A 113,189-nucleotide genomic window follows, 5' to 3' on the forward strand; every position below is an offset into this window, starting at 1 on the left:
TCGACGTGCTCGACGCACTGCTCGCCAGTGACGGGCCGACCTGGGGGCTGCTCGTCATCAAGGCCACCGGTCGCCCCGCGGGCACCGTCTACCCCATCCTCGAACGGCTCGAGCGGCAGGGGTGGATCACCTCGTCGTGGGACGACGACGTGGAGCGATCGGGGCCACGCCGTAGGCTCTACGAGTTCACGGCGGACGGAGTCCAGGCGGCCCGAGACCTGCTCGCTGCGCGCCCGGCCGAAGCACCGGTCCGTCCGGTCCGCCCGAGCCGCCCGACGAACCGGCCGGTGACCTCGTGAGTGCGCTCGACCAGGCGCTCGTCGGCATCGCGGTCGCGGTCTCACCGGCCGCCCACCGTGATGCCCGACGCGAGCAGTGGCTCGCCGACGTGCGCGACGCCGAGCAGCTCGACCTGTCGTCGACCGCGCTGGCGTTCGGCGCCCTGACCACCGCGCTGTTCCACCGACGAGCACCGCACCGCACCTCGTGGGGGAACACCGTGACCGCACTGTCCACCCAGCTCGATCGCATGCCGCACACCGTCCGGACCATCCCGGTCCTGGTCGCCGTCGCGGTCGTCTCCCTGATCGCGTCCGGGGCGTGGCTGATCGTGCAACCGAACGGCGGGTACGGCAGCCGGACCGACGTCGTGCTCGCCACGGCCGGTACCTGGACCCTGGTGTTCTTCGTGCCCGGTGCGGCGATCGCGCTCGCAGCCCTCGTCCTGCGCGCTCCGTCGGGTCGCCGACGTCTCGGCGCGAGCATCGTCCTCGCCGCGGCCGTCGGTGGAGTCCTGCAGCCGCTGCTCACGCCACCGACAGACCTTCCCGTGGGCGGGCTCCCGCTGATCCTCGCGCTTGCAGGCTGGTTCGTCGCCGTCCGCGTCCGACGCAGCGCCTGGCTCCTCCTGTTGCTCCCTGCCGTGGTCTTCGTGCTCGAGTGGAACGGGGTGCTCTTCTCGATGGTCCCGTTGCGCTGGAACCCCTTCGTGGTCACGCTGCCTCCGCTGAGTGCCGTCATCGCCGGGTATGTCGCGAGCCGGTTCTCCACAGAGCCACGCCTCGTGGTCGAACCGCAGGCCGAAGCCCTGGTAGACAAGAGCGTGTGAGCCACACGCACCTCGAGATCGAGCGCACCTACGACCTGCCCGAGGGCGGTGCCCTCCCCGACCTCGTCGGCGCGGGCGGCATCCTCCGCACCGAGCACCAGGAGCCGTTCGAACTGGACGCGACCTACTGGGACACCGAGCGGTACGACCTGGTGGCCGCGCGGGTGACCGTGCGCCGCCGCACGGGTGGCCCCGACGCCGGCTGGCACATCAAGCGCTCGGAGTCGGACACGGTCCGCCACGAGCAGCAGTTCCCCCTGACCGACGACGCCGACACGGTGCCCGACGAGGTCCTCGCCGCGCTCTTCACGGAGCGTCGCGGCCGCGGGCTGCGCCCGGTCGTCCGGATCACGACCACCCGCACCGTCACCCGACTGCTCGACGAGGACGGCGACCAGATCGCCGAGCTCGCCGACGACCAGGTCACCGCCCAGCGCCTCGACGACGACGCTCCGGAGACCCCGCGCACCTGGCGCGAGGTCGAGGTCGAGACCGTCGACGGCGTCGACCCGCAGATCGCCCACGAGCTGTTCGCGGCCCTCGACGGGCGCTTCGCGGCCGTCGGCGCCGGCCCCGCCGCGGTCGCGTCCAAGCTGGCACGCGGGCTGGCAGGAGCACCGGCACCGCGCCTCCAGACCGAGGAGAAGCCGGCCAAGGGCACGACCGCACGCATCCTGGCGAAGCGCGTGCGCAAGCTGCGCGTCGCGCTGCTCGGCCAGGAGGCCCGGCTCCGCTCCGGCGACACTGCCGACCTCCGGCAGGCGGCCGACACCACCCTCGAGATCGCCGCGATCCTGGGCGCCTACCGCCCGGCGTTCCCCGACGGCGAGGCCGTCGACCGCGCCGCCGAGGCGGCGGACGGCCTGGCGGGCGTCACCGCGCGTGCGGCGCTGGCCGAGTACCTGATCGACCGGCTGCCGCGGGCGTCGTCGCCGGCGCAGGACGACCTGGTCGACGCGATGACCCGCGAGCGCATCCTCGCCTCGACCCGGGAACGTCGCGACCAGGCGGTGCGGGACGTCGTCGCGTTCCTGCACGGCGAGCCATTCCTCGAACTGCTCGACGCCCTCGACGACGCCGCCGAGCGCCCGGCGCCGACAGCGTGGTCGCTCCGCGCACCGAAGCAGGTCGCGCAGGACGTCGGCGCCGACGTGAAGCCGCGCGTGCGCGAACTCGTCCGGGCCGCCGTCGCCGACGACACCTCGGACACCGCTGCCGAGCGCGAGGCCGCCGACCGGACCACCACCGAGGCCGCGTGGCAGGAGACGATGCGCGCCCGGATGGCGATGGACGTGCTCGGCGACGACGCGTTCCCGCACGCGCTGTGGAAGCGGATCGGCACCGCTGCCGACGTGCTGACCGAACGGGTGCGGTCTCTGCACGCCCTCGACATCCTCCGGGCGAACGCGGCGGTCGCGGAGCGCGGGGGTGAGGGCACGTTCGGGTACGGGGTGCTCGCGGGGGACCGGGTGCGCCTGGCCGAGGAGTCCTACGACGAGGCGGTGCACGCGCTCAACCGCGTGTGAGCGGGGTGCGCGCTGCGTGCGCTTGGTGCGCTTCGTTCGCTTGGCGAGCAGAAGAGGTCGGGTCCCGCGTTCGGACCCGACCTCTTCTGCTCACGAAGTGCGAGGCGTCGCTCAGCCCGCGGCGATCGGGTTGGCGGTGGCCGCGGCGGGCGTCTCGTCGGCGAGCCCGAGCACGTCGAGCAGCCAGGCGAGTTCGAACGCCCGCTCCTTCCACGACGCGTAGCGACCGCTGACACCACCGTGGCCGGCGGACATCTCGGTCTTCAGCAGCACCGGCGCGCCGACCTCGCGGAGCTTCGCGGTCCACTTCGCGGGCTCGACGTACAGCACGCGGGTGTCGTTGATCGAGGTCACGGCGAGGATCTGCGGGTACTGCACGTCGTCGCGGACGTTCTCGTACGGGGTGTACTCGCTCATGTAGCGGTAGACCTCAGCGTCGTGCAGCGGGTCGCCCCACTCGTCCCACTCGATGACGGTGAGGGGCAGGTCCGGGTCGAGGATGCTCGTCAGCGCGTCGACGAACGGCACGGCGGCCAGGATGCCGGCGAACCGCTCGGGTGCGAGGTTGGCGACCGCACCCATCAGGAGCCCGCCCGCGCTGCCACCCTCGGCCACGAGCCGGTCGGCGCTCGTGCGGCCGGACTCGATCAGGTGCTCGGCGACCGCGACGAAGTCGGTGAAGGTGTTCTTCTTCGTCAGGGTCTTGCCGTTCTCGTACCAGTGCCGGCCGAGCTCACCGCCACCACGGACGTGCGCGACGGCGAAGACGACACCGCGGTCGAGCATCGACAGGCGCATGACGCTGAAGCCGGGGTCGATCGAGTGTTCGTACGAGCCGTAGCCGTAGAGGTGCAGCGGTGCCGGGGTGCCGTCCTCGACGGCGTCACGACGCCAGACGAGCGAGATCGGGACGCGGGTGCCGTCCGACGCGGTCGCCCAGTCGCGTTCCTGCACGTAGTCGGCCGGGTCGTAGCCGCCGAGCACGGGCTGGCGCTTCAGGACGGTGACCTCGCCGGTGGCCAGGTCGAGGTCGCTGACCTCGGAGGGGGTGACGAACGACGTGTACCCGATGCGGAGCGTCGGCTGCTCCCACTCCGGGTTGCCGCCGAGCCCCGCCGAGAACAGTGCTTCGTCGAAGGGGACCTCGTGCGCGTCGCCGTAGCCGTCGCCCTCGATCGGGATGATCGCGACGCGGGGCAGTGCCTCGGAGCGGTACTCCAGGGCGAGGTGTCCGGCGAAGGCGTCGACCGACTCGATTCGGCGTTCGGTGTGGTGCGCCACGACGACGCGGCGGTCACGCTCGGACGTCGGGTCGTCGGCGGGGACGTCGACGAGCTCGAAGTTCTCGGCGCCGTCGTTGTGCAGCACCAGGAACCGGTCGCTGCCGCCCACGATGGCGTGCTCGATCTCGTACTCGACGCCCTCGCGCCGGGGCCAGACGACCTGGAACTCACCGGTGGGGTCCGCAGCGTCGAGGACGTGCGCCTCGGACGTGATCTTCGAGCCGAGCTCGATGACGATGTACTGCGACGAACGGGTGACACCGACACCGACCCAGTAGCGGTCGTCGGGCTCTTCGAACACCAGGACGTCCTCGGACGCCGCGGTGCCGACCGTGTGGCGCCAGATCTTGTCCGGACGCCACGACTCGTCGACCGTGGGGTAGAACACGTAGCGGCCGGCCGGGTCGAACGTGGCGCCGGCGCCCGTGTTCGGGATGGCGTCGCCGAGGTCGGTCCCCGAGGCCAGGTCGCGCACGTGCAGGGTGTACCGCTCGTCGCCCTCGACGTCGATGCCGTAGACCAGGCGGGTGCCGTCGTCGCTGATGTCGTAGGTGCCGAGGGAGAAGAACTCGTGGCCGTCGGCCAGCGCGTTGCCGTCGAGGACCACCTGCTCGCCGGGGAGCGTCGACTCGCCCTCGACGACGGCGGGCGGCGTCCAGTCGTCGGCACCGGCGACGGGCACGCGGCAGTGCACGCCGTACTGGCTGCCCTCCGCGGTGCGGGTGAAGTACCACCAGTCGCCCATGCGGACCGGCACGGAGAGGTCGGTCTCCTGGACCCGGCTCTTCACCTCGGCGAAGATGCGGTCACGCAGCGGCGCGAGGTGCGCGGTGGCGGCGTCGGTGTGGGCGTTCTCGGCTTCGAGGTACGTCAGGGTGTCGGGGGATTCCTTGTCCCGCAGCCACTCGTAGTCGTCGACGAAGTCGATGCCGTGGTGGGTCCGTGTCACGGGCCGCTTGGCGGCGCTGGGCGGGGTGGATGCGGTGTGCTCGTTGCTCACCATCCCACCCTATTCGCCCGCACCCCCGGTCAGGCCGCCGTGCGCTCGCGCCCGCGCACCGCCGCCTGCACCCGCTGCTCGAACGCCTCGAGCTCGTCGACCACGGCGGGGGCGACCCACGCGCGGTCACGGCGCCGACCGGTGACCGGACGGAGCACTCCCGCCAGCACCAGGTCGTGGGTGACGCGCTCGACCTCGTCGGCGGTGAGCAGGGTGTCCAGGTGCGCTTCGGTCAGGACGGGGTCGTCGGCGAGCGCACGGCCGACGACCGCGTGCGGGCCCGAGGCGCAGGGGCCGACGGACCGATCGGCGTCGTGCTCGGCGAGCAGCAGGGCGCTCAGCGTCGCCTCGTCGCACACCGTACCGATCGCCAAGGCCAGGTCGACCACGAACCCGGTGACCTCGCCGTCGCGGTACTGCTCGAGGTGCCGGAAGTACCGCCGCCGATCCGCCGCGAGCGCGGTGGCCACCGGTGCCGTCACGGTCGTGGTCACCCCGCGTCGCCGCAGCACGGCACCGATCAGCGCGCGCCCGATCCGACCGTTGCCGTCGGTGAACGGGTGGATCGACTCGAACTGGGCGTGGGCGATCGCGGCCTGGGCGATCGGGTGCAGGTCCACACGGTGCACGAACGCGAACAGGTCGGCCATCAGCGGTGCCACGAGCTCGGGCGGTGGTGGCACGGACACGGCGTCGCGGGGCGTGGCGCCGCCGCCGATCCAGTTCTGCACGTCGCGGTACCGGCCGGCGTACCGTCCGTCCACCGGGTCGTCGCGCATCAGCAGGCGGTGGGCCTCGAGCAGGGAGGCCTCGGTGACGGTGCCCGAGCCCGCTCCGGACACCAGGTGCTCGACGGCGCCGCCGGCCCGGACGACCGCCGTGGCCCCCGCGGTCGCGCGGATGCCGACGAGGGCCCGCGCCAGGTCGTCGATCGTCGCGGACTCGTCCTCGATCCGCGACGACGCCACGGCTTCGGTCCGGCCGAGCACGGACCCGAGCGGCGCGAGCCGGGAGCCGTGGTGGACGTCGAGGGCGCGCAGGGCCGTGGCACTCCGGTCGAGCAGCGCGACGGTGTCGTCGTCGGGCGTCCACCGAGCCCTCGCGATGGACGGGGGCAGCGACACCCGCACGGTGGTCACCAGCCGGTCGTCACGGCACCCGCGGACGGCGCTGCGCCACGGTCGCTCGCTGCGTTCGTGCGTGGGCCAGGTGTCGCTCCGGTGTGCCATCCCGCGACGGTAGAGCCACCCGGACGCTCGACGCCAGGAATCGGTATTTCGCCCGCTCGCCGCCGCCGCCCGCCCCCGCGTACCGTTGGTGCCATGAGCAACTCCTTCGCGATCACCGGTGCCCACGTCGTCCCCGTCTCCGCTCCAGCCTTCGACGGCGGCGCGGTCGTCGTCGAGGACGGCCGGATCACCGCGATCGGTCCGGACGTCACCCCGCCCGAGGGGATGCCCGTGGTCGACGCCACCGGTTCGTGGCTGGTGCCCGGGTTCGTCGAGGCGCACGGCCACGTCGGCATCCACGAAGAAGCCAACGGCGAGGCCGGCAACGACACGAACGAGATGACCGCGCCGAACATGGCCGGGGTCCGCGCGATCGACGCGATCGACATCGACGACGAGGGCTTCCGGGACGCCCTGGCCGGCGGGATCACGAGCATCGTCGTCAAGCCCGGCTCCGGCAACCCGATCGGCGGCCAGAGCGTCGCCATCAAGACCTGGGGCGGCCGGACGATCGACGAGCAGCTCATCTCCGACTCGGTGAGCGTGAAGAGCGCCCTCGGCGAGAACCCGAAGCGCGTCTACGGCGGCAAGGGCCAGACGCCCTCGACCCGGCTCGGCGTCGCGAAGATCATCCGCGACGCCTTCGTCGAGGCGCAGAACTACAAGGCCGCCCGCGATGCCGCAGCCGCGAAGGACGAGCCGTTCGCCCGCGACCTGACGAAGGAGACGCTCGTCCGGGTGCTCGACGGCGAGCTCGTCTGGGACCAGCACACCCACCGCCACGACGACATCGCCACCGCGATCCGCCTGTCCGAGGAGTTCGGATACCGCCTGGTCGTGAACCACGGCACCGAGGCGCACAAGATCGCCGACGTGCTGGCCGCCAAGGACATCCCGGTCATCTACGGCCCGCTCTTCACCAGCCGCTCGAAGGTCGAGCTCCGCGACCGCGGCATCCCGAACCTCGCCACCATCGCGGCGGCCGGGGTCCGGGTCGCCATCACGACGGACGCTCCGGTGGTGCCGATCAACATGCTCGTCGACCAGGCGACCGCCGCCGTCAAGGAGGGCTTGCCCGCCCAGACCGCACTCGAGGCGCTCACCGTCAACCCGGCCGAGTTCCTCGGGTTCGGGGACCGCGTCGGTCGCCTGGCCGAGGGCTACGACGCCGACCTGGTGCTCTGGGACGGCGATCCGCTCGACGCGACCAGCCGCGCGACGCGCGTCTGGATCGACGGCAAGCCCGTCTTCGCGTGGGCCGACGGGGCCGGCGTCACCACCCCGCGCTGGTAGCGGGTGCAGAGCCGGGAGGCCCGGATCGCGACGTGCCTGCGAGTCGCGGTCCGGGCCTCCAGGCCGTTGCGCCGGGGGCGCCGCGTGCTCAGACCTCGCGCGCCAGCAGGAAGTCGTTGATGCGCGTCGTGAGCTCGGCGTCGATCGGCCGCGCGTCGCCGTTCACCGAACGGATCGGCGCAGCCTGCCGCACGCTCGACACGAGCCAGAGCGCGTCCGCCGCCGCCAGGTCGGCGAGGGTGACGAGCTCGTAGGCGGTCTCGATGCCCTCCTGCTCGGCGAAGCGGAACACGTCGGCCTGCGTCGTGCCGGCCAGGATCCCGATGTCGGTGCGGGGCGTGACGAGCCGGTCGCCGACCTTCATGATCAGGTTCGCGCGCGTGCCCTCGAGCACGTAGCCGTCGCTCGAGACGAACAGGGCGTCGTCGGCGCCGCGGCGGACGGCCTCGCGCAGGGCGGCCATGTTGACGCCGTACGACAGCGTCTTCGCGCCCTGCAGCAGCCACGGCGAGGTGCGCTCGACGTCGTGCCGGTACCCGCGGTCCAGGACGACGACGGAGATGCCCTCGGTGCGTGCGGCCGTGGAGTCGCCCGACGGCGCGGCGTAGACCCACCCGGTCGGGCGGTCGGTGCCCTCGACGCCGCGGGTCAGGACGGTCTTGGCGAAGGCCTCGCGCACCGGGTCGAGGCGGGCGCAGACGGCCTCGATGGCCTGGCGCCAGGCCTCCGGGTCGGGCGCGGGCAGGTCGAGCATCGCGGCGGAGCGGCCGAAGCGGGCGAGGTGCGCCTCGAGGGCCTGCGGCCGACCGTCGATCACCGTGATCGTCTCGAACACGCCGTCGCCGCGCGTGACGCCGAGGTCCTGCACCTGCACGTGCTCCTCGAGCGGCTTCGCCCAGGTGAAGGCGTCCGCCGCGGGGTCGTGCGGCGCAGCGTCGCGGGAGGGCTGGTTGAGGACGGCGAGCACGATTTCGGTCATGCGTCCATCCAACCGCAGCTCAGCCGGCTTCGGGCAGCGCGCCCAGCAGCTTCCACACGGCGGGCGTCAGTTCGGGGTGCTGCAGCGCGATCCGGCGCAGCCGGTGGTACTCCTCGCCCAGCCGGGTGCCCTGCCCGGACGCCGGGTGGCTCGACCACTGCGCGTGCCGCTTGCCGATCGCCTCGTCCAGGTCGACGGCGTCCGCGCGCAGGATCAGCACGACCTGCTCGTCGACCGTGGGGAGCGTCGGCATGAACTCCCACGGGTCCTCGCCCTGACGGCTCCGGTGCTCGACGAGCATCGAGATCTCCTCGGCGGCCTCGGCGCGCAGCACTTCGAGGCTGCGCCCGGTCCTGCGGGGCTCAGCCATGGTGCCCCCGCAGCACGCCTGCCATGGGAAAAGCGTACGACACTCCATCGGTCACACTGGACGCGTGACCCTTCGCGACGAGAGCAAGTCCCAGCATCCCCGGGTGGTGGTCGTGTACCTGCTGCGCGACGGCGAGGCGGGCCCCGAGGTCCTGCTGGGGGAGAAGCGCCGCGGCCTCGGCACGGGCCGGCTGGTCGGCCCCGGCGGCAAGCGCGAGCCCGGCGAGTCGGCGGTCGAGACCGCCGTGCGCGAGGTGCGTGAAGAGGTCGGCCTGCGGCTCGACGCGGTCGACCTGGAGGCCCGTGGCACGTTGGACTACCGGTTCCCGTACCGACCGTCCTGGTCCCAGGTCTCGGACGTCTTCGTCTGCCGCCGCTGGCAGGGCGACCCGTCGGGCTCCGACGAACTGGAGCCGCGGTGGATCCCGATCGACACCGTGCCCTACGACGCGATGTGGGACGACGCCCGCTACTGGTTGCCGGGGGTGCTCGCGGGCGGCAGCGTCCGGGCGCGGTTCACGTTCGCCGAGGACGACGCGACGGTCGCCGGGTTCACCGGGACGGGCGTCGGCGTCGGCGTGGAGGACTAGCTGCTGGCTGCTAGCGCTGCTGCTGCTGGCTGCTAGCGCGGCTGCTGGGTGCGGGTGCTGCCGGTGCGCGCTTCCTCGGCGGCGGCCATGACGTCGGCGTCGCCGCTCCGGCCACCCAGGGGCCGCACGAAGAAGTCGATGACGCCGACGACGATCGCGCCGATCATCGAGAACATCGCCCATCCGACGAACAGCCCGGCGGTGCCGCGGCCGTCGGCGGGCGCGAGCAGGACGCTCGCGGCGTAGAAGCCCACCGTCAGCACGAGGAACACGACGACGACGGTGATGAGGACGCGGTGCCAGGTGATGCGCGGGTTCATCCGATCAGGATACGCGTCAGCGGTCGGCGTGCTTGCCGTGCGGAGCCGCCGCCGGTCGCGGTTCCTTCCGGTTCGCGGGGCGCTGCACGGCGATGCGCCCGGTCGGCGTCGCATCCGGCTCCAGGCCGTCGCGACCGCCGGTGAAGACGTCACCGCCGGTGCGGTCGTCCTCCCAGTCGTCGTCCCGCAGCACGCTCAGGGTGCCGGTCTCGGTGGAGGTCAGGCCGTGGCGCTCGAGCTCGGCGTCGCGCTGCCCGCCGAGGAACTCGCGGTTGGCGGTGTTGGCGTCCTGGAACATCGTGGTCCGGCCGGTGACGATCGCCCGGATCCGTCGGCGCTCCCACCACTTCTTGCCGAAGTACATCAGCACCAGGCCGGCCGTGGCGTAGCAGGCCATCGTGATCAGGCCGCGGGCCGGGCCGGGGCCGACGCCGTAGACCTGGTGCTTGATCATGTCGACCATGCTCGAGCCGACGACGACGTTGTTCAGCCAGGCGAAGGGCTCGGGCATGAACCACTTCGGGTAGGCGCCGCCGGACGACGGCATGGACAGGAAGACGAAGCAGATCATGGCGGGTGCGGCGATGAACCGGCCGACGAAGTAGCTCAGGCCGTTCACCGCCAGGCCGATCGCCACGATCCAGCCCCAGGCGATGAGCACGAGCTGGATCCAGTGCCCGTGGATGGCGCCGAGCACGGGCCCGGCGAGGGTGTTCGTGATGAGCGAGATGACCAGGCCGCCGACCACGATGACCGTCATCCGGGTGCGGTGCCGGAGCGGGCCGCCCATGATGCCGATGAACATCGCGACCATGTAGCCGCCGATGCACCACGCGAGCATGACGTACATCGCCACGGTGCCGTACTCGTCCCACGCCGGCAGGGGTGCGAGCTCGGTGACCTTCGGGGTCGCGACGCCCAGGCCGGTCAGCACCGCGGTGAGGGTGGCCGGCACGAGGCTCGCGACCTGGAACTGGTGCGCGCTCGCCTTGAAGAACTCGTTCGCGGCGGGGTCGTACGCGACCGCCATCGAGCCGCCGACCACGTCGCGCTTCGCCTGCGCGAGCGAGTCGTACGTGTGGAACACGAACTCGCCGGGCAACGCCTGCTGCACCGCCTGCACGAACGCCGGGTCGCTGCCGATCAGGGCGATCGGGACGTCGTGCGGGTGCGGGGCGTGGAACGCGAAGACGTAGCACAGGCAGAACCCGACGATGAAGAACAGCGGCATCCAGAGCTGCAGGCCGATCAGCTGCAGCGACGGGTGCAGGGTCGAGTACCACCGGCGGTAGGCGCCGTGCTGCTGGGGCGCGGGCACCGGAGCCTGTCGCCGGGGTCCCGAACGCGTGTGCCCGGCGACCTTGCCGCTACGACGCGGCTTGGTCCCACGTGCGGAGGGCCTGGTCCCACGCGGCTTCGGCGGCGTGGGACGGGAACCGCCGGGGCGCTCCGGTCCGTCGTCGTTCCTGGGGACGTCGTTCCGCGGCGTGCTCACTCGGCGCTCTGCTCCTGCTCTCGATCGGAGCGCCAGGATACGCCCGGGGTGCTCAGGAGCGACTGCGCGACGCCTGCGCCGAGTCCATCGCGAGCTCTTCCGCGTCGAGGGTCACGAGCACGCGGCGCATGACCTCCTCGTCGAGGTTCCCCTTCTCCCGCTCCTCGAGCACGATCTCGCGGCGGCGGTCGAGGAGCTCGCGCCGGATGTCCTGGATCTGCGAGCCACGCAGGCGCAGTGCGACGTTCCGCCCCTCGTCCTCTTCTTCCTCGGCGTCCTGACGGAACGTCTCGGCCTGACGCTCGAGTCGCGCCTTCAGTCGGTTCACCACCGAGTCGACGGCTTCCGAGCCGTACTGCTTCGCCCACGCCGGACGCCGCTTCTCGAGCAGCTCGATCGCGGCCTCGGTGGTGCGCTGGTTGAGCCGCATCTCGCTGCGCACGTCCTCCTCGCCCTCGGCCGGGTCCTGCACCTTGAGCGCGCGGATGACGAACGGCAGGGTGAGTCCCTGCAGCAGCAGGGTGCCGACGGTGACGAAGAAGGCGATGATGAAGATGGTGTCCTGCGCCGGGATCTGTGTCGGGCTCGCCACGACCGACACAGCTGCGGCCAGGGTCACCACGCCGCGCATGCCCGTCCACGAGATGACGGTGAGCTCCCGCCAGTTGAGCTTCGGCTCGGCGGAACCACGCATCCAGCGCAGCGACGGGTGGCCGCGGGACAGCTTGATCCGGAGCGGCCGGAGCCACTTCCCGTTGAACCGGTTGCGCGCGTAGGACTCGAAGACGAACAGCGGCCGGACCAGGATCACCACCGCGAGCACGACGGCCGCGGCGGTGAGCGTCTGCCCGAGGCTCCGCTCGCTCTCGACCAGGTCCTGCACGACGGTGTTGAGCTGCAGACCGATGAGCGCGAACACGAAGCCCTCGAGGATGACGTCGATGCTCGTCCAGAGCGGGCGCTCCTGCAGGCGGGTGGCGTAGCCCTCCTTCGGCGAGTTGTAGCCGATGTACAGGCCGGCCGTCACGACCGCGATGACCCCGGAGCCGGACAGGTCCTCGGCGAGGATGTAGGCGACGAAGGGCAGCAGGATGCTCATGATCGTCTCGACCACGGGGTCGTTGATGCGCATCCGGATCCAGTGCACGACGACACCGAGCACGATGCCGACGACCAGACCGACGCCGATCGCCAGGCCGAAGATGCCGAGGTCCTGCCAGACGGTCAGTGACGTGCCCGCGATGATGAGCGTGAACACCCGCACCAGGGTCAGCGAGGCCGCGTCGTTGATCAGGCTCTCGCCCGACAGCACGGTCATGACGCGGCGGGGGAGTCCGAGCTTCCGGCCGATCGCGGCGGCGGACACCGCGTCCGGCGGGGCGACGATCGCGCCGAGCAGGATCGCCGCCGGCAGGGTCATGTCCGGGATGAGCAGGTACGCCACCCCGCCGACGACCAGGGCGGTGACGATCACCAGGAAGATGCCGAGCCGTCGGATCTGCTTGATCGAGCCGCGGAAGCTCTGCTACGACACGTCGAGGGCCGCCGAGTAGAGCAGCGGCGGCAGGATCACCGTGAGGATGACCTCGGAGTCGATCTCCATCGGCGGCAACCCGGGCAGGAACGAGGCGGCCAGGGCGACCGCCGTGACGAGCAGTGGAGCGGGGAGTCCCTTGGCCCGGGCGAACCCCGTCACCGCGAGCGATCCGATCAGCAGGATGAGGAGCTCAGCGGTGTCCATGGACGCATTCTCCCATCGGCATGGTTCCGAAGCTGAACGAGTGTGAAGCTGCGGTGAACAACAGGTTGCCGATCAGGTTTGCTCGAAGGGCCGACGCCTGGGACACTTGCCCGCGGTGGACATCACACTCATAGTCGTCCTGGTCATCGCGTTGGCCCTCTTCTTCGACTTCACAAACGGTTTTCACGACACCGCCAACGCGATGGCGACCCCGATCGCGACCGGCGCCATGAAGCCCAAGGTGGCGGTCACCGTCGCTGCGGTGCTCAACCTGGTCGGTGCGTTCCTCAGCACCGCCGTGGCGACGTCAATCTCGCACGGGTTGATCAACGAGGGGCCCGGTGGCGTCGCCATCAGCCCGGAGATGATCTTCGCGGGCCTGATCGGGGCAGTCGTCTGGAACATGATCACGTGGCTCCGCGGGCTGCCGTCATCGTCGTCGCACGCGTTGTTCGGTGGGCTGATCGGTGCCGCGATCGTCGGCGCCGGGTTCCAGTCGGTCAACTACGTCGCGCTGCTGACGGTGGTGATCATCCCCGCGTTCGCCTCGCCCGTGATCGCCGCGCTCGTGTCGTTCCTGTCGACGCGCATCGCGTACCGGATCACGAAGCGCCCGGTGTTCCCGAACGAGCGCGGCGGGTTCCGCATCGGGCAGGTCTTCACCAGCTCGATGGTGTCCCTGGCGCACGGCACGAACGACGCGCAGAAGACGATGGGTGTCATCACGCTGACCCTCATCGCCTCGGGCGCGCAGTCGTCGAACCAGGGCGTGCAGTTCTGGGTCGTCGTCGCCTGTGCCCTCGCGATCGCCCTCGGCACCTACACGGGCGGCTGGCGCATCATCCGCACCCTCGGCTCCGGCATCACCGAGATCCGTGCGACGCAGGGCTTCGCCGCCGAGGCCTCGACCGCTGCGACGATCCTCGCCTCCAGCCACCTCGGCTTCGCGCTGTCGACCACGCAGGTGTCCTCGGGCTCCATCATCGGCGCCGGTCTCGGCCGCCGTGGCTCGAAGATCCAGTGGTCGACCGCCGGCAAGATCGTCATCGCCTGGTTCATCACCCTGCCCGCGGCCGCCGCGGTGGGTGCGGTCGCCTCGGGCATCGCCCGCCTCGGCGTCGTCGGGCTCGTGCTCGACGCCGTGATCGGTGCCGTCGTCATCCTCGGCTTGTACCTGTGGTCGCTCCGCAAGCCGCACGAGCAGGCCTCCGCGATCGAGGTCGACGTCGCCGCGAACGCGGTCCTGACCCGCAAGGAGCTGCGTGACATGCAGCGCAAGAAGCGTGCCGACGCGGTCGCCCAGCGTCGCGCCGAACTGAGCCGCGAGCGCACGCTCCGTCGCATGGCGGCCCGCAAGGGAGGCCGTCGCTGATGGGCATCGACTGGTTCGCATTCCTCACCGTGGCGCTCGTCGCCGTCGTCTCGTCGTGCTTCGTCGTCGCCGTGTACTCGGTCGGCCTCCGTCTCTGGAGCGCCGCCGACACCCGCGAAGGCAAGTTCACCGTGAAGGACGACGGAACGATCGGCCCGGCCACCGCCGGCTTCCCGAACCCGGCCGGAGCCTCGGCGGCCGCACGTGCACTCCGCGCCGCTGCCGTCGCGTGCTTCGTGGTGTGCGGTGCCGTCGTGCTCTACGGCATCTACCTCATCGTCCCGCAGTTCCACTGACGGGCACGCTCACCGGGTGAGCAGAAGACGCCGGTTCGCCCCTCGCGACCCGGCGTCTTCTGCTCACTCGTCGCGCGGTCGCCGCGCCCGCAGCGCGAGCGGGCGAAATGCCCGCGTCCGCCGCTGCTTCCACCCCGCCGTTTCGCCCGCTCGCGCGGGCAGCGCGCTTGGTGAGCAGAAGATGTCGAGTCGCGGTGTGGAACCCGACCCCTTCTGCTCACGAAGTGCGCGGGCGGGCGCACGTTCGCCGCGCCCGCAGCGCGAGCGGGCGAAATGCCCGCGTCCGCGCTCGCGCCCACCCCGCCATTTCGCCCGCTCGCGTCCGGGGCGTGACCGCGGGGCGGACGGGAGGCCCGTGGCGGCCTGGCACCGGGCCTCCAGTCCGTCGCGGGCGAGCGGGCGAAATGCCGCCGTGCGTGGCGGAGGCGACCACGCCATTCCGCCCGCTCGCGCAGGCGGCGCGCTTGGTGAGCAGAAGATGTCGCGTCGCCGTGTGAGACCCGACCCCTTCTGCTCACGAAGTGCGCGGGCGGGCGCACGTTCGCCGCGCCTGCGGCACGAGCGGGCGAAATGCCCGCGTCCGCGCTCGCGCCTACCCCGCCATTTCGCCCGCTCGCGTCCGGGGCGTGACCGCGGGTCGGACGGGAGGCCCGTGGCGGCCTGGCACCGGGCCTCCAGGCCGTCGCGGGCGCGCAGGCGGCGCGCTTGGTGAGCAGAAGATGTCGCGTCCCGCAGTACGACCCGACATCTTCTGCTCACGAAGCGACGGGAGGCGCTCGCGCGGGCACGCCGCCCGCTCCGCCCAGCACCGGCGCGTTCCCGGACCGGCCGGACGGACGGGACTAGCCTCGACGTGTGACCGGCAACGAGGAGGCACCTGTGACGACGACGACGCGGACCGAGAGCGACTCGCTGGGATCACGAGAGGTCCCGAACGACGCGTACTGGGGCATCAACACGTTGCGGGCACTGGAGAACTTCCCGATCACCTCCGTGCCGATCGCCGTGTACCCGGACCTCATCGAGGCGCTCGTCACCGTGAAGCAGGCGGCGGCGCGGGCGAACCGGGCGATCGGTGTCCTCGACGAGGAGCGCGCCGACGCGATCGACCGTGCAGCGCAGGAGGTCCGCGACGGAGCGCTCCGCGAGCAGTTCGTCGTCGACGTCGTGCAGGGCGGCGCGGGGACGAGCACGAACATGAACACGAACGAGGTGCTCGCGAACCGGGCCCTCGAACTCCTGGGCCGTGAGCGGGGCGACTACGCGTACCTGCACCCGATCGACCACGTGAACCGCAGCCAGTCCACGAACGACACCTACCCGACGAGCATCAAGATCGCGATGATCTTCGGGGTCCGTCGTCTGATCGTGCAGCTCGAGGAACTCTCCGCGGCGTTCGCCGAGCGGGGCCGCGCCTTCGCCGACGTGCTGAAGGTCGGCCGGACGCAGCTGCAGGACGCCGTGCCGATGACCCTCGGGCAGGAGTTCACCGGGTTCTCGCACACGATCCAGGAGGACGCTGACCTGCTCCGCAAGGTGATGCCGCTGCTCGCCGAGATGAACCTCGGCGCGACGGCGATCGGCACCGGGATCACCGCGGACCCGCTCTACCGCGACGAGGTCCGCCGGCAGCTGCAGGAGGCGAGCGGCATCGACGTCGTCACCGCCCCCGACCTCATCGAGGCGACGAGCGACGCCGGTGCGTTCATGACCCTGTCCGGCACGGTGAAGCGCAGCGCCGCCAAGCTCTCGAAGATCTGCAACGACCTGCGGCTGCTGTCCTCCGGTCCGCAGGCGGGCCTCGGCGAGATCACCCTGCCGGCTCGCCAGGCCGGCTCGTCGATCATGCCCGGCAAGGTCAACCCGGTGATCCCCGAGGTCGTGAACCAGATCGCCTACGCGGTCGCCGGCGCGGACACCACCGTGACGATGGCGGCGGAGAGTGGGCAGCTCCAGCTCAACGCCTTCGAGCCGATCATCGCCCACTCGATCCTGCAGTCGCTGCAGTGGATGTCCCGCGGCTGCGCGACCCTGCGCGAGCACTGCGTCGTCGGCATCGAGGCGAACGAGGCGAAGCTCGCGGCCCAGGTCGACACGAACGTCGGCGTCGTCACCGCGCTGACGCCGTACATCGGGTACGCGGCCGCGGCGTCGATCGCGCACACGGCGCTGACCACCTCGACGCCGATCTCGACGCTCGTCGTGGCCGCTGGGCTGATGGACGAGGACCAGGTCATGCGCGTGCTCAGCCCGGCACGGCTGTCGGGCATCGAGCTGGCGACGGGTGCGATCCCGATCGTCACCGAGGAGATGCTGGACGCCGAGGCGCGCAAGCGCTGACGCGGGGCGTCCGCGCGAAAAAGCGGACGCGCACGCGCGCGCCCACGCACGCGCGCACCCCCGTCAGGGCAACGGCCGCTCGCCCACCCGCACCTGCTGCGCCATCGCCCGCAGGTGCTCCTCGTTCGGGGCCAGCTCGGCGTCCTCGTCCTCGGCGACCCGCGCGGCCTCGGCCCGGACGTGCTGCGCGGCCGCGATGTCCTGGTCCCGCCAGCGCGCGAGCGTGAAGTTCCGCGTGACGTCGCGCAGCGGCAGCCGGATCGACTCGTCCGCCTCGATGCCGGCGAGCAGCTGCCTCATCCGGATCACCTCGGAGTCGAGCTCTCCGCCGACCACGAGCACGAAGTTCGAGATGTACAGGTACACGAGCAGCAGGATCGCGCCACCGAGCCACCCGTAGGCACGGTTCCCGCCACCGAGGGTCTCCACGTAGAGCGCGAACCCCACCGTGGCGATGGCCCAGGTCACGATCGCGAACGCGGCACCGGCTGACACCCACCGCAGCTGCGGGGTCTTCACGTTCGGCGTCGCGTAGTAGAGCACCGCCACCATCACGACGAGGTCGGCCGCGAGCACGGGCCACTTCACCACGTTCCACACGTCGTCGATCCAGGGCGCCCACCCGAGCTGCCGGATCACGGCCTCGGAGATCGTCGGTGTCCCGAGCAGGATGACGATGGCGACGGCACCGCCGACCATGACGAGCAGCGTGACGAGGAGCATCATGCTGCGGAACTTCCAGATCCGCCGACCCTCCTCGACCTCGTAGGCGGTGTTCATCGCCCGTCCGAACGCCGTCGCGTACCCGGACAGCGACCAGAGCGTCAGCACGACGCCGATCGTGAACCCCAGCCACGGGTTGTCCAGGGTCAGCAGCTGCCGGAGCGGCCCCTCGAGGTGCTCGGCGGTCTCGGGCCGGACGATGAACCCGAGGACCTCGACGATGTCGGTCAGGCTGTCGCCCTTGCGGTCGACGATCGACAGCGCCGACACGACCGCCAGCGCGGTCGGGAACACCGTCAGCAGCGCGAAGAACGTCAGCGACGCGGCCGCGTCGACGACGCGGTGCCGGATCACCGAGTGGTAGGTGCGCCGGACGACGGCGCGGACTCCCGTCCGCTGGAGGTCGCGCGATGCGCTGTCCGGCATGTGTCGTACGGTACCCGACACGTGACGGCCTGGAGGCCCGTGGCGGGCCCGCCCCGCGCCTCCCGTCCGATGGTGGTCGCGTCCACCCCGCCGAAGCGACACGATCCCGCGACGGTCCGCCGTCCGCGTCGCTGAAGCGACGGATGTCCGCGGATGGTTCGTGCAGATCTGTCGCTTTCGCGAGAGAGGACAGTCCGGCAGATGGCCGCGCGCACCGCTCGCGGTCAGTTGGCGTGGGGGTGCAGGGCGTCGTAGCGGCGGAACGACGGGACCATCCGGAGGAGCAGCGCGACGAGGCCGATGATGAGCACGCCGCCGATGACCGGCGGGTACGCGATGCCGGCCGCGACGACCAGGCCGGCGTACAGGTCGCCGAGCCGCGGGCCGCCTGTGACCACCACGATGAAGATGCCCTGCAGCCGGCCGCGCATGCCGTCCGGCGACGCCGCCTGCAGGATCGTGTTCCGGAACACCGAGCTGACGTTGTCCGCACCGCCGGCCATCGCCAGGAACAGCGCCGCGAGCCCGAGCGCCGGCAGGATCTCGACGCCGAACGCCTCGCCCGAGCGGCCGCCGAGCACGTGTGCCAGCGCGATGACCACACCGAACGCCGCGATCGCCCCGCCGTACGCCGTGATGGCCCAGCCGACGGCCTCACCCTGGCGTCGGACGTGCCCGAGCGGCCCGGAGAACACGCTCGACAGCAGCGCCCCGATCGCGTACGCGGCTGTCAGGGTGCCGACCGTGATCGACCCACCGCCGATGACGAGCGCGCCGATCGCGGGGAACAGCACACGCGGCTGCCCGAAGGTCATCGCGATGATGTCGAGCACGAACGTCATCGTGATGTTGCGCGACCGCCGCAGGAACTTCGCGCCCTCGATGAGCGAGCCGAGCCCCGGCCGCAGTGCGTCGTGGTCGGCGGCCATCCGCGGCAGCGTGAACACCCCGAGGAACGCGAACGTGAACAGCACGACGTCGATCGTGTAGGTCGGCGCGAACCCGACGGTCGCGATGAGCACGCCGGCGATCGCCGGACCCACGGTGACCTGGAGCCCGGACGCGATCCCGCCCAGGGCGCTCGCCGCGGGCAGCAGGTCGGTGCCGACGAGCCGCGGGACGATGGCCGAGCGGGAGGCGTTGCTGACGGTCGCGGCCACGGCGTTCACCGTCGCGAGCACGTAGAGCAGTGCGACGCTGTGCAGGTCGAGCCAGGCGTGCGTGGCGATCAGGGCGACGGCGACCCACGCGATGATCGACGACACGAGCGCGACGAGGCGTCGGTCGAAGGCGTCCGCGAGCATGCCGCCGTACAGGCCGGCGACGATCATCGGCACGAGCGCGATGACGCCCACCAGGGCCACGGCGAAGGTCGAGCGGGTGATCTCGTAGACCTCGAGCCCGACGGCGACGGTGGTCATCTGGGTGCCGATGCCGGCGATCGCCGTGCCGGCCCAGAGCCGTGCGAAGGCGGGGGAGCGGCGGAGCGGGGTGAGGTCGGCGAGCAGGCGGCGGCGCGGTGGTGCGGGAGTCGATGGTGTCACGGTGGAACCATTCTGCGGGCTGGACGCTCGTTGCGCGTGCCCGGTGCGCGCTCTGGTTGACTGATCCGCATGACTGACCTGAACAGCAAGCCCGAGTTCGACGCCCCCGAGGGCCCCGCCCCCACCGAGCTCGTCATCACCGACATCGTCGAGGGTTCCGGCGAGGAAGCGTCCGCCGGCTCGACCGTCAAGGTCCACTACGCCGGGGTCGAGTACGAGACCGGCGAGGAGTTCGACAGCTCCTGGAACCGCGGCGAGCCCATCGACTTCCCGCTCGCGGCCCTGGTGCGCGGCTGGCAGGAGGGCATCCCCGGCATGAAGGTCGGCGGACGCCGCAAGCTCGTCGTCCCGCCGGAGCTCGCCTACGGCCCCGCCGGTGGTGGCCACTTCCTCTCCGGCAAGACCCTCATCTTCGTGATCGACCTGCTCGGGGTCCGCTGATGCAGGTCGGTGCCCCGACGATCGAGCTGAACGACGGCCACCGGTTCCCGGAGCTCGGCCTCGGCACCTACGGCCTGAACGGCGACGAGGGTGCTGCCGCGGTCGGCACCGCGATCGCGAGCGGCTACCGGCTGCTCGACACGGCGCTGAACTACGGCAACGAGGACGCCGTCGGCAAGGCCGTCCGTGAGTCCGAGGTGGCGCGCGAGGACCTCGTCGTCACGTCGAAGCTGCCCGGCCGGCACCACGGCTACGACGAGGCGCACCGCTCGATCGACGAGACCCTCGGCAACCTGGGGCTCGACCACGTCGACCTGTACCTGATCCACTGGCCGAACCCGTCGGTGGACAAGTTCGTCGACACCTGGAAGGCGTTCGTCGACCTCCGCGACAGCGGCAAGGTCCGCTCGATCGGCGTCTCGAACTTCACGCCGGAGCACCTCCGCCGCATCGTCGACGCCACCGGGGTCGCCCCGGCCGTCAACCAGGTGGAGCTGCACCCGTACTTCCCCCAGGCGGAACTGCGGAAGGTGCACCAGGAGCTCGGCATCGTGACCGAGAGCTGGAGCCCGCTCGCGAAGCGGTCGGAACTGCTCACCGAGCAGCCGATCGTCGACGCCGCCGCGGCGCACGGTGTGGCACCCGGCCAGGTCGTGCTGCGCTGGCACGTCCAGCTCGGTGCCGTGCCGGTGCCGAAGTCGGGCGACGCCGCCCGCCAGAAGGAGAACCTCGACGTCTTCGGCTTCGAGCTGACCGACGACGAGGTGCAGGCGATCTCCGCGCTCCAGCGCGGTCGTCTGTGGGACGGCGACCCGGACACGCACGAAGAGATGTGACTCCGACGCGACCCTTCGGGGACAGCGGGGCTCCCGGTGGGCAGTACACTGGTTCCCCCTCTTCCCGAAGGGTTGCGTGTGTCCGAACCGACCGAGATCGACCGTGAACGCGGCTACGTCGACGGCCTCTTCCGTCGTCTCGACGAGCTGACCGCCGAGGCCGAACAGCGCCTCGCCGAGACCCGCCGACAGGCGGTCGGCGGGAACCACCAGAGCCGCAGCGAGCGCGACGCGTACGCGCGGCTCTACGAGGACACCGTGGCGACGCTCGAGCGGGTGGGGGACCGGCTGGTCTTCGGACGGCTCGAGGTCGCCGAGCCCGACAACCCCGACGACACCTTCCGGTACATCGGCCGTGTGGGGCTGCGCGACGCCGAGCACCGGCCGCTGCTGCTCGACTGGCGCGTCCCCGGTGCGAGCGCCTTCTACCAGGCCACCGCGGCGCACCCGATGGGCATGCGCTCCCGCCGGCACCTGTCCCTGCAGGGCCGTCGCGTGGTCGGCGTCGAGGACGAGGTGTTCGACGCCTCGCTCTACGACGACGAGCGCACCCACCTGCAGGGCGAGGGGGCGCTGCTCGCCGCGGTGACCGCCGAGCGCACCGGCCGGATGACGGACATCGTCGCGACGATCCAGGGCGAGCAGGACCGCATCATCCGCTCCCCGCTCGAGGGCGTGCTCATCGTGCAGGGCGGCCCCGGCACCGGCAAGACCGCCGTGGCGCTGCACCGCGCGGCCTACCTGCTCTACTCCTACCGCGAGCGGCTGCGGGGCTCCGGCGTGCTCATGGTCGGCCCGTCGCCGGCGTTCCTGACGTACATCGAGCAGGTGCTGCCGTCGCTCGGCGAGACCGGTGTCGTGATGGCGTCGCTCGGCTCGCTCTACCCGGGCGTGCACGCGACGACGCACGACACCCGCGACGTCGCCGCCGTGAAGGGCGCCGCGCAGATGGCGTCACTGCTGCGCCGGGCCGTGCGCTCGCGCCAGGTCGTGCCGACCGAGTCGGTCACGCTCGACATCGAGGGCGAGCGGCTCGTCGTCCCGCCGCAGCTCGTCGCCGACGCCATGAAGCGCGCGCAGGACCGCGGCAAGCCGCACAACGCCGCCCGGGTCACGTTCAACAAGACCGCCCTGGACGCGATGACCCGCCTGCTCGCCGAGCAGCTGCGGGAGCGCGGCACCACGGTGGACGAGGCCGACGAGAAGGTCCTGCGCGAGGACATCCGGAGCTCGTACGACGCCCGCGTGCTGCTCAACACCGCGTGGTTGCCGCTGCCGCCGGAGAAGTTCCTCGAGGACCTCTACGCCCGGCCGAACTGGCTCGCCTCGCTCACCCCCGACTGGACCCCGGAGCGCCGAGCCCTGCTGCAGCGTGCCCGCGGCACGGCCTGGACCGTCGAGGACGTCCCCCTGCTCGACGAGGCCGCCGAACTGCTCGGCCCGTTCGACCCGACCGGCGGCGCCGCCAAGCGCGCGGCGAAGGCCAGCCGGAACCGCGACATCGAGAACGCCCGCCAGGCGATCGAGAACATGGGTGTCGAGGGCATCGTCAGCGCCGAGCAGGTCGCCGGCTCGTTCGCCGAGGGCGGCGACCCCCGCTCCACGGCCGAGCGCGCCGCCGACGACCGCGAGTGGACCTACGGGCACATCGTCGTCGACGAGGCGCAGGAGCTCTCGCCGATGCAGTGGCGCGTGCTCGCCCGCCGCAACCCGCTGCGCTCCTTCACGATCGTCGGCGACATGGCGCAGGGTTCCTCGCCGGGTGCTGCACGTACCTGGGACGACGTCATCGGGGCGCTCGCCCGTCGCCGACGCGGCCGTGCGCCGCAGGTGCCGCTCGACCACCGCATCGAGCAGCTCACGGTCAACTACCGCACCCCGCGCTCCATCGTCGAGGCCGCCGGGGCCTTCGCCGACAGCGCCGGTCTCACGGTCACCCGCAACGAGGCCGTGCGCGACGGTGACCCCGTCGAGCGCGTCCGCGTCGCCCGGGCCGACCTGCTCGACACCGTCGTGGCGGTCGCCGACGCCGAGCGAGCCAGGATCGGCTCCGGCACCATCGGCGTCATCGTCCCCGAGTCCCAGGTCGACACGGTCCGGCAGCGGCTCGCCCGCACCGAGGCGGACGTCCGCGGGCTCGCCTCGCCGACCGCCGGCTCGCTCACGGTGCTGACGGGAGCGGACGCCAAGGGCCTGGAGTTCGACGGCGTGCTGCTCGTCGACCCGGACGGCGTGGGCGCCGACGCCGCCCGTGCCGCCGCCGCGGTGTACGTCGCGATGACGCGTCCGACCCGTCGGCTGACGGTCATCGACGTCGACTGACGGTCGCGTCCCCGCGCACTTCGTGCGCAGGAACGGTCGGGTCCGTCGGTCCCACGCGACCGTTCCTGCGCACGATCGGTGGGTGGTGGCGTCCCCGCGGGGCGGACGGGAGGCCCGGTGCGGGCCTGCCACGGGCCTCCCGGCTCAGGTCGGGTCGCCTTCGGACCGCACCCGCGCGACCAGGTCGGCCCACGGACCGTCGAGGCGGCGACCCGGGATCGTCACGGTGGTGCGCTCGACGGTGATCGTCCAGCTGAAGTCGTCGGGGACGGGCGCGGCCGTCGGTGCCGGGGTGCGCCGCAGCGCGTCGACGACGTCGGACCACGCCGTGGGGTCACTGCTCGTGTCGGTGTCGACCCGCCAGCGCCGTGTGGTGCCGGCGAAGCCCCCGGAGCGGCGGACCTCGATGCGCATGGCCCCGACGGTACGCCCGGGTGGCCTGCTCAGTCGAGCACGCCCACCTGCTGCCAGGCCTGGCGGACCGCGGTCTGCTCGGCGGAACCGTCCCCGAACCGCCGCCCGGCCGCGTCGGCGGTGACGGCGGCGAAGCCCGCGAAGTCGATCGAAGCGGTCACCTCGGGCGACGTCAGGGCGTCCCACCAGACGGCGCCGGCGCCCAGCCACGCGGGGCCGCCGATGGCGGTGGCCGCCAGGAAGAACGCGTGGTTCGGGATGCCGGAGTTCGTGTGGACCCCACCGGCGTCGTCCGTGGTGACGACGAAACCGGCCATGGTCGCCGGTTGCGGGTCCTTCCCGAGCACCGGATCGTCGTACGCGGTGCCGGGGGCCCGCATCGACCGGAGCGCGTCGCCCTGCACGGCGTCGGTGAACAGCCCCTCGCCGATGAGCCAGCTCGCCTGCTCCGCCGTCTGCCCCGCCGCGTACTGGGCGACCAGGGAACCGAAGACGTCGCTGATCGACTCGTTGAGGGCGCCCGACTGGCCCTGGTAGGTCAGGTCGGCGGTGTACTGCGTGACGCCGTGCGCGAGCTCGTGGCCGATGACGTCGAGCGCGACGGTGAAGCGGCGGAACACCTCGTCGTCGCCGTCGCCGAACACCATCCGGCGGCCGTCCCAGTAGGCGTTGTCGTAGTCCTGGCCGAAGTGCACGGTCGCGTCGAGGGGGAGCCCGGCGCCGTCGATCGACACCCGGTCGAACACCTCGAGCCAGAAGGCGTGCGTGGCGCCGAGGCCCGCGTAGGCCTCGTCGACCGCGGCGTCACCGGAGTCGGCGTCGCCCTCGCGCCGGACGACGGTGCCGGGCAGCGTCGTGGTGCCGTGCGCGTCGGTGATCGTCCGCTGCGGGGAGCGGTCGACGGCGCCGCTGACGCCGCGCGGTGCGACCAGGTGCTCGTGCTTCGGCGCCTGCACGGCGTCGAGCGAGGCCAGCGCGGTGCGTGCCGCCGACGCCGCCCGGGGGAACGCGTCGGCACCGGCGACGGCGCGGAGCAGGTAGGGCGGGACGACGGAGCGGATGCGGTCGGTCGCGGTCATGCGCACATGCAACCACCGGGCACCGACACGGCCCTGCGCGGGCCGTCTCGCGGCGTCGTCAGTCGCGCTTGCGGTGCTCGACGAGGGCCAGCGCGTACGACTCCCACCACTGGCCGGCCGCGGGGCCGCCGTTGCAGGTGCCATCGCTGAGCCCCGGCGTCTTCACCCAGAGCAGGGCGTCGAGCCGGGTGCTGCCGCCGGTGACGTGCGGCTCCTGGCCGAGGCCGGCGCCCTCGGGGTTGCACCAGGTGCCCCGCCACCCCTGCCCGTTGCGGGAGACGTCGATGACGAAGTGCGGGTCCCCGCCGATCGCGTCGGCGAGCTCGTCGGCGTACGCGCGCTCCTGGTCGACCCGGTAGAAGTTCGACACGTTCGTGAAGAACCCCTGCACCTCGTCGATGCCGGCCTGCCGCAGCCAGTCCGCCATGGTGGCGGTCGGCACACGGTTCTCGTTGCCGCCGTCCAGGTACACGGTGAGCCCGTGGCCGGTCAGCGCGTCGACGGCCTTCCGCAGCAGGGGCAGGCGTTCGTCGCGCAGCCGCTCGCAGTTCTGGATCTGGGCGATCGAGTCGGGTTCGACGAGCACGACGGCGTGCGAACCGGCCATCGCCCGGACGGCGGACCGGACCCACGGCAGGTAGGCGTCGTCCTCGGTGCCGCCCTTCGAGTAGCTGCCGCAGTCGCGGTCCGGGATGTTGTACAGCACGAACACGGGGGTGCCCCCACGTTCCTCCGCCGTGCTGACCACCGACCGGATCGTCGAGCGGGTCTCGGCCCGCGAGGTGTTCGTCAGCCACGTCGCGATCGGCTGGTCGGCGATCACCGCGATCTGCTCGGCGGTCTCGGCGTCGCCCTCGGCCCGGGCCTGGCGCTCGCGGAGGCCGGCCTGGTTCACGGCGGTCGGCTGGCGCGCGAGCCCGCCCGGGAACGCCTCGGCCGCGGACTTCCGCTCGGCGACGCTGCGCCCGCTCGGGGTACGGTCGCCGTCCGGCTGGCCGCCGTTCCACGGGCCGACGACCACGAGGGTCGTGACGACCGCGGCGACGACGACGGCGGCAGCGGCGATCCACCCCCACTGCCGCAGGCCGCCGGTGCGGTTGCGGCGTGGGGTGCTGGGTGCCTCGTGCTCCGGCATGCTGCGGTGCTCCTGATCTGACCGTGCGGTGTCGGTGGTGCGGGCACCGATCGCGCCCGGACCCATGCTGACAGGTGCGGGGGAGTCCTGACCAGCGCCGATCCGCGATCGCCCAGGTGTCGTACCGACGGCTGACAGGAGCGCTCCAGCGACCGCGCAGGACCGTGCAGCACACTGTGCGGATGTTCCGTCGACTCCTCCTCCTCGCCCTGACCGCGGGCTACGCCTGGGTGATCTGGCGGATGACGCTGACCCCGCAGGTCTTCACGTCGGCCCAGAACTCCCTCGTGCTGCACGCGATCGCCTGGGTGCAGCAGCTGCCGCACGGTGCCTGGTTCACGTACGAGCGCACCGAGTTCCTCGCCAACATCGCGATGTTCGTGCCCGTGGGGATGCTCGCGGCGCTGTGGCTGCCCCGGCGCTGGTGGATCCTCGGCGCGCTCGTCGCGGTCGCCCTGTCCACGGGCATCGAGTTCGCGCAGGCCACCTACCTGCCGTACCGCGTCGCGGACCCGCGCGACGTGCTGTCGAACGGCCTCGGCGGACTGCTCGGCGCGACGCTGGTCGGACTCGTCCGCAGCCTGTTGCCGGAGCGTCGTCGCCGGCGCCGTCTGCACCCCAGGACCGCCTAGGACTCTGGTAGTCTTGTGCGGTTGCCGTCGAACGGCCGCGGACAAAGAGCGCTCGCGCATCAGGCACGGGCACCGCGCAACGGACAGGAAGGGGATCACCATGGCACTTGACGCACAGGTCAAGCAGGAGATCATCGAAGAGTACGCGACCCACCCGGGCGACACCGGATCCCCCGAGGTCCAGGTCGCCGTTCTGACGCGTCGTATCAACGACCTGAACGAGCACCTCAAGGAGCACAAGCACGACCACCACTCGCGTCGTGGCCTGCTCCTCATGGTCGGTCAGCGTCGCCGTCTCCTCGGCTACCTCTCCGACGTCGACATCGCCCGCTACCGCACGCTCATCGAGCGCCTCGGCCTGCGTCGCTAGTCGACCGACACACGCTTGACCGAACGCCCCGGACCTCTTCGAGAGGACCGGGGCGTTCTTCGTTCCCGGGGCGTTCGACGCTCGGTGTGCCCCGCTCCGACCGCGCTCCGTCCTCGGTCGGTCGCGAGGTCGGTCACGACACCTCGCCCGCGCTCGTCCCGCGGTCACGACTCGTCGGCCACAACGGTCCCAGTCGACACTTCGTGACCGCTCCGCAGTCAGCGCGCGGGGAGTCGTGACCGATCGGCACGCTGTTCGATGGCGGGAATGATTGCGAGGGGGACCCGGTTGGATGCTATGTTCATGCAAACGCATCGAAAGTCGGGAAGCATCATGACCACCATCGCCGTCGTCTCCGCCGGACTCTCCGAGCCCAGCTCCACCCGCCTGCTCGCCGACCGTCTGGGCGAGGCCGCCGTGGCGTCACTCGTCGCCGAGGGCACCCCGGCACACGTCGTGCACGTCGAACTCCGGCCGCTCGCGCACGAGATCACCGACGCCATGCTCACCGGCTTCGCGGCCCCGGCGCTCTCCGCAGCGATGGCCGCCGTGGTCGAGGCCGACGCCGTCGTGTTCGTCACGCCGATCTTCACCGCGGGCGTCAGCGGACTGGCGAAGTCGTTCCTGGACGTGCTCGACAAGGACTCGATGGCCGACATGCCCGTCCTGCTCGGTGCCACCGGCGGGACCTCGCGGCACTCCCTCGCGATCGACCACGCCCTCCGGCCCGTCTTCGCGTACCTGCGCGCGGCGATCGTGCCCACGGGGGTCTTCGCCGCGACCGACGACTGGGGGACCGACGGTGACGCGGCCGCCCTGGACGGTCGCATCCGCCGGGCCGGAGCCGACCTGGCCTGGGCGATCCGGGCCTCCAGGCGGGCCCCGCAGGAAGCCGATGCGCTCCCCGCGACCCCGGACTTCGCGAGCCTGCTCGGCGGCCTCGGCCACTGACCCGCGTCCCGCCGCCGTCGACGGGAGCACGTGCTCTTAGACGGACCACAGGGTTCGTACGGTCGGTGCGCGGCGGGTGCGCGGCTGGCTCATCGGTGCCCTCGGGAACCTCGTCGTGACGACGAGGAGCACCGATGGACACCAGAGGCAGCGGCAGGCGATCCGCACGGATCACGAGTGCGCTCGTCAGCGTGGGCGGGCTCGTGGTGGCGATGGTCACCGGTGCGGGGCTCTGGCTCGGGCACGAGCAGGCGAGCACGAGCACGAGCAGTGACACGAGAACGAGCAGCTCCAGCAGCAGCGACTCCAGCAGCAGCGAGTCCAGTAGCAGTGCCGACACGAGCACCGACTCGTCGACCCAGCCGACCGACTCCGCCACGACCGACTCCGGCACCAGCGACTCGGACACCGGCGTCTCGCAGGGCACCACCGGCGGGACCTCCGACACCACGACGACGGGGTCGTGACCGTGCGCGCCGCCACCGAGTGGGACCTCTGGACCACGACCGCCCGGGTCGTCCTCGACCACCGGGACCGTCGGCGCCTCGCGGACGCGGAGTCCTGCGTCCGGCAGGTCACCTCCGCCGTCGACACCGCGTGCAGCCGCTTCCGCGACGACTCCGAACTCACCGCACGCGCCGACGACCTGGTGCGTGGCACCGAGGTGTCGCCGCTCCTCGCCGCACTGGTGCACCAGGCCCTCGACGCAGCCCGGCTCTCCGACGGTGACGTCGACCCCACCCTCGGGCGCCGGATGGTGTCCCTCGGGTACGACGCCGCCTTCGCCGACGCCCGGCCGGTCCTGTCGCCCGAGGCCCTGTCGCGTGCACTCGACGACCGGCCGGCGTGGCAGCGCATCCTGCTGTCGGGCACGTTCCTGCGCATCCCCGAGGGCGTCACCCTCGACCTCGGTGCCACGGCGAAGGCCGCTGCCGCCGACATGGCCGCGGCGAGCATCACCGCACGGCTCGGCATCGGGGCGCTGGTGTCCCTCGGCGGTGACGTCGCGACCGCCGGCCCGGATCCGTCCGGCGGCTGGCAGGTGCGGGTGGCGGACCTCGAGGGTGACCCGGTCGACCACGTCCGGATCGCCTCGGGGTGGTCCGTGGCGACCTCGAGCACGCAGAAGCGCCGCTGGGAGCAGGACGGCACCGCCCGGCACCACATCCTCGACCCCCGGTGGGGTCTGCCCGCCGAGCCGGTCTGGCGCACGGTGACCGTCGTCGCCCCGTCGTGCACTACCGCCAACACGATGACGACCGCCGCCGTGGTGCGCGGTCGCACCGCCGCCGAGTGGCTCCGGCAGAGCGGTCGCGCCGCCCGCCTCGTCGCCGCCGACGGAACGGTCGTGCGGCTCGGCGGCTGGCCCGACGACCGAGGCACCGACGGCCAGCGCGCCGACGACGACCGATCGGCGGTCGTCTGATGGACACCGCTCTCTGGGTGATCGGCCGGGGCTTCGGGGTCACCGCCGTCCTGCTCCTCACCCTCACGGTGCTCCTCGGCATCGTCAGCAGGGGAGGACGACCGCTGCCCGGGCTGCCCCGGTTCGCCGTGCAGCTCGTGCACCGGGACGTCGCCCTCGCCGCCACCGTGTTCGTCGCGGTGCACGTGGGGTCGCTGCTGCTCGACACCGAGGCCGAGCTGCGCCTCCTCGACACGGTCGTGCCGTTCGTCGGCGCCTACCGGTGGTTCTGGCTGGGGCTCGGCACCCTGGCCGTCGACCTGCTCGTCGTGCTCGTCGTCACCGCACTGCTCCGCCGGGTGATCGGCCCGCGGGCCTTCCGCGCCGTGCACTGGGCGGCCTACGCCATGTGGCCGGTCGCCCTGGCCCACGCGGTCGGCACGGGGACCGACGGCGCCTCCGCGTGGTTCCTCGTGCTCGCCGGCGTCTGCACCGCGGCCGTCGTCGGCGCCGTCGTCTGGCGCTGCACCGCCCGTGTCACCGAGTTCCGTTCCGCGAAGCTGGAGGTCGTCCGATGACCCTGACCCACCCCCGCACCGTCGTCCCACCCACCGGCACCCGACGGCTCCTGGCCGCACCCGGTCCGGCCCGCACCGACCACGAGGACACCTTCGGCCCGCTGCCGCAGCTCGGCCCGTGGCTGGTCGACGAACTCGGCCGCGCCGGCGTCGACGGCCGCGGCGGAGCCGGGTTCCCGCTCGCCCGGAAGCTCGCCGCCGTGACCGCCCGCGGCCACCGTCGGGAACGGGGTGCGCCCCTCGTGGTCGCGAACGCCGCCGAGGGCGAACCCGCCAGCCGCAAGGACGCCGTCCTGCTCGAGCGCGCACCGCACCTGGTACTCGACGGCATCGTCGTCGCGGCCGCCGCGATCGGTGCCTCCGAGGCGGTGCTCGCCACGAGCGACCGACTCGCCGGTCCGGTCCGCCGGGCCCTCGCGGAACGCGCCGACCGTGGTGCCGACTGCGGCACCGACCGCGGCGGCGACCCCGTGCCGATCAGCCTGCGGGTCCTGCCCCACGCCTCCTTCGTCTCCGGGGAGGCCAGCGCCCTCGCCTCGGCCGTCGCCGGTGGCCGGGGTGTGCCCGAGGACCGCGTGGTGCGGCTCGCCGAACGGGGCCCGAGCGGGCGACCGACCCTGGTGTCGAACGTCGAGACCCTCGCCCAGGCAGCACTCGTCGTGCGCTTCGGGGCGGCGTGGGCCCGGGGCGTCGGCAGCCCGAGTGCCCCCGGCACCCGGCTCGTCACGGTGAGCGATGTGACGGACCCGACCACCGCGGTGGTGCTGGAGACCGCCGGCGGTGTGCCGCTCGGGGAACTGCTGCGGGCCTCCCGGCTACCGGTGACCGATCCGGCGCACACGCGCGCCGTGCTGGTCGGCGGATGGGGCGGGACGTGGCTGCCGGCCGCGGCCCTCGACGCGTCGTTCGACCCCGAGGGACTGGCTCGGTGGGGTGCCGCGCCCGGGGCCGGGGTGCTCGCCGTGCTCGACGACCGGACCTGCCCGATCGCGGTGACGGCACGGCTGGCGGCGGCGCTCGCCGGAGCGTCGGCCGGACGGTGCGGACCCTGCGTGAACGGACTGCCGCGGATCGCCGACGTCGTCGGGGACCTGGCCTCGGGGCGAGCAGCGGGGGACCTGGCGGGAGAGGTGCGTCGGGTCGCCGCGCTGGTGGACGGTCGTGGGGCGTGTCACCACCCGGACGGGGTGGCGCGGATGGTGCGGAGCGCGCTCGACGTGTTCCACGACGACGTGCAGGCGCACCTCGGTGGCCGGTGCCTGCTGCGGCGCGGGGGTGCGTGGTGAGCGGGGGCGCAGGCGCGGGTGTCGTCTCGCTGCACGTCGACTGGACGCGCTGCCGGGGCCGGGGGTTGTGCACGGAACTGTTCGCCGAGCGGCTCGAGCGCGACGAGTGGGGCTACCCGATCGCCCGGGCCGGAGGCGACCCCGGCGATCCCGGTGTCCGGGCCGGCAACCCGGGCGACCCCGGCACCCCCGGTGCCGGCACCCGCGACGTCCCGGTCCGTCCGCACGAGCGGGCCGCTGCGGCCGACGCCGTCGCGATGTGCCCCCTGCAGGCGCTCCGACTGGTGGAGCGGTGAGCAGCCGGCGACCGGCGCCCGGCCGGCCCAGCGCTCAGTACCAGTGCGGGTTGACGCTCATCTCGTGGCCCCACGCCCCGCAGGGTGATCCGTAGGCGCTCTTGATGTACGCGAGCCCCCAGTCGATCTGCGTGTTCGCGTTGGTGCGCCAGTCTGCTCCGGCGACCGCCATCTTCTCGGCCGGCAGCGACTGCGGGATGCCGTAGGCACCGCTCGAGGCGTTCAGGGCGTTCGCCCGCCACCCGGACTCCTGCGTCCAGAGCGACACCAGACACGAGAACTGGTCGGGGCCCCACCCGTACGACCCGAGCGCGCTCCGTGCGTAGGCCTGCGCAGCCGCGGGGTCCACGGCGACGCCCCCGGTGCTCGGGTAGGACGAGCCGGTGCCGCCGCTCGTCGCGCCGCCGCTGGAAGCGCTGCTGCCGGCGTTCGCCGCGGCTGCGTTCGCCGCCGCCTCGGCCGCAGCCGCTGCGGCCCGCTTGCGCTGCTGCTCCGCCTTCTGCGCGGCGACCCGCTGGCCGAGTTCGTACCCGGCCTCCTGCTTCGCGGTGCTGTCCTTGAGCGACGCGAGCTGCGCGTACAGCTCGTCGCTGTGCTGCTCCGTCGACTCGACGGCGGCGTCCGCCGCCTGTTCCGCCGACTTCGCCGCGGCCGAGCGTTCCTCGGCCGCCTGGGCGCGCGTCGCGCGCTCCGTCTCGGCCCGCTCGGCCTGCTCGTGCAGCGACGACGCCGTGCCGGCCGCGACGGACGCGTCGTCCATGACACCGGACCAGGTCTCCGACAGCTGGTCGAGCGCGCCGAGCTGGTAGAGCAGCTGGTCCGGGTTCTTCGCGGTCGCGATGCGGGTGGTCATCTGGTTCGTGCTGCCGTCGCGGTACAGGTTCGCGGCCAGCTGACCGGCCCGCTGCTGGGCCCGGTCCGCCGTCTCGCTCGCGTGCTGCGCCTGGGCCTGGAGGCTCGTGGCGGCCTGGGTGGCCGACGCCAACTCCGACTCGGCCGCGTCCGCCTTCGACGAGGCCACCAGGGCGGCCTGCGACTTCGCGGCGGCTTCGTCCTGCGCCGACTGCAGTGCCGCCTGCACCTTCTGCACCTCGGCGCGCTTGGCGGTCTCGTTGCCCTTGGCGCGCTGGACGTCCTGCCAGGTGGGGTACTCGGTGGCGTTCGCGGGGGCAGCGGTCAGGGCCGGGGCGACGAGCGCGCCGACGACCACGGCGGCCGCGACGAGCACGCCCCGCGAGGGGGTGAGGCGCATGTCGGCAGGCTACCGATGTTCACCAGGAGTCCAGCGAGCCGCGCCGCCGACAGCCTGAGGACTGGTAAAGTCCACCGTGTCCGAGGACTCATTCCCCGGACGTCACACACAACACTGCGCAGGCCGGGCACGGAGCTGGTCATCGGTGGTGGCTCGCGGGCCGGAACGGTTTCCCGAGTGCTTCTACTGCTGGCCAGACATGCGTCCGGAACGATCGGCGCGCACGCACCATCGAGTGCCGTCGCCACGGCCTGCCGGAAACACATCAAGGAGGCGCCCTTTTGGAGGGTCCCGAGATCAAGTTCGCCGAAGCCGTCATCGACAACGGCAAGTACGGCAAGCGCACCGTCCGGTTCGAGACCGGTCGGCTCGCACAGCAGGCCCAGGGCGCGGTCGCCGCGTACCTGGACGAGGAAACGATGCTCCTCTCGGCCACCAGCGCCGGCAAGCACCCGCGTGAGGGCTTCGACTTCTTCCCGCTGACCGTCGACGTCGAGGAGCGTTCCTACGCCGCCGGCAAGATCCCCGGTTCGTTCTTCCGTCGTGAAGGCCGTCCGTCGACCGAGGCCATCCTCGTCTGCCGTCTGATCGACCGGCCGCTGCGTCCGTCGTTCGTCGACGGCCTCCGCAACGAGGTGCAGATCGTCATCACCGTCCTGAGCATCGCTCCGGACGAGTTCTACGACGCGCTGGCGATCAACGCCGCGTCCGCGTCGACGCAGATCTCCGGTCTGCCGTTCTCCGGCCCGATCGCCGGTGTGCGCCTCGCGCTCATCGGCGACCAGTGGGTCGCGTTCCCGAAGGCCTCGCAGCTCGCCGACGCCGTGTTCGACCTGACCGTCGCCGGTCGTGTCGTCACGGACGAGGCCGGCAACGAGGACGTCGCGATCATGATGGTCGAGGCGGAAGCCACCGAGCACGCCTGGGACCTCATCCAGGGCGGCGCCACGAAGCCCGACGAGGCCATCGTCGCCCAGGGTCTCGAGGCGGCGAAGCCGTTCCTCAAGTCCCTCGTCGACGCGCAGGCCAAGCTCGCCGCGCAGTCGGCCAAGGAGATCCAGGACTTCCCGGTCTTCCCGCCGTACGCGCCCGAGGTCTACTCGGCCGTCGAGGCCCTCGCGCTCTCCGAGCTCGGTGACGTCTACAAGATCGCCGCCAAGACCGAGCGTCAGGACGCCGACGACGCGCTCAAGTCGCGCGTCAAGGCCGCCATCGCCGAGCAGGTCACCGCGGGCTCGCTGCCCGAGGTCGCCAACTCGCAGGTCGGTGCCGCGTACAAGTCGGTCACGAAGAAGGTCGTCCGCGGCCGCATCCTGACCGAGCAGATCCGCATGGACGGCCGCGGCCTCGCCGACATCCGTCCGCTCGACGCCGAGGTCGCCGTGATCCCGCGCGTCCACGGTTCGGCGATCTTCCAGCGCGGCGAGACGCAGATCCTCGGCGTCACCACGCTGAACATGCTCAAGATGGAGCAGCAGATCGACTCGCTGTCGCCCGTCACGAAGAAGCGCTACCTGCACCACTACAACTTCCCGCCCTACTCGACCGGTGAGACCGGCCGCGTGGGTTCGCCGAAGCGTCGCGAGATCGGGCACGGCTTCCTCGCCGAGCGCGCCCTCGTGCCGGTGCTGCCGTCGCGTGACGAGTTCCCGTACGCCATCCGTCAGGTCTCCGAGGCGCTCAGCTCCAACGGCTCGACCTCGATGGGTTCCGTCTGCGCCTCGACCCTGTCGCTGCTCAACGCCGGTGTGCCCCTCAAGGCCCCGGTCGCCGGCATCGCGATGGGCCTGGTCTCCGACACCGTCGACGGCCAGACCCGCTACGCGGCCCTGACCGACATCCTCGGTGCGGAAGACGCCCTCGGCGACATGGACTTCAAGGTCGCCGGTACCTCGGAGTTCGTCACCGCGATCCAGCTCGACACCAAGCTCGACGGCATCCCGTCGACGGTGCTCGACGCGGCGCTCAAGCAGGCCAAGGAGGCCCGCTCGGCCATCCTCGGTGTGCTGAACGAGGCCATCGACGCCCCCGACGAGATGGCGGACACCGCTCCTCGCGTCATCTCGGTGCAGATCCCCGTCGACAAGATCGGCGAGCTGATCGGCCCGAAGGGCAAGACGATCAACGGCATCCAAGACACCACCGGTGCCGACATCTCGATCGAGGACAACGGCACCGTCTACATCGGCGCCGTCGACGGTCCGTCGGCCGAGGCCGCTCGTGCCCAGGTCAACGCGATCGCGAACCCGACCAACCCGGAGATCGGGGACCAGTTCCTCGGCACCGTCGTGAAGATCGCCACCTTCGGCGCCTTCGTGTCGCTGCTCCCGGGCCGTGACGGTCTGCTCCACGTCTCCGAGGTCCGCAAGCTCGCCGGTGGCAAGCGTGTGGAGAACGTCGAAGACGTGCTCGGCGTCGGCCAGAAGGTCCTCGTCGAGGTCACCAAGGTGGACGACCGCGGCAAGCTGTCGCTCGCGCCGGTCGTGGCCGACGAGACCGAGGGTGACTCCACCTCGGCCGAGACGGTCCGCGCCCACGCCGAGGACCCGGCCGAGGGCTGATCCTCCCCGCGTCCTGACGCACGAACGGCCGCCGTCCCTTCCGGGGCGGCGGCCGTTCGCCGTTGCGGGGCAGGTGCCACGCGTGTCCGTCAGGCTGCGGGGGTCTCCTGCGTGCCCATGAGCTGTGCGCGCCCGAGCAGGTGTCCACGGAGCATGAAGCCCACGACCGCGGGGGTCGCGTCGGCGGGGACCTCGAGCACGGGGACGTCGAGGGCGCTCAGCGTGAAGAAGTAGCGGTGCACACCGTGGCCCGCGGGCGGAGCAGCCCCGAGGAACGTGTCCGTGCCGAACTCGTTGCGGCGGCGGAGTGCCTCCGCGGGCAGCAGGGCGTCATCGGTGCCGGCGCCCGCGGGGAGCGAGGTCGCCGAGCCCGGGATGTCCGTCAGGCTCCAGTGCCAGAAGCCGGAGCCGGTCGGGGCATCGGGGTCGTAGACGGTCAGGACGAAGCTCTTCGTGCCCTCGGGTGCGTCCGACCACTCGAGTACGGGGGAGCGGTCCTCACCGCCGACGTCGGAGCCGCGTGCCGAGGTGGGCAGCTCGCCTCCGTCGGTGAAGTCGGGGCTCGTCAGGGTGAAGGACGGGACGTCGGGCAGGTTCCAGTTGGGGTCGTTGGCCATGCCTCAAGCCAACACCCGCCGGCTCGGGCTGCGCTCGGTGCGCGCGCGGGGCTGTGGGAGTTCGCACAGGACGGCCTGGAGGCGCAGCGCGGGCCCGCCACGGGCCTCCCGTCCGGCCGCGGTCGCCTCGACCGCCCCGCGAAAGCGACGGATGTGCGTCGCGCGGGTGCGTCGGTGCCGCGAAGGCGACAGGATGCCGCGAACATTTGGCGGTGATCTGTCGCTTTCGCGAAAGCGACAGCGCTGGCGGCGAGCCGGGCGTCAGCCCGCGAGCACCCGGTCCACCACGCGGTTGAGCGCAGCGGTGGCGGCGATCGCGTCACCGGCGTACGCGCCGGCCATCGCACCGTCGCGCGCGAGCATGAGCTCGTCGGCGCCGTCGCCGGGCAGGGGGTGTCCGGCCTCCTGCAGCAGGGTCGCGAGTCGCTCGGTGTACCAGTCGCGGTGCACGGCGACGACCTGGCGGACCGGGTCGCGCGGGTCGTGGTACTCGGCGGCGGCGTGCAGGAACGCGCAGCCGCGGAACGCCGGGTCGTTGACGTCGTCGGCCAGCGCGGCGACCCACGCACGGACGGCCCGCTCGGGGGAGCCGGCGTCGGCGATGAGCTGCTCCATCCGCTCCTGCACGCGCTCGTGCTGGGTGCGGATGTAGGCCAGGATCAGGTTGTCCTTCGACCCGTAGTGCTTGTAGAACGTCGCCTTCGTGACGCTCGCCTCGGAGATGAGACGGTCGACGCCGACGCTGTGGATGCCCTCTTCGTAGAAGAGCCGCGTGGCGGTCTCGAGGACACGGACCTTCGCGCCGCCGGAGCGGGGAGTCGGGGGGACGCTCGACCCGTCCGGCGACGCGAGGTTCGTGCTCGGGCCGGGGAGACGCTGGACGGCCGGTTGGGGGGAATCGACCGTCACAGCGTGTACTCCTCGGACTCATCGGCTCCGCGACCGGAGTGGGGGGACTCGGTGGTCGCGCAGGACTGATGCCCCGAGCCGCCGGATCGGAACTTAGGGGGGCTTTCGATCCGGCGTGGCCAACAGTAGCACAAGGAGGACAGACAGACGAGTCGGTCTGTCCACATTTTCTGTACCCCACTTCGAGTGGCACGCGACCGAGACCGGGAAACTGGGCGGGAGGCATCGCCGGATCAGTAGGCTCGTCTGCGATGAACCAGCCAGTGCCACTGCCGCTCGGGGCCCCGGACACGTCGTTCCTGACGTCCGGCGGAGCCTTCGTCCGTCGCACCGTGCTGCCCTCGGGCGTCCGTGTGCTGACCGAGGCGGTGCCGGGTGCCGCGTCGACGAGCATCGGGTTCTGGGTCGGCGTCGGTTCGCGGGACGAGCGCGACGGGCAGTTCGGGTCGACGCACTTCCTCGAACACCTGCTCTTCAAGGGCACCGAGACCCGATCGGCGCTCGACATCGCCATCGCGTTCGACTCGGTCGGCGGTGAGCACAACGCTGCGACCGCCAAGGAGTACACCTGCTACTACGCACGGGTCCGGGACACCGACGTCCCGATGGCCGTGAACGTCATCGGTGACATGGTCACCGGTTCCGTGCTCGAACCGGACGCCTTCGCCGTCGAGCGCGGGGTCATCCTCGAAGAGCTCGCGATGGCCGCCGACGACCCGGCCGACGTCGCGGGCGAAGCGTTCTTCGCCGCGGCCTTCGGCGGACATCCCCTCGGCCGTCCGATCGGCGGCACCCCGGACAGCATCCGTGCGGTCCAGCGGGACGAGGTACTGGCCCACTACCGCGAGCACTACGCGCCGAACGGCATCGTCGTCACTGCCGCCGGCGCCGTCGACCACGACCGGTTCTGCGAGCTCGTCGCCGGCGTCTTCCACGACGCCCCCGACGCCGACCCGCTGCCGCGCCGCACGCCCGAGACCGTGGCCGACCCGGTCGAGGCGAAGCTGACCGTGGTGCACCGCCCGACCGAGCAGGTCAGCATGCTCCGCGGGTCGCAGGGCCTCGACCTGCGTGACGACCGCCGTCCCTCGCTCAGCGTCCTGAACGCCGTGCTCGGTGGGGGCATGAGCTCACGCCTGTTCCAGGAGGTCCGTGAGCGCCGCGGTCTGGCCTACGCGGTCTCGTCGTTCGCCCCGGCCTACCTGGACAACGGTGCCTTCGGTGTCTACGCCGGCTGCGCGCCGGACAACGTCGCCGGTGTCGTCGACATCGTCGACGCCGAGTTCCGCCGGATGGTCGACCACGGCATCACCGACGACGAGCTCCGACGTGCCAAGGGCCAGATCGAGGGCGCGCTGACGCTCTCGCTCGAGGACTCCGACGCCCGCATGACCCGGCTCGGCCGCTCCGAGCTCGGCACCGGCGAGTACACCGACCTGTCCACGGCGCTCGAGCGTGTCGACGGCGTCACGACCGACGGCGTGCTCGAACTCGCGCGCGACCTGCTGACCCGGCCGACGATCACCTCGGTCGTCGGTGCCGTGCAGCAGGACGAACTCGCCGCGGCCATCGGGATCGGCAGCTGAGCACGGACATGTCGCACTACCTGTACCTCGTCCGGCACGGCGAACACCAGGACGCCGAACACGGCCTGCGGGACGGCAAGCTCTCCGAACGCGGCAAGCGCCAGGCGACCCTGATCGCGGACCGTCTCGGCGGTGTGCCCTTCGACGGCGTCTACCACTCGCCGCTCGAGGCCCCGAGCGAGACCGCCGCGTTCCTGTCGCAGCGCCTGCCGTCGATCCAGCCCGAGCCCTCGACCCTGCTGTTCGACTGCATCCCCTCGGGCCCGACCCCGGACATGCCGCACGCCTACCAGGGCTGGTACGGCGGCATCACCGAAGAGGAGATCGTCGCCGGGCAGGCCCAGATGGGCGACGCGGTGTCGGAGTGGTTCACCCCGGCGCGCGAGGACCGGCACGACCTGCTGATCACCCACAACGCCGTGATCGGCTGGTTCGTGCGCGAGGCGTTCCAGGCCCCCGAGTGGCGCTGGATGGGCACGAACGTCGCCCACACCGCGCTCACGATCATCCGGATCCGTTCGGCGAAGCCCGCCGAGGTCGTCACGCTGAACGACCTGGCCCACCTGCCGGTGGAGCTGCGCACGGGTTTGCCCGTCGACCAGCCCGTCTAGCGGCTGCCCGTCCGGTCGGCGGTGGCGCGGCCGGGAGGCCCGCGGCGGCTCAGACGATCGGCTTGCGGTACCAGGCGGTCGCGTTCGGGTTGTCGTTGAACGGCTCGACCCGCTGGTACCCGCGGCCGCGGTACATCGCGCCGGCCGCCACGAGCGAGTCGTTCGTGTCGAGGACGATGCTCGTCGCGCCGAGGTCCGCCCCGGCCCGCTCGAGCAGGTCCATCACGGCCGTCGCGACGCCCGTGCCGCGCCCGGCCGGCGCCACGAAGACGTGCTTGACCTCGAACCGGACGTCGACGGCGCCGGTCGCGTCGACCCCGTCCGCGATCCGACGGATGCCGCCGCAGCCGACCGCGACGCCGTCGTCGTACGCCACCGCGAACACCCCGCTCGGCGGCGTGAACTCGGCCGCAGGGGTGCGCTTCCGCGAGTACGTGCCCTGCGCGCTCGGGAACGTCGCCTCGCGCTCGTCCAGGTACGCGTCGAGCAGCACGTCGACCTCGGGCAGATCGGCCGGCACGGTCCTGACCTCGACTGACATGCGTCGATCCTAGGATGGACCGCATGGTCACTCCCGTCGCCGTCGTCGGCGCCACCGGTCGTCTCGGGGGCCTCGTGGCGTCCGTCGTCGAGGAACTCCTGGACTTCGAACTCGTCGCCCGCCTGTCGTCGAAGGACGGCGCGCACGAGGCGCCGCCGTCGGTCTTCGGCGGCGCGGCCCTGGTGGTCGACGTGACGGTGCCGTCGCTCAGTCCGGCGATCGTGGAGAACGCGCTGTCGAGCGGCGCGAACGTGCTCGTCGGCACCTCCGGCTGGTCGCTCGACCGGCTCGCGAAGCTCCGCACCGGGCTGCGGGAACGCCCGGACCAGGGGGTGCTCGTGGTCCCGAACTTCTCGATCGGCTCTGTGCTCGGCACGCACCTGGCGACGATCGCGGCACCGTGGTTCCCGGCCGCCGAGATCGTCGAGACCCACCACGCCGGCAAGATCGACTCGCCCTCGGGCACCGCGGTGCGCACCGCCGAGCTGATGGCCGACGCCCGGCGCGAGGTCGGTCCCGTGGACGCCCCGCACGTGGACCAGCGCGCCCGCGGCCAGCAGGTCGCCAGCGTGCCCGTCCACTCGCTCCGGCTTCCCGGGGTGAAGGCCGTGCAGGACGTCGTGCTGAGCGGACCCGGCGAGACGCTGACGATCCGGCACGACACCAACGACGACGTCGCCTACGTGGCGGGCATCCGTGCGGCGCTGGCGAACGTGGTGTCGGCGCGCGGCCTCACCGTGGGCCTCGGCAGCGTCCTCGGCATCGGCTGACCGCCGTGGGTCGGATGGAGCGGGCCGGACGCACGATCCGCTCGCCGTTCTGGGGTGCAGCGCTGATGGCGGTGCTGCTCGCCCTGTACATCGTGCTCGTCGGGCAGCGCGCCGTCGCCTTCATCGCGACCGGGATCCCGATCGGCATCGGCATCGGCGTCGCGCTGTTCGTCGTCGCCGCGATCGGGGCGCTCCTGCTCGTGCTGGAGTTCCGCTTCGGCATCCGCATCACCCGGCTCGGCGCGCGGCTCGAGGCCGAGGGCGGCACCCCGGACGACGTCGTCCCGGTGCGGCCGTCGGGCCGGCCGATCCGCGACGCCGCCGACGAGCTGTTCCCGCGGTACCGCGACGCGGTCGAGCAGGACCCGGCCGACTGGCGTGCCTGGTACCGGCTCGGTGTGGTCTACGACGCCGCCGGTGACCGCAAGCGCGCACGGTCGGCGATGCGCACCGCCCTGGCGCGCGCCACCGACCGCTGACCGCGGGCTGATCCGCGGATCAGAAGACGGCGTCGATCGCGTCCGCCGCCTGCGTGTACCGGAACGTGTAGCCGGACTCGAGCAGCTTCGTGGGGACCATCCGCTGGCTCGACAGGAGCATGTCGTCGGCGGCGTCCCGCAGCGCCAGGCGCAGGGCGAACTCGGGGATCCGGAAGAGGTACGGGCGGTGCAGGACCTCGGCGACGTGCTTCGTGATGCGGTCGGCGACGACGGGCTCGGGGCCCGCCAGGTTCACCGGACCGGACACGTCCGGTGCCGCGGTCGCCAGGTGCACGATGGCGCCGACCTCGTCCTCGAGCGCGATCCACGGCCAGTGCTGGCCGCCGGTGCCGAGCCGGCTGCCGACGCCGAGCTTCGTGAGCGGGACGAGCGGCGCGAGTGCACCGCCGCCCTTGCCGATGACGATGCCGGTCCGGAGCGTGACGACCCGGACCCCGGCGGGAGCGGCGTTCGCGGCGGCTTCCCACGCGGTGCAGACGTCGGCGAGGAAGCCCGTGCCCGGGGCGGCGTCGTCCTGCAGCACGTCGGCCGGGCGGTCGCCGTACACGCCCGAGGCCGAGCCCGACAGGAACAGCGCCGGGGGAGTGGCGGCGTGCCGCATCGCCTCGACCAGGGTGTCGGTGGCGTCGATGCGCGAGCTGCGGATCTCCTTGCGGTAGGCGTCCGTCCACGGCAGCTTGCCGATGTTCGCGCCGGCCAGGTTGATCACCACGTCGGCTCCGTCGAGGATCGCCGGGTCGAGCGGACGCCGCCCCGGTGCCCAGCGGAACTCGGTCGCGGTGCGCGCTTCGCGGCGGACGAGCGTGGTGACGTGGTGCCCCGCCTCGCGCAGGGCACGGACGAGGGGCGTCCCGATGAACCCGGACGAGCCGGCCACCAGGATCGAGAGCGGTTGTTCCGTCGTGTCGGGCATGCCCGCAACGCTACTCACACCGACGTAGGCTTCTGTGTGTGACCGACAGCGAGACCGTACAGCCCGACGCCTCCGTCCCGACGCCCTACGAAGACCTGCTCCGCCGGGTCCTGACCGAGGGCTCGCCGAAGGGTGACCGCACCGGCACCGGCACCCGGAGCCTGTTCGGCGCACAGCTCCGCTACGACCTGTCGAAGGGCTTCCCCCTCGTCAGCACCAAGCGCGTGCACTTCAAGTCGGTCGCGTACGAGCTCCTCTGGTTCCTCCGTGGCGAGGGCAACGCCACCTGGCTGCAGGAGCACGGTGTCCGGATCTGGAACGAGTGGGCGGACGCCGACGGCGACCTCGGCCCGGTGTACGGCGTGCAGTGGCGCTCGTGGCCCACCCCCTCGGGTGAGCACGTCGACCAGATCGCCCAGGTCATCGACCAGATCAAGACGAACCCGGACAGCCGCCGTCTCATCGTCTCGGCATGGAACGTGGCCGACGTGCCGGACATGGCGCTCGCCCCGTGCCACGCCTTCTTCCAGTTCTTCGTCAACGACGGCAAGCTCTCGTGCCAGCTCTACCAGCGGAGCGCCGACATGTTCCTCGGCGTCCCGTTCAACATCGCCTCGTACGCGCTGCTGACCCACATGATCGCGGCGCAGACCGGGCTCGAGGTCGGCGACTTCGTCTGGACCGGCGGCGACTGCCACATCTACGACAACCACGTCGAACAGGTCGAGGAGCAGCTGTCCCGCACGGCGTACCCGATGCCGACGCTCGAACTCGCTCCGCGCGACTCGATCGACGACTACGAGTACGAGGACTTCACCGTCGTCGGTTACGAGCACCACCCGGCGATCAAGGCCGCGGTCGCCGTCTGATGATCGGCATGGTCTGGGCCCGCTCGACCACCGGCGTCATCGGTGCCGACGGCGGCATGCCCTGGCACGTGCCCGAGGACCTGGCGCACTTCAAGCAGGTCACCGGCGACGCGACCGTGCTGATGGGCCGGCGCACCTGGGAGTCCCTGCCCGAGCGCTTCCGGCCGCTGCCCGGTCGGCGCAACGCCGTGCTCACCCGGGACACGACGTGGACGGCCGACGGCGCCGAGGTCGTGCACGACCTGCAGGCCGAACTCGAGCGTGCCGACAGCGCCGACGAGACCGTGTGGGTGATCGGCGGCGGTCAGGTGTACGCCGCCGCAGTCGACGCGGCCGACCACGTCTCCGAGACCGTGATCGACGTCGACGTCCCCGGCGACACCGTCGCACCGACGCTCGACGAGACTGCCGGTTGGACGCTCACCGACGAGGGCCCGTGGCAGGAGTCCCGCAACGGCGGCACCCGCTACCGGTTCCTGGAGTGGCAGCGCCGCGCCTGAGCGCCCGCCCCGCCGGGCGTGACCGGCGGGACGGACGTGATCCGGGCCTCCCGGCCGCGCCACAGGCAGGCGACCGTCCACACGGACGGCGGCCTCCGCGCGCATCCCCGGTACGCTGGTGCCCGTGTCCCCGCGTGAGAATCCCTTCGGTCAGGTCCTCGTCGCTCTCGTGACCCCGTTCACGGCCGACGGAGAGGTCGACTGGCCCGGCGTCGAGCAGCACATCGACGACTGCATCACCGCCGGCGCCGACGGCATCGTCGTCACCGGCACGACCGGCGAGACGTCGACGCTGACCGACCCGGAGAAGCTCCGGCTGGTCGAGGTCGGCAAGTCCGTGGCCGCCGGCCGCGCGAAGATCATCACGGGCGGTGGCTCGAACGAGACCGCGCACGCGATCCACCTGTACAAGCAGAGCGAGAAGGCCGGCGCGGACGGCGTGATGATCGTCACGCCGTACTACAACAAGCCGACGCAGTCGGGTGTCCTCACCCACTTCCGGATGATCGCGGACGCCACCGACCTGCCGGTGATCCTGTACGACATCCCGGGCCGCACCGGCATCCCGATCACGTACGACACGATCCTGCGTGCGTCGAAGCACCCGAACATCCTCGCCGTGAAGGACGCCAAGGGCGACTTCGCCGAGGTCTCGCGCGTGCTGAACAACACCGACCTCATGTACTTCTCCGGCGACGACACGAACGTGCTCCCGCACCTGTCGATCGGCGCCACCGGCCTGATCGGCGTGACCGCGAACATCACGAGCGCGCCGTACCGCACCATCGTCGACGCCGTGAACCGGGGCGACCTGGCCACCGCGACGGCCGAGCACAAGCGACTCGAGCCGCTCGTCCGCGCCGTGATGACGCACGTTCCCGGTACCGTGGCCGCGAAGTACATCCTGCACGGGCTCGGCCGCATCGGCAGCCCGCGCGTCCGACTGCCGCTCGTCGGCCCCGAGGACTCCGAGGCGTACGCCATCGAGACCTCACTCGAAGCCGTGCGCGACGTGCCCGGCGCCGACTTCTCGAACTTCCGCCCCGACCGCAACGCGGCGGCCGGCGGTGCACTACCGAAGGTGCCAGGCACCACCCGCTAGCGAACACCGCGGCGCGCAGCACGCGCGTCGCCCGAATCCGTAGGACCGAATGCCCACACAGATCTCCGAACCGCAGCCGCTCGAAGCCGGCACCCTCCGCGTCGTCCCCATCGGGGGCCTCGGCGAGATCGGTCGCAACATGACCGTCTACGAGTACGAGGGCAAGCTGCTCATCGTCGACGCCGGCGTGCTGTTCCCCGAGGAGCACCAGCCCGGTGTCGACCTGATCCTGCCGGACTTCTCGCCGATCCGTGACCGCCTCGACGACGTCCTCGGTGTCGTGCTCACGCACGGCCACGAAGACCACATCGGCGCCGTCCCGTACCTGCTCAAGCTCCGCGACGACATCCCGCTGATCGGCTCCACGCTGACCCTGGCGCTCGTCGAGGCGAAGCTCAAGGAACACCGGATCAAGCCGTACACGCTCGTCGTGGCCGAGGACCAGACCGAGCAGATCGGCCCGTTCCACCTCGAGTTCGTCGCCGTGAACCACTCCATTCCGGACGCCCTCGCCGTCGCGATCACGACCCCCGCCGGTCGTGTGCTGCACACGGGTGACTTCAAGATGGACCAGCTCCCGCTGGACGACCGCATCACCGACCTCCGTGCGTTCGCCCGTCTGGGCGAGGCCGGCGTGGACCTGTTCCTGCCGGACTCCACGAACGCCGACGTGCCGGGCTTCACCGCTCCGGAGCGCGACATCGGCCCGGTGCTCGAGAACATCATCATGCGCGCCCGCAAGAAGGTCGTCGTGGCGAGCTTCTCGTCGCACGTGCACCGCGTGCAGCAGGTCCTCGACGCCGCCGCGGCCGCGAACCGCAAGGTCGCGTTCATGGGGCGCTCGATGATCCGCAACATGACGATCGCCGCCGACCTCGGGTACCTGCGGGTGCCGGAGAACGTGCTCATCGACACGAAGAAGGCGAAGAACGTCCCCGACGACCAGATCGTCTACATGTCGACCGGGTCGCAGGGTGAGCCGATGGCCGTCCTGGCCCGCATGGCGAACCTCGAGCACCAGATCGAGATCGGCGAGGGCGACACCGTCATCCTCGCGTCGTCGCTCATCCCGGGCAACGAGAACGCCGTGTACCGCGTCATCGACGGGCTGACCAAGCTCGGTGCGAAGGTCGTGCACAAGGGCAACGCGAAGGTGCACGTCTCCGGACACGCCTCCGCCGGCGAGCTGCTCTACTGCTACAACATCCTGCGGCCGCGCAACGTGCTCCCCGTCCACGGCGAGCACCGCCACCTGTACGCGAACGCCGACCTGGCGATCCAGACGGGTGTCCCGCCGCGCAACGTGATCCTCGGGCAGGACGGCATCGTCGTCGACCTGAAGGACGGCGTCGCGACGGTCGCCGGCCAGCTCGACATCGGCTACGTGTACGTCGACGGCTCCACCGTCGGCGAGATCACCGACGCCGACCTGAAGGACCGCCGCGTCCTGGCCGAAGAGGGCTTCATCTCGGTCTTCTGCGCGGTGGACTTCACCACCGGGCAGTGCGTGATCGGCCCGGAGATCCAGTCGCGCGGCTTCGCCGAGGACGACTCCGTGTTCGACGACGTCCGCCCGCAGATCGCCAAGGCGATCTCCGAGGCCGCGGCCAACGGCACGCGCGACTCGCACGCCTTCGCGCAGGTCGTCCGGCGCACGGTTGGTCGCTGGGTGAACACGAAGCACCGTCGTCGTCCGATGATCGTCCCGGTGGTCATCGAGGCGTAGGGCCCGTTCGCGGGTGGGCGCGCGTTCGCGTTCGCGTCCGTCCCCGCCCTGGAGGCCCGTCCAGCGTCCGTCACGGACGCTGCGGCGGGCCTTCCTGCGTTTGTCCTGAGCGGGCGTTAGGGTTCTGCCCATGGCCGGAGGCACCAAGTCGACCACGCGCTCGCGCGCGTCCACGTCGTCCCGTGGCAACGGGACGCGCGGTTCGTCGCGCACCCAGGCCACGACGAAGAAGCTGCCGCAGGCTGCACCCACACCGGTGTTCCGCGAGCAGAACCCGCTCGTGACCTTCTGGCTCGCGATGGCGCACGGCGTCGGCGCGATGTTCCGGCTGCTCGGCAAGGAGACCCTCGAGAAGGACCAGCGGCGCGACGGGTTCCCGTTCCTGCTGTTCCTGCTGGCCATCGCCGGCGGGGTCGTCGAGTGGCTCAACCCGACCAACAGCGTCTCCGTCGCACTCGACGCGTACACGTTCGGCGGGCTGTTCGGCCGCCTGGCGTTCGCCCTGCCCGTCATCATGATCGTGTTCGCCGGGTGGTTGTTCCGGCACCCGGCCTCGGTGCACGACAACACCCGGATCGGCATCGGCCTGGGCATCCTGATCGTGTCGATCGCCTCGCTCTGCCACGTCTTCGGCGGCCGTCCGAGCGCGGCCGACGGCATGCCCGCACTGGCCGCTGCCGGTGGGGTGCTCGGCTGGGTGGTCATCGGCTGGCTCGTCACGATCGCGACCGCCTGGGTGGCCGTGCCCGTGGCGATCGTGCTGCTGGTGCTCTCGCTCTTCATCATCACCAAGACGCCGCCGAACAAACTCGGACGCCGGCTGCACGAGCTCTACGCCTACCTGTTCGGCGCACCTGCCCCCGCAGCCGAGCCCGAGGCCGACGCCGCCGCCGTGACGGAGCCCGCCGCCCGCGCCCGCACGTCGAAGCGCGGCAAGAAGGGCGACACCGACTTCCAGCTGTTCGACGACCTCGGGTTCGGTGACGAGCAGGCCGCTGCCGACGCCGAAGCCGGTGGCGACAACGTGCCGTGGTGGCGCCGGAACAAGTCCGGGCGCGAAGAGGACCCGGCGTACGACAGCCCCGTGCTGCCCCCGGCCACCGGCGTTGCCCCGGCTGCCGCTGCCGTCGCACCAGCTGCCCCCGTCGCGCCCGCTGCGCCCGCCGCGAGTCCGAACGCCGGCGCCGCCGCCGGGCTCGTCGACCTCACGCCGGCCGAGCCCGCGTCGGTCAACCTCAACGACTCCGTCGAGCAGGACCTGCAGGACGCCGAGCAGGCGCTCCGCGCGTTCGGCACCGACGTCCCCGCGCGGCCGGAGCCGACCGCCGACGTCCGTCCCGCGGTGCCCGAGGTACTGGCCGAGCCCGAGATCGTCGACGAGGCAGAGGACATCGACGCCGCCGCCGAGCTCAGCGCAGCCGCCGCCGGTTCCGACGACGATCCGTCGAAGCCCTACCGACTGCCCGCCGCCACGACGCTGAGTTCCGGAACGCCCTCGGTCGCGCGGAGCCAGGCGAACGACGACATCGTCGCCGCGATCACCGGGGTGCTCACCGAGTTCAAGGTCGACGCGAAGGTCACCGGGTTCTCCCGCGGGCCGACGGTGACCCGGTACGAGATCGAGCTCGGCCCCGGCGTCAAGGTCGAGCGCGTCACGGCCCTGTCGAAGAACCTGTCGTACGCGGTGGCCTCCAACGAGGTCCGCATCCTGTCGCCGATCCCGGGCAAGAGCGCCATCGGCGTCGAGATCCCGAACACCGACCGCGAGATCGTCTCGCTCGGCGACGTGCTGCGTTCGAACGCCGCCCGCAAGTCGAAGCACCCGATGACGATCGGCGTCGGCAAGGACGTCGAGGGCGGCTTCGTCGTCGCCAACCTGGCGAAGATGCCGCACCTGCTCGTCGCCGGCTCGACCGGTTCCGGCAAGTCGGTGTTCATCAACTCGATGATCACGTCGCTGCTCATGCGCGCGAAGCCGTCTGAGGTCCGCATGGTCCTGGTCGACCCGAAGCGCGTCGAGCTCTCGATCTACGCCGGTGTCCCGCACCTCATCACCCCCATCATCACGAACCCGAAGAAGGCGGCCGAAGCGCTGCAGTGGGTCGTGAAGGAGATGGACATGCGGTACGACGACCTGGCGTCGTTCGGGTTCCGCCACGTCGACGACTTCAACAAGGCGATCGAGAACAACGAGATCGTCCTGCCGGCGGGCAGCGAGAGGAAGCTCAAGCCGTACCCGTACCTGCTCGTCGTCGTCGACGAGCTCGCGGACCTCATGCTCGTGGCGCCCCGCGACGTCGAGGAGTCGATCGTCCGCATCACCCAGCTCGCCCGCGCCGCCGGCATCCACCTGGTGCTCGCGACGCAGCGCCCCTCGGTCGACGTCATCACCGGCCTGATCAAGGCGAACGTGCCGTCGCGCATCGCCTTTGCAGTGACGAGCGTCACGGACTCCCGCGTCATCCTCGACCAGCCGGGCGCCGACAAGCTCATCGGTCAGGGCGACGCGCTCTTCCTGCCGATGGGCTCGTCCAAGTCGCTCCGCGTGCAGGGCGCCTGGGTGCAGGAGGGCGAGGTCGCCGAGGTTGTCCAGCACGTCACGCGGCAGGCGCAGCCCGAGTACCGCCAGGACGTCCAGGCCGTGGTCGAGCGCAAGGAGATCGACGCCGACATCGGCGACGACCTCGAACTGCTGCTCGCGGCCGTCGAGCAGGTCGTGTCGACCCAGTTCGGTTCGACGTCGATGCTGCAGCGCAAGCTCCGCGTCGGCTTCGCCAAGGCCGGTCGCCTGATGGACCTGATGGAGTCGCGCGACATCGTCGGGCCGTCCGAGGGCTCGAAGGCCCGCGACGTCCTGGTGACCGCCGACCAGCTGCCCGCGGTGCTCGCGAAGCTCCGTGGCGAGGAGCCGCCCGCCGCGGCCGCTCCGGCAGCGCCGGCCCCGACGCCGCCCGGCGACGGTGACCGCTACGGAGCAGACCCCGTTGGCGACATGACCCGCGGGTACGATGAAGTCCACGACGAGCCCGATGAGGACGCGTGGGGACTGACGGGCAGGGAGTGACGGCGATGACCGCCTCGGACAGCACGAACACCACGCACGGCGCACGGTTCCCGTGGCGCGGGCGGCTGCTGCGCAAGGGCCCCGGCCCGGCGTCGACCGCGAACGTCGCGAACATCATCACGGTGGTGCGCATCCTGATGGCGCCGCTGTTCTTCGTCCTGCTGCTCGCGGACGCCGGCAACGACGGCCCCCTGCGCATCTGGGCAGCGGTCGTCTTCGTCGTGGCCATCGTCACGGACAGCGCCGACGGCATCATCGCCCGTCGGCAGAACCTGGTCACGGACTTCGGCAAGCTCGTCGACCCGATCGCCGACAAGGTGCTCATCGGTGGTGCGCTCGTCGCGCTGTCGATCCTGCAGGAGCTGCCCTGGTACGTCACCGTGCTGATCATGGTGCGCGAGATCGGCATCACGGTCTTCCGGTTCGCGGTGCTCTCCGACCGGGTGATCCCGGCCAGCCGCGGCGGCAAGATCAAGACCGTGCTGCAGGCCGTCGCCTTGACGGCCGCGCTGTTCCCGTGGTGGAACCTGGTCGGCGACTGGGCGCACTGGGTCAACGGCATCCTGATGACGGCCGCGTTCCTGGCAACGATCCTGAGCGGGATCGACTACCTCTGGCAGGCATGGAAGCACAACCGCACCACCGCATGACCGGACCCGACCGCTCGACGCAGGCCGCGCCTCCCGTCCCGGTCGCACCGGGGCTCATCGCCGAGCTGACGGCGCGGGGCGAGACCCTCGCCGTGGCGGAGTCGCTGACCGGCGGACTCGTCGTCGCGACCCTCGTCGACGTGCCCGGCGCGAGCGCCGTCGTCCGCGGCGGCGTCGTGGCCTACGCGACGCCCGTGAAGCACTCGGTGCTCGGGGTCTCGGCGGAGCTGCTCGAGGCCGAGGGCGCCGTGCACCCCGAGGTCGCCCGGCAGATGGCCGCCGGTGTCCGGATCGCGCTGTCGGTCGACGGGGAACCCGCGACGTGGGGGATCAGCACGACGGGCGTCGCCGGCCCGGACCCGCAGGACGGCAAGCCCGTCGGCACCGTGTACGTGGGGATCGCGTCCGCCGCGGGGGCTGAGGCCTTCGAGCTGCACCTCGACGGTGACCGGGGAGCAATCCGCCACGCCACCGTCTCCGAACTCCTTGCACGGATGTCGTCCGAGGTCCGGGGCCGGGAATAGGTCCCGTTTCCACTGGGTTACATCTCACGAAATCTCCAGCAGTACGGCAGCCAGCCTGGCTAACATGCTGCAACCGGCAACGCTATTGTTGCTGAACCCGAACTCGATCCACCGGACCGAGCGGGCGCGGAGACGACAGAGAGGAGGAGTTCTCATGGTTCTCGTTCGTCAGGAAATCGGCGATGTGCTCCGGGACTTCCGCTTGCAGAAGGGCCGGACCCTCCGTCAGGTCGCGTCCAAGGCCAGTGTCGCGCTCGGGTACCTCAGTGAGGTCGAGCGCGGGCAGAAGGAAGCCAGCTCGGAGATCCTCGCGTCCGTCGCGGATGCTCTGGACACGCCCATCTCGACCATCATGCGCGAAGTGGGCGACCGCCTCGCGATCGTCGAGGGGCTGACCCCCGTCCCCGACACGCTCCCGGACGACCTCGTCGCCGAGTTCGACAACGACCTCGCGGTTCGCTGAGCGCACCGCACCGAACGCCCTCGCCGGTCCTTCCCGGCGGGGGCGTTCTGCGTTCCGGCCCACGACCACGCGCCTAGGCTGGTCGGATGCGCGTGAGTGAGTTCTGGCGAGCCGTCGACCAGGTGTTCGGTGAGGCCTACGGTTCCGTGGTCACCCGTGACGTCGTGCTCGAGGGGCTGGGCGGTCGCTCCGCCGTGGACGCCCTCGCCGCCGGCATCGAGGCCCGCCGGGTGTGGGACGCACTGTGTGACTCGCAGGACGTCCCGATGGACCGGCGGCACGGCAAGGGCCTCGCCGAACCCCAGGACTGAGCGGGTCCCGCGGGTCCGCGCACCCGAAACTGTGTTCGGCGTGTTGCTCGAACGCGTGTTCGATCGGTGGTAGCTTCCTCCACAGCGGCGTCGCCCGGATGTTCCATCCACAGATCGCGTGACCGTCGGCAGTGATGTCGGTGGCTCGCCATAGGTTGATGGACATCGGGAACAGCCCGAAGCCTTGTCGCAGAACCATCGGCCTTGCACCATCGGCCGGCGTGGACGCGACAGCCTACAGGCGGCCGAACACGAGCACGAAGGAGCACCCCATGCCATCACCGGCAGACCGCGAGAAGGCCCTCGAGACCGCACTCGCACAGATCGACAGGCAGTTCGGCAAGGGTGCGATCATGCGCCTCGGTTCGGACGAACGCGCCCCCGTCAACGTCATCCAGACCGGGTCGGTGGCGCTGGACGTCGCGCTCGGCATCGGTGGCCTGCCCCGCGGCCGCATCGTCGAGATCTACGGCCCGGAGTCGTCGGGTAAGACGACCCTCACCATCCACGCCATCGCCAACGCCCAGCGCGCCGGTGGCATCGCGGCCTTCATCGACGCCGAGCACGCGCTCGACCCCGAGTACGCCAAGAAGCTCGGTGTCGACATCGACGCACTGCTCGTGTCGCAGCCCGACACCGCCGAGCAGGCGCTCGAGATCGCGGACATGCTGGTCCGCTCCGGCTCCATCGACCTCATCGTCATCGACTCCGTCGCGGCCCTCGTGCCCCGTGCCGAGATCGAGGGCGAGATGGGTGACTCGCACGTCGGTCTCCAGGCCCGCCTCATGTCCCAGGCCCTGCGAAAGCTCGCCGGTGGGTTGAACCAGACGCAGACCACGATGATCTTCATCAACCAGCTGCGTGAGAAGATCGGCGTGTTCTTCGGTTCGCCGGAGACCACCTCGGGCGGTAAGGCGCTGAAGTTCTACGCGTCCGTCCGCCTCGACATCCGCCGCATCGAGACGCTCAAGAGCGGCACCGACGCGGTGGGCAACCGCACGCGCGTCAAGGTCGTCAAGAACAAGATGGCACCGCCCTTCAAGCAGGCCGAGTTCGACATCCTGTACGGCGTCGGCATCTCGCGCGAAGGCTCGCTGCTCGACTTCGGTGTCGACCACGGCATCGTCAAGAAGTCGGGCGCCTGGTACACCTACGACGGCGACCAGCTCGGGCAGGGCAAGGAGAACTCGCGTTCCTTCCTGATCCAGAACCCCGAGATCGCTGCCGACATCGAAGGCAAGATCCTCGCCAAGCTCGGCGTCGGCGGCGCCAAGGCCGAGGACGCCCCGGTCGAGTCGATCGCGCCGAAGCTCGCGGAGCGCAAGGGCGCGTGAGCACCGACCACGACGACGACGGCCTCGCACCGGTCACCGACCTGTTCGGTGCGAGGTCGCGTCGCCGTGCCCCGGTGACGCCGGCGATCCCCGCTCCGCCGGTGTCACCGGACGAACCGCGCGACACCGACGGTTGGGCGCTGCCCGAGCCGGACGAAGGTCGTGCGGACGAGTTCCCCGCGTCGTTCGACGCCGATTCGCCGGTGCCCCTGCACGGTGCCCGCGGGCCGGCAGCATGGGTGTCGCCCGTCATCGGAGACGGCAGCGGGCGCTCGAACCGTGCGGAGCAGGACGGCTACGACTCCGAGACGGCTGACGCCACCACGGCGTCGGTGTTCTCCATCGCCGGCGGCGAGGAGATCGACCCGGCCGACGCACCCCGTCCGCTCGACGAACAGCGCGCGGACGCCGAACGGCTCAGCCTGCGTGCCCTCGGGCGCAAGGGCGTGAGCGAGTCCGAGATGCGGACCCTGCTGCTGCAGCAGGACCTCGACCCCGACGTGGTCGAGCACGAGATCGAGCGGTTGACCCGTGTCGGGCTCCTCGACGACGTCGCCCTCGCCACCGACCTGGTGGATCGACTGCACGCCCGCAAGGGCCTCGGTCGACAGGGTGTCGTGACCGAGCTCCGTCGCCGGGGCATCGGCCAGGTGGCGATCGACACCGCACTCGACGAGGCCGCCGACGACGAGGACGACGAGTTCCTCCGCGCGCAGGAACTCGCCGACAAGCGGGCACCGCAGATGCGCGGGCTCGACCGGGCGACCGCGGAGCGCCGGCTGTCCGGCTTCCTGATGCGCAAGGGCTACAGCTCCGGTGTCGTCCGGATCGCTGTGGCACGTGCCCTCGACGGCGGCGGGAAGCGGCCGCCTTCCGGCCGCGGGACCGTCCGGTTCGAGTAGCCGCTCCGACCTACACTGGGACGACCATGGCCACCGTCGAAGCGCGCCCCCGCACCTACGAAGTCCGCACCTACGGGTGCCAGATGAACGTTCACGACTCCGAGCGGTTGAGCGGGTCACTGCAGGCCGCGGGCTACACCGCGGCGGACGGTGCGCAGGCCGACGTCGTCGTCATCAACACCTGTGCGGTGCGCGAGAACGCGGACAACCGGCTCTACGGCAACCTCGGGCAGCTCGCGGGCATCAAGCGCGAGCACCCCGGCATGCAGATCGCCGTCGGCGGGTGCCTGGCGCAGAAGGACAAGAACGTCATCCTCGAGAAGGCGCCGTGGGTCGACGTCGTCTTCGGCACGCACAACATGGGGTCACTGCCGACGCTGCTCGAGCGGGCGCGGCACAACGACGAGGCGCAGATCGAGATCCTCGAGGCGCTCGACGTCTTCCCGTCGACGCTGCCCACCAAGCGCGACTCGACGCACAGCGGGTGGGTCTCCATCTCCGTCGGCTGCAACAACACCTGCACGTTCTGCATCGTCCCCTCGCTCCGTGGCAAGGAGAAGGACCGCCGTCCCGGTGACGTCCTGGCCGAGATCCAGGCGCTCGTCGACGACGGCGCGATCGAGGTCACGCTGCTCGGGCAGAACGTGAACTCCTACGGGGTCGAGTTCGGCGACCGACAGGCGTTCGGCAAGCTGCTGCGGGCCACCGGGGCCATCGAGGGGCTCGAGCGCGTCCGCTTCACCAGCCCGCACCCGGCGGCGTTCACCGACGACGTCATCGACGCGATGGCCGAGACCCCGAACGTGATGCCCCAGCTGCACATGCCGCTGCAGTCGGGTTCCGACCGGGTGCTCAAGGCCATGCGTCGGAGCTACCGCAGCGAGCGGTTCCTCGGCATCCTCGACCGCGTCCGCGCGAAGATCCCGCACGCGGCGATCTCCACCGACATCATCGTCGGGTTCCCCGGTGAGACCGACGCCGACTTCGAGGACACCCTGCGCGTCGTCGAGCAGGCACGGTTCGGCTCCGCGTTCACGTTCCAGTACTCGATCCGCCCGGGTACGCCGGCGGCGACGATGGACGACCAGCTGCCGAAGCACATCGTGCAGGAGCGCTACGAGCGACTCGTCGCCCTGCAGGAACGCATCACCGCGGAAGAGAACGCGCTGCAGGTGGGCCGGAGCGTGGAGGTGCTCGTCGCCTCGGGCGAAGGGCGTAAGGACGACGCCACCCGCCGGCTCTCCGGTCGCGCGGAGGACTCCCGGCTCGTGCACTTCACCGTGCCCGCCGGGTCCGAGGTCCCGCGCCCGGGCGACGTGGTCACCGTCGACATCACCCGTGCCGCACCGCACTTCCTGCTCGCCGACGACGACGCGCCGCTGCGCATCCGACGCACCCGGGCCGGCGACGCCTGGGACCGCGCGCAGGCCGAGAGCTGCGGCGTGCCCACGCCCGCTGCCGCCACGGGCGACGGGCCCCGTCCGGTCTCGCTCGGGCTGCCGACGCTCCGTGTCGGGCGCTGAGCTCCCCGGGGCTGTGCCGACGAGCGCCGCGTCGCCCGCACCCGGTGACGCCGCGGACCTGATCGCAGTCGTCGGGGCGACGGGCACCGGGAAGTCCGACCTCGGCATCGCGATCGCGGAACGGCTGCGCGCTGCCGGCCGTCGCGCGGAGATCATCAACGCGGATGCCATGCAGCTGTACCGGGGCATGGACATCGGCACTGCGAAGCTCCCGCCGGCGGAACGGCACGGCATCCCGCACCACCAGCTCGACGTGCTCGAGGTCACCGACGAGGCGAGCGTCGCCGCCTACCAGGTCGCCGCCCGAGCCGACGTCGAGCGGATCCAGGCCGACGGTGGCGTCGCCGTCCTCGTCGGCGGCAGCGGCCTGTACGTCTCGGCGGTGCTGTTCGACCTGGCGTTCCCGGGCACCGACCCCGCGCTCCGTGCGCAGCTCGAGCGCGAGCACGAGGAGCTCGGCCCGGGCATCCTGCTGGAGCGACTCCGCGCGCTCGACCCGACGGCCGCCGCGACGATCGACGCACGCAACCCACGGCGGTTGATCCGTGCACTCGAGATCGCGAGCCGATCCGAGGTCGTGACCCCGAGCCTCCCGGCAGCGCCCCGCGCCTGGCGACCGTCCCGGATCCTGCACCTGCGGCGTGACCGCGAGCAGCTCGTGTCGGCGCTGCACGAGCGGGCCGCGCGGATGTTCGAGGCCGGACTCGTCGACGAGGTCGCGGCGCTCCGCGAGCAGGGACTCGAGCAGGGCAAGACCGCGCGGGGCGCCATCGGGTACTCGCAGGCGCTCGAGGTGCTCGCCGGCACGGCGACCCGCGATCAGGCGGTCGAGGCGACCGGCATCGCGACCCGGAAGTACGCCCGGCGGCAGGTGTCGTGGTTCCGCCGGTACGCCGATGCCGAGACGCTCGACGTCACGGGCGCGGACCGCGGCGACCTGTCGGAACTGGCCCGTAGGATCGTGCCGTGACCGAGCTGCACTTCACCAAGGGCCAGGGGACCGGCAACGACTTCGTCCTGTTCGCCGACCCCGACGCCACCGTCGATCTGACCCCCGAGCGGATCCGCGCCATCGCGGACCGACGCTTCGGCGTGGGCGGCGACGGCGTGATCCGCGCGGTGCGGTCCGAGGCGATCCCCGAGGGTCGTGCGCTCGTGGCCGTCGAGCCCGAGGCGACGTGGTTCATGGACTACCACAACGCCGACGGCACGGTCGCGGAGATGTGCGGCAACGGCATCCGCGTGTTCGCCCGGTACCTGACCGAGTCCGGCCTGGTCGAGCTCGCTCCCGGCGAGACCCTCACCGTCGGCAGTCGCAAGGGGCTGGTCGACATCCAGCGCACCACGAACGGGTTCGCAGCCGATCTCGGTCGCTGGGGCCTGGGCATCGAGGGCGGTGGCTCCGACGACGTGCTCGTCCGGGCCAAGAACCTCGACGGGGCGCGGCCCGGCATCGGCATCGACGTGGGCAACCCGCACGTGGTCGTCGCCGTCGAGACCGAGGACGAACTGGCCGACCTCGACCTGACCTTCCTGCCGGTGCTCGATCCGGCGCCGGAGCACGGTGCGAACGTCGAGTTCGTGCTGCCCGGCGACCCCCTCATCAAGGACGGCGTCGGCGAGATCACGATGCGGGTGCACGAGCGGGGGAGCGGCGAGACGCTCTCGTGCGGCACCGGGGCCGTCGCCGCTGCCCTCGCGACGCGCTACTGGGTCGGTGCGGGGGCGCCGGACACCTGGCGCGTGCGGGTGCCGGGCGGGCTGCTGACGGTGCGGATGACGGCGACCGAGGACGGCGAGCACGTCTCGCTGTCCGGTCCCGCCGAGCTCGTGTTCTCCGGCGACCTGACGGTCTGACGCGGCGCGGACGCGCGCGCGCGGGCCGCGGGTGCGGGGCGGCGCTTCGCCCCGTGGCGCTTCGTGAGCAGAAATGGTCGGGTTGCCGCTGGGCACCCGACCATTTCTGCTCACGAAGTGCACGCACACGAAGTGCGCACGCGCCCTACGCGCTGCGCTGCACCCGGATGACGCGGAACCCCTTCGCCGTCGACTCCCGCGTGACCGCGAACTCCGAGCCGAGCGCCCCGACGAGCCACTTCTGCAACGAGTCGCCCCCGAGGTCCTTCGACACGACGAGCCAGGCGTCGCCCCCGACCTCGAGCCGGGGCAGCCACGTCAGCAGGATCTGGTGCAGTTCGTCCTTGCCGACACGGATCGGCGGGTTCGACCAGATGGTGCGGAAGCGCAGGTCGGCCGGCACGTCGTCGGGCAGCGCGATCGTGACGTTCGATGCCCCCGCGGCAGCAGCGTTGGCGCGCGCGAGCCCGAGCACCCGCTCGTTGACGTCGACGCCCCACACCTGGGCGTCGGGGGACTGCAGGGCCATCGTGATCGCGATCGGGCCCCAGCCACAGCCGATGTCGAGCAGCGCTCCGTCGGCAGCGGGTGCGGGCACCGAACCGAGCAGGACCTTCGTGCCGCGGTCGACGCCGTCGGGGCTGAAGACCCCCGCCGCGGTCGACAGGGTGAGGGGCTGACCGGCGAGCGTGACGTGCACCTGGCGCGGCCGGAGTTCGCTCTCGGGGCTGGCCGAGAAGTAGTGGTCGTTCGCCATGGATGAACCGTACCGGCAACCGAGTGTGTCGGAGGGCCTCCAGAGGTAGCCTGTGCACAGGATGACGGATACCCATCAGCAGAACCACCAGACCAACGACGACAGCGCAGACGGTGTCGTCGAGAGGGTGTTGCGCAACGCAGACCACCGCGCAGCATCGTCCATCTTCGCACCCGCCCAGGCCATCCAGACGCAGTCGGTCGACGACCGCAGCTGGACCGGCGACGGCGACCAGTACGACCGTGAGGACCGTGCGGCGCTGCGCCGTGTCGCCGGCCTCTCCACCGAACTCGAGGACGTCACCGAGGTCGAGTACCGCCAGCTGCGGCTCGAGCAGGTCGTCCTGATCGGCGTGTACCCCCAGGGCGACGCGCAGGACGCCGAGAACTCCCTCCGCGAGCTCGCGGCACTCGCCGAGACCGCGGGCGCCGTGGTGCTCGACGGGCTCCTCCAGCGCCGGCCGAACCCGGACCCGGCCACCTACCTGGGCAAGGGCAAAGCCCAGGAGCTCGCGATGGTCGTCAAGGCCACCGGCGCCGACACGGTCATCGCCGACACCGAACTGGCACCCTCGCAGCGTCGTGCGCTCGAGGACGTCGTGAAGGTGAAGGTCATCGACCGCACGGCCGTGATCCTCGACATCTTCAGCCAGCACGCGAAGACCCGCGAGGGGAAGGCGCAGGTCGAACTCGCCCAGCTGCAGTACCTGCTGCCTCGACTGCGCGGTTGGGGTGACTCGATGTCCCGGCAGGCCGGTGGCCAGGTCTCCGGAGGCGCTGGCATGGGCTCTCGTGGCCCCGGTGAGACGAAGATGGAGCTCGACCGCCGCAAGATCCACACGCGGATGGCGAAGCTCCGCCGGCAGATCGCCGGGTTCACCCCGGCCCGTGAAGCCAAGCGTGCCGAGCGCAACCGCAACGAGGTGCCGAGCGTCGCGATCGCGGGCTACACCAACGCCGGCAAGTCGTCGCTCCTCAACCGGCTGACGAGCGCGGGCGTGCTGGTGCAGAACCAGCTGTTCGCGACGCTGGACGCCACCGTCCGTCGGACCGAGAGCGCCAAGGGCCGGGAGTTCACGTTCGTCGACACGGTCGGCTTCGTCCGCAACCTGCCGCACCAGCTCGTCGAGGCCTTCCGCTCCACCCTCGAAGAGGTCGGCGACGCCGACGTCATCGTGCACGTGGTCGACGGCTCGCACCCCGACCCCGGTGCGCAGCTGTCCACCGTGCGCGAGGTCATCGGCGACGTCGGTGCGGGTGACATCCCGGAGATCGTCGTCTTCAACAAGGCCGATCTGATCGACGACGCGCAGCGCCTCGTGCTCATCGGACTCGTGCCGGACGCGGTGTTCGTGTCTGCGCGCACGGGCGAGGGCATCCCGGAGCTCCTCGGCGTCATCGAGGACCGCCTGCCGGAGCCCGACGTCGACCTGACGATCGTGGTGCCGTACGACCGCGGCGACCTGGTGTCGTCGCTGCACGACACCGGCTCGGTCGAGTCCGTCGACTACGTCGAGGACGGCACGTGCCTGCGGGTGCGCGTCTTCCAGCGGCAGGTCGCCGAGCTCGAGCCCTACGTGGTCACGCCGGTCCCCACCGTCTGACGGTCACCTCCGACAGTCGCTGGCGCTGGGGAGCGCTGCCGCGCGGCCTGGAGGCCCGTGACGGGTCCGCCGGACGCCGTCACGTCGCCGAGACGCCCCGGAACACACGAAACGCCGCCGGATCCGGCGGCGTTTCGTCGTGCTGGGGGGTCGTCCGGTGACGACGGCGTCTCGCCTGTGCAGCCCGAGTCGCGGGAGGCTGTCAGAGGGAGCGGAGGACCGCGACGACCTTGCCGAGCACCGAGGCCGCGTCGCCGAGGATCGGCTCGAAGGCGGAGTTGCGCGGCAGCAGCCACGTGTGACCGTCGCGCTGGCGGAAGACCTTGACCGTCGCCTCTTCGTCGAGCATGGCCGCGACGATGTCACCGTTCTCGGCGGTCTGCTGCGACCGGACGACGACCCAGTCACCGTCGCAGATCGCGGCGTCGATCATCGACTCACCGACGACCTTGAGCATGAAGAGCTCGCCGGTGCCGACGAGCTGTCGGGGGAGCGGGATGATCTCGTCGACGTGCTGTTCGGCGGTGATCGGCACACCGGCGGCGATCCGGCCGACGAGCGGCACGAGCGTGGTGGCGTCGATGTCCGGGCCGCCGACGTCGGACGACGGTTCGTCGACCAGGACCTCGAGCGCGCGCGGGCGGTTCGGGTCGCGGCGGATCCAGCCACCGAGCTCGAGCTGGCCGAGCTGGTGGGAGACGCTGGAGAGCGAGGAGAGCCCGGCGGCGTCGCCGATCTCGCGCATGCTCGGCGGGTAGCCCCGTGAGGCGATCGACGCACGGATCGCGTCGAAGATCGCCTGTTGCTTCGGCGTCAGCGGCTTCTGGCCCCGCAGTTCGTCCACCACGTCGTCTCGCTTTCGTCGGTGCCGGTCCGGCCGCGGCGGGAATGTCGGTGGTCCCCGTCAGGCTTGTCCCAGTCGATCGAAACAGTATCCGACCAGCCAGGGCTGGACAAACACCTGTTCGAGCGTGTCGCAAGAAAACCCCGCAGAAATCCACTCCCAGGACTTGTGCGTCGTCTGATTCGAAACTATGTTCGGTACACGACTTCGGTTCCACCGAACGGGAAGGCAAGAACGACATGAGCACCATCGCCATCGCTGACATCCAGCGCACCGCGGCGCCCGCCGTGCGTACCCGCCTGCGTCTGACGCGTCGCGGCCGCATCGTCTTCACGACGCTCGCCGCGCTCCCGCTCCTCATCGTCGTCGCCCTCGGTGTGCTGAACGGCGGGCAGGCCTCCGCCGGAGACGCCACCGCCGGCGGCGCACGCACCCAGTTCGAGACCGTGACGATCCAGCCGGGCGAGACGCTCTGGCAGCTCGCCGAGCAGACGGCGCCGAACTCGGACCCGCGTGACTTCGTGCAGGACGTCGTGAGCCTCAACGCGCTCGACGGCTCGGCGCTGCAGGCCGGCGAAGAGATCGCCATCCCCACCAAGTACACCGACGGCGAGTAGCCACTCGGGCAGTGCCGTCCAGACGGCTGGTCGTCGCACGGTGACAGCGGCCTACGATGGATCGGTGGCATTCACGCTCGAAGACCTCCCGATCCGAGACGACCTGCGCGGGCAGAGCCCCTACGGCGCCCCGCAGAAGCACGTCCGCGTGCAGCTCAACGTCAACGAGAACACGCATCCCGTTCCGGACGACGTCGCTGCTGACATCGTCGAGTCGATCCGGCAGGCCCTGCTGACGGTCAACCGCTACCCGGACCGCGAGTTCACCGAGCTCCGGCAGTCGCTCGCCGACTACCTCGGACACGACTTGACCGCCGAGCAGCTCTGGGCGGCGAACGGGTCGAACGAGGTGTTGCAGCAGCTCCTCCAGGCGTTCGGCGGGCCCGGTCGCTCGGTGCTCGGGTTCCCGCCCACGTACTCGATGCACTCGATCCTCGCGTCGGGCACCGGCACCACGTGGATCCCGGCCCAGCGGGACGACGAGTTCCGCATCTCGCCCGAGACCGTCGTGGCGGCGATCCGAGAGCACCAGCCGGACATCGTGTTCCTGTGCGGGCCGAACAACCCGACCGGCACCCCGCTCGAGATCGAGACGATCGCGGCCGCCTACGACGCGACCGACGGCATCGTGATGGTGGACGAGGCGTACGCCGAGTTCATGCCGTCCGACGCTCCGAGTGCCCTCACGCTGCTGCCCGGTCGTGAGCGCCTGGTGGTCTCCCGCACGATGAGCAAGGCGTTCGCGTTCGCCGGTGCCCGGGTCGGGTACATGGCCGCGCACCCCGCCGTCGTCGACGCCGTCCGACTGGTCCGGCTGCCGTACCACCTGTCCGCGCTGACCCAGGCGGCGGCGATCGCGGCACTCCGGCATGCCCCCGAGATGCTGGCGATGGTCGACGACATCAAGGCGCAGCGCGACCGCATGGTCACCGAGCTGCGGGACATGGGGTACCGCACCTACGAGACCTGGTCGAACTTCGTCCTGTTCGGCGGTGTCGCCGACCCGAACGCCGCGTTCGAGGCGCTGCTCGAGCGCGACGTCATCGTGCGCGACCTCGGGATCCCGAACCACCTGCGGGTGAGTGCGGGGACCGAAGTCGAGACGACCGCGTTCCTCGACGCCATGCGGCAGGTCGCCGCCGAGCAGCCGCCGGTTAGGGTTGAGGCATGACCGCCCGCACCGCCTCGATCAGCCGTTCGACGAGCGAATCGAGTGTCGAACTCGAGCTCGACCTGGACGGTACCGGGACCTCGTCGATCTCGACCTCGGTCCCGTTCTTCGACCACATGCTGACCGCGTTCAGCAAGCACTCCCTGATCGACCTGCGGGTGCGCTCGACGGGTGACACCGACATCGACGTGCACCACACGGTCGAGGACACCGGCATCGTGCTCGGACAGGCGATCAAGCAGGCCCTCGGCGACCGCTCCGGCATCGGCCGGTACGGCGACGCCCTGGTCCCGTTGGACGAAGCGCTGGCCCAGGCCGTCGTCGACGTCTCCGGGCGTCCGTTCCTGGTGCACTCCGGCGAGCCCGCGGGCTTCGAGTTCCACCGCATCGGCGGCCACTTCACCGGCTCGATGGTCCGCCACGTGTTCGAGGCGATCACGTTCAACGCCGGCATCACCGTCCACGTCCGCGTGCTCGAGGGCCGCGACCCCCACCACATCGCCGAAGCCGAGTTCAAGGCGTTCGCCCGAGCCATGCGCAAGGCGGTCGAACTGGACCCCCGCGTCGACGGCATCCCCTCCACGAAGGGCGCCCTGTGACCGCCGCCAAGCCGAACGTCGTCGTCCTCGACTACGGGTCGGGCAACGTCCACTCCGCCGCCAAGGCGCTCGAGCGCGCCGGGGCCGAGGTCACCCTGACCTCGGACAAGCAGGCGGCACTCAAGGCCGACGGCCTGCTCGTCCCCGGCGTCGGGGCGTTCGCCGCCGTGATCGACCAGCTCGAGGGCGTGCAGGGCGGCGAGATCGTCGACCACCGTCTGGCCGGCGGGCGACCCGTGCTCGGCATCTGCGTCGGCATGCAGGTCCTGTTCTCGCGGGGCATCGAGCGTGGTGCCGACGTCGAAGGGCTCGGCCAGTGGCCCGGCACCGTGCAGGAGATCCAGGCCGAGGTGCTGCCGCACATGGGCTGGAACACCGTGCGGGCGCCCGAGGACTCCGTGCTGTTCGACGGGCTGCACGACGAGCGCTTCTACTTCGTGCACTCCTACGGGGTGACCGACTTCCCGCTCGAGGCGTACGGGCCGTTCCGTGCGCCCCGTCTGACCTGGGCCGAGCACGGGCAGCCGTTCATCGCCGCGGTCGAGAACGGGCCGCTCACCGCCACGCAGTTCCACCCCGAGAAGTCCGGCGAGCCGGGCATCCGCCTGCTCTCCAACTGGGTCCGCTCGCTCTGAACCCGGCTGGCACCGGGCGCCACGGCCGTGCCGGACGCGTACCGGGCCTCCCGGCTGTCCGCAGCCCCTTCTCCACCGCAACGAAACCGACAGGACCATGACCGACCTCACCGACACCCCGCCCCTCGTCCTGCTGCCGGCTGTCGACGTCGTCGACGGACAGGCCGTGCGCCTCACCCAGGGCGAGGCGGGGAGCGAGACCGGCTACGGCGACCCCGTCGCCGCTGCCCGGACCTGGCGTGACCAGGGTGCCGAGTGGATCCACCTCGTCGACCTCGACGCAGCCTTCGGTCGTGGCGACAACCGCCGGGTGATCGCGCACGCCGTCCGCGAGGTCGAGGGTGTCTCGGTCGAGCTGTCCGGCGGCATCCGCGACGACGCCTCGCTCGAAGCGGCACTGGCGACCGGTGCGGCACGCGTCAACCTCGGCACCGCGGCGCTCGAGAACCCGGACTGGGCCGCGCGGGTGATCGGTGAGTACGGCGAGCAGATCGCCGTCGGGCTGGACGTCCGCGGCACCACGCTGTCGAGCCGCGGCTGGACCGAGGACGCCGGTGACCTGTGGGAGGTGCTCGACCGGCTGGAGGCCGCCGGCTGCGCCCGCTACGTGGTGACCGACGTCACGAAGGACGGCACGCTGCAGGGCCCCAACGTCGAACTGCTCCGCCAGGTGTGCGACCGGACCGACCAGCCCGTGGTGGCCTCCGGCGGGATCTCGACGCTCGACGACCTCCGTGCGCTCCGCGAACTCGTGCCGTACGGGCTCGAGGGCGCGATCATCGGCAAGGCGCTGTACTCCGGGGCGTTCACGCTGCCGGCCGCACTCGACATCGCCTCCGAGTAGCGCCGTGGCGGGCATCTCGAACGGCCGCGGCACCGGGCCGGACGCCGACGACGCGCACACCCCCGGCGGGGCGGCGGACTCGGCGGGCTTCTCGTGGGAAGGCCGCACGTTCGACCACCACGACACCGCGTTCGCCGACGACGACGGACTCGCCGACCCCGCGGTGCTCGCGGCCATCGGTTCGATCGCCGACGGTGCGTCCCAGGCGGCGATCGTCGAGGCGCTCCGGACCGCCCGGCTGCTCATCCCGCTCATCGCCGATGCCGGTGACGTGGGGGAGACCGATCAGGGCAAGCTCGTCGACAAGACCCAGGAACTCTCGATCGTGACGGTCGCCGGTCCGGACGGTCGCAGCGTGATGCCGGCGTTCACCTCGGTCGTCGCCATGCACGCGTGGGACCCGGACGCGCGTCCGGTGCCGGTGGAGTCCCGCCGTGTGGCGATGGCCGCGGCGAGCGAGGACACCCAGCTCGTCGTGCTCGACCCGAAGTCGTCGACCGAGTTCGTGCTGCGTCGTCCCGCGGTGTGGGCGCTCGGGCAGGACCTGCCGTGGACCCCGTGCTTCGAGGACCCCGAGGTGGCTCGCGCCTTCGCGGCCTCGGTCGAGGGGGAGTCCAGCGTCGCCCGTGTCGAACTCGCGCCGGGCGACCCGGTCGGCCGGTTCGCCGGGCCGGAGCTGACGGTGGGACTGGCCCTGCACCCGGGGCTCGACCGCGAGCAGGTCGGCGAGCTCGTCGGTCGGCTGCAGCAGCGGTGGTCGACCGACCCCGTGATCGCCGAGCGGGTCGACAGCATGCGCGTCGCCCTGCGCGCTGCCTGACGAGCAGCAGTGCGGCGGTGCGACCCGGCCCAGCCCGAGGTCGCCGGTACGATGACGGGGTGAGCCCGAACCCGACGACCAACCCCACCGGCGCGACCACCCACGGTCCGACGGGGCGTCCCGTCCGGGACTTCCCCGTGCCCGAGGAGCTCGACAGCACCGGACCCGCCCGCATCATCGCGCTCTGCAACCAGAAGGGCGGCGTCGGCAAGACCACGACCGCCATCAACCTGGGCGCCGCGCTCGCGGAGTACGGCCGCAAGGTCCTCGCCGTCGACTTCGACCCGCAGGGTGCGCTGTCCGCGGGACTCGGGGTCCGGACGCACGACATCCACACCGTGTACGACCTGCTGATGGGTGCCGTGAAGGACCCGAACCAGGTCATCCAGCCGACGAACACCCCCGGCCTCGACGTCATCCCGGCGAACATCGACCTGTCCGCGGCCGAGGTGCACCTGGTGAACGAGGTCGCCCGCGAGCAGATCCTGGCGAGCGTGCTGCGCAAGGTCGCGAACGACTACGACGTGATCCTGGTCGACTGCCAGCCGTCGCTCGGCCTGCTCACCGTGAACGCCCTGACCGCGGCGCACGGCGTGCTCATCCCGCTCGAGTGCGAGTTCTTCGCGCTCCGCGGTGTCGCGCTGCTCATCGAGACGATCGACAAGGTGCGCGACCGCCTCAACCCTGCGCTCAAGCTCGACGGCATCCTGGCGACCATGTACGACTCGCGGACGCTGCACTCCCGCGAGGTCATGGAGCGGGTCGTGGACACCTTCGACGACCGTGTGCTCGACACCGTCATCGGCCGCACCGTGAAGTTCCCGGACGCCACGGTGTCCGCACGCCCGATCACGCAGACCGCGCCGGACCACCCTGCCGCCCACGCCTACCGGCAGCTCGCACGAGAGCTCGTCCAGCGTGGCGCCGTCGCCTGACGCGGGGTTCCGGGTCCGGCTCGCCAACTTCGACGGACCGTTCGACCTCCTGCTGTCGCTCATCACGAAGCACGAGCTCGACATCACCGAGGTGTCCCTCGGTGCCGTGACGGGGGAGTTCATCCAGTACGTCCGGCAGGCCGAGTCCGCCGACGAGCTCGACGAGGCCAGCGAGTTCCTGGTCGTCGCGGCGACGCTGCTCGACCTGAAGATCGTCGGGCTGCTGCCCCAGGGTGAGCTCGTGGACGCCGAGGACGTGGCCCTGCTCGAGGCCCGCGACCTGCTGTTCGCCCGGCTGCTGCAGTACCGGGCGTTCAAGCAGGCCGCCGACTGGTTCGGGGAGCGCTGGGGCGTCGAGTCGCGACGGCACGTCCGCAGCGTCCGGCTCGAGGAGCGGTTCCGCGCGCGGACGCCGGAGCTCGTCTGGACCCTGTCGGTGCAGGACTTCGCCGCACTGGCCGCGCTGGCCTTCGCCCCGCGGGAGATCCCGACCGTCGGCCTCGACCACCTGCACGCCCCGCTCATCAGCATCCGCGAACAGGCCGCGATCGTCGTCTCGATCCTCCGCACCCGCGATGGTGAGGGCGTCTCGTTCCGTGAACTGGTCGCGGGCGTCGACCAGACGGGTATCGTGGTGGCTCGCTTCCTCGCGATCCTCGAGCTGTACCGGAACGCGTCGATCTCGTTCGAGCAGCTTGAGCCGCTCGGGGAGCTGACACTGCGGTGGACCGCCGAGGACTGGTCCGACGAGAGCCTCGCGAACCTGGGAGCCGACTATGACGGATGACGTGCACGACACGTCCAGCGCCGAACCCGGCGGCGCCGACGAGATGGCCGACGCCCGCGCGATCGAGCACGAGATCCACGAGCGCACCGCGTCGCAGGCTCACCCCACCATCCCCATCGACCGGCAGCTCGAGGCCATCCTGATGATCGCCGACCAGCCGCAGTCACTCGTCGCCCTCGGTGCGGCCGTCGGTTCGCCCGTCCCCGCCGTCCGCCAGGCGATCGAACGCCTGGTCGCCGACTTCGACGGCGTCGACGGCACGATCCGCCGTGGCTTCGAACTGCGCGAGGTCGGTGGCGGCTGGCGCTTCTACGTCCGCGCCGACCTGGACCCCGTGGTCGAGCAGTTCGTCGAGGCCGAGCGCCCCTCGCGCCTGTCGCAGGCCGCACTCGAGACCCTCGCGGTCGTCGCCTACAAGCAGCCGATCACCCGCTCGCAGATCGCTGCGATCCGCGCCGTCAACGTCGACGGCGTCGTCCGAACCCTGGTGGCACGCGGCCTCATCGAGGAGTCGTTCACCGACGCCGAGACCGGCGCCATCAACTACGTCACGTCCGACCTGCTCCTGCAGCAGCTCGGCATCAACTCGCTCGACGAGCTGCCGCTCATCTCGCCCCTCCTGGACGACGGTGCGGACGGCTTCGAGCAGAACGAAGGGATCCCCGATGGCAGGGTTTGACGACCGGGGGCGCGGCGCGCCCCGAGACCGAGACGACCGCAACGGACGCTCGGGAGGCCCGGATCGCTCCGGCCGCCCGGCCGGCGGACGCGGCGGGGCCGGCTCCAGTGCCGGTGGCCGCTCCGGCGGGTACGGTCGCGACGACCGCGGGGGCGCACGCCCGCCGCGTGACGACGACCGTCGTGGCGGGTACCCGTCGCGTGACGACCGCGGCGGCGACCGTGGTGGGTACCGTGGGGCTTCGGCGCCGCGTGACGACCGTGGTGGGTACCGGGGTCGCGACGACCGCGCCGGTGGCGGCGACCGTGGTGGGTACCGCGGCAACTCCGCTCCGCGTGACGACCGCGGTGGCTACCGCGCCCGTGACGACCGTGGTGCGTCCGCTCCGCGTGACGACCGCGGTGGTGACCGTGGTGGCTACCGCGGCAACGCGGCTCCGCGTGACGACCGTGGCGGCTACCGCGGTCGCGATGACCGTTCCGGTGGCGGCGACCGTGGAGGCTACCGCGGCAACTCGGCTCCGCGCGACGATCGTGGTGGCTACCGCGGCCGTGACGACCGTGGTGCTCCGGCTCCGCGCGACGACCGCGGTGGCTACCGGGGCTCCGCTCCGCGTGACGACCGTGGTGGCTACCGGGGTCGCGACGACCGTGGGAGCTCGGCGCCCCGCGACGACCGTGGCGGCTACCGCGGCAACTCGGCTCCGCGTGACGACCGTGGTGGCTACCGCGGCCGTGACGACCGTGGGGCTCCGGCCCCGCGCGACGACCGAGGCGGCTACCGGGGTCGCGACGACCGATCCGGTGGTGGCGACCGCGGTGGGTACCGCGGCAACTCCGCTCCGCGTGACGACCGCGGTGGCTACGGCGGGCGGGACGACCGTGGTGCTTCGGCACCGCGTGACGACCGTGGTGGGTACCGGGGTCGCGACGACCGTGGCTCGGCACCGCGTGACGACCGCGGTGGGTACCGCGGACGCGACGACCGTGGCAGCTCCGCTCCCCGCGACGACCGGCGCGACGACCGCGGCCGCGACGACCGCGGCCGCGACGACCGCCGCACCCCGGACGGCCAGCAGAGCCGCGTCTGGCACAACGGCCGCCGTTACGTCGGCGGCACCACGAGCGTCCGCAACAGCGACCGCACCACGCCGAAGCCGAGCGGGCAGCGCGACGACCGGGGCAACCCGGCCGAGGGCACGCCCGAACGGCCGATCATCGAGGACTGGGACGCGGCGGACGGAACCGCGCCTGCCGGGGCCGAGCCGAGCCTCCAGGCAGAGGGTGAGCGCCTGCAGAAGGTGATCGCCGCTGCCGGCGTCGCATCCCGCCGGGTCGCGGAGAACCTGATCGTCGAGGGCCGCGTGACGGTCAACGGCGAGGTCGTGGACGCCCTCGGGCGTCGCGTCGACCCCGAGAAGGACGCGATCAGCGTCGACGGCGTGCCCGTGCAGATCGACTCGTCGCGGCGCTACATCGTGCTGAACAAGCCGACCGGCGTCGTCTCGAGCCTGCAGGACGAGCGCGGTCGCCGCGACCTGACCGAGTTCGTGGACCGCTACGAGGAGCGCCTGTTCAACGTCGGCCGTCTCGACGCGGAGACCTCCGGGCTGCTCGTCCTGACGAACGACGGCGACCTGGCACACGTGCTCGCGCACCCGTCGTTCGGCGTGCAGAAGACGTACATCGCGAAGGTCCACGGCAACGTGAACCCCGCCGTCGTGCAGCGCCTCACCGAGGGCGTCGAGCTCGAGGACGGTCCGATCAAGGCCGACAAGGTGCGGTTGCTCGAGTCCTCGCGGGGTGAGTCGCTCGTCGAGATCACGCTGCACTCCGGCCGCAACCGCATCGTCCGTCGCATGCTCGAGGCCGTCGACCACCCGGTCCTCGAACTCGTCCGCCGGTCGTTCGGACCGCTGCACCTGGGCAGCCTGCCGCCGGGCAAGATGCGCGAGCTCGGCACGGTCGAGGTCGGCAAGCTGCTCAGCACCGTCCGTGACGCGAAGCCGTCCGCTCGTGACGACCGCGACGTCGCGCTCGACCAGGACGACGACGAGTACGAGGACGAGTCGGCGGACTGACCGATCCCGAGGCCCGGGCATCGACCGATGCCCGGGCCTCGATCGGTAGGCTTGCCCGGTGACCGACGTGACCCCGACCGACATCGACCGCCGTCTGCGCGGCCCGGTCCGGATCGTCGGTGCCGGGTTGCTCGGTGCCTCGATCGGTCTCGCCCTGCGTGAGAAGGGCGTGGACGTCGTCCTCGACGACGTCTCGCCCGCCGCGCTGGCGCTCGCCGTGGACTACGGCGCCGGGCGTCGACCGGCCGCCGGCGACCAGCCGGAGCTCATCGTCGTCGCGGTGCCGCCGGACGTCGTCGCGACGGTGGTGGAGCGTGAGCTCGCTGCCCACCCCGACGCCGTGGTGACCGACGTCGCCAGTGTGAAGTCCGGGCCGCTCGCCGCCCTGGTGGCGGCCGGGGCGGACGTCTCCCGCTACATCGGGTCGCACCCGATGGCCGGACGCGAGCGCAGCGGTCCGACCGCCGCCCGCGCCGACCTGTTCGTCGGTCGCCCGTGGGTGATCGCCGGGCACGACGGCATCACGTACCAGCGTGCCGCGGTGGTCGAGGACCTCGCGCTCGACGTCGGCGCCACCGTCGTGCCGATGGACCCCGAGTCGCACGACCTCGCCGTGGCGTACGTCTCGCACGCGCCGCAGCTCGTGTCGACGCTGATGGCCTCGCGCCTGCGGGACGCCCCCGACGGATCGCTCGGCCTGGCCGGCGGCGGCGTGCGCGACGTCACCCGGATCGCCGCGAGCGACCCGGGGCTCTGGGTGCAGATCATCGGGGCGAACGCCGGGCACATCCGGCCGGTGCTCACCGACCTGCGCGACGACCTTTCCCGCGTGATCGACGCCCTCGGCGACCCGGACGGTGCCGGTTCGCCGCGCACCATCGCCGAGACCATCGCCGACGGCAACCGCGGGGTCGAACGGCTCCCCGGCAAGCACGGCACCACCAAGCGCTTCGCCCAGGTGGTCGTCCTGGTCGACGACACCCCCGGGCAGATCGCCGCACTCCTGACGTTCATCGGGGAGATCGGCATCAACCTCGAGGACATGCGCCTCGAGCACTCACCGGGCGCACAGATCGGCATCGTCGAGGTGTCGGTGCTGCCCGAGCAGGAACAGCGACTCGTCGAGGAACTCGAGGGGCGCGGATGGAGGATCGCAGCAGCATGGGCCTGAACGACGACACGAACGCAGCGACGAACGACTCCGGTGTGACCGGCGGACCGGACGGGCCCGACACCGGTCTCCCGACCCCGGGCCAGGGCGGTGCCGGCGGCCCGCTCAGCGGCAGCGGCGACGGCGGCGCACTCGGTGGCCCGGCAGGTGGCCTCGGCGAACCCGGCGGGGAGCCCGGCTCGACCAGCGCCCCGATGCCGTCCGGCCTGGCCGACGGCGCCTACGTGGCGAAGATCGTCATCGCCGTCGACGGCCCCGCCGGCAGCGGCAAGTCGAGCGTCTCCCGCGCGGCCGCCCGCGCCCTGGGCTACGGCTACCAGGACACCGGCGCCGCCTACCGTGCGCTCGCGTGGCACGCCCTGCAGCAGCGGGTCGACCTCGACGACGCCGCGGCGATCCTGGCGAGCTGGGACACCTTCGACTACGCCATCGGCACCGACCCCGACGACTACTACGTCAAGGTGGGGGAGACCGACGTGACGGAGGCCATCCGCACCCCCGACGTCACCGGCGCGGTCGCCCACATCGCGAAGCTCCCGGACGTCCGGAAGCGCCTGGTCCAGCTGTTCCGGAACGTGATGCGGAAGACCGACGCCCCGGGCATCATCACCGAGGGCCGGGACATCACCACGGTCGTCGCACCCGATGCCGAGGTCCGGATCCTGCTGACGGCCGACGAGTCCGTTAGAATGGCCCGACGCTCGGCAGAGGTCACGACCCAGTCGGCCGCCGAGACCTCCGCAGCACTCGCTCGTCGCGACGCGGCGGACGCGAAGGTCGTCGACTTCATGAACGCCGCCGACGGCGTCACGACGCTCGACTCCACCGACCTCGACTTCGACCAGACCGTGCAGGCGGTCGTCGACCTGGCCCGCGTGGCCACGCACTGACGCACGACCGGACGGCCTCGGCCGCCTGGTCACACCACGGCCGGACCCCCGGCCCCGGCCGGCAACGGCCACCGACACCGCGGCCCCGGCCGCTCGCGAGGAACCCAAGATGGCTCAGCTGGACAACCCGGACAACGACGACTTCCCCCGGTACGACGACGCCCTCGGCGAGCGGCTCGCCGGACTCGACGAGGCCGAGGCCGAGCAGCGCGCGACCGCGCTCCGCGCCGGACTCGAGGAGTACGACCTCGAGGACGAAGACCTCGCCCTGCTCGAGGCCGGTCAGGTCGGCGAGGACGGCGTCCACTACCTGCCCGCCTACCCGGTGCTCGCGATCGTCGGCCGCCCGAACGTCGGCAAGTCCGCGCTCGTCAACCGCATCCTCGGTCGTCGTGAGGCCGTCGTGCAGGACGTCCCCGGCGTCACCCGCGACCGTGTCAGCTACAAGGCGGACTGGAACGACAAGCGCTTCACGCTCGTCGACACCGGCGGCTGGGAGCCCGGCGCCGAGGGCATCAACGCCTCGGTCGCAGCGCAGGCCGAGGTCGCGATCGACCTCGCCGACGCCGTGCTGTTCGTCGTGGACGTCACGGTCGGGATCACCGCCACCGACGAGCACGTCGTCAAGATGCTCCGCGGCACCGACCGCCCCGTCATCGTCGTCGCGAACAAGGCCGACGACGAGCGCCGTGAACTCGACGCCTACGAGCTCTGGAACCTGGGGCTCGGCGAGCCGCACCCGGTGTCGGCCCTGCACGGTCGCGGCGTCGCGGACCTGCTCGACCTGATCATCAAGACGCTGCCCGACACCTCGGCCGTCGCCAAGCAGGAGGTCGGCGGCCCCCGCCGCGTGGCCATCCTCGGCCGCCCGAACGTCGGCAAGAGCTCCCTGCTCAACAAGGCCGCCGGTGAAGAGCGGGTCGTCGTGAACGACATCGCCGGCACCACCCGCGACCCGGTGGACGAGCAGATCGAGCTCGGCGGCAAGGTGTGGCGCTTCGTCGACACCGCCGGCATCCGCAAGCGCGTCCACATGCAGCAGGGCGCCGACTTCTACGCCTCGCTCCGCACCACCGCCGCGCTCGAGAAGGCCGAGGTCGCTGTCGTCGTCCTCGACGTCACCGAGCCGGTGTCCGTGCAGGACCTCCGCATCATCGACCTCGTCCTCGAGTCCGGCCGTGCCCTCGTGCTGGCCTACAACAAGTGGGACCTGCTCGACGACGAGCGACGCCGCTACCTGGAGCGCGAGATCGAGCAGGACCTGGCGCACGTCGCCTGGGCCCCGCGCGTGAACATCTCCGCCCGCACCGGCCGTCACCTCGAGAAGCTCGTGCCGGCGCTCGAGACCGCCCTCGAGTCGTGGGACACCCGCATCCCGACCGGCAAGGTCAACGCCTTCATCGCCGAGCTCGTGCAGGAACACCCCCACCCCGTGCGCGGCGGCAAGCAGCCCCGCATCCTGTTCGGGACCCAGGCTTCGAGCCAGCCGCCGACCTTCGTGCTCTTCACCTCGGCGTTCCTCGACCCGCAGTACCGACGCTTCATCACGCGTCGACTCCGCGAGGTCTGGGGCTTCTCCGGCACGCCGATCAACGTCAACATGCGGGTGCGCGAGCGCCGGAAGCGCTGAGCGCTCCCACCCGTCACGCAGAACGCGCCTCGATCCGTCGGGGCGCGTTCTGCGTTCGCGTCCGGCCTGGAGGCCCGCAGCCGGTCCGGCGCGCCGGTGCGGCATCATGGGGGCGTGGGTACCGGGCCGTGGGCAGCGGACCGACGTCGGCTCGCCCTGGTGGGTGTCCTCGTCGGTGTGGTCGTCGTGGGTTCGGTGTCCCTGTGGACGATCTCGCACGCACCGGACGACGGCGATTCGGTCACCCGTGCCGACTCCGTGCCCTCCGAGCCGGCGCGGTCGCCCGACGTCCGACTGCCGCCGTCCGACGGCCTCGAGGAACCGATCGAGCCCGAACCCGTCCGTCCGGTCGACGATTCGCCCATCGACCCGTGGTGGCGCCGCGTCCCGCCGGTCTCCGGTGACATCGTCGGCATCGGGGCTGCGGCCTCCGGGCACGTGCGGATCGCCGGGAACACGGATGACGAGACCCTCGCGGTGGAGATCGACCACCTGGAGACCGGCGGGGACGGCCCGGTCGACGTCGTGCTGTCCGCGGGGACGGTGCGCGGTGGTTCGAAGCCGGTGTGGACCCCCGCCGGGGAGTCCTTCGACCTGTTCCAGGCTGCCGGGGTCGAACAGGGGCTGACCGTCGTGCTCAGCGACCCGTGGGCACTGCCCGACGAGGTCCGCTCCCTGGTCCTGCTGGACGCCGACACCGGCACCGTGCTGGGCGGCGCGGCACTCGTCCCGTCGGACTGAGCGGGGCGCGCTGGGGGCGTGCTGAACCGACGCCGAACGACACTGTCGTGGTCGTCCGACGTCGACAGTGTCGTTCCGCATCGGTGCTCGTGGCTGTGCCGCGTCTGCTGTCGGCCTCGGGATGGGGCACGATGTACTGGTGACGCAGCAGAACGACGGACTCGGTGTGCTCGCCGACCGTGTGTGGTGCCGTCTGCGCCTCGACCGGTTGGCCGGAGGCCGGCAGGCCGGATACGTGATCCGCGAGGACATGCTCGAACACCCCGACACCGTCCGCTCGTTCCGGTGGATCCGGTGGCTGCTCGTCGCGGAGACCGTCGTCGGGCTCACCGCCATCGTGGTCGCCGTGCTGCTGACCCGCGCGGGGGACACCCTGTCGTGGGCCGTGTGGTTCCGGTCCACCGTGGTGCTGCTCATCACCCTGACGCTCTACGTGTTCGCCTGGCGGGCACAGCTCGGGTACTACTGGGCGTACCAGCGGCTGCGGTTGTTCAGCCGGATCTTCCCGATCGTGACGCTGATCGTCGCGGCGATCCCCGGGCTCTACCCGTTCTGGATGGTCATCGAGCAGATCCTGTTCTCGGTGCTCATGGTCGGCATCGGCGACGTGCTGACGAGCGACCACATGCGGGCCACGTTCCCGAAGCCCGCGCGGCGGTAGGGCTCCGGCGGGCGGTGGACCGGCTCCGCGACAGCACACGCGTCGATCGACACGTGGACTGTCGCAAAACAGGTGCGGGCGCTACGCGACCGTGGCCAGGGCGAACGGGAGCACGGCGGAGGCCCCGGCGCGCCGGAGCTCCCGGCCGGCGACGGTCATCGTCCACCGGCTGTCGACCAGGTCGTCGACGAGCAGCACCGGGCCCTCGTGCGACTGCAGGGCGGCAGCGAGCGACGGATCGACCACGAAGGTGTCCCACACGCCGGACAACCGGTAGGCGCTGTTCGTCGCACCGTCGCCGCGAGGGGTCCCGCCGGCACGGCCGAGCGTGCCGAGGAACTGCAACCGCCCGATCGTGGACAGCGCCTGGGCGAGGGACCCCACCAGTTCGGGCCGCGATCGCGACGACATCGCCACGACGCCGGTCGGCCGGGTCTCCCACGGCCAGTCCTTGAGCGCCCGGACACAACCGTCGACGAGCTCGCGCGAGATCGGGGCATCGGGGGTGGACGGCGAGAACAGCGCACGCAGGGGACCGCCCCAGCCGAGGTCGGTCAGACGCGCCACCGCACGGCCGGGCTGCACGAGCTCGTCCGCGCCGATCTTGCCCCGCACCGAGACCCCGAGCGACGACATCCCCGAGGGCCACTGGGCACGCGGGGCGATCTCGACGCCGACCTTGTCGAGCGCGGCCGCTGCACCGGACGAGTCGGTGTCGGACACGGCCGTCGGGAACCACGCCCCGGCGCAGTTGTCGCACCGGCCACAGGGCTCGGCCGAGGGGTCGTCGAGGTCCTGCTGCAGCAGCTGCATGCGGCAGGCCGAGGTGGACTCGTAGTCGAGCATCGACGCTGCCTCGGCAGCACGGGCCGCGGCGACCCGCTCGTACCGGGGCGCGTCGTACTCCCACGGCTGCCCGGTCGACACCCAGCCGCCGGTGACGCGTCGGACGGCGCCGTCGACGTCGAGCACCTTGAGCAGGAGTTCGAGGGTGGAGCGCTTGATGTCGACCAGGCCCTCGAGCGCCACGGTCGACATCGCGGTGTCGGTGGACAGGGCGCCGAGCACGGCGGCGGCGCGGGCCTCGGTCGGCATCGAGGCGCTGGCGAAGTACTGCCAGATCTCGCGGTCCTCACGCCCGGGCAGGAGCAGGACGTCGGCGTTGTCGGTCGCACGACCCGCACGACCGATCTGCTGGTAGTAGGCGACGGGCGACGAGGGAGCCCCGACGTGCACGACGAACCCGAGGTCGGGCTTGTCGAACCCCATGCCGAGCGCACTCGTGGCGACCAGGGCCTTCAGCTCGTTGCCCTTGAGCTGCTGTTCGAGCTGTTCGCGCTCGTCGGTGTCGGTGCGCCCCGTGTAGGCGCGGACGGCGTACCCGTTGTCGCGCAGCAGCCGGGCGATGTCCTCGGCCGCCGAGACGGTGAGCGTGTAGATGATGCCGCTGCCGGGCAGGTCGCCGAGGTGCGCGAGGAGCCAGCCGAGCCGCTGCCGGGCATCGGGCAGCGTCAGCACGCCGAGGCGCAGGGACTTGCGAGCCAGGGACCCGCGGATCGTGAACACCGGGTCGGCCGGGCCGGCGGTGAGCTGCTCGGCGACGTCCTCGACCACGCGCTCGTTCGCCGTCGCGGTGGTCGCCAGGACGGGGACACCGTGGGGGAGCGACCGGATGAGCTCGGCCAGTCGGCGGTAGTCCGGCCGGAAGTCGTGGCCCCAGTCCGAGATGCAGTGCGCTTCGTCGACCACGAGCATCCCCATCCGGGCGATCAGGGTCGGCATCTGCTCGTCGCGGAACTTCGGGTTGTTCAGCCGCTCGGGGGAGACCAGCAGCACGTCGACCTCGTCACGGGCGAGGGCTGCCTGGGTCTCGCCCCACTCGTGGGCGTTCGCGGAGTTGATCGACACCGCACGGACACCGGCCCGCGCGGCGGCGGCGACCTGGTCGCGCATCAGGGCGAGCAGCGGCGACACCAGCACCGTCGGGCCGCCCCCACGTCGGCGCAGCAGCAGCGTCGCCAGGAAGTACACCGCCGACTTGCCCCACCCGGTGCGCTGCACGACCAGGGCGCGCTGCCGGTGCTCGACCAGCGCCGAGATGGCCTCTAGCTGGCCCGGGTGGAAGACCGCGTCGGGGCGCCCCGTGAGCGCAGCGAGCGCCTGCTGCGCCTCGGCGGCGATGTCTGCAGAAGGCGAGACGACAGACGGAGCGGCGGTGGGGGTGTCCATGCCCCCATGCTGTCAGCACCGACCGACGTAACGCAGGTCGCGCCTCCAGGCTGTGGAGAAGCTCCCTACTGGTAGGTGACCAACGACGGCGTCGGCTGCACGTCCTGCATGGTCTGCGCAGGCGTCAGCATGGGCGTGTCCTCGTCGTAGAAGTTCTTCCAGCCCCAGTGCAACCCCTCCGGCGCGCCCTGGTGCAGTGCCTTCCACGTCGCCTGCTTGTCCGGCTGCGACCCCTGCCCGTCGACGTGCACGAGCATGTCGAGCTCCGGGTGGGTCTGCAGTGCGGAGCGGTCCTGGATCATCGAGAGCCGGAACTGGTGCAGCACCAGGGCCTTCGGCGGCAGCCCCTCGTCGCGCACGAGCGCAGCCAGCCACGAGGAGACCTCGTTCACCTCGGACGCCGAGACACTCCCGATCTGCTCGAGCGGCACCTGGTCCTTCGTCAGCCGCCACTCCGGGTCGAGCGCCAGCCAGACGCCCGGCTTCTTGAGCAGCGATTCGTACTTCTTGGCCTGCGACAGGAAGTCCGACCGCCCGGGCTGCAGGTCGATGATGACCGGCATGTCCGCGTCGTGGGCGGCCTCGACGTAGGGCTCGAGCGTCGACACCGGCAGCTCGGTCGAGTAGTCGCCGTCGGCTCCGGCGTCCCCGGCGGCGACGGTCGCGATGACCTCCATCGCGGGCGTCACGAGCTCGTCGGACTCGGCCCGGTACGGCTTCGCGACCTGCTCGGCACGCTGCACGGTCTCCTTCGGCCCCTGCTCGCCGAGCACGCCCAGCGCCGGAGCCCCGGGAGCCCCGTACAACGCGACGTACCGGTGCCCGTCGAACGGTCGCTGGCCGCCGTTCCGCAGCTGGAACCCGCCCTCGGCAGCCCGGACCGTCCACTCCGGGTCCGGCAGGGCCTCGAACGCCGCACCGACCAGGACGGTCGGGTGCTTCGCCCGCTCGTGCAGCGCCGTCACCACGTCGGGTGCGGCAGCCGGGTCGGCTACACCCTTCGGCATGGTCACGACGCGCGCGCCTGCGGCCTTCGCGGTCGCCACGGCAGCAGCGTCCGCACTCGCGTCCGCCATCACCACGGTCGCCTGCGGGGAGGCCCGGGTCGACTCCGGCGCGTCACCGCCGTCCGGCGCCTGCCGCTGTTCGACGTCCGTGTCGACCGACACGTCGCCCTCGGCCTGGTACCAGTCGGCACCGAGCCGGTCCAGCTCGCGGGCGACGGCAGTGCTCGTGTCCTTGGCCGTCAGCAGCACCGGGACGTGGGCGCTCGCCGCAGCCTTCGCCGCATCGCGGATGCCGTCAGTGTCGCCGGCCCGGGCGACGACCGCTCCGGGAGCACTCGCGAACAGGGCCTTGCTGACGCGGACGGACCGGGCTGCGGCGTCCGCAGCGTCGGCCACCGTGACGGTGTCGGCCGAGGCCTTCGCCAACGTCGGGCGGCTCGTGTCCGGTCCGCTCGACGTGCACCCGGCGGCTCCGAGCAGCAGGCCGGAGACCGCGATCGCGACCAGGAGACGAGGGGTGGAACGTGAACGCATCGAGCCACCATACGAGCCAGACGGAGAGGTCCCTGGGAATCCGACGGGTGTCGTCTCGTAGAAGGGAGGCATGCCCCACCACCCCGACGACCGCCCGCTCATCGGACCGGTCCGGTCGCCCGAGGTGCACTGCATGACGCTCAACGTGCGTCGCCGCGTGCCGCGACAGCCGACCCACCCCGACGCCTGGGAGCGTCGCCGAGAGGCCGTGCTCGCGCTCGTCGCGTCCGAAGCGCCCACCGTCCTCGCCGTCCAGGAGGCCCTGCCCGCGCAGGCAGACGACCTGACGTCCGGCCTGGGGTCGGGTTGGGAGCCCGTCCTGGCCGGACGGGGAGCGCACGGCGGTGGCGAACAGGTCGGCCTGTTCCTCGACCGCTCCCGCCTCGACGTCGTCGAACGCCGTACCTGGGCGCTCTCCCGGACGCCCCACCGCCCCGGCTCGCGGTCGTGGGCGACGTCCTTCCCCCGGCACGCCGTCGGAGCCGTCGCCGACGACCGCGAGACCGGCGTGCGGTTCCTGGCGATCGCCACCCACCTCGACGTCGCCTCGCCGTGGGCCCGAGTCCGCTCCGCCGAACTGCTCGGCCGGATCATCCGGCAGCGCGGCCTGCCCGCCGTGGTCATGGCCGACTGGAACAGCCCCGCCGGTTCCGCACCATGGCGAGCCCTGGCGGAGGCGGGGGTCGAGGACAGCTGGGGGCGGGCCTCCAGGCAGGTGGGTGAGCCCTACGGGACGTACCCGCACTACGGGAGTCCGCGCGTCGGTGGCCGGCGGATCGACGGGGTGCTCGTGACCGCTGAGGCGGAGGTGGACCGCGTCGCGGTCGACGTGCGGCGGCCGGGCGGCGTCTGGCCGTCCGACCACGCCGCCGTGCACGCGGTCGTGCGGTGGGCGTCGTGATCGCCACGCTCGGACCGACGTTCCTGCGGCCGCGGTTCCTGGTGGCCGACGTGGTGCGGGCGCTGACGCTCGTGAGCGTCGTCGTGGCGAGCGTCGGGTGGGGCGGGACGGCGTTCCCGGTCATGGCACTGGCGCTGCTCGGGGTCGTGGTGCCGCGGATGCTCGGGCTGCGGCCGGCGTTCGACGTGGCGGTGTGCGTGCTCGTGCTCGTCGCCGGGTGGTCGAGCGTGCTCGAGTGGTACACGACCGTCTTCCTGTGGGACAAGTTCATGCACGTCGTGCTGACGGGGCTGCTCGCGGCGGTGCTCTACGTCATCGGTGCCGACCTGCGCGCTGTGCCGGCCCCGCACGCCGAGCGCCGGGTGGTCGTCGCGGTGCTCGCGCTGTGTGCGGGACTCGCGGTCGGAGCCGTGTGGGAGATGGGGGAGTGGCTCGGGCACAACTTCGTCGACTCGAAGATCTTCGTCGGGTACGACGACACGATCGGGGACCTGGCCGCGGACGGGTCCGGCGGGTTGCTCGTCGGGCTCGGGTTGCCGTGGTTGGCGGCGCGGCGCGAGGTGGTGCGGCCGGGCTGAGCGTGTCGATCGGGTCGCGTTGCTCCGACTCGCCGTGGCACGGAGGGGGTCTGACGTCCGCTATGCTGGACCGGTCGCTCGCGCTCCGGTCGGACGCGGGCGAGGATCCTCCGGGGTCCTGAGTTCTCCGGAACTCGCGGGCTGTGGCGCAGCTTGGTAGCGCACTTGACTGGGGGTCAAGGGGTCGCAGGTTCAAATCCTGTCAGCCCGACCGAAACGTGTCGGACACGACGGCAGAAGCCCACCGAGGATCTCGGTGGGCTTCTTCGTTCCTGTGCCTGTCGTGCGGTCGTCCGCATAGTGCTGCCTAACGGCGACGTTCAGCGGAACACCTATGTACGACACGAGTCTGCTCGCGGATCGTCCGGTTCGAGCCCGAGTCCGAGTCGGACACCGTGGTTCGTGGGAGGACGGGTCAACGGGCCGATCGAGTCAGCGGCTTCGCCGCTCACTCGACTAGCCAAACAAAGGCCAAAAGGTCTCAACTGTCAGAGTGATCCGGCACGATGAACGTATGAGCTCTGCCGGCGAACTTGCTGACTTCCTTGAGGACATGGCCGCAGGGTGGGTCACGTCTAGTGATGTGTACACGAACACCGGCAGCTCAAGCCCCGGCGACTTGAACTACTGGCGATCACGAGCTCATGCCGCCGTTCTCTGGCATGACGTCGACCAGTACCTTGACGCTCGGGAACGCAACGGGCGGAACGTCGATCACTTTCGCGTGACGCTTGTCCCAGCACTGCGAGCGCTATTCCATCCGGATCAGCACTGGACGCAGCAGAGCCAGCGTCCGGATGTAAGCACAGCGGTAGCGCAACTGCGCGGCCTTGACGACTTAATCACAGACGGGTCAGCGTCAGCTCCAGTGACGGAAGCTCGTCGCCGAGACCTCCGTTCGTTGTTGAACGAAGTTGTCGACCTGCTGGGCGACGACGACGAGACATACGACGAACAGGAACGTCGGTACCTGCTTGAGCTTGTCAGGTCCATGACGCAGCTATTGGACGAACGGACCGTGCTCGGCGAGGCCGACCTTCGAGACATCGTCGACCGACTCGTGGGTGCCCTGACCGCGCTGTCCATCAACCTCCTGCATGCCGGCCGACCAAGCGCCGCGCGTCGCGTTGGGGCTGTTCTACTCAGGATCGCTTCCGCCGCCCGCACCGTTGTCGCTGATGCCAACGCGCTCATCACTCTTGGCTCTGCCGTGGCTGGGGTCTTGAACCCGGGTGCGGCGTCAGAGGCTCCGCCGCAGATCGAGGCCTGAGCTCCCTCGAATCGTCGGTGGCAGGCGCGGTTTGCGACCGAGCCGCAGATGGCGTGCTGCTCTGTAGCTGAGATTTCGTGTGTGGCGCCGCGTGGCAGATCCCTGAGCTGTCCTCTGTCTGACCGAGGCCGGTAGCCGATCGGCGATGGGTACCGCTCGGGCCATCTGCCGCTTCGGTACAGCGCGGCCCGGTTCGTCGAGAGTGCCTCGCGGAGCTCGTCTCGCAGGTCCTCGGCGCAGCGGTCGTCAATGTATTGGCAGACGATGAACCGAGAAGCCGGGTCGAGTCGCTGGTCCAGCGCCGCGACCGACTGGGTTGCTGCGACACTCGCCGAAGAGGCCGTCGCTGTCGGATTCGAACCCCACACGGTCCTTCGCGACATCAGCGACGTCACCTTGAACGCGCTGTTCACCGCACTCCGCCACCACACCATTCTGCTTCCGTCGCGGGACGCATCGACGCAGCGGCACTCCACCGGCGGCGTCAGCACCGACCCGCCGCAGACTGTGCTGTGGGTCATTGTTTGCCCTGAGAAGCGCTGCACATCGACCCGCTGCCGATGTCGTCGTCCGCGGAACCGAGCCTGGCATCTGGTCGCGCCGGCCCCTGGTTCGGGACAGCGTGCCCCAGAAGATGTGACACGACGTGCGCGCTGAAACCTCTTAAGATGCAGCAGTCAGGCACATGGAGGTTGGCGATGCAGTTCAAGGGATACGGCGCAGACGCTGAGTTCGACGGGACTACGCTGCATCTCGTCGCGCGAAACGCGTTCGCCGGCGTTGCTGGTCTCGGAGCGAAAGAACGGCACATCCCGGTGGCTGATATCGACGCGGTCAGCGTGAAAGCGGCGAACATGGTCACCAATGGGAACCTGACCGTGCAGGTCGGTGACGCGAAATACGTAGTCCACTTCCTCAAGAAGGGGCAGGCGGACGCGTTCGCGTTGAACGAAGCAGTGCTCGCCGCAAGCGGCGCTGACCCTGCACGTGCCCCATCGGGCACGACACCGAATGACCGAATCGACGCCGCGAACGTGAGGGTGGCCGCCTGGTCGGAACGGCTCGGCGAGAAAGCGGAACGTTCCCAGCTCGCCGCAGCGCAGGAGAAACTCGCCCGGGCGGAAACCGCCGCTTTCCCGTCCCCCGCAGCGCCGCCAGTGGATGCTGTGCCCGATACGGAACCGGCCCAGCAAGCAGCCGAGGTTTCGGGGCCCAAGGAGCTCGTTGGGTGGGATGCGGTACCGAAGGTCGACGCGCTGCCGGCCGCACCGTCAACCCGTGCTGAGCTTCGGCAGGCCGCAGCTGCCGCGACAGCGGAGGCGAAAGCGGTGGCGGCAGCGACCAGATCGGATGCGCGGGCGGCTCGCGCCCAAGCCAAGGACGACAAGCGTGCCGCGAAAGTGGCGTCCGTGGAGGCGAAGGATGCCGCGATCCAAGCGTTCGCTGTCGGCACGCTGGAACAACACTCCGAGGAACACGGTGTCCCTGACGGATGGGACGGGTGGATGCAGGCCGATAAGCAGCTGAGAGCGGCGATGGAACACGCCGCCGCTGGGGAGATCGAGGCGGAAGAGCGTGCAATCCGCGCCGCGGTACAGGTTGCGAAGGCGGTCAGCGGCCGGGCTGCTCGGAAGGCGACGGAGCAGCGGGTCACCGCGATGACGGGTCGGTCACTGCGCGTCGGGTCCTTCTACATTGGGACGGTCATCGCGGAAGACGTATTCTCCCAGCACGGCAGGAAGGGCAAACTGCTGCAGGTCGTCACCGCTGAGAAATGGTGCGAGGTGCGCAGCGACCGGGTCATTACGCCGACGAACGCGTATCCCATCGATGCGACGACCACTGCGCAGGTGTACCTCGACGGCGAGGCACTCGTCACGCAGAGACCGACCCTGACCCGGATGGCGCTACTGTCGCCTTTGCCAGGCAGTGCCCTCATTCCCGGAATGGCTTTGCAAAAAAAGGAAAAGACCGACAGCAGGCAAGGGGAGTTCCAAGTCGGCGGCCTCGGCTGGTCGCTGCGGGTCATAGTGCACCCCGACCGGCTCTCCAGCCCGCGCCAGCTCGCCGAACAGATCAACCGTCACGCTGGCGACCGTGCCCGCACCGCTGAAACCGCACCGCCGCAGCCAGCCGCAACGCAAGCCGTGCACGCAACGTCAGTCGGCGACGACGTGCTGACAAGACTGGAACGGCTGCAAGCGCTCGTCGGCAGTGGCGCAATCACGCAACAGGAAGCGGACGTACTGAAACGGGACATTCTCTCCTAACGCGGCCCAACCTGGTGTCGATCGTCCGGGCCGACGTCGTGTCCACTGTCACATCCTCCTCGACGGCAACGGGGCGTTGCCGATCTCCCATTGCGGTTTTCGGAGCCCCGAAGAGGGTTCTTCGCCGCGGCGGCGCGATGCCACTGACTAATACCGCGGCCCATCAGACATCGAGGCACCACCCTGTGAAGATGGATCATCACCGTCGTGCAGCGTCCGCAAGCTGTCTCAGGGCGCGAACTCAGTGCGGTGCCGCCGTTGCGACGGCGGGAGCGAGGTGCGGTAATCCCCGGATCGAAGCGGCGACATGGTCCTGATGCAGTTCGTCTCGGAGCGACGACGACGTTTGGGATCGTCGTTCAGAGGCGTGTCGTGCAGAAGTCTGGACTGGACGGGGATTAACGTCATAGCTCCCAAGCGCGATGCCGACCGTCAATGAGACTCTCGCTCCACGGGGCGACCTCGATCGAGCCGGTGAAGAACGTCTCGCTGACGAACCGTTCGACGCCTCCTAAGTGCGCGCCTCGCACACGAATGCTAACCGGCTGCGACGGATCCGGCATCGCAGCTGTAGGACCCTGCAAATTCCGTACTCCTTCTTGCGCAACCGCAGTAATTAGCTGCCACTTGGGCTCAGTTTGGGAAGCGCAGCGGTCGTCGTCGTGGTCTTCTGCCCGGGGCGCCGAGGGCAGTGAGCCAAACCACATCCAGTCGCGTCGCGACACAGTCGTCGAATGCCACCTCCTTGATCGAGGTTGTAGTCGTGCGTGGGCACACGGTTCCATCCGTCCTCTCACATGTGCTCGGCGATCACCCTTAAACGCTCGCTGATCCGGGATCAGGGCGTCGAGATGGCCACCCATGAACACCTCACCGCTGCGACCGGCGTGGTCATTTCCGGCATGCACTCGACGATAACGAACATTTGACCCTGTCATTAGACCGAACGTGTCACTTAGGTCCGGAGCAGCGACAGGTGCCCTCCGAGCGGGTGGTGTGCCCGCCGATGAAATAGGCTGCGAAGAGCGAGGAGGGCCGCATCGGTGCCCCTCGCTTCGAAGGGGCTGCATGATCACCGACATCAACTACGCCGACGACCCGATCAACGGGGCGGCGGAAGACGCACTCGGCCGAGGTCCGATCGCCGCGCAGTTGGAAGCTGCGTTGCAAGCCGCGCGAGCGGTGAACTCTTCCAGCGTGTTCTCCCTCGTCGGCGGTTGGGGCTCGGGAAAGTCCAGTGTCATCAGTCTCCTGACGGAACGGCTGCAACGTCCGGGCTTAGCAGCGCCGTGGGCGATAACAGATTTCAACCCGTGGGCATACACCGACGACGAGGCGCTGCAGACTGGGTTCTACCAGGAGTTGCTACAGCAGCTGAAACCGCATATGGAAAAGACGCCGATGCGAGACGCGATCGCGAAGCTCCGGAATGCGTCGGCCGGTATCCGCGAGGTCGCACCGCTTCTGTCGATGATCAGCGGGCCGGTCGATGCCGGCAAGCTGACCGAGATGCTCGCTACGGCTCTCGACGCTTCCGGGTCCTTGTCACAGCAGATGAAGGCAGCGTCGGAGGCGTTAGAGCGGGCAAACGTGCCGATCCTGTTCATCCTGGATGACGTGGACCGGCTCGCTCCCGCCGAACTAGTGATGGTCACGAAGCTCGTCCGCCTCACCGGTCGGCTGCCGCACGTGCATTTTCTGCTGTGCTTCGACGAGCAGACTATCCTCGACGTGCTTAGCCGCACTGATTTAGTCCCCGACGATGCACCCGCTCGCGCGCAGGACTACCTCGAGAAAATCATCCAGCTCCGTTTCGATGTCCCGCCGCTGCGTCGAGCGCAGACCGAACAGCTCATCGGTGATGCGGTCACCACACTCGAGCGGCAGCAGGGGTTCACCATCACGGACCTGCAGCGGGCACGGCTTACCGACGCCGTCAACATGCACCTAGTCGACCGGCTGCGAACACCGCGCGGTATCCGCCGCTTGTTCACGCAGCTGCCACATAGCCTCAACACCCTCGGAGACGAGGTGGACCCCGTCGACTTCCTCATCATCACCTGGCTTCGTCTGGAAGAACCCGCCCTGTACGCCTGGGTGGAGCACCGCCGCGACTGGATCCTCGCGACCGACGCGGAGATGCAACGCCGCGCCCCGGACGAACGACCACCGTTGTCGTATGCAGCGCAACTTAAGCGGGACCTGGACCGGCTCCGGGTACCCGTCGAACACCGTGAGGGGCTCATGCGGCTGCTCGGAAGCATCTTCCCGATGCTGCGCTCGGACTGGGCAGATCTGCCCCGACCCGAATCATCCGTGGGCCTCTTCGACGGACCCCGCATCGGCAACCCGGACTACTTTGGTCGGTACTTCGCGTTCGGGGTGCCAGAGGAAGACATCCCCGACAAGACCGTCACCGACGCGTTGACAGCGATGACCAACGCCGCGTACCAGAGCGACTCGTTGGCGCAACTCGACCGGATGATGCAGCGCGACCCGGAACTGATCATCCGGAAACTTCGTGACTTCATCACCCCCACTCCACGGCAGGTGGAATGGTTCGTGGACCGAATCGACACGATGAGCGAGATCGACACAGGCCTCGTCACACAACGAGCGCAGCTGACGCAACTCGTTGCGCGACTGCTCGCCCGCCTCAGCCGTGAGGACCGCGACCGCCTCATCGCTAGCCGCGACGACACCGCAGCGTCGATCCTCGCCCTCGCCGAAGTAGGACGGTTCTACTTCGGCATCAACGGTGCCATCTCCGAACAGCTCAGTATCTACGTCGGCAGTCTCGACAACGCAACCTCCGGCGTCCTCGACGGCATCACCTCACGCGCTCACCGCTACGCCGACGAGCACATACCTGCATCACCAGAAACCACCCCTGGAGATTTCTGGAACCTCCTCCGCGCGTGGTCCCGCATCGACAACGCCGGAGCGCAGCACTGGATCACCGACCGGGTTCGCGCCGGATGGGATCTTGTCGCCACTATCGGTGGGCTCCTTGAGTCGAAAGTTACTGCCAACGGCAACCGCGTCATCGTCGCCAAGCAAACATCAATCGTGGAACGGTTCATCGACACGGAAGCGAACTTGCCGCAATTTGCGGACCTCACCGCAATGCAGGTCGACGGCATTTTCAGCGAAACGGATTCGAGCAAAAGCGTCCGTACCCGTGAAGCGGAGCGCTTGCTCGGTGAATACGCACGGTCTCGCGGGTACACCCAAGGAGCTTGACGGGCGCCGACGGTTTCCCCGCATCGCCACGTCACCGCCGGCACTTACCGTGAGAATAGGCCTCCTGTGTGGCGGCACAATCACCAGAACGTATCACGTTCAGGCAGGCGCTCATCGGTGATCTGCTCGACGTGCCGTTCCTCCTGGCGGGCCCGAGCATGACCTCCAGTCCGTCACGCGCCGCGCGCGATGAGCTGCTCGTGTTGTAGCTGCAGTCGACGTCCACATCGCTGTGCAACGCGCTCACTGTGGGTGACGATCACGAACTTGGTTCCCGCTTGCTGCAGCCGATCGAAGAGGGCGAGCACGTCGTCTTCGGTCGTCTCGTCCAGTGCGCCGGTGGGCTCATCGGCGAGGACGACGGCAGGGCGCTTCGCGATGGCTCGAGCGATCGCGACGCGCTGCGCTTCGCCTCCTGACAGTCGTCGTGGGCGCTTGCCAGCGAGGTGACTGATGCCGACCGCCTCGAGGGCGTCATGCGCTCGGTCGGCGGAGTCAGCGCGAGCAGGAACTCCGAGCCGGACGTTGTCGAGCACGCTGCGGTCGCCGAGCAGGCTGTGGTCCTGGGTGACGATGCCGATGTGTCGGAGTCGGTGCGCCGCCATCCTGCGTGCGGTGCGCTCGAGCACGTGCCCGTCGTGCTCGTAGGTCCCGCCGAAGTCGGTGTCGAGGCCGGCGAGGATCTGGAGCAGTGTGCTCTTGCCGGATCCGCTGCGCCCGGTGATGGCTACTGAGCGATCGTCTTCGCGAAGGTCGAAGTCGAGTCGGTCGAACAGTGCTCGGGTCGATCCGTCGGGCTCGGTGATCGTCTTGGAGACGTCGCGCAGCACGATCATCGTGGGGTACCTCTTCGGCGTTGGGTGGTCAGTTCGATGCGGACGGCTCGTCGACCGAGTGCGCCGTCTGCCACACACCAGAGGAGCAGGGCGGTGCCGGCGCCGAGTCGTGCCATCGCACTGTCGTTGGGGAGCAGCGCGCTGGACGTGAGGAACAGCCCGAGCGCGGCGGTGTACTCGGTCAGGCGGCTTGCGCGGAACAGTCGGTTCGTGGCATCCGGACTCCTCCCGAGGAGATGGTGCACCCGCGCCACTGGCGCTCGACGGTGATGCAGGAGCCGGTGGAGGAACGCCGTGACGACGCCCACGCCCGCGGTGAGGACGACGAGCAGCGCGGTGACGAGCACCAGGTTGTCCTGGATGAGCTGGCGGACGAGGGAGAGCTGCACGAGGTAGGCCGGTACTCCGAGCAACGTGTACGACCTGAAGCCGGTGTCGTCTCCGATCGCGTAGAGACGCGCGACGACGTCCCCGAAATCGAGGCTGTGTTCGACGGCGAGATCGGCGTTGAGCACCTGGAACACCAGGCGCCCGAACAGCTCGGGATCCAGCCGGTCGAGTGCTGCTCGGTCGAGTCCGCCGAGTGTCGGCGGGTAGGGCACGATGACGGTGTCATCGAGGTAGTGGGTGGCCTCACCGCGGAAGTACATGGCGCTGTCCGGTTCGAGAAAACCGATGACTTCGAGCTCCTGCTCCTGCAGGATGACCGCTCCGGTGAGTCGCTCCCCGAGCTCGTACACGCCGCGGTACTCGTTGCCGAGCAGCACCGGGATCCGGCCGGATCCCCAGTCGACGCCGTCCCACTCGATCGGCTTGCCGTCCTGCACGGAGAGCCCCGCGAACTCGTACGCGGTCTCGTTGAGCTGGATGGACTTGATGTCCTGGACGCTCCGTCCGGACTCGTCCTGGTACTTCCCGTTGAGCGTGTACTCGGTGCCGTAACCGATGTCGAAGCGGTCGTCGCCGCGGAAGTCCTGGACGGTCACGGGTTGGTCGTACGAGGAGATGAAGTCGAATCCGGGCTCATCGTCGATACGGTCGACGAACGAGGCGACTCCGTCGACCGCGTGCTGGTCTCGCCGGATCGCTTCGAAAGCCTCCGGGCCGAGATCGTCGATCACGGTGTAGAGGTCGACGTCGGCATCAGCGGACAGGCCCTGGGCCACGGCCTGCGAGGTGGACTGGGTGAACGACGCCACGTTGTACCAACAGAGTGCGAGCAGCACGAGCAGGACGATCTTGGCGACGATGATCGTCCAGTTGGACCGGAGGTCGTTCAGCAGTTCCATCGTCGGGTTCCCTGCAAGAACGAAGCGACGGACACGGCAAGCACGACGGTTCCGACCGCGACGACTGCGGTGGTGACGTCGAGGTCGAGGATGGTGGTCTGCTTCACGACTGCCGCGCCCGCGATGGCTGTCGTACAGGCGGCGGTGCCGATCACAGCGACTCTGGCGGCCGCGCTGTGGAGGGTGGTCAGCGGTCGGATCCCGGTGGTGAAGCGGACGGCGGCGGTGCGGAGTTCCCATCGTCCAGCCTGAAGACCTGCGACCACGGTGATGAGCATGATGACGAGCGCGCCGAGCGCGACCAGGACCGGCGACACGGCGTCGACGTTCGTCCTGCGGTTCGTGCCGTCGTCGATGATCTCGACGCTCCTGCCGGGGAACTCTGCGCTGTAGTGGTGGGCGCTGCTCGGGCCGTCCAGGAGCAGCCGTTGCGGTGACGCCGAGAACTGCGCCGGATCGGCGAGGACCACGTCATCGGACAGCAGGCTGTCGGCCCGCACACCGAGACGCCCCACCACCTCGTACGTCGTGCCACCGACGGTGATGTCCTCGTCGCGGACGTCGACGGCAGCGCCGACGAGGGCCTCACCGGGACGCCCGGTCAGAGCGTGCCCGTCGTGCAGCGGAACGTCTGTCCACTGTCCGGACAGGACCACGACGGCGCGGACGTCACCGTCCAGACCCACGAACACCTTCGTCCCCGGTTCGAACGCGCTGCGAGCACGCATGAGTTCGTCGATCGTCGCGGTCACCCACGCGCTCTGGCCGGAGCGAAGATCGTTGCCTTCCGTAGCGATGACACCTCGGCGAGCGTCGAACACCCCGATCAACACCGTCAGCAGCATGGCCAGCAGGAGCAGGCCCGCGATCGCCGTGGTCTGTTGCTTCGTCACGTCTTCTCCTCACGCAGCAGCGGGTGCGAGCCGTCGGCTCGCACCCGCTGCGATGCGTCACCTGCCGTAGTAGGTCTTCGCGGTACCGACACCGTTGCCGGGCCGGTTCGGCCGGTACGGCTTCCACACGGTCACTGCTTCCGTGCCGGACTTGCCCCACTTCCGGCCAGAGTCAGCGATGATGCTGCTGCCGTGCTCGAGCCGCGCACGCGTGTAGTGCTGCACGCCTGCCCAGGTCGTCCAACCATGCGAACGCTTGTGCGTCGTCCCGCTGATGGTCTTCTTCTCCGCTGCACCGCGGTGGTTCACCGCGAACACCGACATTCCGGTTCCTGCGCCATCGACGGTCCCGGTGCTCTCCGACCATCCGCCGATGACTCCCTGGCTCCCGGCGTCGTCCTGCGCATGCGCGGGGGTCGTGCCGAGGAACACCATCCCCCCGACGGCTGCTGCGGCGAAGCCGGCGGTGATGCGCCGAGCCTGTTGACCGATCTTGCTCATCGACTGCTCCTTCTCTTGCTTGCGACGTTCTGCCGTTAACATGTCAGACGTAGAACGTTTTGTCTAGCAGTCCCGGACGCGACCGGCCCAGGGACGCGTGATCGGGACCCGCAGCGCAACCACGGATGGACTGAAGGCCCGGTGCCAGCTGGCACCGGGCCTCCCGTCCGTCCGTCCGTCATCCGCACGTGACGGGTGACCGCTCAGGCGGGCTCAGGCACGCGCGCGGCGTCGCCGGCTCCGCAGTGTCCACACGAGTCCACCGGCCGCGAGCAGTGCCGCCGCCAACAGCCCGAGGGGGAGCAGGTTCGCGCCCGTCCAGGCCAGTGCGCCGCCCGGCTCGCTGCCCGCATCAGCGCCGCCGTTGCCCGGCGCTGCCGCGCCCGGTGCAGCGGATCCGCTGTCACCCGGCGTCGGAGCGCCGCTGCCCGGCGTGCCCGCACCCGGTGACGTGGTCGGCGCCGGAGCAGCCGCAGCCACCACGGTGAAGGCGGCCCGAGCCAGGGCCACACCGTCGACCGATGCGGTGACGGTCACCCGACCGGACGCGGTGCCCGGCACCCGCAGGTCGGTCGAGAACGCACCACTCGCGTCGGTGTGCGCGGTGGCACCACCGATGCGTGGCGCGGTCGCCAGCGCAACGTCGGTGTCCGCCGGGAACCCGGTGCCGGTCAGGGTCTGCGTGTCGCCCGCGTCCACCCGAGGCGACTCGACCTGCAGGACGGGGGTCGCCGCCGCCTTGCTGCTGAAGGCGACGACCGTGCGCTTCGTCACGGACCGTTCGTCGACCGGCACGCTGATGGTGCGGGTGTCGGAGTCGTAGGTCCAGGCGGTGTCCGCGATCACCCGGCCGTCGATGTTGACGGTGCGGGGGCGGTCCGCGTTCGTGAACGTCGCCGTCCACGAGCGGTCCTGCACCTGGCCGGCGAAGGAGCCGTCGGCGGGGGCGATGGCGAGCGAGCCGCCGGTCGCCTGCTGCGTGTAGCGGACGGCGGTGGAGGCGCTGCCCGCCGTGGCCTTCGCGGACGCGGCGGCCGTGGTCATCGCGCTCGACTTCGCGGTGGCAGCGCTGTCCGCGGCGCTGTCCTCGCCGGCGTCTTCGTGCAGGTCGAACGAGCCGTTCGCTCCCGTCGCCACCGTCAGGGTGACGGCGTCGAGCGGTGCGGCGTCGTTCTTGACCTGCTCCGAGCGGGTGGGGACGATGCCACCGCTCTTCACGAACACCGGCATGCTGTTCAGGTCGGTCGTCACGTCGGCGGTGGTGCCTCCGGCGTGCGTCTCACCGGTGAACCAGTCGGTCCACGAGCTGCCGGCCGGGAACCAGACGGAGCGGGTCGCCTTGCCGGAGTCGTCGTTCGCGGTGGTGACCGGGGCGACGAGGACGTCCGGGCCGTACAGGTACTCCGAGCCGGCCTGGGCGTAGGACTCCTGCGCCTCGGGGTACTGCAGGTAGAGCGGCTGCAGGATCGGCGTGCCCGTCTCGGTCGCCTGGGCGGCGAGCGTGTAGGTCAGGGGGACCAGGGCCTCGCGGAGGTTCAGGAACCGCTTCGCCGACGCCTCAGCAGCGGCCGGGTACTGCCACGGCAGTCGGTCGCTGTGGTTGCTGTGCAGGCGGTCGATCGGCTGGAAGGTGCCGAGCTGCACCCAGCGGGCGTAGAGGTCCTCGGGCAGCTGGGTCGTGCCCTCTTCGGCGCCCTCGATGCCGTACTGCGCACCGTTGTGGCCACCGATGTCGTGGCTGACCGAGGCCAGGCCGGTCGCGGCGGACTCACCGGGGGTGTAGCCGACCTCGGCGAGCAGCATGTCCCACGACGACGTGGTGTCGCCGGTGAAGTGCACGGTCGTGCGCTTGTCCGCCCACGGGCCGGTCGGGACCGCCTGCGGGTTGCCGTAGCCACCGGCCGTCAGCGAGCCGTACGCCCGCGAGAACGCGAGCCCGCGGCCGCCGAGCGCCTGGTCCGTGTACTTCGCGTACTGCTGGTTGATGAACGCGTCGGGGGTGACGCCGTTCGCGGAGTACTTCGAGTTCTCGCTGCAGCACCAGTCGAGCCACCACATGTCGACGCCCTTCGGCTGCAGCGACGTGTGCAGGTCGAAGTAGGCCTTGAGCTGGTCGGGGTCGGACCAGTCGAACAGGTACCGGTCGCCGTCGCCCTTGGTGAGCTTGCCCTTCGCGGTGGCCTGGGCCTTCGCGAACTGCGGGTCCTGGCTCGAGATCGACGGGTGGATGTTGAGGGTGTTGTGGATGCCCTCGGCGTGCCAGTCGGCCAGCAGGCCGGTCATGTCCGGGATCCGGGACGGGTCGACCGACCAGCCGTTCCACTTGCTGTCGCCCTGGTTGGTGGGGCTGCCGATCTTGTAGTCGGTGTCGATCGCCATGACGTCGACGGGGACGCCTTCGTCCTCGAACTGCTTCGCGATCGCCAGGTAGTCGGCCTGCGAGCGGTCGTAGTACTCGGAGTACCAGACGCCGTACGCCCAGCGGGGGAGCAGCTTCGTCGGACCGGTCAGGACGGCGAGCTCCTCGAGCGCGTGGCGGTAGTCCGAGCCGTACCCGAAGACGTAGCCGTCCTGGTAGCGCTCGCCGCCGTGGTCGCCGGCGGCGGTGACGGTGTCGGTCGCCTGGTCGTACAGCGCCGAGGCGCTGTCGTCGAGGAGTGACCAGCCGTCCTGGTAGAGCAGACCCGGGTTCGTCTTCACCGATCCGTTGGCGGTGTCGAGGTCGCGTCGGTACCCGCCGAGCGGGGCGTGCGCGGCGAGGACCGGCGACGCGGTGTCGACCACGGCGACGGTGTCGAAGTTGACGTTGCAGTTGTTCGCCACGGTCGGGCACCCGATCACGACGTCGTTCGCGCCGGCGGCCAGGTGCACCGGCACGGTGGCGGTGTTCCAGTAGTCCCAGCCGCTCGTCTTCGGGAGCGGTGCAGTGGTCGACTGCTGACCGGTCGGGGCCGCGGTGAGTGTCGGCGTCCCGGTGGAGCCGTTGGCGTAGCGGACCTGCAGGGCGTAGTCGCCCGCGGCCGGCACCCCGGTGACATGGGTCGTCAGCTGCGCCCCGGCACGCTCGAACCCGGCGACGAAGCCGTCCCCGGCGAAGCCGTTGTGGTTCGTGGCGGTCGTCGCCGGAGCGGTGCGTGCCGAGTCCTCGGCCTGGCACACGGTGCCGAACGCGCAGTCCTCGCCGGTGACCGTGGGCGACGGTGCCGGGTAGGCGGCACCCGTGCTGACCAGGGCCAGGCTGTCGACGTTCACCCGACCGGAGTCGTCCGCGGTGCGTTCGATGCGCACGCGGTGCTCGCCCCCCGTCAGGTCGAGCGTCGTGGCTGCGGTGGTCTTCCAGTCGTCCCAGTTCGCGCCGGGTGCGAGCCGGATCGTCTTCGCGGCACCGCCGTCGACGGTCACGCTGAGGGTGCGGGTGGCGACCTGGCCGTCGCCGCCCTGCGAGTTCGCGTAGCGCAGGGCCAGGTCGTACGAGCCGGCACGTTCCGCCGTGGTCGTGAAGGTCATCGCGTTGCCGACGGACTCGAAGCCCGCGGCGAACCCGGCTCCGGTGAAGCCCGCGTGGTCCGTCGCGAGGGACAGGCCGGTGAGCCCGAGCGTCTCGGCCTCGCAGAGCGACCCGATCGTGCACGAGGGGGTCGGTGTCGACACCCACGGCGTGCCGGTGACCCGCTGCCCGGAGGCCGTGGTCACGGTGGTCTGCAGGGTGTCCTGCGTGAAGGCCCCCGAGCCCTCCTTGTACCGGACGGTCATCGCGCCCGTGTCGAGGGTCAGCCAGCCGTCCCGCTCGGTCTTCGTGAACGTCGTGGGTGCGAAGTCGTCGCGGCCGATGACGTTGAAGGTGCTGCCGTCGGTGAACCGTGAGTCGCCGGCGTACTCGGTGCGGATCAGGGTGGGGGAGAGCACTTCGAACCGGGCCTGGCCCGAGACGACGGTGCGGTCGGCGGCCGGGTCCGCGGCGGCGGGGATCGCGGCGATCCCGAGCATGCCGAGGGCGGTCGCAGCGACGATGCCCGACGACAGCGCACGGCGCAGCCCTCGGGATCGGAAGGAGATGGGGCGCAAGTGGGTGCTCCTCGTGGACGTCGTCGTCCATCGGGCCGTGCAACGGCCGTGCCTGCGGGCCGTCCCTGCGGCGGCCCGTTTACAACGCTGTAAACCATACGACCCGGAGGGCTCCCGAGGAAGGGGCAGCTGGGCGTCGGCTCGTTTCGCGGCTTCCGCCGCGATCGTGAGCGGCGTGGTCGCGTCGTCCGTGGCCCTGGACTCGTGACGCTGACGGACTGGAGGCACGGTGCCAGCTGGCACCGTGCCTCCAGTCCGGCCGTCACCCCGCTGGCGCGGGGCGCCGGTACCGGCTGGTGATCTCGAGGAGCTGCGGGTCCCCGTCGGTGTCACTCGGTGAGCCGCAGGCGACGCCGTCGACGCAGCACCAGCGTCCCGGCGCCGGCCAGGAGGAGCAGTGTCGCGAGCAACGCCGGTCCGACAGGTGACTCCGCTCCGGTCGCGGCCAGCGTGCCCGTCGCAGCCGCCGGGGTCGTCGGTGTGGTCGTCGGTGCGCCGGCGCCCTGCGCCGCTGGTGTCACGGTCGGGGTCGGCGTGGGCTCCGCGGTGGGCGTCGCTGTCGGTCCTGGCACGGCTGCAGCGATCAGCGGGCTCTCGGTCATCGCCGTGCCGGTGAGGCAGTGCTTGAGCTCGGTCTCCTTGACCCAGTGCGACCCTGCGGCGGCCGCACGGCACCCCGAGGCGAACGCGATCTCCCGCTCGTTGTAGAGCATGCGCACGAGCGGCGTGTAGGTCGCTCCGGTGGCGGGGTCGATGCCTGCACGCGACACGACGTCCCACTGCACGTTCGCGGCCATCGGCGTCACCTGGGAGCCTCGCCACGGGTTGGTGGCGTCGTCGTAGACGTCGGCGTCCGAGGTCGGAGCAGCGTTGTCGGGCGCGGCGACGGTGGATCCCGGCAGACGCAGTAGTGCCGCGAACGGGATGATCGTCTCGGCGTGCGCGAAGCGGAAGGTCGCGACCACGTCGCCGCCGGCGACGCGGGCGTCGATCGTGGCGAAGAAGTCGTCGAGCAGGGGCTCGGCGATCGAGTAGGTCTCGTCGTGCCCGGCGAGGCTCGGGCCCTTCTCGTAGAAGTCCTCGGCATCGAGCAGGTAGGCGAACCACTCGGCATCCGCCGGCCGGCCAGCGAAGTACTGCGCGAAGTCGAACTGGTGCGGAGCGACGTTCTCCTGTTGCATGTCGGCCGCGATGATGTACAGGTTGTACAGCGACATCGCCGCATCGACGGTGCTCTTGATCGACTTCTTCGGATCGCCGCAGGCATCGGGATCGGCCTTGGTGTCGGCACCGGGCGCACACGCCACCGCTCCGCCCTTGGAACCGTCGGCGGTGTTGTACCAGGTGTGCGCCTTGTCCGTGCCGATCGCGGCGATGAACCCGGGCGTGAAGATGCCGGAGAGCAGGTCGTTCGCCGCTTCGACCGATCGCGGCTTCGCCTCGATGTACTGCAAGGCCGCCGCGATCGTGCCGCCGTCACCGGTCTGCGCGGCGACGTAGTCCTCGTACGCCTGGGCGCGCTCGCGCTCGGGCGAGCCCTCGGCCTTGTCGGTGCCGTCCGGGTTCTCTACGTCGTGGAAGTAGAGCAGATCAGGCCGCGGTTCGAGCTTGACGCCCGCGGCCCCGAAGCCCCGCAAGAAGTTCTCGCCGGACTCCGTGGCGCGAGACTCACCCGAGGTCTCGGCGACCACTCGCCCGCCCGTCTTCGCCGCAGCTGCGAACAGCTGCTTGTTGCGCTGCGCGGCTCGCGCTCCGATGCCCTGGTGCTGGGTGGCGCCCTGACCGGTGAGCATGCCGTAGCCGTTCGCGACGTTCGCCGCGGTGATGGCATCGAGGTTCGCGGAGAACTCCTTTCCGATCTCCGGCGTCAGGAACCCGTCCTCGGCCTGCGCGGTGGCGGCGAGACGGTGCAGCAGCGCGTCGTACTTGTACGCGGAGAGTCCCCGGGAGCCGTGTCGGGCGACCGACTCCGTGGCGACGGGTGCGTAGCCCGTCGGTGCCGGCGAGTAGGCGTCGATGTCCGACTGGCTGGGGGCGATGTACGGCTGTTTGCTGCTGGTGAAGCTGGCCTCGTCGGCGTGTGACGGCACCGCGAACACCAGCGAGGCGAGGGCAGCGACGGCAACGCAAGACAGTGCGGTGCGGGTGTTCATGGGTCCTCCGGTATCGGGACCCTCGGGCAGCGGTCCGACAAGCAGAGGTAGCGGCAGCGGGTGAACAGCCCTTGACCTGGGGGTGACCGGACGGTGCTGCCGGGTACGGCGGCGCGCGTGGGACGCCACGACAGAGGCGCAGACCCTGGACGCGTGCCGCTGACGGACTGGAGGCCCGGTGCCAGCTGGTACCGGGCCTCCTGTCCGTCAGTTGCGGGCCACCGAGACCTGCCTGTAGCTGCGAGGAGACATCAGACCTTCGTTCCTTGCACTGGCTGGTGCCCTTGTCGAGGACGAACGGGTTCCACCCCGAGAACGTTACGGCGCCGCTCGTTGACAGTTGGATGGAAGCATGTTCTCTCGCATTCCGCCCCGGGTGTTCGGCCTTGCGTTCGGCCTCGGGGCTCTTGTCGCGGGGCTCGTGATGGCGCTCCTCGGTGCGGGCGTCCAGTACGTCGGACTCGTAGCGGGAGGGCTGGTCATCGCGGCGATGGGATTGCTCGCTGCGATCGTCGGTGCGATCGGCTTCGCACTCCACGGGTCCGCCCGATCCGAGCGTGACCGGACGAAGCGAACCTGAGTCGCTGGCAGGCTCGCTCGGTGGTCGATCGTTGTGCGAGACAATCCGCTCGCCGTTACGTTGAGCTGGTGAAGCCGCCGAAGTATCCGCGCCCGTTTGCGTGGTTCATGGTGATCGCAGCCAGTCTTCTGCTCGCGCTCGGACTGCTGAACCTCATCATCAACACCACCCGCCCCGGGTCGTGGCTTCTGTTGATGGTGCTCATGCCGTGGCCGCTGTATGCGGGCTTGAAAAGCTTGCGGGACGGCGAAGACCGCTAGCGGATCGGCTACCGGGAGCTCTGCTTGTCGCTTCGTCGTCGCCACTCCCCGCCGGCATAGGCGAGCGTGTACAGCCCCAGGATGGTGAGTGGTGAGATAGCCAGGAAGACCAACATCGAGTCGACGAGGACCAACAGCGATCCGGCGACGCCGAGAAGAACGACACCGACGAGGACCAGCGTCCACAGCGGCAGGCGTCGGCCCAGCCACTCGTGAGTCGTCATGATGCTCAAGTTACCCGTGGAACCACCCGACCGACGTCCCCATGGGCCATCGGCTACCGGCACGAGGGTCTGCGCTAGTTTTGTGGTGTGACTGTCAGTGCTGCACAGGCGTCGTCGTTCTTTCGTGAGATCGGCAGCACCGGGCCGGTGTGGACGGTCGAAGACAACAACGGTGTGCCCGCACCGAAGGCAGCCGATGGCCGCCGGGCAATGCCGTTCTGGTCTCGGCGGTCGCGCGCGGAGCGCGTCATCGCACAGGTTCCGGCGTACAAGGGCTTTCGACCCCTGGAGATCTCGCGCGTTGACTTCGAGAGCCGATGGCTTCCGGGAATCGAGAAGGACGGACTGAACGCAGGTCTGAACTGGTCGGGACCTCGTGCGACGGGCTACGACCTGACGCCAGAAGAGCTCCGAGCCCAACTGGCCGCCTAGCGATCCCGTACGCGGCGATCCTCCGGCTCTCAGCGCCTGAGGAACTCGGCGACGAACGTCCCAGCTGCGATGACGCCTCCGAGAACAAATCCACAGCCAACGAATCGTGTGAGTTCCGGAGTGAACTGCCCTCCCCAGAACTCCCCTTGCACTTTCCGCGCGAAGCGGGAGATCGGCCTCGGGAAGAGTACGAGAACACAGCCCCATGTGACGCCGACCACTGCCAGCCCAACCAAGAACATGCCCACTTCGCTGAGCGTAGCGCGGTCGCGCAGCGCAAGCGATGGAAGCAGTACCGCAAGCCGATCGGCTAACGGGAAGTTTCCACCGGCCTCGTCACTGAACGAATGCCGTTGACCGCGAGGCGAATTGATACCGATCCATGACGGTGACGATAGATTCGCACTCATGACCCCTCGACGCGTCGTACTCGCGACACTGGGTGCGCTCGTCATCGTCATCGGTTTCGTGTTGATGGCCCACTCGGACGGCACGCTCGACCTTCTGGTCGCGTTTCTCGTCATCTTCATCGGGGCCGCTGTAGTCCTGTTCACCACGGCTCGACCGGGCCAAGCGGCTCTCGCCCGCTACTGGGAAAAGTTCGAGAAGAAGTAGCCACGACGCCCGTCCCTCCTGCCGGACCGTCAGGCGATACCTCCACGGGGCACCCCGCCGTCCGCGCTCGGCGCACTGACTGCCTCGTTGTTCAGGACTCCGACGTCACGTCGTCACTTGTTGGCTTCGTCGATCAACGTCGTCAACACACTGCGATTGATCGGCCCGAGGATGCGGGCGCTCACCCGGCCCTCCTTGTCGAGAATGATGGTTGCCGGCGTCGAGTTGGGGGCGTTCGTCCCGGAGAACGCGAGTTGCACGGCCGCGTCCTGGTCAACGGCGTTGCTGTACGAGACGTCGTGCTCCTTCACGAAGGCAAGCGCGGTCGCTGCCGAGTCCCGGACATCGACGCCGAGGAACGACGCCTGGGCGTGCCGATCATCGCTGACGGCTTGGAGGTCCTTCGCCTCGACGCGGCAGGGTGCGCACGACGCGTACCAGAAGTTGAGGACGAGCGCCTTGCCACGGTACTGCTCGGCTCGGATGACCTTGCCGTCGAGGTCATGCGTCTCGAAAATGACCCGTTCACCACGATCGTTCGCGGCGAACTCCGTGACAGCACCGTCTCCCGAGATGTAGTTCTTCGTCTCGCCGTCGCGGTACTGCTTGGCCAGGCCGTCATTGCCGCCCGTGCAGCCGGTGAGGGTCACCGCGACCGCGACGGCGACGCCGACCAACAGTGCAAGACCCCCGACTCGACGTTGCCTCATTGCGCCAGGGTATGCGCGCTGGCGGCCACTCTGGTGTCCGTCAGCAGATGCCCTACAGAGATGGCCGAGTCATGAGTTCTGCCACTTCGACGACCGCGTCGTCCGGCATCTCGGGGTAGTAGTTCTCGCGGAGCTGTTCCCCGAAGCGCCGCATGTCCGTCCCCGGAGGCTGATGCGCCTGTTCTGCCGTGAGGGTGTCGAGCCGGTACCGGTGCACGGCGGTGATCGCGCCGGCCAACGGTTCGGCGGTCGGGTGATCGTCGAAGACGAACGTCGCCGCGCCGACCTGTACGGACTCGTTCCACCGCACGGTGGTGACCTTGTCGCCGCGGATGATCGCTTCGTGGTGCTTCTGATGGAAGTGGACGGTCCCTGGGGCTGTGTCGGCCATGCTCCCAGCTTGCCGGACGTCGCGAAGTGAGTGCGTCCCCTGCCTCGCTGAGGACTCAGCGATCGAGGAGGACCGGCAACTCGCGATCGGTCTCGGCGACCTGGGTGAGCTTCATGGCGACGGGTCGAAGCGGCCGTGACATCAACACCTTGTTGAGGAGCCCGCGGAGCGCGAGAGCGAGTCGGGACTGCGGGTACGCCAGTGCCTTGAGTCCGCGAGGGAGGTCCTGCACATCGTCGACCAGCGGGCGCATCCACTTCTCGTACGCGGTCAGCGCTGCTTCCTGGTCCTGCGTCACGTCGGCGAGCTCCGCGGCAAGGACGTACCCGGCGGTGAGCGCGAGTGAGGCGCCGCCGCCACCCATCGGTGTGACGCACCATCCGGCGTCACCGGCCATCACGACGTGGCCGCGGTGCCAGGTCCGCATCCGGATCTGCTGGAGCTGGTCGATGTAGACGTCCGGGGACGTGTCGAGCGCGTCCAGGACCCGTGGCGCCTCCCACCCGACTCCGTCGTACCTGCGCCGCACCGCCGCCAGTGTCTGCTCACGAGTCAGACCCATGACGTCGTCCCCGGGAGAGTAGGCGAGGATCGCGCGGGTGGTGCCGTACGGGTCGGGTCGCAGGTGGACCTGGCGTCCGCGAACGGCGTTGTGCCACCGCCAACGGTCGTCATCGCTGTCGGTCCGCGGGATGGTCCCGAACACCATGGTGACGTCGAGGTCGCGCTGGTCGACGTCGTCCTCATCGAAGACCATGCCACGAGTCCGGGACCGCACACCCTCGGCGATGACGAACAGGTCCGCGCTCAGGCGCTGCCCCTTCGCGGTCGTCACGGTGACTCCCGCAGCGTCGTCGTCGACGTCCGACACGGTGTCCCCGTAGATGAAGGAGACGCCGGCCGGCAGGTTGTCGAGGATCGTCCGAGCGAGGTCGCCGCGCAGGATCTCGAGTTCCGCTGTCGCACCGCCGGCCCCGTCGGAGGGCAGTTCGGCGGTGACGGCCCCTCGCCCGTCGACGAGGACGGTGCCCGTCTCGGTGGTGTTCCGTGCCTTCACGGCGTCGAACAAGCCCATCTTGCGAAGCACGTCGCGCGCGACGCCTCGAACATCGACGTTCTGTCCGCCGTCACGGAACGCAGCGGCTCGTTCGATGACGGTCACGTCCCATCCGGTCCGTCGGAGCCAGTAGGCGGTCGACAGGCCAGCGATACTGGCTCCTGAGATGACAGCGGTGCGGTTTGCCATGGTGTTCCTCCGTCGTGAGCTTTAGAGTAAAGATACTACACAGTAAAGGAATCTGATGGATGACGTGTTCGAGACGGAGTGGGACGCACCCCAGGTCGAGGTGATGGAAGCGCTACAGACATGGGCCGTGGCGTTCGCGGAACTCAACCAGCTGATGTCCTCGTGGCTCGACCTGCCGACCACAGATGCGAACGCCCTCGGACAGGTGCTCTGGGCCGACTCGTCCGGGGACCCGCTGTCGCCCGCACGGCTCGGGCAGAGGATCGGTATGACCTCCGGCTCCGTGACGGTGCTGCTGAACCGCTTGGAAGCGGCCGGTCTGCTCGCACGCAGCCGCGAGCACACCGACCGGCGCCGGGTGACGCTCCGTCCGACGCCGGCGGCACGGGAACGTGCGCGGGCGTTCACGGAGAGGTCGACCGCCGAGATCGCTGCCGCCCTGCAACAGGTGCCTGCAGCGGAGCTGGAGCACCACGCCGCGTTCATCCGCCGCATGGTCGGTGCCGCGACGGACGCCGCGGACCGGCTCCGCAGGTAGTGGTACGTCGTGCAGCACCCGTCAACGGACCCGGCATGGGAGCCGGAGCCCCTCGCCTCCTGAGCTCGGGTGCCAGCGCTGTTCTTTCCGCTCAGGACCCGACCGGGGGCTGGCGCCAGGGTCGTCGTCATCGATTTCGGGCGTCACCATCACCGTCGAAGACCTGCCGGTTGCCGGCGATCACCTGCTGGTGTTCCCGCACCCAGTCGGCGAGGGCGAGGGCCACGTACTGCAGCGACCGTCCGAGGTCGGTGAGCTCGTACTCGACGCGCGGCGGCACCTCGGCATGGACCGTCCGCGAGACGAGCCCGTCGCGCTCGAGTGCGCGCAGCGTCACGGTCAGCATCCGGCGTGAGATGCCGGGGATGACCTCGGAGAGCTCGGTGAACCGCCGCCGCTCGTCACCGAGCACCCCGATCACCAACAGCGTCCACTTGTCGCCCATCCGGGACAGCAGCGACCGGAAGAGTTCCGGGTCCTCACTCGTGCACAGCTCGGCCATCGTGGGCATCGACTGGTGGAGCCGGGCCTGCAACGTATCCAGCGCGGTCTGGTCCGTCATGGGGTCTCCCGTGGTTACTGCCGGGTAACAGGGGATCGTTTGCGGTAACGGGAACCCGGCGGGCAGGGTTACTCATCGTAACCGAAGCCCGGGTCGTCGACTCGGGAACGATCGAAGGAGTGTCATGACCCTGTTCCGACTGGACGCCAGCATCCGCACCGAGGGTTCCACCAGCCGAGCACTCGGCGACATCGTCGAGAGCGAGTGGAGTGCCGTGCACGCGGGCGCCGAGGTGACCCGCCGTCACGTCGGCACCGACCCCGTGCCCGCCGACAGCTGGGCCGACGCCGTCGCCGCATCTGCGACGCCCGAGTCCGAGCGCACGGCGGCCCAGGCAGCGGCGGTCGCCCTGGCCGCCGAGCTGACCGACGAGCTCGCCGGTGCCGACGCCCTGCTGTTCGCCGTGCCGCTCTACAACTTCGGCGTCTCGCAGCACTTCAAGTCCTACGTCGACCTCGTGCTGACCGACCCGCGCATGGCACCCGGCGCCGTGCCCGCGACCGCGGGCAAGCCGGCCGTCCTCGTCACGGTGCAGGGTGGCAACTACTCCGCCGGCACACCCCGGGAGGGCTGGGACCACGCCACGGCCTGGATGCGACGCATCCTGGAGGACGTCTGGCAGCTCGACCTCGACGTGGTGACGCGCGAGTTCACGCTCGTCGGGGTGAACCCCGCCCTCGACCAGTTCACGGAGCTGGCCGACGAGCTGCGGGTCCGCGCCGAAGAGCAGGCGGCCCGGCACGGCCGCACGTTGGCGGCCGTGCCGAAGGCTGCGTGAAGCCGGCTCCTACGACGCGAGCATCTGCGCCACCACCGCGTACAGCTCCTTGGGGTCCCCGGCGAGCATCTGCTTGATCAACGCGGCCTGCTCGTCCACCACGACCTCGTAGTCGTCGCGTTCGACCCCGTCCAGGGTCGCGCGCGCCACGTCCGCCGGGTCGGTCTTGGCCATCGAGATTCCCGCGGTCATGTCGGTGTCGGCGACTCCGAGGTGCACGGACATCACCGCGGTCCCTTGGCCGGCCAGCTCGTGCCGCAACGCGTTGCCCATGTTCCACAGGGCGGCCTTCGACACCGCGTAGGCGGAGGCTCCGGGCATGGCGAGCCACGAGGCACCCGAGGCGATGTTCACGATGCTCCCACCGCCGTTCGCCGCCAGGACGGGTGCGAACGCGCGGATCACGGACAGGGTGCCCCAGACGTTCGTGTCCATGTCGGCGTGCGCTGCGTCCAGGTCGCCCAGCAGGGTCGCCGTGGTCGCGATCCCCGCGTTGTTGATCAGGAGATCGACGTCGGTCGCGACCGCGGCGGCAGCTGCGACGGACGCGGGGGAGGTGATGTCGAGGGCGAGACGCTCGACGCCCTCGAGGTCGATCAGTTCAGGGCGTCGGGCGGTGGCGTAGACCTTCGCCCCGCGGGCGATCAGCTGTGCGGCGAGGTGGCGTCCGATACCGCGGTTCGTGCCGGTGACGAGGGCGGTGGCTCCAGAGAGGTTCATGCTCGCTACGCTAGAACCTGACGTCAACGTGAGATTCAAGCCCGAGGGACAGAACGATGCGGATCGGTGAACTCGCAGAACGGGCCGGCGTCAGCGTCCGGTCGCTGCGGTACTACGAGGAACAGGGCCTCCTGGAGTCCGAGCGGACCACGGGCGGACACCGGGAGTACCGCGAGCCCGACGTCGCGCGGGTGCGCTTCATGCAGATGCTCTACGCGGCGGGCATGCCGAGCCGCCGGATCATCGAACTCCTGCCGTTCCTCGACACCGGGGTCGCGACGCGGACGATGCTCGACCACTTCGACGAGGAGAGCGACCGCATCGAACGCCAGATCGAGGCCCTCGGCGCCACCCACGACCGCCTCGCCCGGCTCCGCGACATCGCTGCGGAGTCCGTCGCGGGGCGGCCGCCGGAGGAGTGCCGCTCGTCAGCGAACGCCGCCGCCGCCTGAGCCACCCCGCCTAGCTCGCGGCGGGCCTGCTGAACAGGTTGACGACGTTGCCGTCCGGGTCGCGGACCAGTGCGGAGCGGTTGCCCCACGGCATCGTGGTCGGCTCCAGGACGACGTCGTCGCTGCTGCACTGCAGTCCGACGAAGTCGCCGTCGACGTCGGCGACCTCGAACTCGATGAGCACGGAACGGTTCGTGGCCGGCGTCAGCGCGCCGCTGAGCATGGCGACCGTGGCGGTGCTGGCGATCGCGAGGGTCGCACCCGGGCCGCTGAACTGCGCGAAGACCGGTGCGGGGCGCTCGGCCGGCTGGCCGGTGATCCGCTCGTAGAAGGCGACCATGCCCTCGAGGTCGTCGGTGATGATGCGGACGGATGCGAACGACATGGGGTTCCTCACGGTGGTGCTGCTGACTCGGAGCGACCAGCGTCACCGACCGCCGCGACACCGTCCTGTCGGTGTTTCCGGAAACCGACCGCGTTTCCGGAAACCGACCGCGTTTCCGGGGACCGACCGCGCTAGTCGTCGAGGACCGGCCGGAGTCGTCCGTACTGGATCGCGAGGTCCTCGGATCGCAGGACGCGCTGCGCCGGCCGCTCGTCGGTGACCTCGACCGACAGCATCCGGTCGCCCCGGAACGCCCGCACCCCGTCGCGGGTCCGGCACCAGGCGATCAGGTACCACTGACCGTCCTTCCCGATCGACCCCAGCGGTTCGACGTCGCGGACGGACTCCGCTCCGCCAGCGTCCCGGTACCGGACTCGCACGACCCGATCCGCGCGCAGGGCCGCCGCGAACTCGGCCGGGACGGCCGTGTCCTCGTCGTCCTCCAGGAAGTGCACCCGGGGTGCCAGTGCGCTGGCTCGTACGGCGTCCCCGGCGGGCATCACCGCGAGCGTCTTCCTGGCCGCGGTCTGCGCCGCCTGCCGGAACGGACTCCGCCCCAGCGAGCCGAGCCCGATCAGCACCGCGAGGGCCTCGTCCGGCGTGAAACCCGCCGGGCCGAGCGTCGCGGACGCGTCGATGACGTACCCGCCGGTCCGGCCGGGCTCCGCCCAGATGGGCAGACCCGACTGCTGCAGCGCGGAGATGTCCCGTTCGATCGTCCGCACCGACACCTCGAACCGCTCCGCGAGACGACGCGCGCTCCGCGGCTGCGGGGAGACGGCGCGCAACTCCTCCACGAGGCCGTAGAGCCGATCGGTGCGATTCACCTCGCCATCTTCGCTGTCGTGCCGAGGGTTCCGTCAGATCCACGCCGTCTCGTCTGCCACGTGCCGGACTGGAGGCACGGTGCCAGCTGGCACCGTGCCTCCAGTCCGTCCTGGGGTCGCGCCCAGGACGTGTCAGGACTCCGACAGGAATCCGGCGCGAAGCGTGAGGGCTCCGTCAGGGAAGCACGCACGCCGTCGGCGGTCCGGCATGCTCGGCAGGTTGCCCGCATGCACCACGGAACCAGGAGGACACCGGTGGCCCTCATCGACAACGGCATCTACGTCAACGGAACGCGGACGGAGTCGCCGCAGGACCTCAGCCTGACCGACGAGGCGCTCGACGCTGCCGGAAGCGGCGCCATGGCCTGGATCGGGCTGTTCCGACCGACGGCCGCCGAGCTGGCGTCCGTCGCGGACGAGTTCGGGTTGCACCCGCTCGCCGTCGAGGACGCGCACAAGGGACACCAGCGGGCGAAGCTCGAGCGCTACGGCGACACCCTGTTCGTGGTGCTGCGACCCGCCTGGTACGACGAGGACGAGGAGACGGTCGAGTTCGGTGAGGTGCACCTGTTCACCGGGCGCGACTTCGTCGTGACCGTCCGGCATGCGGAGCAGCCGAACCTGGCCGACGTACGGAAGCGACTCGAAGCCGATCCGGACGCCCTGGGGCGCGGGTCCGAGGCGGTGCTCTGCGCGGTCCTCGACGAGGTCATCGACAGCTACGCCCCGGTCGTCGCCGGGCTGCAGGACGACATCGACGACATCGAGGACGACCTGTTCGACGGTGACGTCGACCCGGCGTCCTCGCGGCGGATCTACCAGCTGCTGAGCGAGGTCATCGGGTTCCAGCGCGCCATCGGCCCGCTTTCCGGGATGCTCAACGCGTTGCTGCGCGGCGCCGAGAAGTACGGCACCGACATCGAGGTGCAGAACCAGCTGCGGAACGTGCTGGACCACGCGATCCGCGTCACCGAGCGCGTGGACACGTTCCGGACGCTGCTCGAGAACGCGCTCACGCTGCACTCGACCCTGGTGACGCAGGAGCAGAACGACGCGATGCGCCGGATGACCAGCGCGAGCCTGGCACAGGGGGAGGAGAGCCGGCGGCTGGCACGGGCGTCGATGGAGCAGGGCGAAGAGGTAAAGAAGATCTCGTCCTGGGCGGCGATCCTGTTCGCTCCCACGTTGGTCGCGTCGATCTACGGCATGAACTTCGAGCACATGCCCGAGCTGCGGTGGGTGTGGGGGTACCCGGCGGCGATCGTCGCGATGGTCCTGCTGGCGGTCGTGCTGTGGGCGGTGTTCAAGCGGCGGCACTGGCTCTGAGCGTGCGTGACGACGGACTGGAGGCGCGGTGCCAGCTGGCGCCGTGCCTCCAGTCCGTCGGTCAGTCCGTCCAGGTCTGCTGGACGAGCGCTTTCAGGAGGCCGTCGGTCGGGACGTTCGACTGCGTGATCGAGATCCAGGTGTCGCCGCGCACGAAGAACGTGTGCGTCGTCTCCACCCGGTCCGAGTAGTACATCGACGTCTCGGTGTGCTGGCACGAACGTCCACCGAGCGTGTCGGTGCAGGTCCAGTCCTTGTCGGCGACGACGCGGAGGCGGGCCTGCAGGACGTCACGATCTGCCGTGCCCATCTCGAGGAACAGCCCCTCGTCGCCCTCGGAGGTACCGCCCGGTGTCCAGGAACAGACCAGCTCCGCGTCCTCCTTGAACGGGATCTCGGGGTCGATGTAGTAGTCGGTCCTGCCGCCCGGTACCTGGGGTCGGAACTGGGTGATCCCCAGCGAACCGAACAAGCGCGGAGCATCGGCGGCCGGCACGGCATCGGTGCACGCCCCGGGGATCGTCGCCGTGGTGTCGGCCGGCGCCGGGGTCGGCGTGATGCGGGCCGCGGACGGTGACGGTGACCCGGTCGGTGCCGGTGTCGGCGGTGCAGAGGACGGCACGGGTGCCGGTGCTGCGGCGAAGGGCGTCGGAACGAGTCCGAGCGCCACCGAACCGCTCGCGGTGCCGATGCCGAGCACGGCGATCAACGCCACGATGAGCCCGGCGCGACGGTGTGTGGAAGCCGGGCGAGGCTTGTCGTGCATGCCCCGGACGACCTGCTGCCGCATGTCGGCGAGCATCCGCTGCATCTCGTCGCCTCCGGGCGGCTCGTTGCTCATCGGGGACCCGTGGTCGGTTCGTCGTTCATCGTTCATCGTTCGTCACCGCCTTCTTGATCCGTGCACGGGACCGCCACACGCGCTGGGTGACGGCGCCGACGCTCATGCCGAGCAGGTCGGCGGCCTCGGCGTAGGAGCGGCCCTCGATGAGGCAGAGCTCGCACACCTGGCGATCGAGTGGTGCGAGCGCGTCGATCTCGGCGCGGACCCACCGCAGCCGTTCGCGGGCGTCGTCGTCCGGCTCGGGCGCTGCGAGCTCGTCGGGCAGGTCGACACCCTCGTGCCGCCGCTGCTGTCGCCGCAGGTTCGCGGCGTGGTTCCGGCACACGACGAGCAGCCACGGCAGGAGTGACTCCCCGGGGACCTCCACGGTGTCGGCTTTCTGCCAGAGGGTCAGGAACGCGTCCTGCACGATCTCCTCGACGTCCATGCGCCGCGTGACCAGTGCCCACGTGTACCGGGTCATGGTCTCGGCGTGACGGTCGAACAACGCGGTGACCGCACTGCGGTCGCCGCGCGCTGCTGCCGCCACGAGCGCGCTGTCCGGCTCGGCTGATCGGTTCATGTCCACCCCCTTCACTCCGCAGTGTGCACGGAGGGGACATCCTCACAGATCCTTCGCCGCCGGGCGTGTCGTGTGGCCGAGAGGGCGCCCCGGAGTCGGCGGTCACAGGGGTGCCGTCGCGTCGCCCGGTCGCGTCAGGTGTCGGTCTCCCTCTCGGCCTCCGGCATCAGGTGGGTCCGACGCGAGACGACGTCGTCCGCCTCCATGTCCCGGTAGCGGCGCGCGTCGGCCAGTGCCCGCACGAGTTCGGTGGCGGTCAGCGGGACGACGTACGCCGGGGTCCCGCGTTGGAACCGCCAGCCCTCGCGGAGCGGACCGGCGTCCACGACGTCGAAGCCGATGCTCCGGATGAGCTCGCTGACGATGTCCTTGGCTGCGGCGTCGTCGCCCGCGACGGGCAGCGCTCGCCGCGGTCCTCCGCCCGGCCGTGCGTCCGTGGCGATCTCCTCGGCGTAGATGCTGTTGAACGCCTTCACCACACGAGCGGCCGGGAACGAAGCCTGCAGGAGTTCCGACGTGGTGGTCGACTCGTCGTCGAGCGCTTCGATGTGTCCGGACCAGTCGGTGTAGTAGTTGCCCGCGTCCATGACGATCCGGCCGTCCAGCGCGGCCGCCGGGAGCTGGTCGTACCGGTGCAGCGGGACGGCGAGCAGCAGCATGTCCGCCCGCTCCGCTGCCCCGACCACGGTGTCCGCGGATGCCCGCTCGCCGAGTGCGGCCACGATCTCGGACAGGCTCTCCGGGCCGCGCGAGTTGGCGAGGACGACATCGTGGCCGGCGGCGACGGCTGCCCGCGCGAACCCCGCTCCCACCTTGCCGGTGCCGATCACTGCGATGACTTTCATGGCGACGCTCCTGCCGTGTCGTGGGTGGCGTGTGGCACAGGTCGCACCACGGTGCTGCCACCCTCGGTCCATCGTGGGGCGGCTCGGCCCCGGTGTCTTCCGTCACGTGACGTAGGGGGGGGGGGGGGGAGAGAGAGGGGCAGGAGGTCAGTGGCCGGCGCCGAGGTTCCCGGCGAGGCGGCTGTGGAAGGCTTGGCTGGCGTCGTTCAGCCCGGCGATCTCGACCCGCTTGCCGTGCTGGTGGTACTTCGTCTCGATGGCGTCGAGTGCGGCGACGGTGGAGGCGTCCCAGATGTGTGACCCGGTCATGTCGATGACGACGAGTTCGGGGTCGTCGACATAGTCGAACTGGGTGGTGAGGTCGTTGCTCGACGCGAAGAAGAGTTCGCCCTCGACCGTGTAGAGCGCGTGCTGCTCACCGGTGCTGAGCGTCTCGATGCTCCGCGACACGGTGGCGAAGTGCGACACCCGGCGGGCGAAGACGATCATCGCGGCGATCACCCCGATGATCACGCCGATGGCCAGGTTGTCCGTGGCGACGACGATCACGACGGTGAGGACCATGACGACGGTCTCGCCGACCGGCATACGCCGCAGTGTGGACGGCTTGATGCTGTGCCAGTCGAAGGTGCCGACGGAGACCATGACCATCACGGCGACGAGTGCGGCCATCGGGATGATCGCGACGACGTCGCCGAGTCCGACGACGAGGACCAGCAGGAAGACCCCGGACAGGAACGTCGAGATCCGGGTACGGGCGCCGGAGGCCTTGACGTTGATCATCGTCTGGCCGATCATCGCGCAACCGCCCATGCCGCCGAACAGGCCGGAGGCGATGTTCGCCACCCCCTGCCCGAGGGCTTCGCGGGTCTTGCGGGAACCGGTGTCGGTGACCTCGTCGACGAGCTTCGCCGTCATGAGCGACTCGAGGAGTCCGACCAGGGCCATGGCGAGGGCGTAGGGGGCGATGATCGTCAGCGTCTCGAGCGTCAGCGGGACGTTCGGGATGAACAGGGTCGGCAGGCTGTCGGGGAGCTTGCCCTCGTCGCCCACGGTGGGGATGGCGATGGACGCCAGGACGGTGACGAGCGTCAGGACGACGATCGCCACGAGCGGTGCCGGGATGGCCCTGGTGACACGGGGCAGCAGCACGATGATCGCGATGCCGACGGCCCCGATGGGCCAGACGAGCCAGTCGACGCCGATGATGTTCGGCAGCTGCGCGGTGAAGATCAGGATCGCGAGGGCGTTGACGAACCCGACCATCACCGACCTCGGCACGAAGCGCATCAGCTTGGCTGCGCCGAGCCCGCCGAGGACGAGCTGGAACACGCCGCCGAGGAGGACGGTGGCGATCAGGTAGTCCAAGCCGTGCTCCTTGACCACGGGGGCGACGACGAGCGCGATGGCTCCGGTGGCGCCGGTGATCATCGCGGCACGTCCGCCGACGAACGAGATGACCACGGCCATCACGAACGCCGAGAACAGCCCGACGCGGGGATCGACGCCCGCGATGATCGAGAACGAGATCGCTTCCGGGATCAGCGCGAGGGCCACGACGAGGCCGGCGAGGACCTCGCGGAGCAGGATCTTCGGGTTCCGCAGGGCGGACAGGACGGTGGGGCTTGCGTGCACCGGAGCCGGTGCGGGCGTGACGGTCGTCACGGTTCTCCTTCGCTGAGGGATGCGGACGCTCGGCGTCCGTGGGGGGAATGTCGTGGGGCGCTTCGTCGCGCGCACTGACCGTGTGCGGCCAGGGACCCGAACCTTCCGCGACGGAAGCGTTGGTCGCGTCTGACTCTAACGCAACGGAAGGGTTGCTGCGCAAGCATCGGTACGATCGGTCAGGACCGGGCAACCGGGCGGAAGGGGCCAGCAGTGACGGACGCGGCAGGAGCATCGACGATGCGGATCGGTGAACTCGCCGACCGGACCGGGCTCTCCATCCGGACCGTGCGGCACTACGACGACGTCGGGCTGCTCCACCCCACCGGACGGACCGAGGGCGGCTTCCGGCTGTACTCCGACGACGACCTGCAACGCCTGCTCGTCATCCGTCGGATGAAGCCCCTCGGCTACTCCCTCGAGCAGATGGCTGAGCTCCTCGGCATCCTCGACGGGCTGCAGGTGGCGGACGGCGCCGAGCGCGACCGGCTGCAGGCGCAGCTCGACGCGTACGTCGTCGACACCGAGGAACGCCGCGCGAAGCTCGCTCGCAACCTCGAGTGGGCCGACGAGTTCCTCGGCATCCTGCGCGCGCACTGATCCGCCGTGACGGACTGGAGGCGCGGTGCCAGCTGGCGCCGTGCCTCCCGTCCGTCCGCTGGTCGCGTCGCGCGACCGACGCCGGCTTGTTCACCCAACCGACGCATGCGCGTGGCAGGGTGGTCCGGGGCATCGTCGCCCGCAGCCCAGCCAGCCGCCAGCGGAGCACGATGCCAACACCCGACCTGATGATCGTCACGGACCTCGACGGGACGTTCCTCGACCACCACGACTACTCGTTCGACGCGGCGCTGCCGATGCTGGAACAGCTGCGGGCGGACGACGTCCCCGTCGTGTTCTGCAGCAGCAAGACGCGTGCCGAGATCACGGTGCTGCAGGCGCGCACCGGGCTCGACGGACACGCGTTCGTGGCGGAGAACGGCGCGGTCGTCGTCGGACCGGCGGGCGACGTGCTGGTCGGACCGGTCGCCGGCGACCTCGAGCGGCTGCACGCAGAACTCGACCGCGTCCGCCGGGCACTGGAGCTGCACTTCGAGACCTTCGGCGGCGTGACCGACGCGGTCGTCGCCGCGTGGACCGGCCTCGACCTCGAAGCGGCCGGACGAGCGCAGCAGCGCGAGGCGTCCGAGGTGCTGCTCTGGCACGCCGAGGACGACGACCGGGCGGACGCGTTCCGCGCGGCGCTCGCCGCGGTCGGCCTCGACCTGGTGCGCGGCGGCCGGTTCTGGCACGTGCTGCCGGCCGGCCGCGACAAGGGCGCGGCGGTCCGGACGCTGATCGCCGACCACGAGCGTCGGACGGGCTCGGTCCCGCGCACGATCGGACTCGGTGACGGCCCGAACGACACCGCGCTGCTCGACGTCGTCGACTTCGCCGTCGTGGTCCGCGGACACGGCCCGGCACCCGGACCACTCGCCGACGACCGCCCCGAGCGCGTCCACCGCACGACCGCCCCCGGCCCGCAGGGCTGGACCGAGGGCCTCACCCGGTTCACCACCCCGTCCGTCAGGAGCCACCGATGAGCGACTTCCACCAGAACGGCGTCATCACGACGTTCCACGACCTCGGTCGCCGCAGCACCGCGAGTCTCGAAGAGGACCTGCGGGGCTTCGCCGAGAAGCGCCCGATGAGCCTGATCCTGCCGGCGCTGTACTCCGAGCTCGAGCGTCCGGCACTGTCGCGGATCGTCGACGAGCTGGCCGAGGCCGACTGGCTCAGCGAGATCGTGATCGGGCTCGACCGCGCCGACCGCTCGCAGTTCGAGCACGCCCGCGAGTTCTTCTCGCGGCTGCCGCAGCGGCACCGGATCCTGTGGAACGACGGGCCGCGACTGCGCGAGCTCGACGCCGAACTGGAGCGCGCGGGCCTGGCGCCGGGGGAGCCCGGCAAGGGCCGGAACGTCTGGTACTGCACCGGGTACGCGCTGGCATCGGAGCGGGCGGACTGCATCGCCCTGCACGACTGCGACATCACCACCTACGAGCGGGGCATGCTCGCGCGGCTGTTCTACCCGGTCGCGAACCCCGCGTTCGACTACGAGTTCTCGAAGGGCTACTACGCCCGCGTCGCCGACGGCCGGATCAACGGCCGCGCCGCACGGCTGCTCGTCGGGCCCCTGCTCCGCTCGCTCCGCCAGGTCTACGGGGAGTCCGAGTACCTGGAGTACCTCAGCAGCTTCCGGTACCCGCTGTCCGGCGAGTTCGCGATGCGCGCCCACGTGCTGAACGGCCTGAAGATCCCCGGCGACTGGGGACTCGAGATCGGCATGCTCTCCGAGGTCTACCGCGACTACGCGACCCGGCAGGTGTGCCAGGTGGAGATCGCCGACGCGTACGACCACAAGCACCAGCCCCTCGCCGAGGCCGACGGCACCGGCGGCCTCGCCCGGATGGGCAACGACATCGTCCAGTCGCTGCTCCGGAAGCTCGCGACCATGGGCGTCCCGCTCACGTCCGACTCGTTCCGGGTGCTCAAGGCGACGTACTACCGGAACGCGCTCGACATCGTCGAGGTGTACCGGCACGAAGCCGAGATGAGCGGGCTCGCGTTCGACCAGCACGCCGAGGAAGCCGCCGTGGAGCTCTTCACCAAGGCGATCCTCGACGCCGGCGGCGCCTTCACGGCGCGGCCGAACGACAAGCCGTTCATCCCGAGCTGGAGCCGGGTGCGCTCAGCGGTTCCGGACGTGCTCGACCGGCTGCGGGACGCGGTGGAGGCGGACCAGCAGGACTGACCGGTTCGCTCGACCGGGTGACGGCGTCGACGGAGCCGTCAGCGACCAGACCGGCGCAAGCCGTCGAGGGGTACCCACCCTGGCTGCGAGCGTTGCCACGATCGGAAACGGTCGATGCGCCCCTGCGCGGCTGCCACGGCAGGCCGAGCCCGCCGGATCACGCGGCTCCGCAAGACGAGGAAGCCCGAGCCCACGAGGACGAAGAAGCCCGCCAGAGCGAGCCCCGTAAATCGGATCGGACCGACTACCGACCAGCCGATCGAGGCGCCGCCGAGCGCACACAGCACACACCCCCAGAACAACAGTCGGCTCGCGGTGTGCCGGAAGGTCCGGACGAGCCGTTCATCGTGTTCGATCGTCGGCGTGCTGCCGGGCTCTGACTCTGCGAACCCCACCCGGAGCCGCATCACGAGCCCCAGATGACGTACGCGACGACCCCGAGGACGACGACACCGCCGATGGGAACGAAGAAGATCCAGTCGTTCCGGATCGGCGCGCTACCCGGTTGATGGTCTCGCTGGAACGGGGCGACCGGGTTGCCGCTGACCCCGGGGAGGAAGTCGGTCGAGTGCTGTCGGACCGGTTCTTCGGGACGCTGGTCGTGCATGTGACCCCCCAGAGTCGACGGGTGCTGATGACCCTCCCGTCGATCTTGCCCGACGTCGGGTGCCTTGACCACCACCGGTGCAATCGGCCGACTCGTCATCCGTGCTGCGGGTCCCACCCGTCGGATCCT

The 113,189-nt window shown here is 70.7% G+C and carries 112 protein-coding genes, 1 tRNA gene and 1 pseudogene (2 of these 114 cut by a window edge); 72 read left to right on the top strand and 42 right to left on the bottom strand.

Annotated features, from left to right (window positions below):
- The 3 genes in view from DEI96_RS05715 to DEI96_RS05725 are tightly spaced (each overlapping or abutting the next) and all read left to right on the top strand, a layout consistent with a single transcriptional unit that may run on beyond the window.
- A protein-coding gene (locus DEI96_RS05715; protein WP_111023178.1) for a PadR family transcriptional regulator crosses the window boundary here: on the top strand, nt 1–299 show its 3' portion. It extends 34 nt beyond the left edge of the window; the window shows 299 of its 333 coding nt (coding positions 35–333); its start codon lies beyond the left edge, outside the window; it ends in the stop codon at nt 297–299.
- Nucleotides 296–1,108 (top strand): hypothetical protein, encoded by an 813-nt coding sequence (locus tag DEI96_RS05720; protein ID WP_181440524.1) that lies wholly within the window; start codon nt 296–298, stop codon nt 1,106–1,108. The genes DEI96_RS05715 and DEI96_RS05720 overlap by 4 nt, the downstream gene beginning before the upstream one ends.
- A complete protein-coding gene (locus DEI96_RS05725; protein WP_181440165.1) occupies nt 1,105–2,634 on the top strand; it encodes a CYTH domain-containing protein in 1,530 nt (509 codons plus the stop codon). The genes DEI96_RS05720 and DEI96_RS05725 overlap by 4 nt, the downstream gene beginning before the upstream one ends.
- 111 nt (nt 2,635–2,745) lie before the next feature.
- Here DEI96_RS05725 and DEI96_RS05730 read toward each other — a convergent pair whose 3' ends face one another.
- Together DEI96_RS05730 and DEI96_RS05735 are read right to left on the bottom strand one after the other, a co-directional pair.
- A complete protein-coding gene (locus tag DEI96_RS05730) occupies nt 2,746–4,917 on the bottom strand; it encodes a S9 family peptidase (protein ID WP_258372799.1) in 2,172 nt (723 codons plus the stop codon).
- 29 nt (nt 4,918–4,946) lie between these two features.
- Nucleotides 4,947–6,146, bottom strand: a complete 1,200-nt coding sequence (locus tag DEI96_RS05735) for a Fic family protein (RefSeq protein ID WP_111023181.1) — start codon at nt 6,144–6,146, stop codon at nt 4,947–4,949.
- 93 nt (nt 6,147–6,239) lie between these two features.
- Between DEI96_RS05735 and DEI96_RS05740 the strand changes: the two genes are divergently transcribed.
- Nucleotides 6,240–7,439, top strand: a complete 1,200-nt coding sequence (locus tag DEI96_RS05740; protein ID WP_111023182.1) for an amidohydrolase — start codon at nt 6,240–6,242, stop codon at nt 7,437–7,439.
- An 88-nt stretch (nt 7,440–7,527) separates the two neighbouring features.
- Here DEI96_RS05740 and DEI96_RS05745 read toward each other — a convergent pair whose 3' ends face one another.
- Nucleotides 7,528–8,418, bottom strand: coding sequence for an aminodeoxychorismate lyase (locus DEI96_RS05745; RefSeq protein ID WP_111023183.1), 891 nt, complete (start codon nt 8,416–8,418; stop codon nt 7,528–7,530).
- 19 nt (nt 8,419–8,437) lie between these two features.
- Nucleotides 8,438–8,788: a tryptophan synthase subunit alpha gene (locus tag DEI96_RS05750; protein WP_027464736.1), complete on the bottom strand. Its 351-nt coding sequence runs from the start codon at nt 8,786–8,788 to the stop codon at nt 8,438–8,440.
- A 64-nt stretch (nt 8,789–8,852) separates the two neighbouring features.
- On the opposite strand from DEI96_RS05750, the gene DEI96_RS05755 reads away from it, so the two are divergent.
- Entirely contained in the window at nt 8,853–9,377 is a 525-nt protein-coding gene (locus DEI96_RS05755) for an 8-oxo-dGTP diphosphatase (protein ID WP_181440525.1), read from the top strand.
- Between the two features lie 32 nt (nt 9,378–9,409).
- Here the strand turns inward: DEI96_RS05755 and DEI96_RS05760 are convergent, their stop codons facing one another.
- The 4 genes and pseudogenes from DEI96_RS05760 to DEI96_RS05775 form a co-directional block, all read right to left on the bottom strand.
- Entirely contained in the window at nt 9,410–9,697 is a 288-nt protein-coding gene (locus DEI96_RS05760) for a hypothetical protein (RefSeq protein ID WP_111023185.1), read from the bottom strand.
- A 16-nt stretch (nt 9,698–9,713) separates the two neighbouring features.
- Nucleotides 9,714–11,015 carry an ABC transporter permease gene (locus tag DEI96_RS05765; protein ID WP_071405578.1) on the bottom strand — a complete coding sequence of 434 codons (1,302 nt, stop codon included), beginning with the start codon at nt 11,013–11,015 and terminating at the stop codon, nt 9,714–9,716.
- Nucleotides 11,016–11,244: 229 nt separating this feature from the next.
- A pseudogene (locus DEI96_RS05770) lies at nt 11,245–12,702 on the bottom strand (cation:proton antiporter); the annotation flags it as partial.
- Nucleotides 12,703–12,717: 15 nt separating this feature from the next.
- On the bottom strand, nt 12,718–12,933 hold the full coding sequence (locus DEI96_RS05775) for a hypothetical protein (RefSeq protein ID WP_258372801.1): 216 nt from the start codon (nt 12,931–12,933) through the stop codon (nt 12,718–12,720).
- A 115-nt stretch (nt 12,934–13,048) separates the two neighbouring features.
- Between DEI96_RS05775 and DEI96_RS05780 the strand changes: the two genes are divergently transcribed.
- The 3 genes from DEI96_RS05780 to DEI96_RS05790 all read left to right on the top strand — a co-directional run bounded on the left by DEI96_RS05780 (nt 13,049) and on the right by DEI96_RS05790 (nt 16,941).
- A complete protein-coding gene (locus tag DEI96_RS05780) occupies nt 13,049–14,305 on the top strand; it encodes an inorganic phosphate transporter (protein ID WP_111023186.1) in 1,257 nt (418 codons plus the stop codon).
- Nucleotides 14,305–14,601 carry a hypothetical protein gene (locus tag DEI96_RS05785; protein ID WP_111023187.1) on the top strand — a complete coding sequence of 99 codons (297 nt, stop codon included), beginning with the start codon at nt 14,305–14,307 and terminating at the stop codon, nt 14,599–14,601. Before DEI96_RS05780 ends, DEI96_RS05785 begins: the two co-directional genes overlap by 1 nt.
- A gap of 879 nt (nt 14,602–15,480) precedes the next feature.
- Nucleotides 15,481–16,941, top strand: coding sequence for an aspartate ammonia-lyase (locus DEI96_RS05790; RefSeq protein ID WP_241660463.1), 1,461 nt, complete (start codon nt 15,481–15,483; stop codon nt 16,939–16,941).
- 63 nt (nt 16,942–17,004) lie between these two features.
- On the opposite strand, the gene DEI96_RS05795 is transcribed toward DEI96_RS05790, so the two are convergent.
- Together DEI96_RS05795 and DEI96_RS05800 are read right to left on the bottom strand one after the other, a co-directional pair.
- A complete protein-coding gene (locus tag DEI96_RS05795) occupies nt 17,005–18,090 on the bottom strand; it encodes a YihY/virulence factor BrkB family protein (protein ID WP_111023189.1) in 1,086 nt (361 codons plus the stop codon).
- Nucleotides 18,091–18,314: 224 nt separating this feature from the next.
- A complete protein-coding gene (locus DEI96_RS05800) occupies nt 18,315–19,634 on the bottom strand; it encodes an MFS transporter (protein ID WP_111023190.1) in 1,320 nt (439 codons plus the stop codon).
- 69 nt (nt 19,635–19,703) lie between these two features.
- Here DEI96_RS05800 and DEI96_RS05805 point away from each other — a divergent pair, with 69 nt between their 5' ends.
- From DEI96_RS05805 to DEI96_RS05815, 3 genes are all read left to right on the top strand, one after another.
- The gene (locus DEI96_RS05805) at nt 19,704–20,075 is read left to right on the top strand and encodes an FKBP-type peptidyl-prolyl cis-trans isomerase (protein ID WP_173035534.1); all 372 of its coding nucleotides are present in this window, start codon (nt 19,704–19,706) and stop codon (nt 20,073–20,075) included.
- Nucleotides 20,075–20,911: an aldo/keto reductase gene (locus DEI96_RS05810; RefSeq protein WP_111023191.1), complete on the top strand. Its 837-nt coding sequence runs from the start codon at nt 20,075–20,077 to the stop codon at nt 20,909–20,911. The genes DEI96_RS05805 and DEI96_RS05810 overlap by 1 nt, the downstream gene beginning before the upstream one ends.
- Nucleotides 20,912–20,989: 78 nt before the next feature.
- The gene (locus tag DEI96_RS05815) at nt 20,990–23,233 is read left to right on the top strand and encodes a HelD family protein (protein WP_258320822.1); all 2,244 of its coding nucleotides are present in this window, start codon (nt 20,990–20,992) and stop codon (nt 23,231–23,233) included.
- A gap of 144 nt (nt 23,234–23,377) precedes the next feature.
- Here DEI96_RS05815 and DEI96_RS05820 read toward each other — a convergent pair whose 3' ends face one another.
- The 3 genes from DEI96_RS05820 to DEI96_RS05830 are packed head-to-tail and all read right to left on the bottom strand — an operon-like array spanning nt 23,378 to nt 25,861.
- Nucleotides 23,378–23,647 carry a protealysin inhibitor emfourin gene (locus tag DEI96_RS05820; RefSeq protein ID WP_071405582.1) on the bottom strand — a complete coding sequence of 90 codons (270 nt, stop codon included), beginning with the start codon at nt 23,645–23,647 and terminating at the stop codon, nt 23,378–23,380.
- 29 nt (nt 23,648–23,676) lie between these two features.
- On the bottom strand, nt 23,677–24,726 hold the full coding sequence (locus tag DEI96_RS05825; protein WP_111023193.1) for a M4 family metallopeptidase: 1,050 nt from the start codon (nt 24,724–24,726) through the stop codon (nt 23,677–23,679).
- Between the two features lie 58 nt (nt 24,727–24,784).
- Nucleotides 24,785–25,861 (bottom strand): glycoside hydrolase family 6 protein, encoded by a 1,077-nt coding sequence (locus DEI96_RS05830; protein ID WP_146246902.1) that lies wholly within the window; start codon nt 25,859–25,861, stop codon nt 24,785–24,787.
- A gap of 182 nt (nt 25,862–26,043) precedes the next feature.
- Here DEI96_RS05830 and DEI96_RS05835 point away from each other — a divergent pair, with 182 nt between their 5' ends.
- The 8 genes from DEI96_RS05835 (at nt 26,044) to DEI96_RS05870 (ending at nt 31,379) form a co-directional block, all read left to right on the top strand.
- A complete protein-coding gene (locus DEI96_RS05835) occupies nt 26,044–26,493 on the top strand; it encodes a VanZ family protein (protein WP_084741173.1) in 450 nt (149 codons plus the stop codon).
- Between the two features lie 100 nt (nt 26,494–26,593).
- Complete coding sequence (gene rpsO / locus DEI96_RS05840) at nt 26,594–26,863, top strand: 30S ribosomal protein S15 (RefSeq protein ID WP_017885935.1); 270 nt, start codon at nt 26,594–26,596, stop codon at nt 26,861–26,863.
- 333 nt (nt 26,864–27,196) lie between these two features.
- Nucleotides 27,197–27,814, top strand: coding sequence for a CE1759 family FMN reductase (locus DEI96_RS05845; RefSeq protein WP_071245007.1), 618 nt, complete (start codon nt 27,197–27,199; stop codon nt 27,812–27,814).
- Nucleotides 27,815–27,948: 134 nt separating this feature from the next.
- On the top strand, nt 27,949–28,281 hold the full coding sequence (locus DEI96_RS05850; protein ID WP_146246903.1) for a hypothetical protein: 333 nt from the start codon (nt 27,949–27,951) through the stop codon (nt 28,279–28,281).
- On the top strand, nt 28,278–29,240 hold the full coding sequence (locus DEI96_RS05855) for an FAD:protein FMN transferase (RefSeq protein ID WP_111023196.1): 963 nt from the start codon (nt 28,278–28,280) through the stop codon (nt 29,238–29,240). The genes DEI96_RS05850 and DEI96_RS05855 overlap by 4 nt, the downstream gene beginning before the upstream one ends.
- Nucleotides 29,240–29,797 (top strand): ferric reductase-like transmembrane domain-containing protein, encoded by a 558-nt coding sequence (locus DEI96_RS05860; RefSeq protein ID WP_111023197.1) that lies wholly within the window; start codon nt 29,240–29,242, stop codon nt 29,795–29,797. Before DEI96_RS05855 ends, DEI96_RS05860 begins: the two co-directional genes overlap by 1 nt.
- A complete protein-coding gene (locus DEI96_RS05865; RefSeq protein ID WP_111023198.1) occupies nt 29,794–31,083 on the top strand; it encodes an NADH-ubiquinone oxidoreductase-F iron-sulfur binding region domain-containing protein in 1,290 nt (429 codons plus the stop codon). The genes DEI96_RS05860 and DEI96_RS05865 overlap by 4 nt, the downstream gene beginning before the upstream one ends.
- On the top strand, nt 31,080–31,379 hold the full coding sequence (locus DEI96_RS05870) for a ferredoxin (protein WP_258372803.1): 300 nt from the start codon (nt 31,080–31,082) through the stop codon (nt 31,377–31,379). The genes DEI96_RS05865 and DEI96_RS05870 overlap by 4 nt, the downstream gene beginning before the upstream one ends.
- Nucleotides 31,380–31,413: 34 nt before the next feature.
- Here the strand turns inward: DEI96_RS05870 and DEI96_RS05875 are convergent, their stop codons facing one another.
- The gene (locus DEI96_RS05875) at nt 31,414–32,631 is read right to left on the bottom strand and encodes a coiled-coil domain-containing protein (protein ID WP_111023199.1); all 1,218 of its coding nucleotides are present in this window, start codon (nt 32,629–32,631) and stop codon (nt 31,414–31,416) included.
- 281 nt (nt 32,632–32,912) lie between these two features.
- Between DEI96_RS05875 and DEI96_RS05880 the strand changes: the two genes are divergently transcribed.
- Nucleotides 32,913–35,192 carry a polyribonucleotide nucleotidyltransferase gene (locus DEI96_RS05880; RefSeq protein ID WP_110864729.1) on the top strand — a complete coding sequence of 760 codons (2,280 nt, stop codon included), beginning with the start codon at nt 32,913–32,915 and terminating at the stop codon, nt 35,190–35,192.
- 89 nt (nt 35,193–35,281) lie between these two features.
- Here DEI96_RS05880 and DEI96_RS05885 read toward each other — a convergent pair whose 3' ends face one another.
- Nucleotides 35,282–35,809, bottom strand: coding sequence for a YbhB/YbcL family Raf kinase inhibitor-like protein (locus DEI96_RS05885; RefSeq protein ID WP_111023200.1), 528 nt, complete (start codon nt 35,807–35,809; stop codon nt 35,282–35,284).
- A gap of 261 nt (nt 35,810–36,070) precedes the next feature.
- Entirely contained in the window at nt 36,071–36,718 is a 648-nt protein-coding gene (locus tag DEI96_RS05890) for a TetR/AcrR family transcriptional regulator (RefSeq protein ID WP_110891918.1), read from the bottom strand.
- Nucleotides 36,719–36,969: 251 nt separating this feature from the next.
- Between DEI96_RS05890 and DEI96_RS05895 the strand changes: the two genes are divergently transcribed.
- Both DEI96_RS05895 and DEI96_RS05900 read left to right on the top strand, forming a co-directional pair.
- Nucleotides 36,970–38,304, top strand: coding sequence for a M16 family metallopeptidase (locus DEI96_RS05895; RefSeq protein WP_111023201.1), 1,335 nt, complete (start codon nt 36,970–36,972; stop codon nt 38,302–38,304).
- A gap of 8 nt (nt 38,305–38,312) precedes the next feature.
- Nucleotides 38,313–38,915, top strand: a complete 603-nt coding sequence (locus tag DEI96_RS05900; protein ID WP_027464756.1) for a histidine phosphatase family protein — start codon at nt 38,313–38,315, stop codon at nt 38,913–38,915.
- A 49-nt stretch (nt 38,916–38,964) separates the two neighbouring features.
- Here DEI96_RS05900 and DEI96_RS05905 read toward each other — a convergent pair whose 3' ends face one another.
- A complete protein-coding gene (locus DEI96_RS05905) occupies nt 38,965–39,456 on the bottom strand; it encodes a GNAT family N-acetyltransferase (RefSeq protein ID WP_111023202.1) in 492 nt (163 codons plus the stop codon).
- A 23-nt stretch (nt 39,457–39,479) separates the two neighbouring features.
- Between DEI96_RS05905 and DEI96_RS05910 the strand changes: the two genes are divergently transcribed.
- Nucleotides 39,480–40,226 (top strand): 4-hydroxy-tetrahydrodipicolinate reductase, encoded by a 747-nt coding sequence (locus DEI96_RS05910; protein ID WP_244993428.1) that lies wholly within the window; start codon nt 39,480–39,482, stop codon nt 40,224–40,226.
- 14 nt (nt 40,227–40,240) lie between these two features.
- Nucleotides 40,241–40,705, top strand: a complete 465-nt coding sequence (locus DEI96_RS05915; RefSeq protein ID WP_111023204.1) for a tetratricopeptide repeat protein — start codon at nt 40,241–40,243, stop codon at nt 40,703–40,705.
- A 19-nt stretch (nt 40,706–40,724) separates the two neighbouring features.
- Here the strand turns inward: DEI96_RS05915 and DEI96_RS05920 are convergent, their stop codons facing one another.
- Nucleotides 40,725–41,639 carry a TIGR01777 family oxidoreductase gene (locus DEI96_RS05920; protein ID WP_110864735.1) on the bottom strand — a complete coding sequence of 305 codons (915 nt, stop codon included), beginning with the start codon at nt 41,637–41,639 and terminating at the stop codon, nt 40,725–40,727.
- A 38-nt stretch (nt 41,640–41,677) separates the two neighbouring features.
- Between DEI96_RS05920 and DEI96_RS05925 the strand changes: the two genes are divergently transcribed.
- The 14 genes from DEI96_RS05925 to dapF all read left to right on the top strand — a co-directional run bounded on the left by DEI96_RS05925 (nt 41,678) and on the right by dapF (nt 56,464).
- Entirely contained in the window at nt 41,678–42,508 is an 831-nt protein-coding gene (locus DEI96_RS05925; protein WP_111023205.1) for a thymidylate synthase, read from the top strand.
- Nucleotides 42,508–43,008: a dihydrofolate reductase gene (locus DEI96_RS05930; RefSeq protein WP_111023206.1), complete on the top strand. Its 501-nt coding sequence runs from the start codon at nt 42,508–42,510 to the stop codon at nt 43,006–43,008. Before DEI96_RS05925 ends, DEI96_RS05930 begins: the two co-directional genes overlap by 1 nt.
- A 124-nt stretch (nt 43,009–43,132) precedes the next feature.
- Entirely contained in the window at nt 43,133–44,110 is a 978-nt protein-coding gene (dapA, locus tag DEI96_RS05935; protein ID WP_017885921.1) for a 4-hydroxy-tetrahydrodipicolinate synthase, read from the top strand.
- Between the two features lie 49 nt (nt 44,111–44,159).
- A complete protein-coding gene (locus tag DEI96_RS05940; RefSeq protein WP_111023207.1) occupies nt 44,160–45,836 on the top strand; it encodes a ribonuclease J in 1,677 nt (558 codons plus the stop codon).
- 130 nt (nt 45,837–45,966) lie between these two features.
- Nucleotides 45,967–48,900, top strand: coding sequence for an FtsK/SpoIIIE family DNA translocase (locus tag DEI96_RS05945; protein WP_111023208.1), 2,934 nt, complete (start codon nt 45,967–45,969; stop codon nt 48,898–48,900).
- Between the two features lie 5 nt (nt 48,901–48,905).
- A complete protein-coding gene (gene pgsA / locus DEI96_RS05950; protein ID WP_181440526.1) occupies nt 48,906–49,550 on the top strand; it encodes a CDP-diacylglycerol--glycerol-3-phosphate 3-phosphatidyltransferase in 645 nt (214 codons plus the stop codon).
- Nucleotides 49,547–50,074, top strand: coding sequence for a CinA family protein (locus DEI96_RS05955; protein WP_110864739.1), 528 nt, complete (start codon nt 49,547–49,549; stop codon nt 50,072–50,074). Before pgsA ends, DEI96_RS05955 begins: the two co-directional genes overlap by 4 nt.
- Nucleotides 50,075–50,228: 154 nt before the next feature.
- Complete coding sequence (locus tag DEI96_RS05960) at nt 50,229–50,537, top strand: helix-turn-helix domain-containing protein (protein ID WP_027464765.1); 309 nt, start codon at nt 50,229–50,231, stop codon at nt 50,535–50,537.
- A gap of 86 nt (nt 50,538–50,623) precedes the next feature.
- A complete protein-coding gene (locus DEI96_RS05965) occupies nt 50,624–50,848 on the top strand; it encodes a DUF3046 domain-containing protein (protein ID WP_071405602.1) in 225 nt (74 codons plus the stop codon).
- A gap of 272 nt (nt 50,849–51,120) precedes the next feature.
- Entirely contained in the window at nt 51,121–52,182 is a 1,062-nt protein-coding gene (gene recA / locus DEI96_RS05970; protein ID WP_027464767.1) for a recombinase RecA, read from the top strand.
- Nucleotides 52,179–53,084, top strand: a complete 906-nt coding sequence (locus DEI96_RS05975) for a regulatory protein RecX (protein ID WP_111023210.1) — start codon at nt 52,179–52,181, stop codon at nt 53,082–53,084. The genes recA and DEI96_RS05975 overlap by 4 nt, the downstream gene beginning before the upstream one ends.
- A 26-nt stretch (nt 53,085–53,110) precedes the next feature.
- Nucleotides 53,111–54,607, top strand: coding sequence for a tRNA (N6-isopentenyl adenosine(37)-C2)-methylthiotransferase MiaB (miaB, locus tag DEI96_RS05980; protein WP_111023211.1), 1,497 nt, complete (start codon nt 53,111–53,113; stop codon nt 54,605–54,607).
- Entirely contained in the window at nt 54,594–55,577 is a 984-nt protein-coding gene (gene miaA / locus DEI96_RS05985; protein ID WP_502866292.1) for a tRNA (adenosine(37)-N6)-dimethylallyltransferase MiaA, read from the top strand. Before miaB ends, miaA begins: the two co-directional genes overlap by 14 nt.
- A complete protein-coding gene (dapF, locus tag DEI96_RS05990) occupies nt 55,574–56,464 on the top strand; it encodes a diaminopimelate epimerase (protein ID WP_027464770.1) in 891 nt (296 codons plus the stop codon). The genes miaA and dapF overlap by 4 nt, the downstream gene beginning before the upstream one ends.
- A gap of 145 nt (nt 56,465–56,609) precedes the next feature.
- Here dapF and DEI96_RS05995 read toward each other — a convergent pair whose 3' ends face one another.
- Nucleotides 56,610–57,221, bottom strand: coding sequence for a class I SAM-dependent methyltransferase (locus tag DEI96_RS05995; protein ID WP_111023212.1), 612 nt, complete (start codon nt 57,219–57,221; stop codon nt 56,610–56,612).
- A gap of 61 nt (nt 57,222–57,282) precedes the next feature.
- Between DEI96_RS05995 and hflX the strand changes: the two genes are divergently transcribed.
- Entirely contained in the window at nt 57,283–58,824 is a 1,542-nt protein-coding gene (gene hflX, locus DEI96_RS06000; protein WP_111023213.1) for a GTPase HflX, read from the top strand.
- A 202-nt stretch (nt 58,825–59,026) separates the two neighbouring features.
- On the opposite strand, the gene lexA is transcribed toward hflX, so the two are convergent.
- Nucleotides 59,027–59,671 (bottom strand): transcriptional repressor LexA, encoded by a 645-nt coding sequence (gene lexA, locus DEI96_RS06005; RefSeq protein WP_027464773.1) that lies wholly within the window; start codon nt 59,669–59,671, stop codon nt 59,027–59,029.
- A gap of 236 nt (nt 59,672–59,907) precedes the next feature.
- Between lexA and DEI96_RS06010 the strand changes: the two genes are divergently transcribed.
- The 15 genes from DEI96_RS06010 to DEI96_RS06080 all read left to right on the top strand — a co-directional run bounded on the left by DEI96_RS06010 (nt 59,908) and on the right by DEI96_RS06080 (nt 73,928).
- Nucleotides 59,908–60,285 carry a LysM peptidoglycan-binding domain-containing protein gene (locus DEI96_RS06010; protein WP_027464774.1) on the top strand — a complete coding sequence of 126 codons (378 nt, stop codon included), beginning with the start codon at nt 59,908–59,910 and terminating at the stop codon, nt 60,283–60,285.
- 64 nt (nt 60,286–60,349) lie between these two features.
- On the top strand, nt 60,350–61,456 hold the full coding sequence (locus DEI96_RS06015) for a histidinol-phosphate transaminase (RefSeq protein WP_111023214.1): 1,107 nt from the start codon (nt 60,350–60,352) through the stop codon (nt 61,454–61,456).
- Complete coding sequence (gene hisB, locus DEI96_RS06020) at nt 61,453–62,055, top strand: imidazoleglycerol-phosphate dehydratase HisB (protein ID WP_027464776.1); 603 nt, start codon at nt 61,453–61,455, stop codon at nt 62,053–62,055. Before DEI96_RS06015 ends, hisB begins: the two co-directional genes overlap by 4 nt.
- Nucleotides 62,052–62,690, top strand: a complete 639-nt coding sequence (gene hisH, locus DEI96_RS06025) for an imidazole glycerol phosphate synthase subunit HisH (RefSeq protein WP_111023215.1) — start codon at nt 62,052–62,054, stop codon at nt 62,688–62,690. Before hisB ends, hisH begins: the two co-directional genes overlap by 4 nt.
- Nucleotides 62,691–62,787: 97 nt before the next feature.
- Nucleotides 62,788–63,534, top strand: a complete 747-nt coding sequence (gene priA / locus DEI96_RS06030; RefSeq protein ID WP_017885902.1) for a bifunctional 1-(5-phosphoribosyl)-5-((5-phosphoribosylamino)methylideneamino)imidazole-4-carboxamide isomerase/phosphoribosylanthranilate isomerase PriA — start codon at nt 62,788–62,790, stop codon at nt 63,532–63,534.
- 4 nt (nt 63,535–63,538) lie between these two features.
- Nucleotides 63,539–64,354 (top strand): SseB family protein, encoded by an 816-nt coding sequence (locus DEI96_RS06035; RefSeq protein WP_111023216.1) that lies wholly within the window; start codon nt 63,539–63,541, stop codon nt 64,352–64,354.
- A gap of 59 nt (nt 64,355–64,413) precedes the next feature.
- A complete protein-coding gene (locus DEI96_RS06040) occupies nt 64,414–65,289 on the top strand; it encodes a ParA family protein (RefSeq protein ID WP_017885900.1) in 876 nt (291 codons plus the stop codon).
- A complete protein-coding gene (locus DEI96_RS06045; protein ID WP_171907825.1) occupies nt 65,273–66,076 on the top strand; it encodes a segregation and condensation protein A in 804 nt (267 codons plus the stop codon). The genes DEI96_RS06040 and DEI96_RS06045 overlap by 17 nt, the downstream gene beginning before the upstream one ends.
- Nucleotides 66,066–66,755, top strand: coding sequence for an SMC-Scp complex subunit ScpB (gene scpB / locus DEI96_RS06050; protein WP_258372805.1), 690 nt, complete (start codon nt 66,066–66,068; stop codon nt 66,753–66,755). The genes DEI96_RS06045 and scpB overlap by 11 nt, the downstream gene beginning before the upstream one ends.
- Before the next feature lie 1,291 nt (nt 66,756–68,046).
- A complete protein-coding gene (locus DEI96_RS06055; protein ID WP_228501111.1) occupies nt 68,047–68,835 on the top strand; it encodes a pseudouridine synthase in 789 nt (262 codons plus the stop codon).
- A gap of 58 nt (nt 68,836–68,893) precedes the next feature.
- A complete protein-coding gene (locus DEI96_RS06060) occupies nt 68,894–70,006 on the top strand; it encodes a prephenate dehydrogenase (protein ID WP_071405611.1) in 1,113 nt (370 codons plus the stop codon).
- A 194-nt stretch (nt 70,007–70,200) separates the two neighbouring features.
- Nucleotides 70,201–70,896 (top strand): (d)CMP kinase, encoded by a 696-nt coding sequence (cmk, locus tag DEI96_RS06065; protein ID WP_111023251.1) that lies wholly within the window; start codon nt 70,201–70,203, stop codon nt 70,894–70,896.
- A gap of 109 nt (nt 70,897–71,005) precedes the next feature.
- On the top strand, nt 71,006–72,526 hold the full coding sequence (gene der / locus DEI96_RS06070; protein ID WP_071405612.1) for a ribosome biogenesis GTPase Der: 1,521 nt from the start codon (nt 71,006–71,008) through the stop codon (nt 72,524–72,526).
- A gap of 114 nt (nt 72,527–72,640) precedes the next feature.
- Nucleotides 72,641–73,267 carry a hypothetical protein gene (locus DEI96_RS06075; RefSeq protein ID WP_146246904.1) on the top strand — a complete coding sequence of 209 codons (627 nt, stop codon included), beginning with the start codon at nt 72,641–72,643 and terminating at the stop codon, nt 73,265–73,267.
- A 139-nt stretch (nt 73,268–73,406) separates the two neighbouring features.
- Nucleotides 73,407–73,928 (top strand): hypothetical protein, encoded by a 522-nt coding sequence (locus DEI96_RS06080; protein ID WP_110864753.1) that lies wholly within the window; start codon nt 73,407–73,409, stop codon nt 73,926–73,928.
- 81 nt (nt 73,929–74,009) lie between these two features.
- Here the strand turns inward: DEI96_RS06080 and DEI96_RS06085 are convergent, their stop codons facing one another.
- Both DEI96_RS06085 and DEI96_RS06090 read right to left on the bottom strand, forming a co-directional pair.
- Nucleotides 74,010–76,157, bottom strand: coding sequence for a RecQ family ATP-dependent DNA helicase (locus DEI96_RS06085; protein WP_181440527.1), 2,148 nt, complete (start codon nt 76,155–76,157; stop codon nt 74,010–74,012).
- Between the two features lie 65 nt (nt 76,158–76,222).
- Entirely contained in the window at nt 76,223–77,698 is a 1,476-nt protein-coding gene (locus DEI96_RS06090) for a hypothetical protein (protein WP_111023219.1), read from the bottom strand.
- 70 nt (nt 77,699–77,768) lie between these two features.
- Here DEI96_RS06090 and DEI96_RS06095 point away from each other — a divergent pair, with 70 nt between their 5' ends.
- The 7 genes from DEI96_RS06095 (at nt 77,769) to DEI96_RS06125 (ending at nt 85,960) form a co-directional block, all read left to right on the top strand.
- Nucleotides 77,769–78,599: an endonuclease/exonuclease/phosphatase family protein gene (locus DEI96_RS06095; RefSeq protein WP_111023220.1), complete on the top strand. Its 831-nt coding sequence runs from the start codon at nt 77,769–77,771 to the stop codon at nt 78,597–78,599.
- On the top strand, nt 78,596–79,177 hold the full coding sequence (locus tag DEI96_RS06100) for a DUF2238 domain-containing protein (RefSeq protein ID WP_146243504.1): 582 nt from the start codon (nt 78,596–78,598) through the stop codon (nt 79,175–79,177). The genes DEI96_RS06095 and DEI96_RS06100 overlap by 4 nt, the downstream gene beginning before the upstream one ends.
- A 137-nt stretch (nt 79,178–79,314) precedes the next feature.
- Nucleotides 79,315–79,388 (top strand) — tRNA-Pro (locus tag DEI96_RS06105).
- A gap of 303 nt (nt 79,389–79,691) precedes the next feature.
- Nucleotides 79,692–80,447 (top strand): hypothetical protein, encoded by a 756-nt coding sequence (locus tag DEI96_RS06110; RefSeq protein ID WP_146246905.1) that lies wholly within the window; start codon nt 79,692–79,694, stop codon nt 80,445–80,447.
- Between the two features lie 698 nt (nt 80,448–81,145).
- On the top strand, nt 81,146–82,717 hold the full coding sequence (locus DEI96_RS06115; RefSeq protein WP_146246906.1) for a hypothetical protein: 1,572 nt from the start codon (nt 81,146–81,148) through the stop codon (nt 82,715–82,717).
- A 767-nt stretch (nt 82,718–83,484) separates the two neighbouring features.
- Nucleotides 83,485–83,646 carry a hypothetical protein gene (locus tag DEI96_RS06120; protein ID WP_181440528.1) on the top strand — a complete coding sequence of 54 codons (162 nt, stop codon included), beginning with the start codon at nt 83,485–83,487 and terminating at the stop codon, nt 83,644–83,646.
- Nucleotides 83,647–83,785: 139 nt separating this feature from the next.
- A complete protein-coding gene (locus tag DEI96_RS06125) occupies nt 83,786–85,960 on the top strand; it encodes a P-loop NTPase fold protein (protein WP_111023224.1) in 2,175 nt (724 codons plus the stop codon).
- A gap of 173 nt (nt 85,961–86,133) precedes the next feature.
- On the opposite strand, the gene DEI96_RS06130 is transcribed toward DEI96_RS06125, so the two are convergent.
- The 6 genes from DEI96_RS06130 to DEI96_RS06155 form a co-directional block, all read right to left on the bottom strand.
- On the bottom strand, nt 86,134–86,796 hold the full coding sequence (locus tag DEI96_RS06130) for an ABC transporter ATP-binding protein (RefSeq protein ID WP_111023225.1): 663 nt from the start codon (nt 86,794–86,796) through the stop codon (nt 86,134–86,136).
- A complete protein-coding gene (locus tag DEI96_RS06135; RefSeq protein ID WP_111023226.1) occupies nt 86,793–88,085 on the bottom strand; it encodes a hypothetical protein in 1,293 nt (430 codons plus the stop codon). Before DEI96_RS06135 ends, DEI96_RS06130 begins: the two co-directional genes overlap by 4 nt.
- The gene (locus DEI96_RS06140; protein ID WP_111023227.1) at nt 88,073–88,978 is read right to left on the bottom strand and encodes a hypothetical protein; all 906 of its coding nucleotides are present in this window, start codon (nt 88,976–88,978) and stop codon (nt 88,073–88,075) included. Before DEI96_RS06140 ends, DEI96_RS06135 begins: the two co-directional genes overlap by 13 nt.
- 57 nt (nt 88,979–89,035) lie before the next feature.
- Nucleotides 89,036–89,479: a hypothetical protein gene (locus DEI96_RS06145; protein WP_111023228.1), complete on the bottom strand. Its 444-nt coding sequence runs from the start codon at nt 89,477–89,479 to the stop codon at nt 89,036–89,038.
- Nucleotides 89,480–89,692: 213 nt separating this feature from the next.
- A complete protein-coding gene (locus DEI96_RS06150) occupies nt 89,693–93,544 on the bottom strand; it encodes a TIM-barrel domain-containing protein (protein ID WP_220039118.1) in 3,852 nt (1,283 codons plus the stop codon).
- 329 nt (nt 93,545–93,873) lie between these two features.
- Nucleotides 93,874–95,697 carry a histidine-type phosphatase gene (locus DEI96_RS06155; protein WP_111023229.1) on the bottom strand — a complete coding sequence of 608 codons (1,824 nt, stop codon included), beginning with the start codon at nt 95,695–95,697 and terminating at the stop codon, nt 93,874–93,876.
- 352 nt (nt 95,698–96,049) lie between these two features.
- Here DEI96_RS06155 and DEI96_RS06160 point away from each other — a divergent pair, with 352 nt between their 5' ends.
- Nucleotides 96,050–96,277 carry a hypothetical protein gene (locus tag DEI96_RS06160; RefSeq protein WP_111023230.1) on the top strand — a complete coding sequence of 76 codons (228 nt, stop codon included), beginning with the start codon at nt 96,050–96,052 and terminating at the stop codon, nt 96,275–96,277.
- 68 nt (nt 96,278–96,345) lie between these two features.
- Nucleotides 96,346–96,537 (top strand): hypothetical protein, encoded by a 192-nt coding sequence (locus DEI96_RS06165; protein WP_111023231.1) that lies wholly within the window; start codon nt 96,346–96,348, stop codon nt 96,535–96,537.
- A gap of 8 nt (nt 96,538–96,545) precedes the next feature.
- On the opposite strand, the gene DEI96_RS06170 is transcribed toward DEI96_RS06165, so the two are convergent.
- Entirely contained in the window at nt 96,546–96,761 is a 216-nt protein-coding gene (locus tag DEI96_RS06170) for a hypothetical protein (RefSeq protein ID WP_111023232.1), read from the bottom strand.
- 87 nt (nt 96,762–96,848) lie between these two features.
- Here DEI96_RS06170 and DEI96_RS06175 point away from each other — a divergent pair, with 87 nt between their 5' ends.
- Complete coding sequence (locus DEI96_RS06175; RefSeq protein ID WP_111023233.1) at nt 96,849–97,193, top strand: DUF2750 domain-containing protein; 345 nt, start codon at nt 96,849–96,851, stop codon at nt 97,191–97,193.
- A gap of 408 nt (nt 97,194–97,601) precedes the next feature.
- Entirely contained in the window at nt 97,602–97,808 is a 207-nt protein-coding gene (locus DEI96_RS06180; RefSeq protein WP_111023234.1) for a hypothetical protein, read from the top strand.
- Nucleotides 97,809–97,921: 113 nt separating this feature from the next.
- On the opposite strand, the gene DEI96_RS06185 is transcribed toward DEI96_RS06180, so the two are convergent.
- The 3 genes from DEI96_RS06185 to DEI96_RS06195 are packed head-to-tail and all read right to left on the bottom strand — an operon-like array spanning nt 97,922 to nt 100,155.
- Nucleotides 97,922–98,518: a TlpA family protein disulfide reductase gene (locus DEI96_RS06185; protein ID WP_111023235.1), complete on the bottom strand. Its 597-nt coding sequence runs from the start codon at nt 98,516–98,518 to the stop codon at nt 97,922–97,924.
- A gap of 52 nt (nt 98,519–98,570) precedes the next feature.
- Entirely contained in the window at nt 98,571–98,909 is a 339-nt protein-coding gene (locus DEI96_RS06190; RefSeq protein WP_111023236.1) for an ASCH domain-containing protein, read from the bottom strand.
- A gap of 55 nt (nt 98,910–98,964) precedes the next feature.
- Nucleotides 98,965–100,155, bottom strand: coding sequence for an FAD-dependent monooxygenase (locus DEI96_RS06195; RefSeq protein ID WP_111023237.1), 1,191 nt, complete (start codon nt 100,153–100,155; stop codon nt 98,965–98,967).
- Between the two features lie 55 nt (nt 100,156–100,210).
- Between DEI96_RS06195 and DEI96_RS06200 the strand changes: the two genes are divergently transcribed.
- Nucleotides 100,211–100,693 carry a MarR family winged helix-turn-helix transcriptional regulator gene (locus tag DEI96_RS06200; RefSeq protein ID WP_111023238.1) on the top strand — a complete coding sequence of 161 codons (483 nt, stop codon included), beginning with the start codon at nt 100,211–100,213 and terminating at the stop codon, nt 100,691–100,693.
- A gap of 127 nt (nt 100,694–100,820) precedes the next feature.
- Here the strand turns inward: DEI96_RS06200 and DEI96_RS06205 are convergent, their stop codons facing one another.
- Nucleotides 100,821–101,255: a winged helix-turn-helix transcriptional regulator gene (locus DEI96_RS06205; protein ID WP_502866293.1), complete on the bottom strand. Its 435-nt coding sequence runs from the start codon at nt 101,253–101,255 to the stop codon at nt 100,821–100,823.
- 124 nt (nt 101,256–101,379) lie between these two features.
- Between DEI96_RS06205 and DEI96_RS06210 the strand changes: the two genes are divergently transcribed.
- The gene (locus DEI96_RS06210) at nt 101,380–102,033 is read left to right on the top strand and encodes an FMN-dependent NADH-azoreductase (protein WP_111023239.1); all 654 of its coding nucleotides are present in this window, start codon (nt 101,380–101,382) and stop codon (nt 102,031–102,033) included.
- Between the two features lie 9 nt (nt 102,034–102,042).
- Here the strand turns inward: DEI96_RS06210 and DEI96_RS06215 are convergent, their stop codons facing one another.
- Nucleotides 102,043–102,753 (bottom strand): SDR family oxidoreductase, encoded by a 711-nt coding sequence (locus DEI96_RS06215; protein WP_071404295.1) that lies wholly within the window; start codon nt 102,751–102,753, stop codon nt 102,043–102,045.
- A 56-nt stretch (nt 102,754–102,809) separates the two neighbouring features.
- On the opposite strand from DEI96_RS06215, the gene DEI96_RS06220 reads away from it, so the two are divergent.
- Nucleotides 102,810–103,205, top strand: coding sequence for a MerR family transcriptional regulator (locus DEI96_RS06220; RefSeq protein ID WP_111023240.1), 396 nt, complete (start codon nt 102,810–102,812; stop codon nt 103,203–103,205).
- Nucleotides 103,206–103,215: 10 nt separating this feature from the next.
- Here the strand turns inward: DEI96_RS06220 and DEI96_RS06225 are convergent, their stop codons facing one another.
- Entirely contained in the window at nt 103,216–103,590 is a 375-nt protein-coding gene (locus DEI96_RS06225; RefSeq protein ID WP_111023241.1) for a VOC family protein, read from the bottom strand.
- A 131-nt stretch (nt 103,591–103,721) separates the two neighbouring features.
- Entirely contained in the window at nt 103,722–104,417 is a 696-nt protein-coding gene (locus DEI96_RS06230; protein ID WP_111023242.1) for a helix-turn-helix transcriptional regulator, read from the bottom strand.
- Between the two features lie 255 nt (nt 104,418–104,672).
- Here DEI96_RS06230 and DEI96_RS06235 point away from each other — a divergent pair, with 255 nt between their 5' ends.
- On the top strand, nt 104,673–105,743 hold the full coding sequence (locus DEI96_RS06235; protein ID WP_111023243.1) for a magnesium and cobalt transport protein CorA: 1,071 nt from the start codon (nt 104,673–104,675) through the stop codon (nt 105,741–105,743).
- Between the two features lie 61 nt (nt 105,744–105,804).
- Here the strand turns inward: DEI96_RS06235 and DEI96_RS06240 are convergent, their stop codons facing one another.
- The 4 genes from DEI96_RS06240 to DEI96_RS06255 form a co-directional block, all read right to left on the bottom strand.
- Entirely contained in the window at nt 105,805–106,584 is a 780-nt protein-coding gene (locus DEI96_RS06240) for a hypothetical protein (RefSeq protein ID WP_111023244.1), read from the bottom strand.
- A gap of 25 nt (nt 106,585–106,609) precedes the next feature.
- Nucleotides 106,610–107,149 (bottom strand): RNA polymerase sigma factor, encoded by a 540-nt coding sequence (locus DEI96_RS06245; protein ID WP_083389453.1) that lies wholly within the window; start codon nt 107,147–107,149, stop codon nt 106,610–106,612.
- A gap of 134 nt (nt 107,150–107,283) precedes the next feature.
- Nucleotides 107,284–108,066, bottom strand: coding sequence for an NADPH-dependent F420 reductase (locus DEI96_RS06250; protein ID WP_111023245.1), 783 nt, complete (start codon nt 108,064–108,066; stop codon nt 107,284–107,286).
- 75 nt (nt 108,067–108,141) lie between these two features.
- On the bottom strand, nt 108,142–109,659 hold the full coding sequence (locus tag DEI96_RS06255) for a SulP family inorganic anion transporter (RefSeq protein WP_111024474.1): 1,518 nt from the start codon (nt 109,657–109,659) through the stop codon (nt 108,142–108,144).
- A gap of 213 nt (nt 109,660–109,872) precedes the next feature.
- Here DEI96_RS06255 and DEI96_RS06260 point away from each other — a divergent pair, with 213 nt between their 5' ends.
- From DEI96_RS06260 to DEI96_RS06270, 3 genes are all read left to right on the top strand, one after another.
- A complete protein-coding gene (locus DEI96_RS06260) occupies nt 109,873–110,259 on the top strand; it encodes a MerR family transcriptional regulator (RefSeq protein ID WP_111024475.1) in 387 nt (128 codons plus the stop codon).
- 170 nt (nt 110,260–110,429) lie between these two features.
- The gene (locus DEI96_RS06265) at nt 110,430–111,242 is read left to right on the top strand and encodes an HAD-IIB family hydrolase (RefSeq protein ID WP_146246949.1); all 813 of its coding nucleotides are present in this window, start codon (nt 110,430–110,432) and stop codon (nt 111,240–111,242) included.
- Nucleotides 111,239–112,453 (top strand): glycosyltransferase family protein, encoded by a 1,215-nt coding sequence (locus DEI96_RS06270; protein WP_027464806.1) that lies wholly within the window; start codon nt 111,239–111,241, stop codon nt 112,451–112,453. The genes DEI96_RS06265 and DEI96_RS06270 overlap by 4 nt, the downstream gene beginning before the upstream one ends.
- Nucleotides 112,454–112,859: 406 nt before the next feature.
- On the opposite strand, the gene DEI96_RS06275 is transcribed toward DEI96_RS06270, so the two are convergent.
- Complete coding sequence (locus DEI96_RS06275; protein ID WP_110864786.1) at nt 112,860–113,060, bottom strand: hypothetical protein; 201 nt, start codon at nt 113,058–113,060, stop codon at nt 112,860–112,862.
- 95 nt (nt 113,061–113,155) lie between these two features.
- Nucleotides 113,156–113,189: the final stretch of an LLM class flavin-dependent oxidoreductase gene (locus tag DEI96_RS06280; RefSeq protein ID WP_111024477.1), read on the bottom strand. 1,016 nt of this gene lie beyond the right edge of the window; only the last 34 of its 1,050 coding nucleotides appear in the window; the start codon falls outside the window, past its right edge; its stop codon occupies nt 113,156–113,158.

Source organism: Curtobacterium sp. MCLR17_031 (assembly GCF_003234775.2).
GTDB lineage: Bacteria > Actinomycetota > Actinomycetes > Actinomycetales > Microbacteriaceae > Curtobacterium > Curtobacterium flaccumfaciens.

Coding starts and splice junctions, on each gene's coding strand:
- DEI96_RS05865 (WP_111023198.1), top strand. CDS start 29,794: ATGACCCTGACCCACCCCCGCACCGTCGTCCCACCCACCGGCACCCGA.
- DEI96_RS05960 (WP_027464765.1), top strand. CDS start 50,229: ATGGTTCTCGTTCGTCAGGAAATCGGCGATGTGCTCCGGGACTTCCGC.
- DEI96_RS06125 (WP_111023224.1), top strand. CDS start 83,786: ATGATCACCGACATCAACTACGCCGACGACCCGATCAACGGGGCGGCG.
- DEI96_RS05955 (WP_110864739.1), top strand. CDS start 49,547: ATGACCGGACCCGACCGCTCGACGCAGGCCGCGCCTCCCGTCCCGGTC.
- DEI96_RS05810 (WP_111023191.1), top strand. CDS start 20,075: ATGCAGGTCGGTGCCCCGACGATCGAGCTGAACGACGGCCACCGGTTC.
- DEI96_RS06170 (WP_111023232.1), bottom strand. CDS start 96,761: ATGACGACTCACGAGTGGCTGGGCCGACGCCTGCCGCTGTGGACGCTG.
- rpsO (WP_017885935.1), top strand. CDS start 26,594: ATGGCACTTGACGCACAGGTCAAGCAGGAGATCATCGAAGAGTACGCG.
- DEI96_RS06115 (WP_146246906.1), top strand. CDS start 81,146: ATGCAGTTCAAGGGATACGGCGCAGACGCTGAGTTCGACGGGACTACG.
- DEI96_RS05760 (WP_111023185.1), bottom strand. CDS start 9,697: ATGAACCCGCGCATCACCTGGCACCGCGTCCTCATCACCGTCGTCGTC.
- DEI96_RS06135 (WP_111023226.1), bottom strand. CDS start 88,085: ATGGAACTGCTGAACGACCTCCGGTCCAACTGGACGATCATCGTCGCC.
- DEI96_RS06275 (WP_110864786.1), bottom strand. CDS start 113,060: ATGCACGACCAGCGTCCCGAAGAACCGGTCCGACAGCACTCGACCGAC.
- DEI96_RS05830 (WP_146246902.1), bottom strand. CDS start 25,861: ATGCCGGAGCACGAGGCACCCAGCACCCCACGCCGCAACCGCACCGGC.
- DEI96_RS05750 (WP_027464736.1), bottom strand. CDS start 8,788: ATGGCTGAGCCCCGCAGGACCGGGCGCAGCCTCGAAGTGCTGCGCGCC.
- DEI96_RS06225 (WP_111023241.1), bottom strand. CDS start 103,590: ATGTCGTTCGCATCCGTCCGCATCATCACCGACGACCTCGAGGGCATG.
- DEI96_RS05895 (WP_111023201.1), top strand. CDS start 36,970: ATGAACCAGCCAGTGCCACTGCCGCTCGGGGCCCCGGACACGTCGTTC.
- DEI96_RS05740 (WP_111023182.1), top strand. CDS start 6,240: ATGAGCAACTCCTTCGCGATCACCGGTGCCCACGTCGTCCCCGTCTCC.
- DEI96_RS06215 (WP_071404295.1), bottom strand. CDS start 102,753: ATGAACCTCTCTGGAGCCACCGCCCTCGTCACCGGCACGAACCGCGGT.
- recA (WP_027464767.1), top strand. CDS start 51,121: ATGCCATCACCGGCAGACCGCGAGAAGGCCCTCGAGACCGCACTCGCA.
- DEI96_RS06220 (WP_111023240.1), top strand. CDS start 102,810: ATGCGGATCGGTGAACTCGCAGAACGGGCCGGCGTCAGCGTCCGGTCG.
- DEI96_RS06095 (WP_111023220.1), top strand. CDS start 77,769: ATGCCCCACCACCCCGACGACCGCCCGCTCATCGGACCGGTCCGGTCG.
- DEI96_RS05905 (WP_111023202.1), bottom strand. CDS start 39,456: ATGTCAGTCGAGGTCAGGACCGTGCCGGCCGATCTGCCCGAGGTCGAC.
- DEI96_RS06265 (WP_146246949.1), top strand. CDS start 110,430: ATGCCAACACCCGACCTGATGATCGTCACGGACCTCGACGGGACGTTC.
- DEI96_RS06090 (WP_111023219.1), bottom strand. CDS start 77,698: ATGCGTTCACGTTCCACCCCTCGTCTCCTGGTCGCGATCGCGGTCTCC.
- priA (WP_017885902.1), top strand. CDS start 62,788: ATGACCGACCTCACCGACACCCCGCCCCTCGTCCTGCTGCCGGCTGTC.
- DEI96_RS05965 (WP_071405602.1), top strand. CDS start 50,624: ATGCGCGTGAGTGAGTTCTGGCGAGCCGTCGACCAGGTGTTCGGTGAG.
- DEI96_RS06160 (WP_111023230.1), top strand. CDS start 96,050: ATGTTCTCTCGCATTCCGCCCCGGGTGTTCGGCCTTGCGTTCGGCCTC.
- DEI96_RS06245 (WP_083389453.1), bottom strand. CDS start 107,149: ATGAACCGATCAGCCGAGCCGGACAGCGCGCTCGTGGCGGCAGCAGCG.
- DEI96_RS06180 (WP_111023234.1), top strand. CDS start 97,602: ATGACCCCTCGACGCGTCGTACTCGCGACACTGGGTGCGCTCGTCATC.
- DEI96_RS06085 (WP_181440527.1), bottom strand. CDS start 76,157: ATGGACACCCCCACCGCCGCTCCGTCTGTCGTCTCGCCTTCTGCAGAC.
- DEI96_RS05795 (WP_111023189.1), bottom strand. CDS start 18,090: ATGCCGGACAGCGCATCGCGCGACCTCCAGCGGACGGGAGTCCGCGCC.
- DEI96_RS05785 (WP_111023187.1), top strand. CDS start 14,305: ATGGGCATCGACTGGTTCGCATTCCTCACCGTGGCGCTCGTCGCCGTC.
- DEI96_RS05995 (WP_111023212.1), bottom strand. CDS start 57,221: ATGGCGAACGACCACTACTTCTCGGCCAGCCCCGAGAGCGAACTCCGG.
- DEI96_RS05920 (WP_110864735.1), bottom strand. CDS start 41,639: ATGCCCGACACGACGGAACAACCGCTCTCGATCCTGGTGGCCGGCTCG.
- DEI96_RS05915 (WP_111023204.1), top strand. CDS start 40,241: ATGGAGCGGGCCGGACGCACGATCCGCTCGCCGTTCTGGGGTGCAGCG.
- DEI96_RS06130 (WP_111023225.1), bottom strand. CDS start 86,796: ATGATCGTGCTGCGCGACGTCTCCAAGACGATCACCGAGCCCGACGGA.
- DEI96_RS05805 (WP_173035534.1), top strand. CDS start 19,704: ATGACTGACCTGAACAGCAAGCCCGAGTTCGACGCCCCCGAGGGCCCC.
- cmk (WP_111023251.1), top strand. CDS start 70,201: ATGCCGTCCGGCCTGGCCGACGGCGCCTACGTGGCGAAGATCGTCATC.
- DEI96_RS06210 (WP_111023239.1), top strand. CDS start 101,380: ATGACCCTGTTCCGACTGGACGCCAGCATCCGCACCGAGGGTTCCACC.
- DEI96_RS05875 (WP_111023199.1), bottom strand. CDS start 32,631: ATGCGCCTCACCCCCTCGCGGGGCGTGCTCGTCGCGGCCGCCGTGGTC.
- miaB (WP_111023211.1), top strand. CDS start 53,111: ATGGCCACCGTCGAAGCGCGCCCCCGCACCTACGAAGTCCGCACCTAC.
- DEI96_RS06205 (WP_502866293.1), bottom strand. CDS start 101,255: ATGACGGACCAGACCGCGCTGGATACGTTGCAGGCCCGGCTCCACCAG.
- DEI96_RS06155 (WP_111023229.1), bottom strand. CDS start 95,697: ATGAACACCCGCACCGCACTGTCTTGCGTTGCCGTCGCTGCCCTCGCC.
- pgsA (WP_181440526.1), top strand. CDS start 48,906: ATGACCGCCTCGGACAGCACGAACACCACGCACGGCGCACGGTTCCCG.
- DEI96_RS05775 (WP_258372801.1), bottom strand. CDS start 12,933: ATGGACACCGCTGAGCTCCTCATCCTGCTGATCGGATCGCTCGCGGTG.
- hflX (WP_111023213.1), top strand. CDS start 57,283: ATGACGGATACCCATCAGCAGAACCACCAGACCAACGACGACAGCGCA.
- DEI96_RS05910 (WP_244993428.1), top strand. CDS start 39,480: ATGGTCACTCCCGTCGCCGTCGTCGGCGCCACCGGTCGTCTCGGGGGC.
- DEI96_RS06010 (WP_027464774.1), top strand. CDS start 59,908: ATGAGCACCATCGCCATCGCTGACATCCAGCGCACCGCGGCGCCCGCC.
- DEI96_RS05940 (WP_111023207.1), top strand. CDS start 44,160: ATGCCCACACAGATCTCCGAACCGCAGCCGCTCGAAGCCGGCACCCTC.
- DEI96_RS05845 (WP_071245007.1), top strand. CDS start 27,197: ATGACCACCATCGCCGTCGTCTCCGCCGGACTCTCCGAGCCCAGCTCC.
- DEI96_RS06110 (WP_146246905.1), top strand. CDS start 79,692: ATGAGCTCTGCCGGCGAACTTGCTGACTTCCTTGAGGACATGGCCGCA.
- DEI96_RS05885 (WP_111023200.1), bottom strand. CDS start 35,809: ATGGCCAACGACCCCAACTGGAACCTGCCCGACGTCCCGTCCTTCACC.
- DEI96_RS06195 (WP_111023237.1), bottom strand. CDS start 100,155: ATGGCAAACCGCACCGCTGTCATCTCAGGAGCCAGTATCGCTGGCCTG.
- der (WP_071405612.1), top strand. CDS start 71,006: ATGGCTCAGCTGGACAACCCGGACAACGACGACTTCCCCCGGTACGAC.
- DEI96_RS05860 (WP_111023197.1), top strand. CDS start 29,240: ATGGACACCGCTCTCTGGGTGATCGGCCGGGGCTTCGGGGTCACCGCC.
- DEI96_RS06200 (WP_111023238.1), top strand. CDS start 100,211: ATGGATGACGTGTTCGAGACGGAGTGGGACGCACCCCAGGTCGAGGTG.
- DEI96_RS05835 (WP_084741173.1), top strand. CDS start 26,044: ATGTTCCGTCGACTCCTCCTCCTCGCCCTGACCGCGGGCTACGCCTGG.
- DEI96_RS05820 (WP_071405582.1), bottom strand. CDS start 23,647: ATGCGCATCGAGGTCCGCCGCTCCGGGGGCTTCGCCGGCACCACACGG.
- DEI96_RS05745 (WP_111023183.1), bottom strand. CDS start 8,418: ATGACCGAAATCGTGCTCGCCGTCCTCAACCAGCCCTCCCGCGACGCT.
- DEI96_RS06270 (WP_027464806.1), top strand. CDS start 111,239: ATGAGCGACTTCCACCAGAACGGCGTCATCACGACGTTCCACGACCTC.
- DEI96_RS06240 (WP_111023244.1), bottom strand. CDS start 106,584: ATGAGCAACGAGCCGCCCGGAGGCGACGAGATGCAGCGGATGCTCGCC.
- scpB (WP_258372805.1), top strand. CDS start 66,066: ATGACGGATGACGTGCACGACACGTCCAGCGCCGAACCCGGCGGCGCC.
- DEI96_RS06145 (WP_111023228.1), bottom strand. CDS start 89,479: ATGAGCAAGATCGGTCAACAGGCTCGGCGCATCACCGCCGGCTTCGCC.
- DEI96_RS05945 (WP_111023208.1), top strand. CDS start 45,967: ATGGCCGGAGGCACCAAGTCGACCACGCGCTCGCGCGCGTCCACGTCG.
- DEI96_RS05930 (WP_111023206.1), top strand. CDS start 42,508: ATGATCGGCATGGTCTGGGCCCGCTCGACCACCGGCGTCATCGGTGCC.
- DEI96_RS05825 (WP_111023193.1), bottom strand. CDS start 24,726: ATGACCGCGACCGACCGCATCCGCTCCGTCGTCCCGCCCTACCTGCTC.
- DEI96_RS06190 (WP_111023236.1), bottom strand. CDS start 98,909: ATGGCCGACACAGCCCCAGGGACCGTCCACTTCCATCAGAAGCACCAC.
- hisB (WP_027464776.1), top strand. CDS start 61,453: ATGACCGCCCGCACCGCCTCGATCAGCCGTTCGACGAGCGAATCGAGT.
- DEI96_RS05900 (WP_027464756.1), top strand. CDS start 38,313: ATGTCGCACTACCTGTACCTCGTCCGGCACGGCGAACACCAGGACGCC.
- DEI96_RS06185 (WP_111023235.1), bottom strand. CDS start 98,518: ATGAGGCAACGTCGAGTCGGGGGTCTTGCACTGTTGGTCGGCGTCGCC.
- DEI96_RS06250 (WP_111023245.1), bottom strand. CDS start 108,066: ATGGACCGAGGGTGGCAGCACCGTGGTGCGACCTGTGCCACACGCCAC.
- DEI96_RS05735 (WP_111023181.1), bottom strand. CDS start 6,146: ATGGCACACCGGAGCGACACCTGGCCCACGCACGAACGCAGCGAGCGA.
- DEI96_RS05850 (WP_146246903.1), top strand. CDS start 27,949: ATGGACACCAGAGGCAGCGGCAGGCGATCCGCACGGATCACGAGTGCG.